Annotated in this window: 105 protein-coding genes, 4 tRNA genes, 2 rRNA genes and 2 pseudogenes (2 of these 113 running past the window's edge); 74 read left to right on the forward strand and 39 right to left on the reverse strand. The window is 68.7% G+C overall.

From position 1 onward, the window contains the following. The 7 genes from ABE488_RS04760 to hemC form a co-directional block, all read left to right on the forward strand. A 23S ribosomal RNA gene (locus ABE488_RS04760) occupies positions 1–2,288 on the forward strand (it extends 591 nt beyond the left edge of the window). A 167-nt stretch (positions 2,289–2,455) separates the two neighbouring features. Beyond that, positions 2,456–2,569 (forward strand): 5S ribosomal RNA (gene rrf / locus ABE488_RS04765). A 382-nt stretch (positions 2,570–2,951) separates the two neighbouring features. Beyond that, positions 2,952–3,027 (forward strand) — tRNA-Ile (locus tag ABE488_RS04770). 155 nt (positions 3,028–3,182) lie between these two features. After that, positions 3,183–5,081, forward strand: a complete 1,899-nt coding sequence (gene mdoH / locus ABE488_RS04775; RefSeq protein ID WP_346447342.1) for a glucans biosynthesis glucosyltransferase MdoH — start codon at positions 3,183–3,185, stop codon at positions 5,079–5,081. 60 nt (positions 5,082–5,141) lie between these two features. After that, positions 5,142–5,822, forward strand: a complete 681-nt coding sequence (locus ABE488_RS04780; RefSeq protein WP_346441784.1) for an alpha/beta hydrolase — start codon at positions 5,142–5,144, stop codon at positions 5,820–5,822. Between the two features lie 190 nt (positions 5,823–6,012). Further along, the gene (locus ABE488_RS04785) at positions 6,013–6,738 is read left to right on the forward strand and encodes a LytTR family DNA-binding domain-containing protein (protein ID WP_346441783.1); all 726 of its coding nucleotides are present in this window, start codon (positions 6,013–6,015) and stop codon (positions 6,736–6,738) included. Between the two features lie 51 nt (positions 6,739–6,789). Then, entirely contained in the window at positions 6,790–7,701 is a 912-nt protein-coding gene (gene hemC / locus ABE488_RS04790; RefSeq protein WP_346441782.1) for a hydroxymethylbilane synthase, read from the forward strand. A 27-nt stretch (positions 7,702–7,728) separates the two neighbouring features. Here hemC and ABE488_RS04795 read toward each other — a convergent pair whose 3' ends face one another. Further along, the gene (locus ABE488_RS04795; RefSeq protein WP_346441781.1) at positions 7,729–8,421 is read right to left on the reverse strand and encodes a DUF481 domain-containing protein; all 693 of its coding nucleotides are present in this window, start codon (positions 8,419–8,421) and stop codon (positions 7,729–7,731) included. A gap of 164 nt (positions 8,422–8,585) precedes the next feature. Here ABE488_RS04795 and ABE488_RS04800 point away from each other — a divergent pair, with 164 nt between their 5' ends. After that, positions 8,586–9,983 carry an FAD-dependent oxidoreductase gene (locus ABE488_RS04800; protein ID WP_346447343.1) on the forward strand — a complete coding sequence of 466 codons (1,398 nt, stop codon included), beginning with the start codon at positions 8,586–8,588 and terminating at the stop codon, positions 9,981–9,983. 15 nt (positions 9,984–9,998) lie between these two features. Here the strand turns inward: ABE488_RS04800 and ABE488_RS04805 are convergent, their stop codons facing one another. Beyond that, entirely contained in the window at positions 9,999–10,433 is a 435-nt protein-coding gene (locus ABE488_RS04805; RefSeq protein ID WP_346447344.1) for a hypothetical protein, read from the reverse strand. 276 nt (positions 10,434–10,709) lie between these two features. Here ABE488_RS04805 and ABE488_RS04810 point away from each other — a divergent pair, with 276 nt between their 5' ends. From ABE488_RS04810 to bfr, 8 genes and pseudogenes are all read left to right on the forward strand, one after another. Further along, positions 10,710–11,678 (forward strand): YafY family protein, encoded by a 969-nt coding sequence (locus ABE488_RS04810; RefSeq protein ID WP_346447345.1) that lies wholly within the window; start codon positions 10,710–10,712, stop codon positions 11,676–11,678. Between the two features lie 214 nt (positions 11,679–11,892). After that, positions 11,893–12,246, forward strand: coding sequence for a hypothetical protein (locus ABE488_RS04815; RefSeq protein WP_346441777.1), 354 nt, complete (start codon positions 11,893–11,895; stop codon positions 12,244–12,246). A gap of 98 nt (positions 12,247–12,344) precedes the next feature. Further along, positions 12,345–14,504, forward strand: a complete 2,160-nt coding sequence (locus tag ABE488_RS04820; protein WP_346447346.1) for a prolyl oligopeptidase family serine peptidase — start codon at positions 12,345–12,347, stop codon at positions 14,502–14,504. 73 nt (positions 14,505–14,577) lie between these two features. Further along, positions 14,578–16,791 carry a S9 family peptidase gene (locus tag ABE488_RS04825; RefSeq protein ID WP_346447347.1) on the forward strand — a complete coding sequence of 738 codons (2,214 nt, stop codon included), beginning with the start codon at positions 14,578–14,580 and terminating at the stop codon, positions 16,789–16,791. Positions 16,792–16,871: 80 nt separating this feature from the next. After that, a tRNA-Met gene (locus ABE488_RS04830) sits at positions 16,872–16,948 on the forward strand. Between the two features lie 357 nt (positions 16,949–17,305). Further along, positions 17,306–17,815: pseudogene (locus ABE488_RS04835) on the forward strand (RNA pyrophosphohydrolase); the annotation flags it as partial. A gap of 151 nt (positions 17,816–17,966) precedes the next feature. Beyond that, positions 17,967–18,176, forward strand: coding sequence for a (2Fe-2S)-binding protein (locus tag ABE488_RS04840; protein ID WP_346441774.1), 210 nt, complete (start codon positions 17,967–17,969; stop codon positions 18,174–18,176). Positions 18,177–18,286: 110 nt separating this feature from the next. After that, positions 18,287–18,760, forward strand: a complete 474-nt coding sequence (gene bfr / locus ABE488_RS04845; RefSeq protein WP_346441773.1) for a bacterioferritin — start codon at positions 18,287–18,289, stop codon at positions 18,758–18,760. Between the two features lie 35 nt (positions 18,761–18,795). Here bfr and ABE488_RS04850 read toward each other — a convergent pair whose 3' ends face one another. Genes ABE488_RS04850 through ABE488_RS04860 form a run of 3 tightly spaced genes read right to left on the reverse strand, consistent with a single transcriptional unit; the run spans position 18,796 to position 23,630 of the window. After that, the gene (locus ABE488_RS04850; protein ID WP_346447348.1) at positions 18,796–21,171 is read right to left on the reverse strand and encodes an ATP-binding protein; all 2,376 of its coding nucleotides are present in this window, start codon (positions 21,169–21,171) and stop codon (positions 18,796–18,798) included. 5 nt (positions 21,172–21,176) lie between these two features. After that, positions 21,177–22,985, reverse strand: a complete 1,809-nt coding sequence (locus ABE488_RS04855) for an EAL domain-containing protein (protein WP_346447349.1) — start codon at positions 22,983–22,985, stop codon at positions 21,177–21,179. A 51-nt stretch (positions 22,986–23,036) separates the two neighbouring features. Continuing rightward, complete coding sequence (locus ABE488_RS04860) at positions 23,037–23,630, reverse strand: DUF4126 domain-containing protein (RefSeq protein WP_346441770.1); 594 nt, start codon at positions 23,628–23,630, stop codon at positions 23,037–23,039. A gap of 107 nt (positions 23,631–23,737) precedes the next feature. Between ABE488_RS04860 and ABE488_RS04865 the strand changes: the two genes are divergently transcribed. The 3 genes from ABE488_RS04865 (at position 23,738) to nudC (ending at position 25,852) form a co-directional block, all read left to right on the forward strand. After that, positions 23,738–24,478, forward strand: a complete 741-nt coding sequence (locus ABE488_RS04865; RefSeq protein ID WP_346447350.1) for a DUF6776 family protein — start codon at positions 23,738–23,740, stop codon at positions 24,476–24,478. A 32-nt stretch (positions 24,479–24,510) separates the two neighbouring features. After that, positions 24,511–24,885 (forward strand): iron-sulfur cluster insertion protein ErpA, encoded by a 375-nt coding sequence (erpA, locus tag ABE488_RS04870; protein ID WP_047137413.1) that lies wholly within the window; start codon positions 24,511–24,513, stop codon positions 24,883–24,885. 79 nt (positions 24,886–24,964) lie between these two features. Next, positions 24,965–25,852: an NAD(+) diphosphatase gene (nudC, locus tag ABE488_RS04875; RefSeq protein WP_346447351.1), complete on the forward strand. Its 888-nt coding sequence runs from the start codon at positions 24,965–24,967 to the stop codon at positions 25,850–25,852. 6 nt (positions 25,853–25,858) lie between these two features. Here nudC and ABE488_RS04880 read toward each other — a convergent pair whose 3' ends face one another. The 6 genes from ABE488_RS04880 to purD all read right to left on the reverse strand — a co-directional run bounded on the left by ABE488_RS04880 (position 25,859) and on the right by purD (position 33,123). After that, positions 25,859–26,308: a DUF2752 domain-containing protein gene (locus ABE488_RS04880; protein WP_346447352.1), complete on the reverse strand. Its 450-nt coding sequence runs from the start codon at positions 26,306–26,308 to the stop codon at positions 25,859–25,861. Continuing rightward, positions 26,308–26,691, reverse strand: coding sequence for a CD225/dispanin family protein (locus tag ABE488_RS04885; RefSeq protein ID WP_346441767.1), 384 nt, complete (start codon positions 26,689–26,691; stop codon positions 26,308–26,310). Before ABE488_RS04885 ends, ABE488_RS04880 begins: the two co-directional genes overlap by 1 nt. A gap of 265 nt (positions 26,692–26,956) precedes the next feature. Continuing rightward, the gene (locus tag ABE488_RS04890; RefSeq protein ID WP_346447353.1) at positions 26,957–28,918 is read right to left on the reverse strand and encodes an MFS transporter; all 1,962 of its coding nucleotides are present in this window, start codon (positions 28,916–28,918) and stop codon (positions 26,957–26,959) included. An 89-nt stretch (positions 28,919–29,007) separates the two neighbouring features. Continuing rightward, positions 29,008–29,502, reverse strand: coding sequence for an acyl-CoA thioesterase (locus ABE488_RS04895; protein WP_346447354.1), 495 nt, complete (start codon positions 29,500–29,502; stop codon positions 29,008–29,010). 83 nt (positions 29,503–29,585) lie between these two features. Beyond that, on the reverse strand, positions 29,586–31,790 hold the full coding sequence (gene yccS / locus ABE488_RS04900) for a YccS family putative transporter (RefSeq protein WP_346447355.1): 2,205 nt from the start codon (positions 31,788–31,790) through the stop codon (positions 29,586–29,588). Positions 31,791–31,830: 40 nt separating this feature from the next. Then, complete coding sequence (gene purD / locus ABE488_RS04905; RefSeq protein WP_346447356.1) at positions 31,831–33,123, reverse strand: phosphoribosylamine--glycine ligase; 1,293 nt, start codon at positions 33,121–33,123, stop codon at positions 31,831–31,833. A 152-nt stretch (positions 33,124–33,275) separates the two neighbouring features. Between purD and ABE488_RS04910 the strand changes: the two genes are divergently transcribed. Next, a complete protein-coding gene (locus ABE488_RS04910; RefSeq protein ID WP_346441762.1) occupies positions 33,276–34,748 on the forward strand; it encodes an alanine/glycine:cation symporter family protein in 1,473 nt (490 codons plus the stop codon). Positions 34,749–34,761: 13 nt separating this feature from the next. Here the strand turns inward: ABE488_RS04910 and ABE488_RS04915 are convergent, their stop codons facing one another. The 5 genes from ABE488_RS04915 to prmA all read right to left on the reverse strand — a co-directional run bounded on the left by ABE488_RS04915 (position 34,762) and on the right by prmA (position 39,659). After that, entirely contained in the window at positions 34,762–35,640 is an 879-nt protein-coding gene (locus ABE488_RS04915) for a hypothetical protein (protein WP_346447357.1), read from the reverse strand. A gap of 233 nt (positions 35,641–35,873) precedes the next feature. Then, a complete protein-coding gene (purH, locus tag ABE488_RS04920; protein WP_346447358.1) occupies positions 35,874–37,475 on the reverse strand; it encodes a bifunctional phosphoribosylaminoimidazolecarboxamide formyltransferase/IMP cyclohydrolase in 1,602 nt (533 codons plus the stop codon). A 65-nt stretch (positions 37,476–37,540) separates the two neighbouring features. Then, positions 37,541–37,813: a DNA-binding transcriptional regulator Fis gene (gene fis, locus ABE488_RS04925; protein WP_183427738.1), complete on the reverse strand. Its 273-nt coding sequence runs from the start codon at positions 37,811–37,813 to the stop codon at positions 37,541–37,543. 121 nt (positions 37,814–37,934) lie between these two features. Next, on the reverse strand, positions 37,935–38,708 hold the full coding sequence (locus tag ABE488_RS04930) for a DUF3426 domain-containing protein (RefSeq protein WP_346447359.1): 774 nt from the start codon (positions 38,706–38,708) through the stop codon (positions 37,935–37,937). 36 nt (positions 38,709–38,744) lie between these two features. Beyond that, positions 38,745–39,659 carry a 50S ribosomal protein L11 methyltransferase gene (gene prmA / locus ABE488_RS04935; RefSeq protein ID WP_346447360.1) on the reverse strand — a complete coding sequence of 305 codons (915 nt, stop codon included), beginning with the start codon at positions 39,657–39,659 and terminating at the stop codon, positions 38,745–38,747. Positions 39,660–40,272: 613 nt separating this feature from the next. Here prmA and ABE488_RS04940 point away from each other — a divergent pair. Together ABE488_RS04940 and ABE488_RS04945 are read left to right on the forward strand one after the other, a co-directional pair. After that, entirely contained in the window at positions 40,273–41,064 is a 792-nt protein-coding gene (locus ABE488_RS04940; RefSeq protein ID WP_346447361.1) for a hypothetical protein, read from the forward strand. Beyond that, complete coding sequence (locus ABE488_RS04945; protein ID WP_346447362.1) at positions 41,061–41,510, forward strand: hypothetical protein; 450 nt, start codon at positions 41,061–41,063, stop codon at positions 41,508–41,510. The genes ABE488_RS04940 and ABE488_RS04945 overlap by 4 nt, the downstream gene beginning before the upstream one ends. A gap of 185 nt (positions 41,511–41,695) precedes the next feature. Here the strand turns inward: ABE488_RS04945 and ABE488_RS04950 are convergent, their stop codons facing one another. Next, the gene (locus ABE488_RS04950; RefSeq protein WP_346447363.1) at positions 41,696–42,103 is read right to left on the reverse strand and encodes a hypothetical protein; all 408 of its coding nucleotides are present in this window, start codon (positions 42,101–42,103) and stop codon (positions 41,696–41,698) included. A 241-nt stretch (positions 42,104–42,344) separates the two neighbouring features. Between ABE488_RS04950 and dusA the strand changes: the two genes are divergently transcribed. From dusA to ABE488_RS04970, 4 genes are all read left to right on the forward strand, one after another. After that, entirely contained in the window at positions 42,345–43,325 is a 981-nt protein-coding gene (gene dusA, locus ABE488_RS04955; RefSeq protein ID WP_346447364.1) for a tRNA dihydrouridine(20/20a) synthase DusA, read from the forward strand. 176 nt (positions 43,326–43,501) lie between these two features. Next, positions 43,502–43,873: a hypothetical protein gene (locus ABE488_RS04960; RefSeq protein WP_346441753.1), complete on the forward strand. Its 372-nt coding sequence runs from the start codon at positions 43,502–43,504 to the stop codon at positions 43,871–43,873. A gap of 58 nt (positions 43,874–43,931) precedes the next feature. Then, positions 43,932–44,618 carry a response regulator transcription factor gene (locus ABE488_RS04965; protein ID WP_232115533.1) on the forward strand — a complete coding sequence of 229 codons (687 nt, stop codon included), beginning with the start codon at positions 43,932–43,934 and terminating at the stop codon, positions 44,616–44,618. Between the two features lie 77 nt (positions 44,619–44,695). Continuing rightward, positions 44,696–46,141, forward strand: a complete 1,446-nt coding sequence (locus ABE488_RS04970) for a sensor histidine kinase (RefSeq protein WP_346441752.1) — start codon at positions 44,696–44,698, stop codon at positions 46,139–46,141. A 41-nt stretch (positions 46,142–46,182) separates the two neighbouring features. On the opposite strand, the gene ABE488_RS04975 is transcribed toward ABE488_RS04970, so the two are convergent. Both ABE488_RS04975 and ABE488_RS04980 read right to left on the reverse strand, forming a co-directional pair. Then, complete coding sequence (locus ABE488_RS04975; RefSeq protein WP_346447404.1) at positions 46,183–46,914, reverse strand: M90 family metallopeptidase; 732 nt, start codon at positions 46,912–46,914, stop codon at positions 46,183–46,185. Between the two features lie 37 nt (positions 46,915–46,951). Next, entirely contained in the window at positions 46,952–47,221 is a 270-nt protein-coding gene (locus tag ABE488_RS04980; RefSeq protein ID WP_183427774.1) for a hypothetical protein, read from the reverse strand. A 160-nt stretch (positions 47,222–47,381) separates the two neighbouring features. Between ABE488_RS04980 and birA the strand changes: the two genes are divergently transcribed. The 5 genes from birA to ABE488_RS05005 all read left to right on the forward strand — a co-directional run bounded on the left by birA (position 47,382) and on the right by ABE488_RS05005 (position 50,428). Next, the gene (gene birA, locus ABE488_RS04985; protein ID WP_346447365.1) at positions 47,382–48,380 is read left to right on the forward strand and encodes a bifunctional biotin--[acetyl-CoA-carboxylase] ligase/biotin operon repressor BirA; all 999 of its coding nucleotides are present in this window, start codon (positions 47,382–47,384) and stop codon (positions 48,378–48,380) included. Then, positions 48,377–49,123 carry a type III pantothenate kinase gene (locus ABE488_RS04990; RefSeq protein WP_346447366.1) on the forward strand — a complete coding sequence of 249 codons (747 nt, stop codon included), beginning with the start codon at positions 48,377–48,379 and terminating at the stop codon, positions 49,121–49,123. The genes birA and ABE488_RS04990 overlap by 4 nt, the downstream gene beginning before the upstream one ends. Positions 49,124–49,132: 9 nt before the next feature. Then, positions 49,133–49,831, forward strand: coding sequence for an SPOR domain-containing protein (locus ABE488_RS04995; RefSeq protein ID WP_346447367.1), 699 nt, complete (start codon positions 49,133–49,135; stop codon positions 49,829–49,831). Positions 49,832–49,858: 27 nt separating this feature from the next. Then, a tRNA-Thr gene (locus tag ABE488_RS05000) sits at positions 49,859–49,934 on the forward strand. Positions 49,935–50,029: 95 nt separating this feature from the next. Next, positions 50,030–50,428: a Rap1a/Tai family immunity protein gene (locus tag ABE488_RS05005; protein WP_346447368.1), complete on the forward strand. Its 399-nt coding sequence runs from the start codon at positions 50,030–50,032 to the stop codon at positions 50,426–50,428. 296 nt (positions 50,429–50,724) lie between these two features. Here the strand turns inward: ABE488_RS05005 and ABE488_RS05010 are convergent, their stop codons facing one another. Continuing rightward, positions 50,725–51,150, reverse strand: a complete 426-nt coding sequence (locus tag ABE488_RS05010; protein ID WP_346447369.1) for a hypothetical protein — start codon at positions 51,148–51,150, stop codon at positions 50,725–50,727. A 72-nt stretch (positions 51,151–51,222) separates the two neighbouring features. Beyond that, positions 51,223–51,564, reverse strand: a complete 342-nt coding sequence (locus ABE488_RS05015; protein WP_346447370.1) for an excalibur calcium-binding domain-containing protein — start codon at positions 51,562–51,564, stop codon at positions 51,223–51,225. 257 nt (positions 51,565–51,821) lie between these two features. Here ABE488_RS05015 and rocF point away from each other — a divergent pair, with 257 nt between their 5' ends. The 13 genes from rocF (at position 51,822) to ABE488_RS05080 (ending at position 64,408) form a co-directional block, all read left to right on the forward strand. Further along, positions 51,822–52,745 (forward strand): arginase, encoded by a 924-nt coding sequence (rocF, locus tag ABE488_RS05020; RefSeq protein ID WP_346447371.1) that lies wholly within the window; start codon positions 51,822–51,824, stop codon positions 52,743–52,745. 151 nt (positions 52,746–52,896) lie between these two features. Then, on the forward strand, positions 52,897–53,055 hold the full coding sequence (locus ABE488_RS05025) for an entericidin A/B family lipoprotein (protein WP_346441742.1): 159 nt from the start codon (positions 52,897–52,899) through the stop codon (positions 53,053–53,055). Between the two features lie 253 nt (positions 53,056–53,308). Then, the gene (locus tag ABE488_RS05030; RefSeq protein WP_183427715.1) at positions 53,309–53,509 is read left to right on the forward strand and encodes a CsbD family protein; all 201 of its coding nucleotides are present in this window, start codon (positions 53,309–53,311) and stop codon (positions 53,507–53,509) included. 179 nt (positions 53,510–53,688) lie between these two features. Beyond that, complete coding sequence (locus tag ABE488_RS05035) at positions 53,689–55,008, forward strand: tryptophan--tRNA ligase (protein WP_346447372.1); 1,320 nt, start codon at positions 53,689–53,691, stop codon at positions 55,006–55,008. Continuing rightward, positions 55,005–55,316 carry a hypothetical protein gene (locus ABE488_RS05040; protein ID WP_346441740.1) on the forward strand — a complete coding sequence of 104 codons (312 nt, stop codon included), beginning with the start codon at positions 55,005–55,007 and terminating at the stop codon, positions 55,314–55,316. The genes ABE488_RS05035 and ABE488_RS05040 overlap by 4 nt, the downstream gene beginning before the upstream one ends. 89 nt (positions 55,317–55,405) lie before the next feature. After that, positions 55,406–56,341, forward strand: coding sequence for an MBL fold metallo-hydrolase (locus tag ABE488_RS05045; protein ID WP_346447373.1), 936 nt, complete (start codon positions 55,406–55,408; stop codon positions 56,339–56,341). Between the two features lie 430 nt (positions 56,342–56,771). Beyond that, complete coding sequence (locus ABE488_RS05050) at positions 56,772–57,287, forward strand: RNA polymerase sigma factor (protein ID WP_346447374.1); 516 nt, start codon at positions 56,772–56,774, stop codon at positions 57,285–57,287. Beyond that, positions 57,284–58,408 carry a FecR domain-containing protein gene (locus ABE488_RS05055; RefSeq protein ID WP_346447375.1) on the forward strand — a complete coding sequence of 375 codons (1,125 nt, stop codon included), beginning with the start codon at positions 57,284–57,286 and terminating at the stop codon, positions 58,406–58,408. Before ABE488_RS05050 ends, ABE488_RS05055 begins: the two co-directional genes overlap by 4 nt. Positions 58,409–58,655: 247 nt before the next feature. After that, positions 58,656–61,307: a TonB-dependent receptor gene (locus ABE488_RS05060; RefSeq protein WP_346447376.1), complete on the forward strand. Its 2,652-nt coding sequence runs from the start codon at positions 58,656–58,658 to the stop codon at positions 61,305–61,307. Between the two features lie 4 nt (positions 61,308–61,311). Then, entirely contained in the window at positions 61,312–61,524 is a 213-nt protein-coding gene (locus tag ABE488_RS05065; RefSeq protein WP_346447377.1) for a hypothetical protein, read from the forward strand. After that, entirely contained in the window at positions 61,524–62,675 is a 1,152-nt protein-coding gene (locus tag ABE488_RS05070) for an amidohydrolase (protein WP_346447378.1), read from the forward strand. The genes ABE488_RS05065 and ABE488_RS05070 overlap by 1 nt, the downstream gene beginning before the upstream one ends. Continuing rightward, entirely contained in the window at positions 62,672–63,940 is a 1,269-nt protein-coding gene (locus ABE488_RS05075) for an amidohydrolase family protein (RefSeq protein ID WP_346447379.1), read from the forward strand. Before ABE488_RS05070 ends, ABE488_RS05075 begins: the two co-directional genes overlap by 4 nt. A gap of 276 nt (positions 63,941–64,216) precedes the next feature. Then, positions 64,217–64,408 (forward strand): hypothetical protein, encoded by a 192-nt coding sequence (locus ABE488_RS05080; RefSeq protein WP_346447380.1) that lies wholly within the window; start codon positions 64,217–64,219, stop codon positions 64,406–64,408. Positions 64,409–64,468: 60 nt separating this feature from the next. Here the strand turns inward: ABE488_RS05080 and ABE488_RS05085 are convergent, their stop codons facing one another. The 3 genes from ABE488_RS05085 to ABE488_RS05095 all read right to left on the reverse strand — a co-directional run bounded on the left by ABE488_RS05085 (position 64,469) and on the right by ABE488_RS05095 (position 66,659). Further along, positions 64,469–64,891, reverse strand: coding sequence for a hypothetical protein (locus tag ABE488_RS05085; RefSeq protein WP_346447381.1), 423 nt, complete (start codon positions 64,889–64,891; stop codon positions 64,469–64,471). Between the two features lie 214 nt (positions 64,892–65,105). Continuing rightward, entirely contained in the window at positions 65,106–65,768 is a 663-nt protein-coding gene (locus ABE488_RS05090) for an energy-coupling factor ABC transporter permease (RefSeq protein WP_346447382.1), read from the reverse strand. 15 nt (positions 65,769–65,783) lie between these two features. Beyond that, entirely contained in the window at positions 65,784–66,659 is an 876-nt protein-coding gene (locus tag ABE488_RS05095) for a tryptophan 2,3-dioxygenase family protein (protein WP_346441736.1), read from the reverse strand. 162 nt (positions 66,660–66,821) lie between these two features. On the opposite strand from ABE488_RS05095, the gene ABE488_RS05100 reads away from it, so the two are divergent. From ABE488_RS05100 to ABE488_RS05110, 3 genes are all read left to right on the forward strand, one after another. Next, entirely contained in the window at positions 66,822–70,376 is a 3,555-nt protein-coding gene (locus tag ABE488_RS05100; RefSeq protein WP_346447383.1) for a pre-peptidase C-terminal domain-containing protein, read from the forward strand. Between the two features lie 145 nt (positions 70,377–70,521). Then, positions 70,522–72,102, forward strand: coding sequence for an AbgT family transporter (locus tag ABE488_RS05105; RefSeq protein ID WP_346447384.1), 1,581 nt, complete (start codon positions 70,522–70,524; stop codon positions 72,100–72,102). 139 nt (positions 72,103–72,241) lie between these two features. Then, entirely contained in the window at positions 72,242–73,765 is a 1,524-nt protein-coding gene (locus ABE488_RS05110; RefSeq protein ID WP_346447385.1) for a peptide MFS transporter, read from the forward strand. Between the two features lie 62 nt (positions 73,766–73,827). Here the strand turns inward: ABE488_RS05110 and ABE488_RS05115 are convergent, their stop codons facing one another. Then, the gene (locus tag ABE488_RS05115) at positions 73,828–74,319 is read right to left on the reverse strand and encodes a MarR family winged helix-turn-helix transcriptional regulator (protein ID WP_346447386.1); all 492 of its coding nucleotides are present in this window, start codon (positions 74,317–74,319) and stop codon (positions 73,828–73,830) included. Between the two features lie 79 nt (positions 74,320–74,398). Between ABE488_RS05115 and hppD the strand changes: the two genes are divergently transcribed. From hppD to ABE488_RS05130, 3 genes are all read left to right on the forward strand, one after another. Continuing rightward, positions 74,399–75,505, forward strand: a complete 1,107-nt coding sequence (gene hppD / locus ABE488_RS05120) for a 4-hydroxyphenylpyruvate dioxygenase (RefSeq protein WP_346441731.1) — start codon at positions 74,399–74,401, stop codon at positions 75,503–75,505. Between the two features lie 164 nt (positions 75,506–75,669). After that, positions 75,670–76,989, forward strand: a complete 1,320-nt coding sequence (gene hmgA / locus ABE488_RS05125; RefSeq protein WP_346447405.1) for a homogentisate 1,2-dioxygenase — start codon at positions 75,670–75,672, stop codon at positions 76,987–76,989. A gap of 160 nt (positions 76,990–77,149) precedes the next feature. Continuing rightward, positions 77,150–77,812, forward strand: a complete 663-nt coding sequence (locus tag ABE488_RS05130) for a lectin (RefSeq protein WP_346441730.1) — start codon at positions 77,150–77,152, stop codon at positions 77,810–77,812. A 38-nt stretch (positions 77,813–77,850) separates the two neighbouring features. On the opposite strand, the gene ABE488_RS05135 is transcribed toward ABE488_RS05130, so the two are convergent. Genes ABE488_RS05135 through ABE488_RS05160 form a run of 6 tightly spaced genes read right to left on the reverse strand, consistent with a single transcriptional unit; the run spans position 77,851 to position 83,659 of the window. Next, the gene (locus ABE488_RS05135; RefSeq protein ID WP_346441729.1) at positions 77,851–78,228 is read right to left on the reverse strand and encodes a Na+/H+ antiporter subunit G; all 378 of its coding nucleotides are present in this window, start codon (positions 78,226–78,228) and stop codon (positions 77,851–77,853) included. Then, positions 78,225–78,509, reverse strand: coding sequence for a K+/H+ antiporter subunit F (locus ABE488_RS05140; RefSeq protein ID WP_346441728.1), 285 nt, complete (start codon positions 78,507–78,509; stop codon positions 78,225–78,227). Before ABE488_RS05140 ends, ABE488_RS05135 begins: the two co-directional genes overlap by 4 nt. After that, entirely contained in the window at positions 78,506–78,994 is a 489-nt protein-coding gene (locus ABE488_RS05145) for a Na+/H+ antiporter subunit E (RefSeq protein WP_346441727.1), read from the reverse strand. The genes ABE488_RS05140 and ABE488_RS05145 overlap by 4 nt, the downstream gene beginning before the upstream one ends. After that, positions 78,991–80,520 carry a monovalent cation/H+ antiporter subunit D gene (locus ABE488_RS05150; RefSeq protein ID WP_346441726.1) on the reverse strand — a complete coding sequence of 510 codons (1,530 nt, stop codon included), beginning with the start codon at positions 80,518–80,520 and terminating at the stop codon, positions 78,991–78,993. The genes ABE488_RS05145 and ABE488_RS05150 overlap by 4 nt, the downstream gene beginning before the upstream one ends. Next, complete coding sequence (locus ABE488_RS05155) at positions 80,517–80,882, reverse strand: Na+/H+ antiporter subunit C (protein WP_346441725.1); 366 nt, start codon at positions 80,880–80,882, stop codon at positions 80,517–80,519. Before ABE488_RS05155 ends, ABE488_RS05150 begins: the two co-directional genes overlap by 4 nt. Then, positions 80,882–83,659: a monovalent cation/H+ antiporter subunit A gene (locus ABE488_RS05160; protein ID WP_346441724.1), complete on the reverse strand. Its 2,778-nt coding sequence runs from the start codon at positions 83,657–83,659 to the stop codon at positions 80,882–80,884. Before ABE488_RS05160 ends, ABE488_RS05155 begins: the two co-directional genes overlap by 1 nt. A 176-nt stretch (positions 83,660–83,835) precedes the next feature. On the opposite strand from ABE488_RS05160, the gene ABE488_RS05165 reads away from it, so the two are divergent. Then, positions 83,836–84,696 carry an NAD-dependent epimerase/dehydratase family protein gene (locus ABE488_RS05165; protein WP_346441723.1) on the forward strand — a complete coding sequence of 287 codons (861 nt, stop codon included), beginning with the start codon at positions 83,836–83,838 and terminating at the stop codon, positions 84,694–84,696. Positions 84,697–84,706: 10 nt separating this feature from the next. Here the strand turns inward: ABE488_RS05165 and ABE488_RS05170 are convergent, their stop codons facing one another. Beyond that, entirely contained in the window at positions 84,707–85,201 is a 495-nt protein-coding gene (locus ABE488_RS05170) for an Mpo1-like protein (RefSeq protein ID WP_346447387.1), read from the reverse strand. A 228-nt stretch (positions 85,202–85,429) separates the two neighbouring features. On the opposite strand from ABE488_RS05170, the gene ABE488_RS05175 reads away from it, so the two are divergent. Both ABE488_RS05175 and ABE488_RS05180 read left to right on the forward strand, forming a co-directional pair. Continuing rightward, positions 85,430–87,439 (forward strand): serine hydrolase, encoded by a 2,010-nt coding sequence (locus ABE488_RS05175; RefSeq protein WP_346447388.1) that lies wholly within the window; start codon positions 85,430–85,432, stop codon positions 87,437–87,439. 476 nt (positions 87,440–87,915) lie between these two features. Further along, a complete protein-coding gene (locus tag ABE488_RS05180; RefSeq protein WP_346447389.1) occupies positions 87,916–90,780 on the forward strand; it encodes a TonB-dependent receptor plug domain-containing protein in 2,865 nt (954 codons plus the stop codon). A gap of 370 nt (positions 90,781–91,150) precedes the next feature. Here ABE488_RS05180 and ABE488_RS05185 read toward each other — a convergent pair whose 3' ends face one another. Next, the gene (locus tag ABE488_RS05185; RefSeq protein ID WP_346447390.1) at positions 91,151–91,645 is read right to left on the reverse strand and encodes a hypothetical protein; all 495 of its coding nucleotides are present in this window, start codon (positions 91,643–91,645) and stop codon (positions 91,151–91,153) included. A 9-nt stretch (positions 91,646–91,654) separates the two neighbouring features. Beyond that, positions 91,655–92,551 carry a phosphoribosylaminoimidazolesuccinocarboxamide synthase gene (locus ABE488_RS05190; RefSeq protein WP_346441718.1) on the reverse strand — a complete coding sequence of 299 codons (897 nt, stop codon included), beginning with the start codon at positions 92,549–92,551 and terminating at the stop codon, positions 91,655–91,657. 115 nt (positions 92,552–92,666) lie between these two features. Here ABE488_RS05190 and ABE488_RS05195 point away from each other — a divergent pair, with 115 nt between their 5' ends. The 10 genes and pseudogenes from ABE488_RS05195 (at position 92,667) to ABE488_RS05240 (ending at position 101,619) form a co-directional block, all read left to right on the forward strand. Beyond that, entirely contained in the window at positions 92,667–93,011 is a 345-nt protein-coding gene (locus ABE488_RS05195) for a DnaJ domain-containing protein (RefSeq protein WP_346441717.1), read from the forward strand. Between the two features lie 166 nt (positions 93,012–93,177). Further along, on the forward strand, positions 93,178–93,861 hold the full coding sequence (gene rpe, locus ABE488_RS05200; protein ID WP_346447391.1) for a ribulose-phosphate 3-epimerase: 684 nt from the start codon (positions 93,178–93,180) through the stop codon (positions 93,859–93,861). Between the two features lie 5 nt (positions 93,862–93,866). Next, the gene (gene rraA / locus ABE488_RS05205; RefSeq protein ID WP_346447406.1) at positions 93,867–94,343 is read left to right on the forward strand and encodes a ribonuclease E activity regulator RraA; all 477 of its coding nucleotides are present in this window, start codon (positions 93,867–93,869) and stop codon (positions 94,341–94,343) included. 230 nt (positions 94,344–94,573) lie between these two features. Next, positions 94,574–95,521 (forward strand): lipid kinase YegS, encoded by a 948-nt coding sequence (yegS, locus tag ABE488_RS05210; RefSeq protein WP_346447392.1) that lies wholly within the window; start codon positions 94,574–94,576, stop codon positions 95,519–95,521. Between the two features lie 282 nt (positions 95,522–95,803). Beyond that, positions 95,804–97,288, forward strand: coding sequence for an anthranilate synthase component I (gene trpE / locus ABE488_RS05215; RefSeq protein WP_346441714.1), 1,485 nt, complete (start codon positions 95,804–95,806; stop codon positions 97,286–97,288). A 40-nt stretch (positions 97,289–97,328) separates the two neighbouring features. After that, positions 97,329–98,108, forward strand: a complete 780-nt coding sequence (locus ABE488_RS05220; RefSeq protein WP_346441713.1) for an SIMPL domain-containing protein — start codon at positions 97,329–97,331, stop codon at positions 98,106–98,108. A 3-nt stretch (positions 98,109–98,111) separates the two neighbouring features. Further along, a complete protein-coding gene (locus ABE488_RS05225) occupies positions 98,112–98,690 on the forward strand; it encodes an aminodeoxychorismate/anthranilate synthase component II (RefSeq protein WP_346447393.1) in 579 nt (192 codons plus the stop codon). A 108-nt stretch (positions 98,691–98,798) separates the two neighbouring features. Next, entirely contained in the window at positions 98,799–99,836 is a 1,038-nt protein-coding gene (gene trpD / locus ABE488_RS05230; RefSeq protein WP_346447394.1) for an anthranilate phosphoribosyltransferase, read from the forward strand. A 79-nt stretch (positions 99,837–99,915) separates the two neighbouring features. Continuing rightward, a pseudogene (gene trpC / locus ABE488_RS05235) lies at positions 99,916–100,677 on the forward strand (indole-3-glycerol phosphate synthase TrpC); the annotation flags it as partial. A 252-nt stretch (positions 100,678–100,929) separates the two neighbouring features. Beyond that, positions 100,930–101,619, forward strand: a complete 690-nt coding sequence (locus ABE488_RS05240; protein ID WP_346447407.1) for a haloacid dehalogenase-like hydrolase — start codon at positions 100,930–100,932, stop codon at positions 101,617–101,619. Here ABE488_RS05240 and ABE488_RS05245 read toward each other — a convergent pair. The 3 genes from ABE488_RS05245 to crp form a co-directional block, all read right to left on the reverse strand. Beyond that, positions 101,605–102,357 carry a sulfite exporter TauE/SafE family protein gene (locus ABE488_RS05245; RefSeq protein WP_346447395.1) on the reverse strand — a complete coding sequence of 251 codons (753 nt, stop codon included), beginning with the start codon at positions 102,355–102,357 and terminating at the stop codon, positions 101,605–101,607. The genes ABE488_RS05240 and ABE488_RS05245 overlap by 15 nt on opposite strands. 61 nt (positions 102,358–102,418) lie before the next feature. Continuing rightward, entirely contained in the window at positions 102,419–102,892 is a 474-nt protein-coding gene (locus ABE488_RS05250; protein WP_346447396.1) for a GNAT family N-acetyltransferase, read from the reverse strand. A gap of 5 nt (positions 102,893–102,897) precedes the next feature. After that, positions 102,898–103,533 (reverse strand): cAMP-activated global transcriptional regulator CRP, encoded by a 636-nt coding sequence (gene crp / locus ABE488_RS05255; RefSeq protein ID WP_346441880.1) that lies wholly within the window; start codon positions 103,531–103,533, stop codon positions 102,898–102,900. Positions 103,534–103,722: 189 nt separating this feature from the next. Here crp and speD point away from each other — a divergent pair, with 189 nt between their 5' ends. Next, positions 103,723–104,514, forward strand: coding sequence for an adenosylmethionine decarboxylase (speD, locus tag ABE488_RS05260; RefSeq protein ID WP_183427679.1), 792 nt, complete (start codon positions 103,723–103,725; stop codon positions 104,512–104,514). Between the two features lie 137 nt (positions 104,515–104,651). Here the strand turns inward: speD and coq7 are convergent, their stop codons facing one another. Continuing rightward, the gene (coq7, locus tag ABE488_RS05265; RefSeq protein ID WP_346441708.1) at positions 104,652–105,299 is read right to left on the reverse strand and encodes a 2-polyprenyl-3-methyl-6-methoxy-1,4-benzoquinone monooxygenase; all 648 of its coding nucleotides are present in this window, start codon (positions 105,297–105,299) and stop codon (positions 104,652–104,654) included. Between the two features lie 204 nt (positions 105,300–105,503). On the opposite strand from coq7, the gene rplM reads away from it, so the two are divergent. The 6 genes from rplM to maiA all read left to right on the forward strand — a co-directional run bounded on the left by rplM (position 105,504) and on the right by maiA (position 109,051). Beyond that, positions 105,504–105,932, forward strand: a complete 429-nt coding sequence (gene rplM, locus ABE488_RS05270) for a 50S ribosomal protein L13 (protein WP_183427677.1) — start codon at positions 105,504–105,506, stop codon at positions 105,930–105,932. Positions 105,933–105,935: 3 nt separating this feature from the next. Further along, positions 105,936–106,328 (forward strand): 30S ribosomal protein S9, encoded by a 393-nt coding sequence (gene rpsI / locus ABE488_RS05275; protein WP_346441707.1) that lies wholly within the window; start codon positions 105,936–105,938, stop codon positions 106,326–106,328. Positions 106,329–106,418: 90 nt separating this feature from the next. Then, positions 106,419–106,493: transfer RNA gene (locus tag ABE488_RS05280), tRNA-Gln, on the forward strand. Positions 106,494–106,597: 104 nt separating this feature from the next. Beyond that, the gene (locus tag ABE488_RS05285) at positions 106,598–107,332 is read left to right on the forward strand and encodes a 2OG-Fe dioxygenase family protein (RefSeq protein ID WP_346441706.1); all 735 of its coding nucleotides are present in this window, start codon (positions 106,598–106,600) and stop codon (positions 107,330–107,332) included. A gap of 58 nt (positions 107,333–107,390) precedes the next feature. After that, entirely contained in the window at positions 107,391–108,395 is a 1,005-nt protein-coding gene (locus ABE488_RS05290) for a fumarylacetoacetate hydrolase family protein (RefSeq protein WP_346441705.1), read from the forward strand. Next, complete coding sequence (maiA, locus tag ABE488_RS05295; protein WP_346441704.1) at positions 108,392–109,051, forward strand: maleylacetoacetate isomerase; 660 nt, start codon at positions 108,392–108,394, stop codon at positions 109,049–109,051. The genes ABE488_RS05290 and maiA overlap by 4 nt, the downstream gene beginning before the upstream one ends. Before the next feature lie 10 nt (positions 109,052–109,061). Here the strand turns inward: maiA and ABE488_RS05300 are convergent, their stop codons facing one another. After that, a complete protein-coding gene (locus tag ABE488_RS05300) occupies positions 109,062–110,174 on the reverse strand; it encodes a PilT/PilU family type 4a pilus ATPase (RefSeq protein ID WP_346447397.1) in 1,113 nt (370 codons plus the stop codon). Between ABE488_RS05300 and ABE488_RS05305 the strand changes: the two genes are divergently transcribed. From ABE488_RS05305 to ABE488_RS05320, 4 genes are all read left to right on the forward strand, one after another. Next, complete coding sequence (locus ABE488_RS05305) at positions 110,122–110,649, forward strand: DUF4398 domain-containing protein (RefSeq protein WP_346441702.1); 528 nt, start codon at positions 110,122–110,124, stop codon at positions 110,647–110,649. The two genes, ABE488_RS05300 and ABE488_RS05305, sit on opposite strands and share 53 nt — an antisense overlap. Before the next feature lie 2 nt (positions 110,650–110,651). Beyond that, a complete protein-coding gene (locus ABE488_RS05310) occupies positions 110,652–111,227 on the forward strand; it encodes a hypothetical protein (protein ID WP_346447398.1) in 576 nt (191 codons plus the stop codon). Between the two features lie 473 nt (positions 111,228–111,700). Beyond that, positions 111,701–111,922 carry a YdcH family protein gene (locus ABE488_RS05315; protein WP_047137910.1) on the forward strand — a complete coding sequence of 74 codons (222 nt, stop codon included), beginning with the start codon at positions 111,701–111,703 and terminating at the stop codon, positions 111,920–111,922. Between the two features lie 127 nt (positions 111,923–112,049). Next, positions 112,050–112,727, forward strand: the start of a protein-coding gene (locus ABE488_RS05320; protein ID WP_346441700.1) for a pyridoxal-phosphate dependent enzyme. The gene runs 699 nt beyond the window's last position; only the first 678 of its 1,377 coding nucleotides appear in the window; the start codon lies at positions 112,050–112,052; its stop codon lies beyond the right edge, outside the window.

The raw sequence follows: 112,727 nt of genomic DNA on the forward strand, positions 1-112,727 counted from the left end.
ACCGTATAGGGGAGGCGAAGGGAAACCGAGTCTGATAAGGGCGCATAGTCGCGGGTAATAGACCCGAAACCGGGTGATCTAGTCATGCCCAGGGTGAAGGTTGAGTAACATCAACTGGAGGCCCGAACCCACTCCCGTTGCAAAGGTAGGGGATGAGGTGTGATTAGGAGTGAAAAGCTAATCGAACCCGGAGATAGCTGGTTCTCCTCGAAAGCTATTTAGGTAGCGCCTCATGTGAATCTTCCTGGGGGTAGAGCACTGTTATGGCTAGGGGGTCATTGCGACTTACCAAACCATTGCAAACTCCGAATACCAGGACAGAATGCATGGGAGACACACGGCGGGTGCTAACGTCCGTCGTGAAAAGGGAAACAACCCAGACCCACAGCTAAGGTCCCAAATTATCACTAAGTGGGAAACGATGTGGAAAGGCACAGACAGCCAGGAGGTTGGCTTAGAAGCAGCCATCCTTTAAAGAAAGCGTAATAGCTCACTGGTCGAGTCGGTCTGCGCGGAAGATTTAACGGGGCTAAGTGATAAACCGAAGCTTGGGGTGCACAACTTGTTGTGCGCGGTAGAGGAGCGTTCCGTAAGCCGTCGAAGGCGGATTGAGAAGTCCGTTGGAGGTATCGGAAGTGCGAATGCTGACATGAGTAACGATAATGAGGGTGAAAAGCCCTCACGCCGAAAGCCCAAGGTTTCCTTGCGCAACGTTAATCGACGCAGGGTGAGTCGGCCCCTAAGGCGAGGCAGAAATGCGTAGTCGATGGGAAGCTGGTTAATATTCCAGCACCTCGCATAAGTGCGATGGGGGGACGGAGAAGGTTAGGTCTACCAGGCGTTGGTTGTCCTGGAGAAAGGCGGTAGGAGTGGGTCTTAGGCAAATCCGGGACCCTTTAACTCCGAGCACCGAGACGAGCTCATTAGAGCGAAGTGACTGATACCACGCTTCCAGGAAAAGCCCCTAAGCTTCAGCTTATGCAGACCGTACCGTAAACCGACACAGGTGGGTAGGAAGAGAATTCTCAGGCGCTTGAGAGAACTCGGGTGAAGGAACTAGGCAACATAGCACCGTAACTTCGGGAGAAGGTGCGCCCTTGATCGTGGCTCGTGCGAGCTAGAGCGATCGAGGGCCGCAGTGACCAGGCCGCTGCGACTGTTTATCAAAAACACAGGACTCTGCAAACACGAAAGTGGACGTATAGGGTCTGACGCCTGCCCGGTGCCGGAAGGTTAATTGATGGGGTCAGCCGCAAGGCGAAGCTCTTGATCGAAGCCCCGGTAAACGGCGGCCGTAACTATAACGGTCCTAAGGTAGCGAAATTCCTTGTCGGGTAAGTTCCGACCTGCACGAATGGCGTAACGATGGCGGCGCTGTCTCCACCCGAGACTCAGTGAAATTGAAATCGCTGTGAAGATGCAGCGTTCCCGTGGCAAGACGGAAAGACCCCGTGAACCTTTACTATAGCTTTACACTGAACGTTGAGTTCGTCTGTGTAGGATAGGTGGGAGGCTATGAAACTGTGGCGCTAGCTGCAGCGGAGCCAACCTTGAAATACCACCCTGTCGTGCTTGACGTTCTAACCTAGGTCCGTTATCCGGATCGGGGACCGTGTATGGTGGGTAGTTTGACTGGGGCGGTCTCCTCCCAAAGAGTAACGGAGGAGCTCGAAGGTACGCTCAGCGCGGTCGGACATCGCGCACTGTGTGCAAAGGCATAAGCGTGCTTGACTGCAAGATCGACGGATCAAGCAGGTAGGAAACTAGGACTTAGTGATCCGGTGGTTCTGTATGGAAGGGCCATCGCTCAACGGATAAAAGGTACTCCGGGGATAACAGGCTGATACCGCCCAAGAGTTCATATCGACGGCGGTGTTTGGCACCTCGATGTCGGCTCATCACATCCTGGGGCTGTAGTCGGTCCCAAGGGTATGGCTGTTCGCCATTTAAAGTGGTACGCGAGCTGGGTTCAGAACGTCGTGAGACAGTTCGGTCCCTATCTGCCATGGGCGTTGGAGATTTGAGAGGGGCTGCTCCTAGTACGAGAGGACCGGAGTGGACGAACCTCTGGTGTTCCGGTTGTCACGCCAGTGGCACTGCCGGGTAGCTATGTTCGGAAGCGATAACCGCTGAAAGCATCTAAGCGGGAAGCGCGCCTCAAGATGAGATCTCCCGGGAGCTTGACTCCCCTGAAGGAACCATCAAGACCAGGTGGTTGATAGGCTGGGTGTGTAAGTACAGCAATGTATTGAGCTAACCAGTACTAATGATCCGTGTGGCTTGACCATATAACCTCAAGTTGCTTCGCAATCCGAAGCATCCTTGGCCCTACGACACGTACAGTCGTCCCAATGTTCGCTACTTCCCAACCTCTGAGAGCGTGAGCGCTGTCGGTCCCAATTCGAGCGGAGCATTCCCTCGAAATATCGACCGGCCGGCGACCCTCCACCCTCTCCCTGGTGACAATAGCTGTATGGAACCACCCGATCCCATTCCGAACTCGGAAGTGAAACGTACATGCGCCGATGGTAGTGTGCATCTAGCATGCGAGAGTAGGTCATCGCCAGGGTCTTTACCCAAAACCCCCGCCGGTTATCCGGCGGGGGTTTTTCTTTGCGCCGCTTCGTTGTTTGCCGCGGGCACCAGCCCGACTTACTTCGGAAGGTCCGGTCGCCTGCTTGCTTCGGGCGGGCAGCAGCCCGCCGCCCGGTAGCCGCTCTTCCCTCGGCAAGGCATCCTGCCTTGACTCGGGCGCGCGCTATCCATGGCGCGCTTGACGCAGCCACCGGCCGCCAGGCCGCCACCAGCTACTCGAGAAATCGGTTCAGCGCCGCAGACGGTGCAGTTGCGCCAAGTCCTCCGCCACAGATGCGTCGCGGGGCCAGGCGAGTGCTGCTGAGTTGATATCCGTGGTGTGCACAGAGCCCGGCTTGGTACGATGCGTCCGGCACGGGCCTATAGCTCAATGGTTAGAGCAGAGGACTCATAATCCTTTGGTTCCAGGTTCGAGTCCTGGTGGGCCCACCAGCCAGCGCACCGTTTCGCGAAACCCTTACATCCGCATCGTTACATTGCGGCACTACCTGAATGCGATGCGGCGGAACGATGATGCTCGACCCTGATCGATTGGCGGCAGCTGTGGCGCGCTCCGCCAGCTCCGAGCGCGCCTTGCGGTACAGCGCATGAGCGCGCCTGCACCGCCGGGGATCCGGCCGTCGCCGGCGCCTCTGCCGCCCGAACATCCGATTCCCATGCCGGTGCAGTCGCTGCGCACCGGGCGCTTGGTGTCGCCGAGCCTGCCCAGCGCGCCGCGCGGGATGGGCTGGCGGCGCGCTGCGATCGTGGGAGTGACCGGCGGCCTGACCGTCCTGGCCACCTATCAGATCTGGTGGCTGTTGCGGATCGGCGGCATCGATGTGCTCGAGGGCTTGCTGCTGGCGGTGTTCGTGCCGTTGTTTGCCTGGATCGCGCAGTCGTTCGCCAGTTCGCTGGCGGGTTTTGCGATCGTGCTGCTGCGCCGGCCGGCGCGGCTGGGTATCGATGCCCGGGATCCGTTGCCGGTTCTGGCCTCGCGCACCGCGTTGTTGATGCCGACCTACAACGAACACCCCGAGCGGCTGTTCGCCGGGGTCCAGGCGATCTGCGAATCCCTGGCCGAGACGGGGCAGGGCGATCGGTTCGATCTGTTCGTTCTCAGCGACACCCGCGATGCCGGCATCCACGCACGTGAATTGCAGGCCTTTGCGCGGCTGCGTGCGCTGGATCTGGGCGTCACGCTCTACTACCGGCGCCGGGAAGACAACCGCGAGCGCAAGGCCGGCAACATCGCCGATTGGGTGCGGCGCTGGGGCGGGGGCTATCCGCAGTTCCTGATCCTTGATGCCGACAGCCTGATGACTGGCGACACTCTGGTACGCCTGGTCGGTGCGATGGAGCGTCACGACGATGTCGCGTTGATCCAGACGCTGCCGGTGATCGTCAACGGCACGACGATGTTCGCGCGGATGCAGCAGTTCTCCGGCCGCATGTATGGCCCGGTGATCGCCCAGGGCGTGGCCTGGTGGCACGGCGCGGAAAGCAATTACTGGGGCCACAACGCGATGATCCGCAGCGCCGCGTTCGCCGCCCATGGCGGTCTGCCCGAGCTCCATGGCACCACCCCTTTCCGCGGCACCGTGCTCAGCCACGATTTCGTCGAGGCGGCGCTGTTGCGTCGCGGCGGTTGGGCCTTGCACATGGTGCCGACGCTCGAGGGCAGCTACGAGGAAGGGCCGCCGACGCTGACCGACATGCTGATCCGCGATCGCCGCTGGTGCCAGGGCAACCTGCAGCACGGCGGCGTGCTGCCGGCGCGCGGCCTGCACTGGGTCAACCGCTGGCACATGCTGATCGGCATCGGCCACTATTTGACCGCACCGCTGTGGGCAATGCTGATCCTGGTCGGGCTTGCAGTGCCGCTGCAGCACGGCATGCCCGGCGAAGGCGGCTTCTCGGCCGCAGGCTACTGGATGGCGATCGACGACGGCCGCTTCCTGGGCGTGTTCGTGCTGACGATGGTGTTGTTGTTCGCGCCGAAGATCTTCGGCTACGTCGCCACCTTGAGCGATGCGCGCATGCGCCGTGGCTGCGGCGGGGCCGTGCGCGGGTTCGTCAGCCTGCTGATCGAGAACGTGCTGGCAGCGCTGATGGCGCCGGTCACGATGTACGTGCAGTCGCGCGGCGTGGCCGAGGTGCTGGCAGGGCGCGATTCGGGCTGGGACGCCCAGCAGCGCGACGATGGGCGGCAAACTTACGGCGAGCTGTGGCGCAGCTACCGCGGGACCACGGTCCTCGGTGTCGGCATGGGGATCGTCGCCTGGTGGATATCGCCGGGGCTGGCGCTGTGGATGTCGCCGATGATCATCGGCCTGGCCGGCTCGATTCCGATCGTGCGGTTGACCTCGTCGCGGCGAATCGGTCTGGCGATGCGCCGGGCGCGCCTGTTCGCCACGCCCGAAGAGGCGGCGCCGCCGCGCGTGCTGCTGCGTGCCAGCGAACTGCGGGCGCAGGCCGAGGCGCCGGTGGCGTCGCGCGCGGATTGACGCGATGCCGCCTGCGGGACCAGCGCTTACACTGACAGGCGGTCCCACGACGACATTCCAATGAACGACGACACCGCATTGCTCGACTGCATCGAACGCGAGACCGGGCCTGCGCCTGCGTGGAGCGTGATCTGGCTGCACGGCCTGGGCGCCGACGGCAACGACTTCGCGCCCATCGTGCCCGAGCTCGTCCGCCCCGACTGGCCGGCCCTGCGTTTCGTGTTTCCCAACGCGCCGGTGCGCCCGGTGACGATCAACAACGGCGTGCGCATGCGGGCCTGGTACGACATCGTCGATATCGACCTGGACAATCGCGCCGACGAGGCCGGTGTGCAGGCGTCGGTGGCCCAGGTCGACGCGCTGATCGCTCGCGAGGCCGAGCGCGGTGTCCCGCCGGCGCGAGTGATCCTGGCCGGCTTTTCGCAGGGCGGCGCGATCACGCTCGCGGCGGGGCTGCGCCGCGGCGTTCCGCTCGGCGGGCTGGTCGGGCTGTCGACCTACCTGCCTGCCGCCGCCACTGCGCACGATGCCCTGGTCAAGGGCGCGGTCGCGCAGCCGGTGTTCATGGCGCACGGCACGCAGGACCCGGTGGTCCCGGCGATCGCCGGGCAGCAGAGCGCCGCGCTGCTGCGCCAGTTCGGCTTCGATGTGCAGTGGCAGACCTATCCGATGCCGCACTCGGTGTGCGCCGAAGAGATCGCCGATCTGGGCGACTGGCTGGGCGCGCGGTTCGCCGGCTGACAGCGGCATCGCCGCATGTGCGGCGGGCGTGGCGCGGGATGCAACGCGATCGGCCTTGCCGTGGCAGGGCGCCTGCAGCGCCGTCAGCGTCCCGCGCACCGGCCCGCTGGCATGCGGATGCCCGTCGGGGCACCATCGCAAGGGCGGGTCGGTGGACCCGGGCACGGTGCCTTGAGGAGAGCGGAAGACCATGAAGGTCGTGATCGCTGACGACGAGCCGCTTGCCCGCGAGCGGCTGCGGACATTGTTGATGCAGGTGCCGGGCGTCGAGGTCGTCGCCGAAGTCGGCGATGGCCGCGCGGCGCTGGACGCCTGCGCGGCACATGCGCCGGCGCTGGTGTTGCTCGACATCGCGATGCCGGGCATCGATGGACTGGAAGCGGCCCGGCATCTCAATACCTTCGAGCCGCGCCCGGCGATCGTGTTCTGCACCGCTTACGACGCCCATGCACTCAAGGCGTTCGAAGCGGCCGCGGTGGATTACCTGGTCAAGCCGGTGCGCGCCGAGCGTCTACAGGCGGCGGTCGAGCGCGCGCGCGCGTTCGTTGCGGGGCGGCAGGCCGCATCGGTCGTCGCCGACCGCCAGCGCACCCACCTGTGTGCCAGGCTGCGCGGCAGCCTCCGGCTGATTCCAGTCGAGGACATCCGCTATCTGCAGGCCGAGGAGAAGTACGTCGTGGTGCATCACGCGCGCGGCGAGGATCTGGTCGAGGAATCGCTCAAGTCGCTCGAAGAGGAGTTCGGCGACCGCTTCGTGCGCATCCACCGCAATTGCCTCGTCGCGCGGAACGAACTGCTGGAACTGCGCCGCGATGCCGAGGGCCACGTCCATGCCGTGCTGCGCCATGCCGAGCGCACGCTCGAGGTCAGCCGGCGCTGTGTGTCGCAGCTGCGCGACGCGGTGCGCCAGCTCTAGCCATCGCTGAGCGGTTCGCGTCCCGGTGCCGGGATCGTCGATAATGGCTGGATGGAACGACTGCGTATCGCCACCCGCAAGAGCCCGCTCGCGTTGTGGCAGAGCGAACACGTCGCCGCGGCCCTGCGCGCGCGCCATCCCGGCCTCGAGGTCGAACTGGTGCCGTTGAGCACGCGCGGTGACGAGGTGCTCGACCGGTCGCTCGCCGCGATCGGGGGCAAGGGCCTGTTCCTCAAGGAGCTGGAGATCGCGATGCAGGCCGGCGATGCCGACTGCGCCGTACATTCGCTCAAGGACGTGCCGATGGAACTCGAGCCGGGGTTCGCGCTGCCGGCAATCCTGGCGCGCGCCGACCATGCCGATGCCTTCGTCAGCAACACGTTTGCATCGATCGACGCCTTGCCCGAGGGCGCGCGCGTGGGCACCTCGTCGCTGCGGCGCCAGGCGCAGCTGCGGGCGCGTCGCCCAGACCTGGAGATCCTGGACCTGCGCGGCAACGTCAACACCCGGCTGGCCAAACTCGACAGCGGACAGTACGACGCGATCGTGCTGGCGTGCGCCGGGCTGCAGAGGCTCGGCCTGGACACCCGCATCCGTGCACGCCTGGATGCGCCCGACTGGCTACCCGCACCGGCCCAGGGCGCGATCGCGATCGAATGCCGCGACGACACGCCGCAACTGCAGGCCCTGGTGGCCGCGCTCGACCATGGCCCCACGCGCCGCTGCGTCGAGGCCGAGCGCGCGATGAACCGCGCTTTGCATGGCAGCTGCCACGTCCCGGTCGCCGCGTTCGCGCGGCTGGACGGCGGGCGGATCCTGCTCGACGGGCTGGTCGGGTCGGCCATCGACGGCCGCGCGGTCCGCGCCGGCGGCGAGGCGCCGGAAGGCGAGGGCGAGGCGCTGGGGTCGGCGGTGGCCGCCCGCCTGCTCGAAGGCGGCGCCGGCGCGTTCCTGCCCGGTTGAGGGCGGCATGACCGCGTAGGCCGTCGGTCAGAACTGGTACTGCACCTTCAGCGAGCTTTCTGTGTTGGTACTGCCGCGGCCGCCGTTGCCCAGGGTGTCGTGGCGCAGCTCGAAGTCCGAGCGCAGCGTCCACTGCGGAAATAGCTCGTAGTCGAACGCCAGCCGCTGCCGCACGAAGGTGTTCTCGCGCCCGGTCTCGACCTGCACCTGCTGGGTGAACGACGCGCGGCGGCCGAGTTCCTGCGACAACTGGACCTGGCCCCGGGCGACCGGCCCAGGTACCGCGGTACCGAAATCGGTGTATGGCTCGATGCGCACGCCGGTGCCGAACTCCAACCGCAGCGAGGTCTCGGGGCTGCGGATCGCCTCGATCCCGTAGCTGGTGTCCCACTTCACATGGTTGCCGCCGGAACGGAAGCTGTCGCGTTGCGCGAATGGCGAGTACAGCGCGATCGCCGGACGGTCGGGCAGGCGGATGACAGGGGGCGCGACGGACTTGGGGCGCACGCCGGGTGCACGCGGGGCCCAGATCCGGCGCCGCGCTGCACTTGCGGTCCATTCCGCATCGGTGCACTTGAGCCGGAAGCACGGCCGACGCAACGGCACCTGGCGCGTCGCCACGGCGAGCACGGCCGGTTGCTCCGGCGCGGCCGGGAGCGGTTGTGTGTAGATCGGCAGGCCTGCAAAAGCCAGCCACCAGCCAGCGAGCATGACAGCCATTCATGAAATCGATTACAGCCGATTATGCCGAGCGCATCCGATCCTTCCAACCCGAAGGGCCATCGATTGGCGTGCCGGGTTCAGCTATCGGTTCGCAGTCCGGGGCGGCCGGGCGGCGGATCGGGACGCGCGATAATGCCTGGTCCGCGTCCAAGGATTTCGCCGTGCCCCAGTCTGCTCCTCCCGATGTCGACGTCGCCGTGATCGGTGGCGGCGCGGCCGGCGCCCTGGTGGCGCTGCACCTGCTCGCGGCCCCGGGCCTGCGCGTGGCGCTGGTCGAGCCGCGTCCGCGCCTGGCCGAGGGGGTGGCGTACTCGACGCCGCGTTTCGAGCACCTGCTCAATGTGAATGCTGCGCGGATGAGCGCATTCGACGATCGGCCGGACGACTTCCTGGCGTTCTTGCGCGAGGCGCCAGCCGCGGCGGCACGCCCGGCCGAGACGTTGCCGGCAACGTTCGCACCGCGCCGCGTGTACGGCGATTACCTGCAGGCGCGGTTGGCAGGCTGCGCGCAGGCCGGCACGCTGCTGCACCTGGCCGAGACCGTCGACGCGGTGCGGCCGGCCGCGTCCGGCTTTGCACTGCGCACCGACGCAGACACCGCGCTGCGCGCGCGGGCGGTGGTGCTGGCGACGGGCGGGGTGCCGGCCGCGCTGCCGGTATCCGGCGCGAGTGCGGCCGCGCCCGGCACGATCGACGCCTGGCACTACGCGGCGGTCGCTGCGATCGCGCCGGAGGCCGACGTCGCGATCGTGGGTGCGGGCCTGAGCATGGTCGACGTGCTGTTGACGCTGCATGCCAACGGGCATCGCGGGCGGATCGTCGCGATCTCGCGCCATGGGCTGATGCCGCTGGCCCACGCGCCCGGAACGGTGCCGCAGGCCGGCGGCGTCGAGCCGCTGCTGCCGCTGGGCGCGCGCGCGCGCATGCGCCTGTTGCGGCAATGGGCTGCCCAGGCGCAGGCCGAGGGTCGGCCGTGGCAGGACGCGCTCGAGCGGCTGCGCCCGCAGGTGCAGGCGCTGTGGCAGGCTTGGCCGCCGGCCGAGCAGGCCCGCTTCTTGCGCCACGGCGTGCGTCACTGGGACATCCACCGGCATCGCATCGCGCCCGAGGCGGCTGCAGTAGTCGACACGATGCGCCGCGATGGCCGCTTCTCGCTGCATGCCGGCCGGGTGACGGCGGTTGCGGCGCGTGATGACGGGCGGTGGCAGCTCGACTGGCGTCGCCGTCGGCGTAGCGACGGCGAACGCCTCGTGGTCGATCGCGTCGTCAACGCCACTGGACTGGAGAAGCGACCGACGCAGGTGCCCGGCACCCTGCCCGCAGCGCTATACGCGCAGGGGATCGCACGGCCCGGGCCGCATGGCATGGGCATCGACACCGACGATGTCGGTGGTGTGCGCGACCGCTCGGGCGCGACGGTGCCGGGGCTGTGGACGTTGGGGATCCCGCGGATCGGCACGCTGTGGGAAAGCATCGCGATGCCCGAGTTGCGCGGCCAGGCCGCACGCGTCGCCGCCGCGGCGCTCGCCCACGTGCGCGAGGTCGGCGCGCGCGACTGAGTCGCGCGCGTCCCGCTACAGGCAGTCGCGCTGCAGCCGGTGCAGTTCCTCCTCCGCCAACGCCCGCCCGGCGCCGAGGTCGGCATTGGCGAGATTGCGGCGGATCTGCGGGCAAGGATCGGTCGGCCCGCCGCCGAACACCAGGGCGCCGATGCCCTCGACCACGTCCTGCGCCGAGATCGGCGCGCGCATCGCGAACGCGCCATCGGGACGCGGCGGCGCACGATGGCGCAGTGGGTCGGGGATGAAATCGACCGGTGCGGTCTGGGCGCGTGCCCACGCCCTGGCCTGGGCGTGTAGCGGTGTCGCCGGTGCGGGGGCGTCGGCGGGAGCGGCCGGCGCGATCTCGACCGCAGTCAGGCTGGACCGTGGTGTCGCTGTGGTCGATGGCCCGGAACGCACCAGCGGCGCCTGCGCCGCGCCGGACACAGGCGCTGGGACGACAGACACGGCAGGTGGCACGGGGTCGACCCAGATCACTTGGAGCCGGCGGTCGTCTGTGCGAGGTTTGCGTGGCTCGACAGACCCGGACAGCAGCCAGGCCAGGACCGCCAGGTGGCAGGCGAGCGTGAGTCCTGCGGCGATCCCGCCGGTGCGCTCGCGTCTTGGGGGCGTCATGTCGGGCCGTCTCCTGATCCGCGCGCGAGTCTAGGACCGACCCGTTAGCGAGTGGTTATCCGGCGCGCCATCGCGCCGCGGGCCTCGACGACGGGCCATAATCGGCCCATGGACCGATACGAACGCATCCTCTCGCTGCACCGCATCCTCAAGACCTCGCGCTACCCGGTCACGGTGGCCAGGCTGCAGGACGAACTGGAATGCTCGCGCGCCACCGTCTATCGCGACCTGGCGTTTCTGCGCGACGCATTGATGGCGCCTGTCGTGGGCGATGGCGACGCAGGCTTTCGCTACGACAGCGCTGAGGGCGATCGCTTCGAGTTGCCGGGGCTGTGGCTGAGCTCGGGCGAACTGCATGCGTTGCTCGCCGCCCAGCAACTGCTCTCGCGCAGCGGCGGCGGGGTGCTGTCGAGCGCGCTGGCGCCGCTGCAGTCGCGGATCGAGAAGCTGCTCGACGAACACTCGGCCGGCAAGCAGTGGCCTGTGCAGCGGGTGCGCGTGGTGCCACATCGCGGCCGACGCATGGACGAGCATGCCTTCCGCAACGTCTGCTCGGCGGTGCTCGAGCGTCGGCAGCTCGCGTTCGAGTACCGCGCCCGCTCGACCGACGAGCGCACCCGCCGCACAGTCTCCCCGCAGCGCATCACTCACTACCGCGATAACTGGTATCTCGATGCCTGGGACCACGACCGCGACGCGTTGCGCAGCTTCTCGGTCGATCGCATCACCAATGCGCGCATGCTGTCCGGGCAGGCGCGCGACATCGAGGATGCCGAGCTCGACACCCACCTGGCGGGCAGCTACGGCATCTTCTCCGGGCCGCCCAAGGGCGTGGCGACGATCCTGTTCGAGGCCCGTGCCGCGCGCTGGGTTGCCGACGAGCACTGGCATTCGCAGCAGCAGGGCCGGTTCCTGCCCGATGGCCGCTATGAGCTCAAGGTGCCCTACAGCAATGCGCGCGAGTTGTTGATGGATGTGCTGCATTACGGCGCCGATGCGCAGATCGCCGAGCCCGTCGCGCTGAGCGAGCAGGCCCGCTCGCTGCTGGAACTGGCGCTGTCGAAGTACGAGCGCTGATCGGCGCGGTTCGCACGATCAGCGCTGCGCCCCGGCGTGCGCCCGCCGCATGCTGGCGGCAGTCAGGCTGCCGTTCTGCCGGAGGGCGGCACTGCACGGCGCAAGGGCAGGACACGATGTCCCGTGGCCATCGGTTGCGATGTCGCAATCCATGAGATGGCCGCGACCCAGACTCTCCGCACGGCCCGATCCGGGCGCTGGGAGCTCTGCCGCCATGTCGAATGTCTTCGAACCGCCTGCCTCCGATCCCCGTGCCCTTCTCGGCGCCGGCCTGCTCGGCCTGCTGTTCCTGGGCAGTGTCGCGCTGCTGTCGTTTCCCGGGCTGCGCAGCGGCGTCGCCGTGGTCGGCTGGCCGCCGCTGTGGCTGGTCGGCATGCCCGCGGCCGCCTGGCTCACCTGGTGCGTGCTTCGCCTGCCGCGCCGCCGCAAGCTGGCCTCGTCAGCGGTCTTGCGGCGGCGTCGGCCAGGCCTTGCCCAGGCGGCACGCCGTCCCGCGCCGCGCCGCCGGCCGGCCACACCGCTGCGTGCCGCGCTCGCGGCGGCGGGCTGGTTGCCGTTGGGCCGCTGAGGCCGTGTGCCCGAAAGGGATGACTTTGGTCATGCGGCGGCTGCCGATGCCCGTGCTAGCGTTGGCGGTTACTTAGATCCCCGCCCGCCGGAGGCGCCATGTCCCCGTTGTCCAAGCTCTGCCTCGCCGCCGGGATCTCCGCCGGCCTCGCGATGGGCGCCGCATCCGCCCAGGAGCCTGCCGTGAACGATCCCTACCAGTGGCTCGAAGCCGTTACCGATGACAAGGCGCTCGACTGGGTCCGCACCCAGAACGCCAAGGCCGAAGCCGAACTGGCCGCCACGCCCGAGTTCAAGCAGCTCGAGTCCGACCTGTTGGCGATCTACGATTCCGACGACAAGATCCCGGTCGCCTACAAGCAGGGCGAGTGGTACTACAACTTCTGGCGCGACCGGAACCACGAGCGCGGCATCTGGCGCCGCACCACGCTCGAGGAGTACCGCAAGCCGCAGCCGAAGTGGGAGACCGTGCTCGATCTGGACGCGCTCAACAAGGCCGAGGGCGAGAACTGGGTCTGGCACGGTGCCAGTTGCCTGCGTCCGGCCTACACCCGCTGCCTGATCGCACTCTCGCGCGGCGGCGCCGACGCGGACGTAACGCGCGAGTTCGACGTGTCCACCAAGTCGTGGGTCGACGGCGGCTTCTTCCGCGAGGAAGCCAAGGGCGGCCTGGGCTGGATCGACCAGGACAACGTCTACGTCTATACCGATTTCGGCGACGGCTCGCTGACGTCCTCGGGCTACCCGCGCATCGTCAAGCAGCTGGCGCGCGGCCAGTCGATGGACCAGGCCACGCTGGTCTACGAGGGCAAGCCGGACGACATGTACATCGCGGCGATGCGCGACGACACGCCCGGCTTCGAGCGCGACTTCGTCAGCCGCACCCTGGCGTTCTACAACGATGAGCTCTACCTGCGCGGCGCCGACGATGCACATCGATGTGCGAGTGGCGCGGGCGCAGGATGCGCAGGCGCGTCCGGTCAGCTGACCAAGGTCGACGCGCCGAACTCGGCGAACAAGTCGGTCCATCGCGATTGGCTGATGCTGGAACTGCGCGAGGCCTGGAACGTCGGCGGTCATGCGTATCCGGCCGGTTCGCTGCTGGTGACGAAGTTCGACGACTTCATGGCCGGCAAGCGCGAGTTCGAAGCACTGTTCGAGCCGACCCAGACCACCTCGCTGGCCGGCGCGACCTGGACCAAGAATCACCTCGTGCTCAACGTGCTCGAGGACGTCAAGAACCGGCTCACCGTGCTGACCCCGGGCGCCGACGGCTGGGCGCGCAGCGCACTGGCCGGGGTGCCCGAACTGGGCACGGTCGCGGTCACCGCGGTCGACAGCGACGAATCGGATGCGGTGTGGATGACGGTCACCGACTACCTCACGCCGAGCACGCTGATGCTCGCCGAGGTCGGCAGCGGCCGGGCGCCGGACACGCTGAAGACGATGCCGGCGTTCTTCGACGCGTCCACGCACGAAGTCGAGCAGCATTTCGCCACGTCCAAGGACGGCACCCGCGTGCCGTACTTCCTGGTGCGCCCGAAGGACATGGCGCTCGACGGCAGCAACCCGACGCTGCTCTACGGCTATGGCGGCTTCGAGATCTCGCTCACCCCCGGCTACTCGGGCGGCGTGGGCAAGGGCTGGCTGGAGAAGGGCGGGGTGTACGCGGTCGCCAACATCCGCGGCGGCGGCGAATACGGCCCGCGCTGGCATCAGGCCGCGCTCAAGCAGAACCGCCACAAGGCCTACGAGGACTTCGCGGCCGTCGCGCAGGACATGATCGCCCGCAAGATCACCTCGCCGGCGCATCTGGGCATCCGCGGCGGCAGCAACGGCGGCCTGCTCACCGGCAACATGCTCACTCAGTATCCCGAGCTGTTCGGCGCGGTCGTGATCCAGGTGCCGCTGCTCGACATGCAGCGCTATCACCAGCTGCTCGCCGGTGCATCCTGGATGGCCGAGTACGGCAATCCGGACAAGCCCGAAGAGTGGGAATTCATCCGCACCTTCTCGCCGTATCACCTGTTCGATCCGGCCAAGGATTATCCGCCGACGCTGATCCTGACCTCCACGCGCGACGACCGCGTGCACCCCGGCCACGCCCGCAAGATGATGGCCAGGATGTCGGAGGCCGGGAAGGACGTGCGCTACTACGAGAACATCGAGGGCGGCCATGGCGGCGCGGCGAACAACCGCCAGCAGGCGCACATGGATGCGCTCTACCTGACGTTCCTGTGGCAGCAACTGGGCAAGTGATGCCATCGCGCACCGGCCGCCTTCGCGGCCGGTGTTCTTTCTGACGTTGCATCGGCAGCGAGTGGACCCACCTATGAAGACATCTTTCCCCCGCGCGGCCACGTTGCTGGCCGCGCCGATCCTGACGAGTCTGAGCCTGATGAGCGCTTCTCCCGCCACCCACGCCGCCGAGCCGGCCCCACCCGACGCCGAGCAGCGCCCGCATACTGTCAAGGCACCGCACGGCGCGACCCGCGAGGATGTCTACTACTGGCTGCGCGACGACAAGCGCGAGGACCCGGCGATGCTGGCGTATCTCAACGCCGAGAACGCCTATGCCGACACGGTGCTCGCGCCGCTCAAGCCGCTCGAGGACCGTCTCTATGACGAGATCGTCGGCCGGATCCAGCAGGACGACAGCTCGGTGCCGTACCGCGATCGCGGCTTCTGGTATTACGCGCGCTTCGAGACCGGCAAGGATTACCCGGTCCATGCGCGCCGCGCGGACGGGCCTGGGGTCGATGCGCTGTCGATCCAGGCCGCGAACGCCAAGGGCGATTTCGCCGGCGAGCAGGTGATGCTCGACGTCAACCAGCTCGCCGAGGGCAAGGATTACTACGCGGTCGGGGACTGGGACGTGACCCGTGACAACCGCATCCTGGCCTATGCCGACGATACCAACGGCCGACGCCAGTACACGGTGCGCTTCAAGAACCTGGAGACCGGCGAGGTCTACCCCGAGACCATTCCCGGCGTGTCGGCGAACCTGGTCTGGGCCGACGACGGCAAGACCCTGTTCTACGTCGAGAACGATCCCGAGACCCTGCTCACTGTGCGCGTGAAGAAGCACGTGCTCGGCACGCCGGTCGCCGACGACGTGCTGGTCTACGAGGAGAAGGACGACAGCTTCTACATGGGCATCGATCGCACGCGCGACGACCGCTTCATCGTCATCGGCCTGGGCAGCACCGTGTCGAGCGAACTGCGCTATGCCCCGGCCGACAATCCCGAGACGTTCACCGTGCTCGCTCCGCGCGCGCGCGACGTCGAGTACGACGCCGACCACCACGGTGACCGCTGGGTGATCCGCACCAATGCGGACAAGGCGACGAACTTCAAGCTCGTCACCGCGCCCAGCGATGCGACCTCGCGTCAGCAGTGGACCGATCTGGTACCGCACCGCGACGACGTCTATATCGAAGGCTACGAACTGTTCGACGGCTTCACCGCCATCGAAGAGCGCGCGCAGGCGCTGACCCGCGTGCGTGTGCTCAAGGCCGATGGCAGCGACACGTTCGTGCAGGCCGACGAGCCCGCCTACGCGATGGGCCTGTCGATCAATTCCGAGCCCGACACCGACTGGCTGCGCTACAGCTACACCTCGCTGACCACGCCGGCGACGACGTTCGAGGTCAATACGCGCACCGGCGAGCGCCGCCAGCTCAAGCAGCAGGCGGTGATCGGTTACGACCCGGCCAACTACGTCACCGAGCGGGTGTGGACGACCGCGCGCGACGGCCAGCGCGTGCCGGTGTCGCTGGTCTACCGCAAGGGGTTCGCGAAGGACGGCACGGCGGCGATGCTGCAGTATGGCTACGGCAGTTACGGCGCATCGATGGATCCGGGCTTCAGCGTGACCAACGTCAGCCTGCTCGACCGCGGCATGGTCTATGCGATCGCGCACATCCGCGGCGGCGAGGAAATGGGCCGCGCCTGGTACGACGACGGCAAGCTGCTCAACAAGGTCAACACCTTCACCGATTTCATCGACGTCACCGACGACCTGGTCAAGCGCGGCTACGCTGCGTCCGATCGCGTCGCCGCCTACGGCGGCAGCGCCGGCGGCCTGCTGATGGGCGCGATCTCGAACATGGCGCCCGAGAAGTACCGGGTGATCCTGTCGCAGGTGCCGTTCGTCGACGTGGTCACGACGATGCTCGACCCGAGCATCCCGCTGACCACCAACGAGTACGACGAATGGGGCAACCCGGAGGACAAGCGCTACTACGACTACATCCTCGGCTACTCGCCCTACGACAATCTCCAAGCCAAGGCCTACCCGGCGATGTTCGTCGGCACCGGGCTGTGGGATTCGCAGGTCCAGTACTGGGAGCCGGCGAAGTACGTGGCGCGGTTGCGCGACGTCAACACCAGCACGCATCCGGTGGTGTTCCGCACCAACATGGAAGCCGGCCACGGCGGCAAGTCGGGCCGTTTCCGCCGCTACCGCGAGTCGGCCGAGATGTACGCCTTCATGCTCGACCAGTTGGGCCTGCGCGAGACCCCGGCGGCATCCGTCGCCCGCTGAGGCGAGGGCGGTGGCCCGTTGACGCGGGCCGCCGCGCGTTGCAGAATGCGCGGCTCGTCGCGAACGCGACGGCGCCCGATGGCTATGTAGCTCAGCCGGTTAGAGCACAGCACTCATAATGCTGGGGTCGGTGGTTCGAGTCCACCCATAGCCACCATCGGGGCTTCCTCGAGAACCCGCCGCCCGGCGGGTTTTTGCTGTCTGCGGTCTGCCTGCCATCGCGCCCGGCACCGGCGCACGGTCGCGTACCTGGGTCCTTCGTCTGTGGCGCCATGCGAGCCTGCGTTCGCGCCTGGGAGCAGCGCGCAGGGGCACGGGCCGCTGCCGCGGCGGCGCGACGCTTCCCCCCCCGCCAAGACCCGGCGCGCAGATCCTGCGCCCCGACCTGAACGCCGCCATGCAAGGCCGCCGCGGGCGTGGCGCGCGCCGAGGCTGCGACCGCTTGTCGCCCCGCCGGACCCGTGGCAGAGTCGAGCACAGTGACGCTCAGTCAATCGTATTAGGAGTCCGCATCGTGATCGATCCGGACGGGTTCAGGCCCAATGTCGGCATCGTGCTGATGCACCCGGACGGGCGCGTGTTCTGGGCGCGTCGGGTGCGTCGCGACGGCTGGCAGTTCCCGCAAGGCGGGATGAATACCGACGAGACGCCGCTCGAGGCCATGTACCGCGAGCTGCGCGAGGAGACCGGGTTGCTGCCCGAGCACGTGTCTGTGCTTGGGGCCACGCCCGGTTGGCTGCGCTATCGCCTGCCGCAGCGGGCGATCCGCCGCAACGACCGCATCGTCTGCATCGGGCAGAAACAGGTCTGGTTCCTGCTGCAATTCGTCGGCGAGGAGACCCACCTGCGGCTCGACCTGTCGGACAAGCCCGAGTTCGACCACTGGCGCTGGGTGGATTTCTGGTACCCGCTCGACCATGTGGTGGTGTTCAAGCGGGGCGTCTACGTCAGCGCGCTGCGGCATCTGGCGCCGTACGCGCGCAAGGTCGCCGGGACCCAGGCGATTCCGCAGGCTGCGGTCGAGCGGGCCCGTGGGCGGCGTCCGCAACGACGTGCGCGTCGCGCCGAAGCGCTGCGCAACCGGGATTCCGACGGGCATAACTGAACGCTTCTCATTTGACAGTGATTCTCGTTTGTGGCCGAATGGACACCCAGCCCCGGCCAGGACCGCAGCCTTGTTCGTCTGCATCTGCAACGGCGTCACCGACGCCCAGATTCGCCAAGCCGCCGCGCACGGTTGCCGCGAGGTGTCCGAACTGACGATGCGCACCGGTTGCGGCGCCACCTGCGGCAGCTGCACCGACATGGCCGCCAGCCTGCTCGACGAGTACCACGCGGCGCGCGCGCCGACGTTCGAACTGCCGCTGATCGCCTCGGCTGCCTGAGGCCGCCACGCCGTTCCATTCGACGCGAAGGAATGCGCACGATTCGCGTTCCTTCATCTGCGCGCGTGTCCGGCTAGAGTGGCGCCTTTCCCTCGACAGGACGCACCGCGATGAAGGGCGACGCGCAGGTCATCCGCTACCTCAACCAGGCGCTGTACAACGAACTCACGGCGATCAATCAGTACTTCCTGCACGCCAAGATGCTCAAGCACTGGGGGCTGGAGGCGCTGGGCAAGCATGAGTACAAGGAATCGATCGAGGAGATGAAGCACGCCGACGCGTTGTCGGAGCGCATCCTGTTCCTCGAAGGGCTGCCGAACTTTCAGGCGCTGGGCAAGCTGCGCATCGGCGAGACGCCGCGCGAGATGCTCGAGTGCGACCTCGCGCTGGAGATGGACGGCCTGCCGGTGCTGCGCGAGGCGATCGCGCATTGCGAGCAGGTCGGCGATTTCGTCAGCCGCAAGCTGCTGGCCGACATCCTCGAAAACGAGGAGGAGCATGTCGACTGGCTGGAGACGCAGCTCGACCTGATCGGTCGCATCGGCGAAGAAAACTATCTGCAGAGCCAGATGGGCGACGACTGATCGCCCTCGGCGCGGGGGCGCGTCCGGCGCGCCGATCAGCCGGCGGACGGCACCCGCGCCCGCAATGCCTGGCGCGCGCGTGCGAACGCCACGTCCAGTTGCCGCGCCGCGTCTTCGGCATCACTGAGCGTTCCCGCTCGCGCGGCTGCCTCGATCCGCTTGGCCTCGGCCGACAGGGCCAGCGCGCCGAGATTGGCGCTCGAGGACTTGAGCGAATGCGCCGCTTCGCGCATCGTGGCCTGGTCGCCCGCCGCGGCCGCGGCATTGAAGCTGGCGAGCAGGCGCGGGGTGTCGTCGAGGAACACCGCCACCAGCCGGTCGACATCGTCGCCGAGCAGCTCGCGCAGATCGTCGAGCACCTCGCCGTCGAGCACATCGGATTCTGGCGCCTCCGGCACCGCCGGCGCGGGTGGCGGGACGCTCGAAGCGGTCGCTGGCGCGGGGGGCTGCATCTCGGCTTCATTGGCAGGCGGCATCGTCCCGCCGGTGGACCCTGGTGCCGCCTGCGCATCGGCCGACCCCCAGCGCGCCAGGCAACGCGCCAGCTCGCCGCGCGTGACCGGCTTGGCCAGGTAATCGTCCATGCCCGCGTCCAGGCATTTCTGCCGATCGCCGGCCATCGCATTGGCGGTCATCGCGATGATCGGCAGGCGGCGCCCGGTGCCGGAGGCCGCCTCGCGCTCGCGCCAGCGTCGGGTCGCCGCGTAGCCATCGAGCACCGGCATCTGGCAATCCATCAGCACGATGTCGTAGCTACCCTCGATGAGCTTGTCCAGCGCGATCTCGCCGTTGCCGGCGGTATCGCATTGCAGGCCCAGCACGCCCAGCAAGCGCTGCCCGACCATCTGGTTGACCGGGTTGTCCTCGACCAGCAGCACACGAGGTGTCGGCGCAGTGGCGGCCTGCGTCGCGTGGGGCGTGGGCGATTGTGTCCTGCGCGTCGTGGGGACAGCAGTGCGCGCAGGCAGCATCGGTTCGGGCTGCCCGGTATCCGTTGCCTCACCGGGCACCGTCTCGCCCAGCACCGCCTCGCGCAGACGCACGTCGGACGCCTGCCGATGGAGCACGATGGCGTCGTCGTCCGGGCCGTCGATCGGCTCGTCTCCCTGTAAGCAGACCAGCCGGGGTTGCCCGTAGTCGGCAGGCCGGGCGAGATTGCGGCGCAGCGCCATGCCGGCATCACGCAGCCCGGCCAGGTCGGCGACGACGATCGACCAGGCCGCGGCCGCGCTGCTTCCCGCTCCCTGGCGCAGCAGTTCGAGCGCTTCGTGCGTGGTTTCGACCGCCTGCACGCGCAGGCCCCAGTCCGCCAGCAGCATCGACAGGCGGGCGCGCAGGCGCGGATCGACGGTCAGCAGCAGCGCCGCGCCCGGCCCCGATGCGCCGGCACCCGTCTGCAGGTCGCCGCGGGCCTTGCGCAGCGGGATCTCGAACCAGAACGTCGATCCGGCGCCTGCCGCAGAGGTGACGCCGATGCTGCCGTCCATGAGTTCGACGATCCGCCGCGAAATCGCCAGGCCCAGCCCGGTGCCGCCGTAGAGCCGCGTTGTCGACGCATCGGCCTGGCTGAAGGCCTGGAACAGCCGCGATTGGCTTTGCGCCGGAATACCGATGCCGGTATCGCGGACCTCGAAACGCAGCCGGTGGTGCGTGGCCGTCTCGCCCAGACGCCGCACGTCCACGGTGATGCCGCCGCGTTCGGTGAACTTCACCGCGTTGCTGAGCAGGTTGCTCAGGATCTGGCGCAGCCGGACCGGATCACCGCACACCGCCAGCCGCACGGCTGGATCGATCTGCAACTGCATGCGCAGCCCCTTGGCCCGCGCCTGGCGATCCATCGGCTGGATCACACTCTGCAGCAACTCGCGCAGGTTGAAGCCGGTGACCTCCAGGTCCAGCCGGTCGGATTCGAGCTTGGAGTAATCGAGGATGTCATCGACGATGCGCTGCATCTGCTGCGCCGACTGGTAGGCGGTGCGGACCAGTTCGAGGTGGTCGACCGGCAACGGCGCGTGCAGCAGCAGGTCGAGCATCGGGGTGATGCCGTTGAGCGGCGTGCGGATCTCGTGGCTCATCGTGGCCAGGAACTCACCCTTGGCCAGCACTGCCGATTCGGCCGCGGTCTTGGCCTGTCGCAGCTGCTGCTCCAGATGCGTGTGCGCATCGAGCTCGCGTTGCAACTGTTTGCAGGCCTGGGCATCGCGATGCGCCTGGGCCTGCGCGTCCTCGAGCGCGTGCTGCTGCGCGCGCAGCGGCGCGCCGGACGCGAACACTGCCGCTGCGGCTGCGGCCGCCAATGCGGCGGCCACGAGCGACCAAGGACCCGGGACGGCGAGCGCCTGCAATGACGCGGCCACTGCCGCTGCGATCGCGGCCAGCAGTGCGCCCCAGCGCAAGGCAGAAAGCGACATCGCCGCTACAGCACCGAGTGGTGGAAGTCGAAGTCGAGCGCGTCGGCAACGCGCTGCACCAGGTTGCCCTGGATGTAGTCGATGCCGCTCATCCACAGCGTCGCGGCGGCCTGCGGGTTCTCGACCTGTTGACCGATCACCTGCAGTCCGAGGCGGTGCGCGCGTTCGACCGCGCCGCGCATCTCGTCGCGGATGCGCGGTTCGTCGAGCTGGCGCGAGTATCGGCCCGACAGGCGCACGAAGCCCAAAGGCAGCTGTGCGAGCAGCGCATTGGCCTCTTCGCCATCGCTGTACTGGCCCAGGCACAGCTGGACGCCGGCCGGGACCATGCGCGCGCAGAATTCCTGCAGCGACAGCGCGTGGATCAGCGCATCGTCCTGGCGCACGTCGATGACCAATGCAGCGCCGGGTATCCCGGCCTCGTGCAGGCGCTGCAACAGCCAGTCGGCATAGCCCGGTTGCACCAGGCTGCGCGAGGATTGCGACACGAACAGGCGCATCGCGCCGCCGCGCTGGGTGCGCTCGGCCAGAGTGGCGATCGCCAGTTCGAGCACGCGCCGGTCGATGTCCAACAGCACGCCGGCCAGCTCCGCCGCCGGCAGGATGCGCGCGGCCGAATGGAGTTCGCCATCGCGTCCGCGCAGCCGCAGCAGGGTCTGGTACTGCGGTTCATCGCCGCCGGCGACTGACACGATCGGTTGGAATGCCAGTTCGATGCGGCCCTCATCGAGCGCGCCGCGCAGGTCTTCCGACAACGACGGGGTCGCGTCCTCGCCGCCTGCGGGCGGCGCCGGCATGTGTACGGCGATCCCGGCCGGCGTGCCACGCGCATCGCGCAATGCCTGTTCGGCGGCAGCCAGCGCGGTGCCCGGGTCCTCATAGGCGTGCGCGAGATCGGCGTAGCCGATCAGCGCACGCAGACGCAGGCTCTGGCCCGCGAGCGGGAACGGATGGCTACCGATGCCGTCGCGCAGCCCGCGTGCCCAGACGTCGAGCGCGGTCCGGTCGATCTGCGGCGCAAACACCAGGAAGGTGTTGTCGTTCAGGCGCGTGGCGGCCGCGCCTTCGACCAGATGATGCAGGTGGCGGCCGGCATCGGTGAGGATGGTCTCCAGTCCGGCGTAGCCGTAGCGGTCGCGTAGCGCGGTGATGCCCTCGATCTCGACAAACGCCAGCGCCCCACGCGGCTGCGCCGGGATCGCCTCGGCGAGCTTCTGCAGCAACTGCAGCCGGCTGTTGAGGCCGGTGACCGGGCTGCGACCCGGATCGGGCATCTGCTGCAGGGTGCGGGCCCGGCGGATGCGGTTTTGCACCGCCGACACCAGGTGGCGCGGCCGGACCGGCTTGGTCAGGAAATCGTCGGCGCCCACTTCCAGCGCCTCGAACTGGCGCTCGGGGTCGACATCGCCGGTCAAGAACACGACCGGGATGTGCCGGTGCGCGGGCTGCTGGCGCAGCAGCGCGGTCAGCTCTGCGCCATCCATGCCCGGCATGTGCAGGTCCATGAGCACCAGGTCCGGGCCGAACTCGACCACGGTCGACAGGAATTCGTTGGCGATCGCCACCACGCGCGCTTGCAGGCCGGCGCCGTTGAGCACGCTTTCGGCGAACAGCGCCTGGCTCGGGTCGTCCTCGACGACCAGGACCCGGTACGGCCGACCGTCGTCGGTCAACGTCGCGGCCGCGTCCATGGGCTCCGCAGCAGACACATCGGCGGCATCGGGCAGCGACGGACGGCCGGCGTCGGCGGCCCACCGCCTCCAGTACGCAGTGGGGGGGAACTCCGCGCGTTGCGGCTTGTCGGGATCGGGCATGGCGGGGGAGGAACGAGAAGCGTGGGAAGCGCTCACTTTACCCGGCCGCGATCAGGAGCGCGGCAAGACGGCCGCGCGTGTGCGCCCACGGCCGAACAGCCGTCGCCACAGCCAGGCCAGCACGAGCAGGCCGCTTAGGCCGATCGCCACGACCAGCGCCAGGGCCAGCCAGGGCGAGGCGAGGACCAGCCCGAGCGCACCGACGGTCATCGCGTCCTCGGTGGAGGAGGCGGCGATGTTGCTGACCGGTTCGGGCGACAGATTGAGCAACAGCCGCGTGCCCGATTTGAGCGCATGGCTGGTCAGCGCCACGCCCGCGCCGGTGGCGAGCATCCCGGCGCCCAGGTCGCCGTCGGGCGAGAGCGCGGCCGCGGCGAGGAAAGCGCCGGCCGGCACGCGCGCGAGCGTCTGCAACAAGTCCCAGCCCGAATCGACGCCGGGGATCTTGTCGGCAAAGAATTCGGTCACCGCCAGCGCGCCCGACACGCCCAGCACCCAGGGCGAGGCGGTGGCCTCGAGCGCGGGGGGCAGGTCGAGCCAGCCGAGCGCGCCGGCGACCCCGACACCGAAGACGGTCAGATAGGCGCGCACGCCGGCCAGCCACGCCAGCACCACACCGATCGCGAACAGATGGGCTTCCGACATCGCGACCTCCCGGTTCGCCGCAGCGCGGGGCGCGGCGCACGATGGCGACGAGTATAGGGAGCACGGCCGCTTGACTGCGATTCGCCGCGCTCGCTATACCTTGTCCGATGATTCCACCCGAGCCCACCGGGCAGCCCCCGACGCCCGCCACGCCAGGCGCGTCCGCCCGTCCCTCGCAAGATCCGCGCTGGACGCGCGTGCTGCTCGGCCTGACGGCGGTGTCGCTGCTGTTCGGCCTGTGGGGGGCGTGGCAGGTGTTTGCGCCGGGGGCCGCGCATCCGCAACGCCAGCTCGCCGCACAGGCCGCCCAGATCGAGGACCTGCAGCAGCAGGTCGCCACGCTCACCCGCTCCGACCAGATCAGCCGCGACGCGAACCGCGAACTGCAGGGAACGCTGGCCGAACGCGACGAGGAAATCGCCGCGCTGCGCGCCGATGTGGGGTTCTACGAGCGCTTCGTCGGCTCGACCTCGCAAGGGCGGGAACTGAGCGTCCACGAACTGCGCATGCAGCCCCGGACCGATCAGGGCTGGCACTACACCGCCACACTGACCCAGAGCCTGGCCCGCGACGCGGCCAGCGAGGGCGAGATGCGGCTGGCGATTGAAGGCACCCGCAACGGCCGGCTGCAGACGCTGGCCTGGTCGGACCTGCGCCAGCGCGCCGACGCCCCCGGCGTGCCGTACGCGTTCAAGTACTTCCAGCAGGTCGAGGGCGACATCGTGCTGCCGCCCGGTTTCCAGCCACTGCGGGTGACCGTGCGGCTTGCGCCCAAGGGCCGCGGCGCGGCCGTGGAGCGCGCGTTCAGCTGGGCCGACGTGACGCCGCGTTCTGCGCCCGAGCCTTGAACGCGGCCGCCGGCCCCCCCATCCTGTCGGGCATGAGCGAAGTGCTGACCATCGAGGGCCCCGGCTACCAGTCCCTGGAGCGGCCGCTGGAATTCACCCCTGCAGCGGCGGCCAAGGTGCGCGAGCTGATCGACGGCGAGGGCAACCCGGCGTTGAACCTGCGTGTCTACATCCAGGGCGGCGGCTGTTCTGGCTTTCAGTACGGCTTCGAGTTCGACGAGGAGCGCGCCGAGGACGACCTGGCGATCGTCACCGACGACGTCACACTGGTGGTCGATCCGCTGAGCCTGCAGTATCTGATGGGCGCCGCAGTGGACTATGTCGAGAGCCTGCACGGGGCGCAGTTCACGATCCGCAACCCGAACGCGAAGTCGACCTGCGGCTGCGGCAGCAGCTTCACGGTCTGACCGGCCTGCCGGTCGGCCGGCGCCAGCGCCTTGCGGTCGATGTCGCCATCGCGACACGGCAGCCGGCCATAATCCCGGCATGGACTTCCGCTTCGTCGAGGCGCCGCTCGATCGCGCCGAACATCTGCGAACCGACAGCGCGGCGCTGTCGCGGCTATGGCCCCAGGCGCGCGTGCTGGTGCTCGATGCGCACGGCGATGCGGCCGTCGATGCCGACGGCGCACCCCCGGCACTGACCGGGACCGCGCTGGGCGAGCGCCCGGATTCGGCGGTGTTCCTGGGCCTGCACGGCGAGCAAGGCTGGTTCGCGCTGCCTGCAGGCGATGCCCCCGAAGGCCTGTCTGTCCACGGGGTCGTGGATCTGCGCAGCGCCGCGGCGTCGTGGCCGTTACGCGACTCCACCGCCTTCGCACAGGCGCGCGCGGTGCTGCACTGGCGTGCGCGTCATCGCCACTGCGGCGCTTGCGGCGCAGCGCTGCAGTGGGCGCGGGCCGGCTGGCTCGGCCGTTGCCCGCAATGCGGCACTGAACACTACCCCCGCACCGATCCGGCGATCATCGTCGCGGTGACCGATGGCACGCGGTTGCTGCTCGGCCGCCAGGCGGCCTGGCCGCCGCGCCGCTATTCCACGCTTGCCGGCTTCGTCGAGCCGGGCGAAACGCTCGAGCAGACGGTCGCGCGCGAGGTGTTCGAAGAAAGCGCGGTGCGGGTGCGCGGTTGTCGGTATCTCGCCTCGCAGCCCTGGCCGTTCCCGTCGTCGCTGATGCTCGGTTTCCTCGCCGATGCCGAGCCTGACATCCCGCGTGTCAACGACGAACTCGAGGACGCGCGCTGGTTCGATGTCGATGCGGTCGGCGCGGCATTGCGCGATGCCAACCCGGATCTGGTGCTGTCGCCCGCGTTGTCGATCTCACGCTGGCTGATCGCGCGGTGGCACGCGCTGCAGACCGGTGCCCAAGCCGGTTGAGTGTCCTTAGCCGAGCCCGCCGGGCGCCAGCCAGGTGAACGGCGGCCACGGCAGGTTGCGCGCGACCCAGTAGACCGACAGCAGCACCAGCCAGAACGTCGCCGTCGACAACCGCGCGGCGACCGGCTGCAGCCAGGCGGGTCGCCAGCCCATGCGCCAGGCGAGTGCGAGCGGCGAGAGCGCGAGCAAGACCAGCAGCAGCGGATTCATCGAGAACGCCTGCGGCAGGTCGCCATGGACCAGCGCATGCAGGCAGCGGGTCAGGCCGCAGCCAGGACAGACCCACCCGGTCGCGGCGTAGAACATGCACGGCGGGAAGGGGCTGCCCGGTGCATTGGGGTCGAAGGTGCGCAGCAGCCAGACGCCAGACGCCGCCACCGCCAGGCCGCCGCCCGCAAGGGCGACGGTGGCGGCGCGCACGCGCGCCAGGGGGCGCTGGCCGTGCACACGGGACATCAGATGTCGCTCTGGATCTGGTCGAAGATCATCTGGTACTGCTCCATGCCGCCGCCCAGCGTCAGCGAGTAGATCGTCCACAGCAGACCGATGATGCACAGGCCGGTGGTCACCCAGCACCAGGTCTTGGCGGTGTTGGACGCGCGCTGCGCGCCCGCCAGATCGCCCTGGCCCAACAGCGTATTGACCTTGGCCGAGAACACGATCGCGACGATGCCCGGGATCGTGCCGACGATGCAGCACAGGCACAGCGAGAGCACGGTGGCGATGATCGACCAGGCCAGGTGGTTGGGCACCGTGCCCGGGGCGATCGGCGTGCCGGGCAGCGGGGTGCCGGGTGCGTCGTACGGATTCGGCGGCGGCGGGGGCGGGATGGTGCTCATGGTGGTGCTCTCCTGGAGAAAGGCGGGATGGTGTGACGGACTGCTCGGATTCGGGACCGCGCGTGCAGCCTAGGTGGAAACGGCGTCGTGGAGATGTAGACGCCGGGGCGGAGTCGTGTCATCGGCAGCATGCTCGGTGCTGACGTCGAGGGCGTGGCTGGATTGGCGTGCGACTCCCGACAAAACGGCTGGCCTGCAGCGCAGGCGGACCTGAACGGACGCAAGCGTACCTGAGCCGGGCATCGGCAGGCAGAGGGCGACGCGCTCAGGCGGCATCGCCACGCAGGGCCCGGACCTCGGCCTCGAGCGCCGCGGCGGTGAGATCGGCCGATGCCTCGATCCGCGGCGCGGCAACGACTTCGATGCGGGCGCGCAGACGCCGCGGCACGCGCATGCGGGCAAAGCGGCCGCGGGCGTGCGCGTGGTGGCGGCTCCACATGCTGGTCCACATGCCGCGCAGCGCCAGCGCGACCACCGGCACCTGTTGGCCGCGCGCCTGGGCACGCGCCAGGATGCGCTCCACGCCTGTGCGGAATGCGGCGATCTCGCCATCGCTCGTCAGCCGGCCCTCGGGGAAGATGCCGACCAGCTCGCCTTCCGCCAGGGCGGCATCGATGGCGTCGAACGCGCGCTGCATCAGCGCCGGGTCGTCCTTGGCGCCGGCGATCGGGATTGCCTTGGCGTGCCGGAAGATCCAGCGCAGCCCGGGGATGGCGAAGATGCGGTGGTCCATCACGAACCGCACCGGCCGCGGGATCGCCGCCGACAGGATCAGCGCATCCATGTAGCTCACGTGGTTGCAGACGATCAGCGCCGGACCGTCGGCCGGAATCGCCGGATCGACGCCGCGCTCGCGCAGCCGGTAGAGCGTGCGGACCAGCACCATGCTGACCAGCCGCATCAGGAACTCGGGCACGATCGTGAAGATCCAGATCGCGACCAGCAGGTTGGCGATCGCCAGGCCCAGGAACATCTGCGGCACCGTCAGGCCCGGCAGCGGCAGCGTCAGGCCGCCCAGCGACAGCGATTCGCGTTGCACCAGCACGCCGATCACTGCCGCGGCGACGATGAACAGCGAGTTCTGGATGTTGAGCCCGGCGATCACCCGCGACAGTTCCGAACGCGGCGTGCGGCTCTGGATCAGGGCGAACAGCGGGACGACGAAGATGCCAGTGAACAGGCCCACGCCGACCAGGTCGGCGACGATGCGCCAGCCGCCGGGCCCTTCGAGGAAGGCCGCGATCGTCAGGCCGGTCTGCGGCGGCAGGCTGGGCCGGGCGCAGTACAGGTCGAGCAGCATCGCGCTGATGCCGAACGCGCCGACCGGCACCAGCCCGATCTCGACAGTGCGCCCGGACAGCTTTTCGCACAGCAGCGAGCCGGCGCCGACGCCGACCGAGAACAACGCAAGGGCGAAGATGTACAGCGCGGTGTCATTGACCACGCCGCCCAGATAGATCTCGGCGTAGGTCGGCAACTGCGCGGTCAGCACCGTGCCGACGAACCAGAACCAGGACACGCCCAGGATCGCGTTGCGCACCGCCAACTGGCGCCTGGCCAGGCGCATCACCGCCCGCGATTCGGGGATCGGATTCCAATTGACCTTCAGCGTCGGCGCTCCCGCATCCACCTTCGGGATCAGACGCGCGACCAGGTTGCCGGCGACCGCCAGCGCGACCACCGACGCCGCTGCGGCTTCGGGCCCGTAGCTGCCGGCGAGCTTGAACACCAGCCCGCCGTAGATCATGCCGGCCAGGATCGAGATCGACGTGCCCATCTCGACCAGGCCGTTGCCGCCTGTGAGCTCTTCGGGCCGCAGCACCGAGGGCAGGATCGAGTACTTCACCGGGCCGAACAGGGTCGACTGGGTGCCGGTCAGAAATAGCGCGACCAGCAGGACCGGCATGCTCTGCAGCAGGAAGCCGACTGCGGCGAGCGACATGATCGCGATTTCCATCGCGGTCGTGATCACGATCAGCGTCTGCTTCTCGAGCTTCTCGGCGATCTGACCGGCGATCGCCGAGAACAGGAAGTAGGGCAGGATGAACAGCGCCGGGGCGAGGTTGGTGTAGAGCGTGCGTTCCGCGGTGCCCACGCCGAGGAAGAACAGCAGCGCGATCACCGACTGCCGGTAGACATTGTCATTGAACGCGCCGAGCGCCTGGACCGTGAAGTAGGGCAGGAAGCGCCGCTGCCGCAGCAGGGCGAACTGGGACTGGCCTGACATGGCGGCTCCTGGACGGACTGCGCGGAGCCTAGCAGGTCGGCATTGCGGTCCGACCAGGGCGCGTCATGGCGTGCAGCGCGCCGACGCGCTCAGGGGGGCGCATCGCTCGTACCACGCACCGCCCGGTAGCGTTGCTCGAGCTCCTGGCGGATCTGGCGTCGCTGCCGGCCCTGTTCGAAGCGCCGGCGTTCTTCGGCGCTGGCCGGCTCGCGCGCCGGGACCGGCACCGGGCGGCCCTCGGGATCGACCGCGACCATCGTGAAGAAGCAACTGTTGGTGTGGCGGACCGAGCGGGCCTGGATGTTCTCGGCGATGATCTTGATGCCGACTTCCATCGACGTGCGGCCGGTGTAGTTGACCGAGGCGAGGAATGTCACCAGCTCGCCGACGTGGACCGGTTCGCGGAACGTCACCTGGTCGACCGACAGCGTCACCACGTAGCGTCCGGCATAGCGGCTGGCGCAGGCATAGGCCACCTCGTCGAGATACTTGAGCAGCGTGCCGCCGTGCACGTTGCCGGAGAAGTTCGCCATGTCCGGGGTCATCAGCACGGACATGGTCAGCGTGGCGTTGCCTGGGATCATGCGGTGGGCCTGGTGGGAGCGGCCTGGAGGATGGCATGCGCCGTGGCGGCCGTCATCGGGTCGGCGGCCGCCCCGCCGCCGCCTCAGCGGTCAGCCACGGCTTGGGGCGCAGTGGCCGGCGTGCTTGCGGCCTCCGCGGCCGCGCGCAGGTCGGGTAACAGGCGCAGCAGCAAGGCCAATTGGGTACCCAGCAGCCGCCGCCGCGGGTCGGTCGTGGCATCGCCGGCGCGCTCGAGTGCCTCGGCCAACGCAGCCTCCGTGGCCGCGTCGTCGGCCGGAGGCGCACGGCGCGCTGACAGCGCGGCCGCGAGGTTGGCCAGTGCGCTCTGCAGGCGTGCGCCGGCCGTGAACATCGCATCGTCGGCCTCGCCGTCGAGCGCGCCGCGGTGCGCGCCCAGCCCCGACAGGTAGCCGAGCACGGTGTTGGACACCGCCAGAAACCGGAACGCCGCATCGAGGTCGCGCCGGTAGCGGCCCGGCTCGCGCAGGCGGTTGGACAAGGCCACCGACAACGCCGCTTCGGCGTTGTGCATGTCGCGCCGGGCGACCCGGTAGGGCAGGTCGTCGCGCATGCCGCTGCGATACTGCTCCAGCACTTGGCCCAGGTAGCGCGCATGGGCATCGACGACCCCGGCCATGACCAGGTGCAGTTGCCGTCCCCGCCAGTCGGGCAGGATCAGGAACGAGGCGGCCGCGGCGATCGCGCAGCCGATCAGGGTGTCGAGCAGGCGCGGCCAGATCAGCACGAATCCGTCGCCGATCAGATTGAAGCACAGCAAGGCCATCACCGTGATCGCCGCGGTCGCGAGCGCGTAGCGGTCTGTGCGGCTGACGAAGAACACCACCGCGGCCAGCAGCGCCAGCAGCAACTGGACCTCCACGCCGACGAACAACTGCATCAACGCCCAGGTCGCGGCCAGGCCAATCAAGGTGCCGGCGATGCGCTGCGCCAGGCGCCGGCGCGTCGCACCGAAGCTGGGCCTGCAGACGAAGGCGATGGTCAACAGGATCCAGAAGCCGTTGCGCGCGCCGATTGCGTGCATGACCGCGTAACCGGCGCACAACGCGATCGCGATGCGCAGGCCGTGGCGGAACAGCACCGAGGTCGGGCTCAGCTGCCGGGCCAGCCGCGTGGCCATCTCGCGCAAGGTGTGCGGCGAGGCATCGCGCAGGCGCGTATCCATGCCCTCCAGCGGCGCATCCGACAGGGTGTCCTCGGCCAGCCGGCGGTCGATCGCCTGCAGGTTGCGCACCAGCGATTCGAGCGAGGCGAGCAGCCGGGTCTGCCGGCCGTCGCCGCGTGCGTGCAGATGGTCGAGCGACTGGCGCAGGTCGATCATCGCCTGACGCGTGCCGGCGCCGTACTGGAACGGGCGACGCAGGCGGATCGCCTCGCCGAGTGCGCGGCAGGCGCGGCCCTGGAGCTCGAGCAGCCGTTGGCCGCGATAGAGCACGTCGCTGTGGAAGAACGCCTCGGCCAGCGCCTCGTAGGGGTAGTGGGACGAACTGGCGCGTTCGTGGAATTCCTGCGCCATGTAGTACAGACGGAAGTACAGCCCCGATTGCACGCCCGGGCGACCGGAACGGCCGAAACGGCTGATGATCGCGTTCTTGGTGGCCTCCAGCGCGGCGACCACGCGCGCATTCTGCTCCGACAGCGCGAGCCGGCGTGCATGCAGGTCGCGGTCGCGGATCGGTTCGAACAGCGCCGCCTTCAGCTGCAGGTAGCGGCCCAGTTCGGCGAACAGCCGGGCCAGGCGCTCGCGGACCGGGCGATTGGCGACCAGGATCGTCCACAGGATCGACAGTGCGCCGTACCAGGCGGCGCCGGCGAGCAGGGGCCCCGCGTCGCGCCAGGCCGCATCGGCATGACCGCCGCCATGCTGGTCGATGCCGATCGCCGCATACAGCATCAGCGCCACCGTGCCCTGGGCGATCGATGCGTAGCGTTCGCCCAGTGCGCCGAGCAGGGTCAGCGCGAACGTGGTGGCGGCCAGGCAGGCGATGAAGGCCAGCGGGTACGGAAACAGCAGCGTGACCGCGCCGGCCGCTGCGCCAAAGCACAGCAGCGACAGCACCACCGCCTTGAGCCGGCCGAGCCAGTTGTCGTCGGTCTCGGCCATCGCGCTGGCGATGATGCCCAGGAACACCGCCGGCAACGCGGCCAGCTGTTGGTCATGCCAGCACAGCGCCATCGCGCCGCCGAACGCGATCGACACGCGCAGGGCAGTGCTGGCCTTCTCGTGGGCCCACAACCGGGTCAGGCGCTCGTTGATCGGGGACGGCATGCGGACGCGGGACGGTCGTGCGGGGCGGCGCGGTTCGGCCTCAGCCGCGCTCGCGTTCGATCGCCCGCCAGCCGATGTCCTTGCGATGGAATTCGCCCGGCCAGGAGATGCCGGCGATCTCGCCGTAGGCCCGGTGCTGGGCGTCGGCCACCGAATCACCGAGCGCCGCGACGCACAGCACGCGCCCACCCGCGGTCACCGCCTGGCCGTGCGCATCGAGCCGGGTGCCGGCATGGAAGACCTTGGTATCGGGCAGTGGCGGCGTGTCCCAGGTATTGATCGCATCGCCGGTACGCGGCGTGTCGGGATAATGCTCGGCGGCCATCACCACGCCCAGCGCCGGACGCGGGTCCCACTGCGCCTGCATGCCATCGAGCGCACCATCGATCGCGGCCTCGACGAGCGCGGCGAAATCCGAGGTCAGCCGCATCATCACCGGCTGGGTTTCCGGGTCGCCGAAACGGACGTTGAATTCGATGACCTTCGGCGCACCGCTGGCGTCGATCATCAGCCCGGCATAGAGGAAGCCGGTGAACGTTGCGCCGTCGGCGGCCATGCCGCGCACCGTCGGCTCGACGACTTCGCGCATGATCCGCGCGTGCACGTCCGGAGTGACCACCGGTGCCGGCGAATAGGCGCCCATGCCGCCGGTGTTGGGGCCGGTGTCGCCGTCGCCCACGCGCTTGTGGTCCTGGCTGGTCGCCATTGGCAGCGCGGTCAGGCCGTCGACCATCGAAATGAAGCTCGCTTCCTCGCCGTCGAGGAACTCCTCGATCACCACGCGCGCGCCGGCGCTGCCGAAGGCATTGCCCGAAAGCATGTCGTGGATCGCCGCCTCTGCTTCGTCCAGCGTGGCGGCGACGATGACGCCCTTGCCGGCGGCCAGGCCATCGGCCTTGACGACGATCGGCGCACCGTGCTGACGCACGTACTCGATCGCGGTGTCGGCTTCGGTGAACACCGCATAGGCGGCGGTCGGAATGCCGTGGCGGGCCAGGAAATCCTTCGCGAAGGCCTTGCTGCCCTCCAGCTGCGCGGCGGCTGCGGTCGGCCCGAAGATGCGCAGGCCCGCGGCCCGGAAGCGGTCGACGACGCCGGCGACCAGCGGCGCCTCGGGACCGACCACGGTGAAGGCCACGTCCTCGTCGCGGGCCAGCGCCAGCAAGGCATCGAGGTCGGTTGCGGCGACATCGACGTTGCGGCAGCCGGCCTCGCGCGCGGTCCCTGCGTTGCCCGGCGCGACCAGCACGTCGCCGACCTGCGGCGACTGTGCAAGCTTCCAGGCCAGGGCGTGCTCGCGGCCGCCGGAACCGATGACGAGGACCTTCTTCATGCGCAACTGACCGGATATCCCAAAGGAACACCAGTCTAAGGCCTGCGGCCTGAGCTGTCGGCGCGCCCGGGGCTGCGACACCCGTCGCCACGGGCGGCGTCAGGCGTCAATGCTAGGCTCGGTGGTTTCGTGCACAGGAGCCCAGACCGACGATGGATGTGGTCCAACTGGTCGAACGCGGTCTCTCGCCGATCGTCGCCGCCGTCAATGGCGTGCTGTGGAACTATCTGCTGGTCGGCGTGCTGCCGTTGGTCGGCATCTGGTTCAGCCTGCGCCTGGGCTTCGTGCAGCTGCGACGCTTCCCGCAGATGCTGCGCAACCTGCACCGTGGCACCGAGGACGACCCGGCCGGCATCTCGCCGCTGCAATCGTTGTGCACCTCGCTCGCGTCGCGCGTGGGAACCGGCAACCTGGTCGGCGTGGCGCTCGCGCTGGGCATCGGCGGGCCGGGCGCGATCTTCTGGATGTGGCTGGTCGCGTTCTTCGGCATGGCGACCGCCTACACCGAGAGCGCGCTGGCGCAGTTGTACAAGCGCCGCGATGCGGCCGGCCACTACCGCGGTGGGCCGGCCTTCTACATGGCGCAGGGCCTGCGTGCGCCATGGCTGGGCGCGATCTTCTCGGTCTGTCTGGTGCTGGCGTTCGGCCTGGTGTTCAGCGCCGTGCAGGCGAACTCGATCTCCGAGGCGGTGTCGGAAGCCTGGGGCGTGGATGCGGCGTGGGTCGCGGGCGTGCTGGTGGTGCTGGCCGCGCCCGTGATCTTCGGCGGCCTGCGGCGCGTGGCGCGCATGGCCGAGCTGGTGGTGCCGGCAATGGCGTGCGGCTATCTGCTGCTGGCCGGTTGGGTGGTGCTTACGCACCTGGGCGAGGTGCCCGCGATGCTGGCAACGATCGTGCGCAGCGCGTTCGGCCTCGACCAGGCGGCCGGCGGCATGCTCGGCGGCCTGTCGGTGGCGTTGCTCAACGGCGTCAAGCGCGGACTGTTCTCCAACGAGGCCGGCATGGGCAGCGCACCCAATGTCGCCGCGTCCGCCACGCCCGTGCCGCATCACCCCGCCAGCCAGGGCCTGATCCAGGCATTCGGCGTCTTCATCGACACGCTGTTGATCTGCACGGCCACCGCGTTGATGATCCTGCTGTCGGGTGTCCTGCCGGTCGGCGGGGACGGTGCGGTGCTGACCCAGCAGGCGATGGCGGTGCATTTCGGCAGTTGGGGGCCGACGTTCATCGCGGTCGCGTTGTCGCTGTTCGCCATTACTTCGATCTTGGGCAACTACGCTTATGCCGAAAGCGCGGTCCTGTTCCTGCGTGGGGGGCGCGCCGGCCTGTTCGCGCTGCGCATCGGTTGCCTGGCGATGGTGGCCTGGGGCGCCTTCGCGAAGCTCGACATCGTCTGGGACACCGCGGACGCGGCAATGGGGCTGATGGCGACGGTGAATCTGGTGGCGGTGGTGCTGTTGTCGGGCGTGGCGATCAAGCTCACGCGCGACTACGACCGCAAGCTCCGTGCCGGCGACGCCTCGCCGCGGCTGGACGCGGCGGATTTTCCCGAACTGGGCGACACCATCGACCGCAGCATCTGGACGGCCCGCAAGACCGTCGCACCGGTGCGCGACGACGGCTGACCGCGCGATCGCGTCAAGCGCAGCCGTCGCGTTGCAGCACCGGCGGGACGCGCCATGCGTTCGTCGCGGCATCGAAGGGCACGGTGTAAGTCCGGTCGATGCGGCGGCCGCAGGCCTCGCCGTATTCGCGCACGCGCAAGGGCCAGGCGACGACGCCGGCGTCGCGCGCGTCGACGTCGAGTTCGAAGGTGAGGTCGTAGCCGGTATCGGGTGGGCAGTCGTCGCGCTCCGCGCATCCGGCCATCGCGCCGAGGTTGTCGAGGCTGCTGCGCAGACTTGCGGCCACCGTGAAGCTGTCGCCGTCGGGCAGAACGAGGCTGGTGTTGCCGATGGTCAGCCCCTGGGCGGTGAACCCGTCTTCGATGACGAACCCATGCAGATGCGGCCCCAGGCGGCGTACATCGACATCGGCGACATCGCCGGTGCTGCCGAAGTCCACCAGGTGCGCGCGTGCATCGGCCACAGCGCGCGCGCCGTCGGCGCGCAGCGCGAAGAGGTCGATGCGCGCAGTGGTGGCGTGGCCGGCATCGTCGGGCACGCCGCAGACGGCGACGAACTCGGCCGGCGCATCGTGGGTGCCGATCGCTGCGCGCGCACAGACCTCGCGTGTGGCCGCGTCGTCGCCCAGTTCGTCAGCCAACGGCAACCCCGGCCAAGTGCCCACGAGTTGCGCGAGGTCGCCGTACTGGGTCACCAGGTAGTCGCGGACACAGCCGCCGGGCAGCCCGACCGGCGCGCCTGGCTCGACAGCCGTGTCGTCCGCGTTTGCCGTCCTGGGTGCAGGTGTGGCCACCGCCTCGGCCGTTGTCGCCGGCAACGCAGCGGCGGCCGGTGGCTGCGCCTGCCCGCAGGCCGACAACGCCAGCGCCGCCAACACGCTCGGCCAAGCCATCTTCGTGGCAACGCGACACCAGGACGCACGGACCATCGCAACCTCCATGAGCGGGCTGGCGCCGACGATAGCGCGCCTGCCGGCAGGCTGGAGTGATTGCGGCGCGAAGACACGCCAGCCCCCTGAGTCAGGGGGCGATCCGCGCCATCGGCGCGGATGGGGGTGTGGACGCCGCTGGCCGGGGCCCGAGGTTTGCGCAGCAAACCTTGGGATGGATGCCAGCTTCGCTGGCATCAATGCCTGAAGTGACGCACCCCGGTAAACACCATCGCGATGTCGTGCTCGTCGGCCGCGGCGATCACCTCGTTGTCGCGCATCGAGCCGCCGGGCTGGATCACCGCCTGGATCCCGGCCTCGGCCGCGGCGTCGATGCCGTCGCGGAACGGGAAGAACGCATCGGAGGCCATCACCGATCCGGGCACCACCAGGCCGGCGTCGCCGGCCTTGATGCCGGCGATGCGCGCCGAGTACACGCGGCTCATCTGGCCGGCGCCGACGCCGATCGTGCGGTGGTCCTTGGCATAGACGATCGCATTGGACTTCACGAACTTCGCTACCCGCCAGGCGAACAACAGATCGCTCAACTGCGCCTGGGTGGGCGCGCGCTGGGTCACGATCTTCAGCTCGTCGACGCTCACCTCGCGCACGTCGGCCGTCTGCATCAGCAGGCCCGAGCCCACGCGCTTGACGTCGACGTTGTTGCGGCCGTCGCCGTGCGGGATGCGCAGGACGCGGACGTTGGCCTTCTTGGTCGCGTAGTCGAGCGCGGCGGGATCAAAGTCGGGCGCGATCAGCACCTCGACGAACTGGCGGTCGAGAATGACCTTTGCGGTCGCGGCATCGAGCGTGCGGTTGAACGCGATGATGCCGCCGAAGGCCGAGGTCGGATCGGTCGCGTAGGCCAGTTCGTAGGCATCGCCGCAGGCTGCGCCGACGGCGACGCCACAGGGATTGGCGTGCTTGACGATCACGCAGGCCGGCGCCTCGAACTGGCGCACGCATTCCCACGCCGCGTCGGCGTCGGCGATGTTGTTGTACGACAGCTCCTTGCCCTGCAACTGTGTGAAGGTCGCCAGCGTGCCGGGCACCGGGTACAGGTCGCGGTAGAACGCCGCCTGCTGGTGCGGATTCTCGCCGTAACGCAGGTCCATGACCTTGACGAAGTTGCCGTTGCTCTGGCCGCCGAACGGCGCGCGTTGCGCCGCGCCGGCGTCGGAAGGCTCGGCGATCGCCGACAGCACGTCGCTGATGCGCGCATCGTACTGGGCGACGCGGTTGAACGCGGCGACCGACAGCGCGAACCGGGTTGCGGCCGACAGCGCGCCGTCGTGGGCGTCGAACTCCTGGATCAGCGCAGCGTACTGCGCCGGGTCGGTCGCGATCGCGACGTGCGCGAAGTTCTTCGCGGCCGCGCGCAGCATCGCCGGGCCCCCGATGTCGATGTTCTCGATGATGTCGTCGAACTTCGCGTCTGCAGCGTAGGCCACGCGCTCGAACGGATAGAGGTTGAGCACCAGCAGGTCGATCGCCTCGATGCCGTGCTCGGCCATCACCGCATCGTCGGTGCCGCGGCGTCCCAGCAGGCCGCCATGGACCTTGGGGTGCAGCGTCTTGACGCGTCCGTCCATGATCTCGGGAAAGCCGGTGACGTCGCTGACGTCGCGCACCGCCAGTCCTGCCTCGCGCAACGCCTTCGCGGTGCCGCCGGTCGACAGCAGTTCGACACCGCGCGCGGCCAGCGCGCGGGCCAGGTCGAGCAGGCCGGTCTTGTCGGAAACGGACAGCAGGGCGCGGCGGATCTGCACGGGCGCGCCGGACGAAGCGGAGACGGTCATGGGGAGGCTGCGAGCGGAAAGAGCCCGCGATTATAGCGGCCGTGGCCGGGCACCCCGGCAGCGCGTTACTGCGTCAGCCCGTACTCGCGCAGCTTCTTGCGCAGCGTCGCGCGGTGGATGCCCAGCATCGCGGCCGCGCGGCTCTGGTTGCCATCGCAGAAGTTGAGCACTTCGGCGAACAGCGGAATCTCCAGCTCGCGCAGCGCGACCTCGTAGAGGTTGTCGGTGTCGTTGCCGTTGAGATCGCCCAGGTAGCGCTGGATCGACGTGGCGACATGCTCGCGCAGCGGGGTGCGTGGCGCCTCGCGCATGCTGCTGTCGGATCGGTCTGCGTTCAAGGCGGCTCTCGAAAGAGTAAAGCGTCGACGGCGCGGCGTCGGCGGTCGGTCATGGCGGCCGGGTCAGTCTATCGCGCGGCGCGGCGGCCGGACAACGCGCCGACAAGCGGTACAGGTCCGTCTACAGCAGTTCGAACGCGAACGACACCGCGCCGGGCCCGGGCTCTTTGAGCGTCAGGCGAACGTGGGCGCTGGCACCGGGGGCAAGCGTCGGCGCAGGCGGCGCGCCGCCCAGGTACTCCCGGGCCGTGAATACGCGGCTGCCGATCGCCTGTCCGTCGACGTCCGACAGCACCAGCCGCAGACGCGGCCAGGCCTGCGGCCAGCGTGCGTCGTTGCGGAAGCGCGCGGTGACCTGTAGCCGGCTCGGGTCCTCGGGCGCGGCGCGGACATCGCGTGCGAGCAGGACCAGCGCCGCGGGCTCGCGCCAGGGCGGCAGCGTGCAGCGCAGCGCGCCGCACACCGTTTCCAGCGTGGGGCGCCAGGCCGGATGGGCGGCCAGCCGCGCGCGCTCGGCGAGCAGGCCCTGCAGGACCAGCAGCGCGGTCAGCCCGGCAGCCGCGCCCCATAGCCACCGGGGCGTGCGCGACGGCGCAGCGGCGGTACGCGACCGGGCGAAACTCGGGACGGTTCGGGCGACGGCGTCCGGGGGCGGCGCGGGCGTCTTGCGTATCGGCTCGGCGGGGGGCGCCGATGGAGGCGCGGTGGATGTGAGCGACGGTGGCGGCGTCGCGGGTTCGGGGCGCGGTCTGAGCAGATTGGCCACCGAGACCGGTGGCTCGGGCGGTGCGGGCGTTTGCAAGGCGCCGCCGCAACGTGGGCAGCGCGCCGGTGGCAGGCCGGTCGCCCGGTCGGTGGCGACCAGGTCGCCGCAGTGCCGGCAATGGATGAACATCCGGCTATTGAAGCATGGGCTCGCGCGGATGCGGGCTCAGCGCCGCACGCCGTCGATGCGCACCCAATCGCCCTCGCGCGCGACGGCCAACTGCTCGAACCACGGGCGGTAGCGGCGCAGCAGCGCTTCCTCCTGGCCGTCGAGGATGCCCGACAGCGCAATCCGTCCGCCCGGCGCGACCCGCTCGGCCAGCGTTTCGGCCAGGGCATCGAGCGCAGTGGCGAGGATGTTGGCGACCACCACCGGATAGTTCGTCTGCGGCGCGTCGCTGGGCAGGAACACGGTCAGTGCCGTGTCCACGCCATTGCGCTCGGCGTTGTCGCCCGAGGCCTGGAGGGCCTGCGGATCGTTGTCGACGCCGATCGCCTGCGCGGCGCCGAGCTTGAGCGCGGCCAGCGCGAGGATGCCGCTGCCGCAGCCGTAGTCGAGCACGGTGCATCCCTCGAGCGCGCCATCGGCGGCCAGCCCGTCGAGCCACTGCAGGCACAGCGAGGTCGTGGGATGGGTGCCCGAGCCGAAGGCCAGGCCCGGGTCGAGGCGGACGATCGCGGCGTCGTCGCCGGCCTCCTCGGGCAGCTCGCTGTTCCACGGCACGATCCAGGTGCGCGCGCCAAAGCGCAGCGGCACATACTGGTCCATCCAGGCCCGTTCCCAGTCCTGGTCCTCGACCTTGGCAAAGCCCGCCCGGGTCCAGTCGAGGCCGCCATCGAAGGATTCGAGCGCAGCCAGCAGTGCCAACGCGTCGGTGTCGACCTCGAACAGCGCGGTCAGTACCACGGAGTTCCACAACGGCGTCTCGCCGACACCCGGCTCCAGGATCGCCTGCTCGTTGGAGGTGTCGGCGTCGGCGTCGAGCATCGTCACCGCCAGGGCCCCGACATCTTCGAGCGCGCGTGCATAGCGGGGCTGCTCGGCTTCACTGCAGCGCAGGCTCAGTTCGAGGTGAGGCATGGTGAATTTCCGCGACGTGGGGCCGGCATCTTCGGTCCCATGTCCCGGCGCGTAAAGGCCGCGGTGCCGGTCGGAGGCCGGCGGCGGGTCGGGCGGCGGGGGGCGGGCTCGCCGACCGGTGCCGACAGCGGCCCCTGCTCGATGCTGTCGGACGGCGTCGCGGCGGTGCGATTGCCGTCCACGTCCTGCGCGGTGACGCTCGCGCCCGCGTCCGCATTGCGGGTGGCGGTGAGGTCGGCCGGGCGCGACGGGGCAGGGAACCGCGTGATGGCGTGATAACGGTCACAACTTGCGCGCGCCGGCCCGGCCGGGAGGGCCGGCGCGATGGGCTACAATCGCCTTCCCGTCCGGTTCTTGCCCGCCGGCGGCTTCGCCGCCCAGGCCGAATGGTTCGGCGTGGGCGATCCCGCTCCTGCCCGGACCTGCCGGAAAGCCCGCCTTGCATCTGAGAGTCGCCGCCGTCCTCGCGCTCGTCGCCGCCGTGGCCCTGGGGCTGGCGTTCTCGCGTGCCGACGCGCCGGCCGCCGCGAACCGGGGCCGCGATGCGGCGCCCGTGGGCGATGCATCTGTGACGTCGCCGCCCCCCGGGGCCGCGATAAAGGCGACTGCGCGGTTGGGCAGAACGACCCGCCATGCCACCTCCCACGGCCCAGCCTCGACGGTCCCGGTCTCGCCCCGGCAGGCCTTCGAGCGGTCGCAGGACCTGTTCGCGCTCGCCCAGCGGTTGCAGCCGATGGCCGAGAGCGGGGACGCCGAAGCACGCTGGCTGGTCAGCCGGATCCATGAGTATTGCGCCGGCTATGCGCGGGCGCCGGTCGACTACGCGCGCGACACCTTGCTGCTCGCCAGCCTGCCCTTGCCGGCTGCGCGCCCGCTGCGCGAAGCGCGGGCCCGGATCGAGCGCCGCTGCGGCCGCTTCGTCGCCGACGACGCGCCGAACTTCGTGCAACTGGTCGAGCAACGGAGAGAGGCGGCGCTGGCCGGCAGCCTGCCGGCCGAGGCCGCGTTGCTGTCGATGGGCGCGCCGCTTGCCGACGACGAGGACTATCGCCGCGGGCTGGTGGAGCGCGTGCTCGAATCGGCCGACCCGGACGCCTACGCGGCGCTGGCCCCGGCGATGGGCGAGGCGGCGGCTGGGGACCCGGCGCTGGCTGGGCGCGTGGCCGGCTCCCAGAACGCGGAGACCGCCTGGCAGAACGCGGCCTGCGGCCTGGGGCTGGATTGCAGCGGCAACGGAGCGTTGATGACCCGGTACTGCGCCGAGGGCGGCATCTGCGCTCAGGATGAAACACAGGATTTCTCGACGTTCGTCCGGCAGGCGTCGCCACCGGAAGACGCGGAACAGATCGATCAGATGACAGCTGAACTACGACGCGACCGGCAGGTCGGGATGGTGATGAGATGAAGCAGCGGGCAATTTCGCGCAGGGTGCGGTTCTGGTTCTGGGCCGTGGTGTTCCTCGGTTACTCGGTCGCGGTGGCCGGCGTGGTCGTCGATGCGATTGGCGACCACTACACCGGCCTGGCCGATGTCGCGGAGACGACCATCGAAGCGCCGCCCGAGCAACGCCGCCTCGGCGCCGCGCAGGTCGCCGCGCTGTATCGCGCGCAGAGTGCGACGCCGTTCCGGACCTTGCCGGCCGGCGAGACGTTCCGCGTGGTCTGGCCCGACGGGTCGAGCGAGCTGGTGCGCATCGTCAGCCAGTCGAGCGTACACGGCACGCAGTTGGTGGAGGGCTCGCAGGTCGGCGCGAACGATCTGCGGTCCGCGCAGGCCGAAGTGCAGGTGGTGCCGGTGTCGACGGCGTTCCCGGCGCGTCGCCTGCCAGCGGATGCGCCGATCGTCGACTGAACGCGATCGCGATCGCGATCGCTGCCGCTGCCGCCCACCCCACCATCGTCGTCAGGACCGGGTTCGCGACGCAACGCGACTGCCACCGCGGAGAGGGCGGACAGCGATAGGGCGCCGATCCGCGCTGCCGATGAATCCACAGGCGCTGCGCGCCGAATCGAACTGTCCGCGGAGAATCGCACTGGCTATCTGGACCGAGTCGCCCGACGTGCGGCACGCTGTTGCTGCGCCCGCGTCGACCAAAAGCCGATCGACGCGAATTGCGTCGCGCACAGCATCAGCAGCGTCCAGCCCAGGTCGAGCCCGAGATAGACGCCTGACAGCCGGTTGAGCCAGCCCCATTCCGAGCGGCGTAACGCCAGGCTGCCCTCGCCGAACACCGCGTGCAGTGCCTGCGCAGTCGTCAACGCCTGCCAGTCGCCGTAGCGCACAAGTCCGACCAGCCCAGCCCCGAATGCCACTGCAGTTGCCAGCGCCAACAGGCCGGCGACCCAGGCCAGCGCGTCACTGGTGCGACGCGTGTCGCGCCACAACAGCACCGCACCCAGGCTCCAGACGAGCAACAGCGCGGTGAACAGGAAGACGAAGACCATCGAACGGACCCTCGGTGCGCATTGCGGCGCGATCCCTGCAGCATCGCAACGTCACTGCATCCGCCGTGTCGCAGGCCCCGGCGCGCACAGACCTGCCCGGTCATCCGGGCGGCCGCGTTTGAGGCATCAGGCGCGGGGGCGCACAATGGCCGGCCCTGCACGGCCTGCGCAACGCGACGGGCCTCGCGCGACGCCCGCGCCGGCGGCATGGCCGGCACGTCGCAGCCCGACGGAAATCCGTATGCACGCTTTCGAACCCGACGCCCTGCGGCTCTCGGTCGCCCCGATGATGGACTGGACCGACGTCCATTGCCGGCAGTTCCACCGCATCCTCGCGCCGGGCGCGCGGCTGTACACCGAGATGGTGCATGCCAACGCGGTGATCCACGGCGATCGCGCGCGGCTGCTCGCGGCCACGCCCGAGCAGGCGCCGCTGGCGCTGCAACTGGGCGGCAGCGATCCGGCCTTGCTGGCGCAGGCGTCAGCGATCGCGGCCGAGCATGGCTTCGATGAGATCAACCTCAATTGCGGCTGCCCCTCGGACCGGGTGCAGGCCGGGCGATTCGGCGCCTGCCTGATGCGCGAGCCGGCGCTGGTCGCCGACTGCGTCTCGGCCATGGTCGCGGCCAGCCCGGTGCCGGTCACCGTGAAATGCCGGCTCGGGGTCGATGACGATGACGACTACGCCGCCTTCGCCGCGTTCGTCGATGGCGTGGTCGCCGCCGGCGCGTCGATGGTGGTGGTGCACGCGCGCAACGCCTGGCTGCAGGGGCTGTCGCCGAAGGAGAACCGGGACATCCCGCCGCTGCGCTACGACTGGGCCTGGCGGCTCAAGCGCGAGCGGCCGGCGCTGCCGGTGGTGGTCAACGGCGGCATCGCGACCCTGGAGGCGGCGCACGACCAACTGGCGCATGTCGACGGGGTGATGCTGGGCCGCGCCGCGTACCACGACCCCTATCTGCTGCACCGGCTCGATGCCGCGTTGTGGGGGCGTAGCGAACGGCCGCGCGAGGCCCTGCTGCGGGCGTTGCGTCCCTGGATCGAGGCGCGGCTGGCCGAGGGTGTGGCCCTCAAGCACGTGGTGCGTCACGTGCTGGGGCTGTTCCACGGGCAGCCCGGCGGGCGGCGCTTCCGGCAGATCCTCAGCGAAGGCGCGCACCGGCCGGGCGCCGACTGGGCGCTGGTCGAAAAGGCGCTGGAGGCAACTGCGGTGCCGGCGTGACGACGCCGACCGGGGCAGCCAACGCCGTTGCATGGAGTGGCGAATCCGGACATGATCGGGACCCCCTTCGAAACTGAACGCAGACAGCCTTGTCAACGAAAAGTTAAGGACGGATTCACCGCCTTCGCCCGACCATGCCATGCATTCGTCAGCCGACCCACGCTCAAGGAGCGGCCGTGCCTGCCCTGTCGTCCAGCCCCACTTCCCTGATCCTGCTCGCCGTGGCGTTCTGCGCCTCGGGCGCGGCGGTGACGGTGCGGGCGCAAGAGGGCCCGCAGATGGGAGACGTCCGCAGCGGGCCCGATATGCGGGCCTCGTGGGGACGACAGAACGTGGGCCCGCGGGGCGCCCAGGATTCCATGTCCGATTCGGTCCGCCGGATCGAACGCACGACGCGGGGCCGGGTGCTCAGCGTGGAGCGGATGCATGCCGACGGCCGCGACGTCAATCGCGTCAAGGTGATGGACGATAGCGGCCGGGTCCGGGTGTACGTCGACGATCCGCAGCAGCGCGGACGGGCCGCCCGTGCACGCGGCGACGACGATTGATCCTGCATTCTCGCCCCCAATTCACGGCCGGTCCGGCCGTTCGACCGGAGTTGACCCCATGCGAATCCTGCTCGTCGAAGACGAAGCTCCCCTGCGTGAGACCCTTGCCGCCCGGCTGAAGCGCGAAGGCTTCGCCGTCGATGCCGCCCAGGATGGCGAAGAGGGCCTGTACATGGGCCGCGAAGTGCCGTTCGACGTGGGCATCATCGACCTGGGGCTGCCGAAGATGTCGGGCATGGAGCTGATCAAGGCGCTGCGCGAGGAGGGCAAGCAGTTTCCGGTGCTGATCCTCACTGCGCGCTCGAGCTGGCAGGACAAGGTCGATGGCCTCAAGCAGGGCGCCGACGACTACCTGGTCAAGCCGTTCCACGTCGAGGAACTGCTCGCCCGCATCAATGCGCTGGTCCGCCGCGCGGCGGGTTGGAGCAAGCCCACGCTTGAGTGCGGCACGGTGACGCTGGACCTGGCCGCGCAGACGGTCAGTGTGGACGGCAAGAACGTCGATCTGACCAGCTACGAGTACAAGGTGCTCGAGTATCTGATGATGCATGCCGGCGAACTGGTGTCGAAGGCCGATCTGACCGAGCACATCTACCAGCAGGATTTCGATCGCGATTCCAACGTGCTCGAGGTGTTCATCGGCCGTCTGCGCAAGAAGCTCGACCCCGACGGCGCGCTCAAGCCGATCGAGACCGTGCGCGGCCGTGGCTACCGGTTCGCGATCCCGCGCAACGGCGAGGGGTGAACCGCTCGGCCGGCGATCGCGCCCTCCGGCCCGTTGCCGCCACGCGTCCGGGCTGCCGTCCACGCCTGTGATCCGTCATGCCTGCTGAGTCCCGACGCCCCAAGAGCAAGGCGCGGCGCCCTTCGCGCTGGCGCCCGCGCTCGTTGCAGGCCCGCCAGCTGCTGGCGGCGAGTATTGGTCTGCTCGCGTTCCTGGCGCTGGCCGGGTATGCGCTCGACCGGGCGTTCATCGACGTCGCCAGCGAAGGCCAGCGCGAGCGCCTGCGCAACTACGTCTACGCCTACGCGGGCGACATCGAGTTCCTGCGCGGCGGCGAGATCTACCTGCCGTCCGAATCGCCGCCCGACGACCGCTTCCTGCGCCCGGGCAGTGGCCTGTACGCCGAGGTGGTGCTGCCCAGCGGCACCTGGGCCTCGCGTTCGGCATCGGGCCCGCAGTTGCCCGAGGCGACGATGCTCGGTGCACGCGAGGAGAAGTTCGAAGGCCCGCTGCCGATCGTGCGCAGTGACGGCTCCCCGGGCGAGGTCTACCGCTACGGCCTGGGCCTGCTGTGGTCACCGGAAGAGACGCGCACCGATGACGAGTTCGCCTACACCATCTATGTGATGGAGGATGCCGGCATCGTGCCGCGCCAGGTGCGGGTGTTCCGCGCCGCGCTGTGGGTCAACCTCGGCATCGCGGGCATGATCCTGCTGTTGCTGCAGGCGCTGATCGTGCGCTGGAGCCTGTGGCCGTTGCGGCGGGTCGAGCACGAACTGGTACGCGTGCAACGCGGCCAGGCCGACCGCATGGGCATGCAGCATCCACGCGAGCTGCTGCCGTTGACCGAGAGCATCAACGCGCTGATCGAAAGCGAGCGCGAGCACCTCGCGCGTCAGCGCAACACGATGTCCGACCTGGCGCACAGCCTCAAGACGCCGCTGGCAGTGCTGCGCTCGCGGCTCGACGCCGGGACCGGCGAGGCCGAGTTGCGCGAGGAGGTCGAGACCCAGCTGCAGCGCATGACCGACCTGGTGACCTACCAGCTCGCACGCGCGGCCTCCAGCGGCCACCAACTGTTCTCGGCCGCGATCGAAATCGAACCGCACGCCGAGCAGATCGTCCGCGGGCTGGAGAAGATCTACGCCGCCAAGGGCGCGGTCTGCGAGTTCGAGATCGATGCGGCGGCGCGCTTCCATGGCGAGCCGGGCGACCTGCAGGAGCTGCTCGGCAATCTGCTCGAAAACGCCTTCAAGTGGGCGCGCTCCCGGGTGCTGCTGACGGTGCGCTCGGGCGACACCGCGCCCAACCGTCGGCCGGGACTGGTGCTGGTGGTCGAGGACGACGGTCCCGGCATTCCGCCCGATCGCGTGGCGACGGTGCTCCAGCGCGGCGTGCGCGGCGACGAGCGCGTGCAGGGACACGGCATCGGTCTGTCGATCGTGCAGGACATCGTGCACAGCTACCGCGGCGAACTCCACGTCGGGCGCTCGGAAGAACTGGGCGGAGCCTGCTTCTCGGTGCGCCTGCCGCCGGGCTTCTGACCGGCATCGGCGGCCGCCTGTCGCGACGGCGCCGCGCTGGCCTACGCCAACGGCGACGGGCCGTAGAAGCGCGCGAGGTGCGCGGCAACCTCGGGCAGCGCGTCGCGCAGCAACGCCGGCGCGCTGAAGTGGTATTCGCTGCAGACCGCGAAGAATTCCTCGGGTGCTTCGGCCGCGTACGGGTCGAGCGCGGTGTCGTGCCCGGCGTCGACGCGCGCGACGAAGCCATCGAACGCGCGCTGGAAATCCTGCGCCCAGGCGCGCTGCCACGGACGCGGCAAGGGCGGAGTGCCGTCGAGCACGCCATCGAGCGCATCGAGCTTGTGCGCCATCTCGTGCACGGCCACGCAGAAGCCGCCATCGGGCTCGGCGATGTCGCTCTGGATGTCGGCCCACGACAGCACCAGCGGCCCGCTCTCCCAGGCTTCGCCGATCAATTCGTCGTCCCACTCGTGCATCACGCCGGCGGCGTCGACGTGGCTGCGGTTCACCCTGAATGCGTCCGGATACACGATCAACTGCGACCAACCATGCAGGCCCTCGTCACCGAACTCGAGCAGCGGCAGGCAGCACAGCGCCGCGAGCAGCAGCCGCTCGCGCGCGTCCAGCGCCAGGCCGGCGACCGGGGTGATGGTCTTGCGGTGCACAAAGCGCGCTGCGAGCGTGCGCAGCCGCGCCGCGCGCGCGTCGTCGAGTGCGTGGACCCAAGGCAATTGGCGGCGGATGGCCGCCCAGTCCGCATCGGGGACGGGGGGCGGGGCGCCATCGAACAGGCGCCGGATCAGCGAACGCACGACCGGGGCCGTCGCCTCAGCGGAACATGCCGGGCAGGAAGCTGTGCCAGCGCGGGCCGCGCAGCGGGCCGTCGCTCTCGATGCCGCCGGAGGTCGCCGGCCGGGCCTTCGAGGCGCTGGCCGGCGGGCGCCGGACGGCATCGCTGCCGGCCGTTTCGGGGGCCGACGCGGGCGCTGCCGCGGCGCAGGGCGGGGTGTCCGAGGGGCCGGGGACGCGCGCTTCGCGAGCCGCCGCCGGCAGGCAGGCAGCGAACAGCAGCGCGCAGAACATCGCTCGTATCGACATCGAAGACCCCGGGCAGTCAGGCGGACGCGGACATCCCGCGACTATAGCGCAGGTTGCGCGCCCGCGACGTTGCGTCGCAGCAGCGCACGACAGCGGCCACGCGCTCGCCGATAATCGCCCGCATGGCCGCCTCCGTCCCCCATCTCCCTGCGACCGCCGCATGCCCACGCTGAATGCCGAGCGGGCCTTGTTGGAACGGCTGATCGCCGGCCCCGTGTCGGGCGATGTGCTGGCGCGCGAGTCCGGGCAGACACGCGCGGCGGTCTGGAAGCGGATCGGCCTGCTGCGCGAGGCCGGTGTGCCGATCGAGGCCCGGCGCGGGCAGGGCTACGCGCTTGCCCAGCCGGTGTCGCTGCTCGACCGCGACGCGATCGTTGCGGCATTGCCGGCCGAGGCGCGCGCCGGTCTGGATCGGCTCGATGTGGCCTGGACCGTGGATTCGACCAACGCCGAACTGCTGCGCCGGCCCATGCCGGGCGCGGCCGCCGAGGCGCTGCTGGCCGAACGCCAGACCGCCGGGCGCGGACGCCGGGGCCGGACCTGGCGCTCGCCGCTGGCCGCGCACATCTACCTGTCGCTGCAGCGGGGCTTCGAGGGCGGGCTCGCGCGCTTGGGGGGACTGAGCCTGGTGGCCGGCATCGCCGCGGTGGAGGCCCTGCACGGGCTCGGCTTCGGCGACGTGCGGCTCAAGTGGCCCAATGATCTTGTGGTGTCTGACAGCGCCGGACTGCGCAAACTCGGCGGCGTGCTGGTCGAAGGCGGCGGCGAGCATGCCGGGCCGGTGCGCGCGGTGCTGGGCATCGGCATCAATGTGCGGATGCCTGCCGCCGACGCTGCTCGCATCGACCAGCCCTGGATCGACCTGGCGACACTGGCGCCCGCACTGCCGTCCCGCGATGCGGTGGCCGCCGCCGTGATCGGCGCCTGGATCCCGGCGCTGGCGCGCTTTGATCGCGACGGCCTGGCGGCGTTCCTGCCCGCATTCGCGGCGGTCGACGCGCTGGCCGGTCGCGCGGTGCGGGTGCAGACCGGGACCGGCGTGCTCGAGGGCGCGGCCGACGGCATCGCCGACGACGGCGCGCTGCGCGTCCGCTTCGACGACGGCGTCAGGACCTTCCACGCAGGCGAAGTCAGCGTGCGCAACGGGAGCGCGACATGACGGTCTGGCTGTTCGACCTGGGCAATACCCGACTCAAGTACGCCCCGCTCGACGGCGTGGGCATCGGGCCCGTGGCTGGGACGGCACATGCGGCCGGCGGGCTGGATCCGGCATGGATCGAGCGCCTGCCGCCGAGGATCGAGACCGCAGTGGTGGCCAGCGTCGCCTCGCCAGCCCTGCGGGCGGTGCTGCTCGACGCGCTGGCCGCACGCGGCGCCCAGGTCGAGCTGGCGCGCACGCTGCCGGCGCTCGATGGCGTCACGATCGCCTATGCCGACCCGACGCGGCTGGGTGTGGACCGCTTCCTCGCTCTGCTGGCGGCACGCGCGCAGGCGGCATCGCCCGTGGTGGTGGTCGGCGTGGGAACTGCGCTGACGATCGACCTGCTCGACGTCGACGGCCGGCATCTGGGGGGCCGCATCGCGCCATCGCCGACGCTGATGCGCGAAGCCCTGCAGCGTCGGGTCGCGCAACTGCCGGCGACGGGCGGACGCTATCTCGAGTTCGCGAGCGATACCGATGATGCGCTGGCCTCGGGCTGCGAAGGCGCCGCCGTGGCGCTGGTCGAGCGCAGCCTCGTGCAGGCCGAGATGCGTATCGGCGTCACGCCTGACCTGCTGCTGCACGGCGGCGGCGCGGCGGACCTGCAGCCGCACCTGCCGCGGGCGCAGATGCGGCCCGATCTGGTCCTGGCCGGTCTGGCGCGCTGGTACCGCGCGCGGCCGAGCAGGACCGGTGCCTAGGAGACCCTCATGCTGCTGCGCGCGATCGTCCTGCTGCTGGTGATCCTCAATCTCGGTGTGGCCGCTTGGTGGGCATTGCGCGACACGCCGGCCGAGTCGGCGCCTCTCCCTACGGAGACCGCGCCCACCCTGACCCTGCTCGCGCCGCAGGCGGCGTCGCCAGGGCCGGTGCCGCTGGCTGAGGCATTCGAGGGTGAGGAGGCCGCGGCGCTCGACGGCGACAGCGATGGCGACGCGGCGGCAGCGCTGCGCTGCGTCGCACTTGGCCCGTTTGCCGACGCCGCCGCACGCGAGGCCGCGCGCCGACGTCTGGCCGGCGATGGCGTACGCGTCTTCGCGCGCGAGGTTGCCGTCGCGCCGCGCGGTTGGCGCGTCTGGCTGCCGCCGCAGCGTGATCGCGCCGCGGCCGACGCGGTCGCAGCACGGCTGCGCGCGGCTGGCATCGAGGATCAGTACGTGATCGCCGACGGCGACGACGCGCACGGTATCGCACTGGGGCGCTTCGACAGCGAAGCACCCGCGCGGGCACGCGTCGAGGCCCTGCGCGCCGCCGGTTTCGCCGCGCAGGCCGAGCCGATCGGCGGCCAGGTGCAGCCCTGGCTCGACGCGCTGGTCGATGCGGTGACGGCCGATGCCGCGCTGCGCACGCGCACCGGCGCGCCCCGGGCCGAACCCGGCCACTGCGCCATCACCCAGGATGCAGGTTAGAATCCCCGCGCGGCCTCGCCGCCCCATGCCGGCATAGCTCAGTTGGTAGAGCAACCGCCTTGTAAGCGGTAGGTCCCCAGTTCGAACCCGGGTGCCGGCACCATCTTCCGATTCCAGGTCATCCCAGGCGGCGGGGGAGCACGAACGCCCAGGCCTCGGCCTGGATAGAATCGGGCCGACTCCGTCCAGGGGATGACGATGAAGCAGGGAGGCATCGCGGCCGGCGTGGCCGCGGTTGTGATCGCGCTACTGGCGCCGGCGGTGTCGGCCTCCGGCGTCGATCAGCCGCCGCGCACCGTCGGCGAACTCGCGACCTGGTGCCGGGATGCCCTGCAGCCATGGATCCCTGGCGACGAGCCACCTGCCGCCGAGGCAGCGCGCGGCGCCTACTGCTTTGCCTACGTGCAGGCGGTGATCGACAACAAGTTCGTCGCGCCAGGCAACCCGTACTGCTTCCCGGTCGGTGCATCGCACCGCGAGGTGATCGAGGGCCTCGTTAAGTATGCAGCGCGCGCGCCGCGCGAGGTGCAGGAGGCAGAAGTCGGTACCGGTGTCGACGTGGCGCTTCAGGCTGCGTATCGCTGCCCCACGCGCTGATTGGGGAAAAGTCACACCGAACGCGCACAGTCAGTAAAGACCGAATGCGGAGGGAAGCGCAATGGCTAGACGCAAGAAAAGTATCGTCTCGTGGAACAAGGTCTTGGGTGTGACGAAGGCCAAGCGCGACTTCGCGCGAATGACTGGCATCCCCACCACCAGGTCCGGCCGGCAAGCGAAGCTCGGTCGTGCCATGGGCTGCAGCGTGGTTCTGGCAGCTGGCGCCGGCGTCGTATTGGTGCTGGTCGCAGGCGCTTGGGTGGCATTTCCGAGCGCTCTTGCGTAGCGCGTCCGCGTCAATCTGGCAGCTTTGCGATCGCCCAGCCTGCGGCCAACTCGAATGCGGCTTGCGGATCCGAGACGCGGGCGAACCCCTCGCCGCTGGTGACCTCGAACATGCCGTCCTCCAGCAGTCGCACGCTCGATAGCACGCGCGACGACTCCGGCCCGATCCTGTAGGCCTCCCACCGAGACCGATCGACGTGCTCGCCGCGCAGCGGATTCCGCCAGCCGCGGTCGTTGAGGAATGAATCGCCGAGCGATGGCATGTCGGCCAGACCGGCAGGTGGGATCACGTGCGGCTCGCGAGAGCGCAGGAGGGCGGCTTTGGCGGCTGATCTGTAAGGCATGCCGGGCATCATCCCGGCCGTGGTCGCATGGGCTGCGACCCGCGCGACGCTGGCGCGGTGCTCCCCGTCAGTTCTCAACTGCTCTTCGCGCACTCGGCGTTGCTGAAAAGCGCGCACAGCGTAGGTCGGTGGCGCGGCAGAACAGGGTGTGGACGGCCGTACTGGCTACTCGCAACCGATGCCGTCCCCGTCCCGGTCCAAGTGCGGGCCATAGCCTGGCTCTCCGCGCCTGACCGGTGCTGCGCTTGCTTGCCGGGCCTCGGTGCAATTGCGATACGACCATCCGGTGGCAGGCTCGACGGTTGACGGAGCGAGCCGCTGTGGTGCCGGTGCCGATGGCGACCTGTGGCAGTGATAGTCGCCGGTCTTCCGGTTGTTGTGGCAGCCCTCTGCGTTGAGGCCACCCGGATGCGCTTGTACCGTTGCCGCTGCGGCAAACAGGAGGGCCAGTCCCGCGCGTTTGTGCATGGTCTGTCCTTCTGATGGGGTGGGGCAGGTTCGGAGCATGGCAGGCCCGGCTGCTAGACTGCACGTGTTGCCGGTCGCGTGCCTGTGGAACGTTCGGGAACGCTTCCTGTTTTGCTCGAAGCTTTAAACCAGTTCAGTCGGTTGCCCGGGTTTCGGACCTGGCGACCGGCACCATCCAGACGCCGTTTCCGCGACCCGCGCCGCCCAGGCGCCTCCCCATGGCCGCACGGTGTCGATCCGTCGTCCGCGCGGCCTCGCCCGCCGCGCCTGCGTCCGTCAGTTGCCCAGGAGAAGCCATGCAGCACGCGTACCCGCCGGTCTCGATCTTCGGTGTGCCCACGGATGTGGGCGCAGGACGTCGCGGCGCCTCGATGGGGCCAGAAGGCCTGCGCGTGGCCGGTCTGGCCGAGGCCTTGCTCGCACGGGAGATCGATGTCGTCGACCTGGGCGACCTCAAGGGGCCCCGGAATCCGTGGCAGGGCCCGCAGGGCGGCTACCGGCATCTGGATGAGGTGGTCGCCTGGAACCGGGCGGTGCTTGAGGCCTCGTCGGCGGAACTCGCGCGCGGGCGCATGCCGATCATGCTCGGTGGCGACCACTGTCTGGCGATCGGTTCGATCGCGGCGGTCGCCCGCCACTGTCGCGCCGTCGGCAAAACGCTGCGCGTGCTGTGGCTCGACGCGCACACCGATTTCAACACCTCGCAGATTACCCCGTCGGGCAATGTGCACGGGATGCCGGTGGCCTGCCTGTGCGGCATTGGGCCCGATGTGCTGACCGGGCTGGGCGGCGACACCCCGGCCACACGCGTCGACCAGTTCCGCCAGATCGGCATCCGCTCGGTCGATCCGGATGAGAAGCGCCTGGTCAAGGCGCATGGCCTGGACATCTACGACATGCGCTACATCGACGAGGTCGGCATGCGGCGCGTGGTCGAGCAGGCGCTCGAGGGCGTCGACGCCGACACCCATCTGCATGTGAGCTTCGACGTCGACGTGCTCGACCCGACCATCGCGCCTGGCACCGGCACCCGGGTCCCGGGCGGCATCAACTATCGCGAGGCGCAGTTGGTGATGGAGATGATCGCCGATACCGGGCGGCTGGGGTCGCTGGACGTGGTGGAGGTCAACACCGCGCTCGATCATGGCAATGCGACCGCCGAACTGGCAGTGGACCTGGTCGAAAGCCTGTTCGGCAAGTCGACCCTGATGCGGGACTGAGGGCGCAGGTCCCCCCGACGCATCGAGACGATGAATGGGGAGATGCGGCTCGCGGCCAGGTGCACGCGGCATTCACACCGCGGGCTCCTATAGTCCGCCCAACGGTTGCGGCGTCACGCAATCGCCCGCCAAGAATCCCTGGAGAATCCCGATGAAGCGTTTGACTGCCCTTCTGCTGCTCGCTCTGTTCACCGCCGGCACGTTGAGTGCCTGCAACACTGTCCGCGGCGCCGGCCAGGATGTCCAGAAGGTGGGCGAGAAGATGGAAGACGGTGCGAACGACACGGGCGCCACCACGCGCCGTCCCTGATCGCGCTGCTTCGCGTTGACCCCGAAAAAGCCGGCGAAAGCCGGCTTTTTCTTGTGCGGCTGGGACCGTCGCGCGGTGGTGCCACGCCTGATCGTCAGTGCAGCCCGAGTGCGCAGCAGCGATGTGAAGGCCGGCATCATGGTCTCTTGACCGGCAGTTGATGCGCGCTACGAGAGGATCACGACAGCCCGCTGCGATGGCGCATCGCACCGCACCGGCGGCAGGCCTCCGATTCCCAGAAGGAAGAAAGACCATGAACAAAGACATCATTTCCGGCAAGTGGACGCAGCTCAAGGGCAAGGCCCAGGCCAAGTGGGGTGACCTGACCGACGACGTGTTCGACGTGGCGGCCGGAGACAGCAAGTACCTGGCCGGCAAGCTGCAGGAGAAGTACGGCTGGGAACGCGACCGCGCCGAAAAGGAAGTGCGCGAGTTCGAGAAGACCCTCGACTGACGCGCTTGGCCGGCATCCGATGCCGTACGAGGCGGGCCGGGCGACCGGCCCGTCTTCGTATGACCCTCGGAGCTCGATGACTGGTGCAGCCTCCGCAACCACGCTCGCCGCCCGGCGCACGCCGCGAGCGACCGTAGTCGAACAGGTAGACTGGGACTCCCTGGTCTGTCGCTGCTGTCATGTCACAACGTCCCCTGCGCATCCTCACTGGCATCAAGCCCTCTGGCACGCCGCATGTCGGCAACTACGTCGGCGCCGTGCGCCCCGCGGTCGCCGCCAGCAAGGCGCCGGGCACCGAGAGTTTCTATTTCCTCGCCGACCTCCACAGCCTGGTCAACACGCAGGACCCGGCCCGGGTACAGCGCTCGACGCTGGAAGTCTCGGCGACGTGGCTGGCCGCCGGTCTGGACCCGGCGAAGGTCTGGTTCTACCGCCAGAGCGACGTGCCCGAAACCACCGAACTGATGTGGTTGCTGACCTGCGTGGCAGGCAAGGGCTTGCTCAATCGGGCACATGCCTACAAGGCTGCCGTGGACCGGAATCGGGCCCAGGCGCTGGATGAGGACGCATCGGTGACCGCCGGGCTCTATCTTTATCCAGTGCTGATGGCCGCCGACATCCTAATCTTCAATGCCGACCGCGTGCCGGTGGGGCGCGACCAGATCCAGCACATCGAGATGGCGCGCGATTTCGCGCAGCGCTTCAACCATCTGTACGGGCGCGAGTGGTTCACGTTGCCCGAGGCGGTGATCGACGACGACGTCGCCACGCTGCCCGGCCTGGATGGCCGCAAGATGAGCAAAAGCTACGACAACACCATTCCGCTGTTCGCGCCGCCTGCGCAGCTCAAGAAGTTGGTGTTCTCGATTCTCACCGACTCCCGTGCGCCGGGCGAGCCGAAGGACACCGAAGGCTCGGCGCTGTTCCAGCTCTACCAGGCGTTCGCCACGCCCGAGCAGACGGCCGCCTTCGCACAGGCCTTCGCCGATGGCATCGGCTGGGGTGAGGCCAAGCAACAGGCGCTCGATGTGATGGAGCGCGAGATCGCGCCGACGCGGGAGCGCTACGAGGCGCTGATCGCGCGGCCGTCGGATATCGAGGACATCCTGCGCGATGGCGGGCGCCGGCTGCGCGAGCGCTATGCCACGCCGCTGCTGGCACAACTGCGCGATGCGGTCGGGCTGCGCGATCTGGGCCGCGTGGCGGTGCCGGCCACCGCCGGGGCCGCCGCGATCCGCAACGAGCCGCCACAGTTCAAGCAGTACCGTGAGGACGATGGCCGGTTCTATTTCAAGCTCGTGGACGGCGATCGGGTGCTGCTGCAGAGCCACGCCTTCGACGCGCCGCGCGAGGCGGGTCAGACCATCGCGCGCTTGCGTCGCGGTGAGTTGGCACCGGCGCAGGCGCCGGCCGCGCTTGGCGAGGGCGTTGCGCTGGCCGACGTGCAGGCTGCGCTGGATGCAATCGCTGCGGCGGAGGTGGAGAAGGCGGCATCATGAACCCGCTCGTCGAGTTCAACCTGACACTGCTGTTGTTCCTGCCGTGGTTCGCGATCCTCGGCGTGCTGTTCTGGGTCTACCCCCGGCGTCCGCGTGGCGTGCGGCGCGTGCTCTACGATCTGGCCAGCCTGGCGGTGTCGGTCGCCGCCTTCATGGTCTCGATCTACTGGGCGCAGACGAGCGCCGATCCGGTGCATGGCCACATGTGGCAGCAGATCCTGGCGACCGCGGTCGGCTACGGGGTGTTCCTGGCGGTGCTCGGCGCCGCGTTCGTGCTGCGCTTGGCGATCCTGCGGCCGCGCGACTGAGGCCAGACCCGGCCACGCCTACGACCAAAGGCCCATGCGCGTCTTCCAACGCACGGCCTAGACTGCCGGCAGCGACCTGGAGCGATGCGATGCGCGACGACAGCGGCGGAATCACGATCATCGACACCGGCTACGTGCGGCCGGCGTTATGCGCCGCCTATCTGGTGCGCAGCGAAGGGCGCGCCGCGCTGATCGACTGCGGGACCGCGACCTGCGCGCCGCGCGTGCTCGCCGCGATCGATGCGGCTGGGGTCGATCGCGCATCGATCGACTGGGTCATGGTCACGCACGTGCATCTCGACCACGCCGGCGGCGCCGGACCGTTGATGCGCGCGCTGCCCAGCGCGCGACTCGTCGTGCATCCGCGCGGCGCGCCGCACATGATCGATCCGACGCGGCTGATTGCCGGTGCGAAGGCGGTGTACGGCGAGGCGGACTTCGCGCGCGACCATGCCGGCATGCTGCCGGTGCCTGAGTCGCGCGTGGTGATCGCCGACGACGGCCATGTCGTCGATCTGGCGGGCAGGGCGCTGGTCTGCGTCGACACGCCCGGCCACGCGCGCCACCACTACAGCGTCTGGGACGCAGCCACCCGCAGTTGGTTCGCCGGCGACACCTTCGGCATTTCCTATCGCGAGCTCGACACCGAGCGCGGGGCGTTCGTTATCCCCACCAGTTCGCCGGTGCAGTTCGACCCGGGCGCGATGAAGGACTCGGTGTGCCGGATACTCGCCGAGGCGCCGGCGCGCGTCTACCTGACCCACTACGGCGAAGTGACAGACTGTCAGCAGCTTGGCAGCGACCTGATCGCACAGGTGGACGAAATGGCGGCCCTGGCACGCGCACTGGCACGCGACCCCGACCGCCATGGCCACCTGGTCGAGGCGCTGACGCGGTTGTACGTGAAGCGCGCGCAGCGGCACGGGGTGACGGATGCGGCTTCGCGGGTGCCGAGGCTACTGGCGATGGATATCGAGCTCAACGCCCAGGGACTGGGCGACTGGCTGCGCCGGGACGCGTGCTGAGACTGCACGCAGGCCACGTCGCACCGTCGGGACGCGCTCCGGACCCGGCAAGAATCGAGTGCGTCGCGATCGCGGCAGCGCGAAGGTAGTCGTTTTTCGCTGCTGGCCCGTCTACGGCAGGGATAGCCATCGCGAGGGAGGCGGCATTGGATCGACGGAGACTGCTGATCGTGGCGGATGTGGCGGCGGCCGGCTGCCTGAGACCAGCGAGCGCGTTGGCCGACCGGGGCGGGGTGGCGGGCATCGTCTTCGGGCCGTACCTGCGCGCACTAGGACGGTCGGCTTGCGAGGGCCCCAGCCGATTCGAGGCGGGCACCGGCAAGCTGCCGGGCGGCAATTCCGCACGGGTGAAGCACGAGGCCTGGGGTTGAAGCGGCGGCGCGAACGCAGCCGCGTCGCCGGACCATCCACGCAAGCGCAAGCGGACGCGATGCACACGGTCAAGGATCATCGTGAACAATGGTTCGACGACGTGGTCTCTACCGTCAACGGCGACCTGCTGCGCTTCCTGCGCTCGCGCACGGGTCAGCAGCATCTGGCCGAGGACTTGGCGCAGGAGGTCTACCTGCGCCTGCTGCGGATGGAAGATGTGCGCCTGATCCGCGACCCGCGCGCCTTCGTCATCCGTCTAGCCGCCCATGCCGTCCACGAGTGGAGGATGCTCGCACGCAACCGGATGCCGCATGCGCACGAGCCGCTGCAGGCGCTGGTGGATCCGGCCGACGATCCGGCCGAGCGGATCGAGCGCGACGACCGGCTGCGCGCGCTGTCGGGCGCGCTGGCTACGCTGAGCCCAAAGTGCCAGGCGGTGGTGTTGATGCACAGGCGCGACGGCATGACCTGCCAGGAGATCGCGGCGCGAATGGACCTGTCTGTCGGCATGGTCAAGAAGTACCTCGCGCGCGGGTTGGCTGCGTGCCGCACGCTTGCGGCCGGTGCGCAATGAACGGGATCGGCGGCATGGGCGGACAGCGCGACATCGCCGCGCAGGCGGCTGAGTGGGTGGTGTCTTTCGCCGAAGCCGGCTCCAGCGTCGATGAACGCCGGGCATTCGTGGCTTGGCTCAAGCGCTCGCCGGTGCACCTCGAGGAATACTTGCGCGCCGAAAGGGTCTGGGCGGAACTGGGACTGCTGGATCCGGAGCGGCGGATCGACGTCGACGCGCTGCTCGCGCGGACGGACACCAATGTGGTCGATCTGGGGAACTTTGGCGACGGCGAACACGTCGCGTCCAGAACGCCCTTTGCGATGTTGGCGGGCGTCACCGCCCTGGCGGTCGTGCTGCTGTCCTCGCTCGGGCTGGTCCTGATGCCGTCCGGTGCGGGCGGCGACTACACCACCGCGATCGGCGAGCAGCGCACGGTCCGCCTCGCCGACGGCTCGTCGGTGGAGCTCAACACCGATACGCGTCTGCAGGTGGCGTTCTCGGAGACGGCGCGCGAGGTGCGGCTGCTGGCGGGCGAGGCGCTGTTCTCAGTGGAAAAGGATGCCGTGCGTCCATTCCGGGTGGCGAGCGGCGGGGTGGTGGTTGAGGCAGTGGGCACCGCGTTCGTGGTCCGCAGGACCGCGGAGCAGACCATCGTCTCGGTCCTTCAGGGCGAGGTCGCCGTCGCACGCGCCCGTCCGGCTTCGGTGCGTGCCGCCGCGCCCGACGACGCGCTCCGGCTCCTGGCTGGGCAGCGCGCGGACATCGTGGCGCACACCATGCGGACGCGGGACATCGACAATCCCGAGGCGGCGACCGCATGGCGCGGCGCCCGACTGGTGTTCGACGGCGCCGCGCTGGCCGACGTCGTGGCCGAATTCAATCGCTACAACACGGTGAAACTGGTGCTCGACGATCCCGCGCTCTCCGCAGAACGCGTCAGCGGCGTGTTCGATTCGAACCGGCCAGAGGCGCTGGCACGGTTCCTAGAGCACGCTGGCATCGTTGAGCCTTCGCGCCGCGCAAGCGGCCGCATCGTCCTGGTGCCCGTCGACGCCCTCGGCCCGGGTCGCACCGAAGCTGCCAATGCCTGCGGCGAGGAGGATAGCGGAAACGGCTGCAGTTCCACGATCAGGCGATGAACTGACCAGTGGTAGGCGCCGGTCGTCTAGGTCGTAAAGCCGTGCCTCGTAGCGGTCGTAACAGGGCCGCTCTCGAGCGCGATGCCTCGTCCGGATGCCAGGCATGCAGAACTTCCGGTGTCCAGTGCGGTCGAGCCAAGCGCATCGCGCGCGCGGACGCTACTGGCAGGAACGTGCAGGTAGCCATTTCCGGTGCCTCGACCCGTCTGTTGGGCAAGGGAGCCGTCAGCGCAAAAGGGGAATCTTCGTGCGATCCAACATCTTGCAGTCCGTCGTACTGGCCACCGCGTTCTTGACCGCGCCGAGCGTCGCCGCGGCATCGGAACAGCCCTACACGATCGACCTGGGCGGCGGCTCGCTGCGGGACGCGCTCAGGCAATTTGCCGAACAGACAGGCCTGCAGGTCGCGTACTTCACCCATATTGCCGAGGGGCGTAGTGCATCCGCGGTTTCCGGGCGCCTGACAGCGGGGCAGGCGCTGGAGGCGCTGCTCGAGGGTAGCGGATTGGTGTCCGAACGCATCGACGAACACACCGTCGGCATCCGCGCCGCGACGCCGGACCCACCCGACCCTTCGCTTGGGCGGATGCGGCCCGACGTTCCGGAGACGGTGCAGTTCGGCGCAGTCTTGGTCACCGGCTCGCACCTGCGCGGAACAGCCAACGCCACCGCGCCGCTGACGACCTTCGACCGCGACTACATCGAACGGTCCGGCTACTCCAATATGATGCAGCTGATCGAGTCGCTGCCGATGCACTTCAAGGGCGGTGCTTCGGGCTCGAACGAGATGGCCGACTTCGGCCTCGCGACCCGGGCGGGGCAGAACCTCTCGCGCGGCACTGGCTTCAACCTGCGGGGGCTGGGTTCCCAGTCCACCCTAACCCTGATCAACGGACGCCGTGTCGCGCCCTCGGCCCAAGGCCAGTTCGTCGACGTCAGCACCATCCCTGTGACGGCGGTGGATAGGATCGAGATCCTGACCGACGGCGCATCGGCCATCTACGGCGCCGACGCCGTCGCCGGCGTGGTCAACATCATTCTGCGCGACGACTTCGACGGCACCGAGGTCTCGCTGCAGCACGGCTCCGCGAGCGACGGGTCTACGAGCGACGGCCGCAGGGCGATGGCGTGGGGCTCGGCCTGGCAGGGCGGCAACATGATGCTGATCGGCGAGCACTATCGCCGCTCGCCGCTGGACGTCCGCGACCGCGCCTACATCACCGCGCCTGGCTACGACGCCAATTGGCTGCTGCCGCGGCGGCAGGCCGCCAGTCTGCTGTTCTCGCTGCAGCAACAACTGCCGGATGGATTCGATGTCGCTGCCGACGTGTTGTACTCGTACGAAGAAGTGGATTCACTGTCCGCGGGCGGTACCGACCCCGTCGCCTCGACTAGTTCACCCACTACCAACCGCTGGAGCGCGGCCGTAAGTATCGGGTACGAGCCGGTCGCCGATTCCGACTGGCGGTTTTCGCTGGAAGGCAATGTCGGCAGCACGGTGACCAAGACGGATATGACTTACACCCATCTGGCGACGGGCAACCGCGTGCAGTGGATACGGGATTATCACGACCGTTTTGATACCTGGATGCTGGATCTCAAGACCGATGGCACCTTGTTCGAGCTTCCGGGCGGCGAGGTGAAGCTGGCTCTGGGTGTCGGCTATCGCGAAGAAACCGTGTTGTCGACGCGGATCAGCGAGATTCCCAGCACGGGCTTCTCAGTGCGCGCCGATGATGCTCGGAACGTCACTTATGCCTTTGCCGAAACCTACGTGCCGATCGTCGGACGCCGCCAGGGGCTGGCCTGGGTAGACCGGATCGGACTGTCGCTGGCGTTCCGCCATGACGATTACTCGGATTTTGGCAGATCATCCAATCCTAAGGTCGGTCTGGTCTGGTCTCCAACCGAGAACCTCGACCTGCGTGCCAGCTACAGCACTTCGTTCCGGGCGCCGACGGTGGCCGAAAAGGCCGTCGGGATGCGCGGCCAGCAGATCTCCACCGGAACGGTGTACGCCGGCGACGGCAGCGGCGCGCGGGTGCCAATGTTCTATCGCATGGGCAGCGCCCCCCTCGGGTCGGAGAAGTCGGAAAACATCGCGGTCGGCTTCACCTGGCGCCCGCCGGAGATCGGCGGCCTGGAACTTTCGATCAACGGATTCGACATCGACTACACCGACCGCATCACCAATCCGGCTTACGACGACGGTGCACTGATGCGCCGCAGCGATTTCGGCGATTTGATCACCGAACTCGCCGACGATGCCGCGGCCGAGGCCTACCTGGCGGAGCGCATCGCGGCGGGCGACCTGTGGATCGACTGGGAAGGATTCGGGGCGACCGGCGTCCGCTACGTGTTCGACCTGCGGCAGAAGAACGCGGCGCGGATGCGGGTCAGCGGCTACGACCTCTCAGCGCGCTATCACTTCATGAAGGATGCGGACGGTTTCGACGTCCAGTTCAGCGCAACCCACATGCGCAAGATGTTGACCTCGTTCGCCCCCGGTACCACGACGTTCGATCAGATCGATACCTACAACCAGCCACTTGACTGGCGCTTCCGCACTATGGGGACATGGACGCGCGGCGGATTCGGCATGACGCTCGCCATCAATTATGCCGACGGCTACGTCAACAACGTCAGGGCCGTGGACGAGCCCATCCGCGCCTGGACGACGGCCGATTTGAACCTTGCTTACGACCTGGGTATGCGACCGCGGACCGGATTTCTGCAGGGTGCGCGGCTCTCGTTCGGCATCAGTAACCTGTTCGACGAGGCGCCGCCGCGGGTGGACCTGTCCGGCGTCAGTCTCGGGTACACGCCCGTTGGGTTCGACGTCTTCAATGCAGATGCCATGGGCCGCTACATCACGATGCGCTTTAGCAAAGGCTGGTGATGCAATGACACTGCGCAAGAACAAACGGCGCGCGATCGCCGTGCTGGCGACGGCGATCGCCACGGCTGCGACGGCGCCTGTGGTCGCGGTAGCCGTCGTGGCCGACAGCGGTCCCTATCCCTCCACCTACACCCGTTCACCGCGCCGCCGACGCTCATACGCGGCGCGACGATCCTCACCGGCGACGGCCGACGCATCGACGATGGCGACCTGTTGATGGCCGACGGCCGGATCGTTGCGGTGGGGCGCAGCCTCGCCGCGCCGGCCGGCACGCGCGAAGTCGATGCCCGGGGGCGCTGGGTCACGCCGGGCCTGATCGATGTCCACTCGCATATGGGCGGGGCCCCGTCGGGCGGATCGACCTCCCAGGCCGAAACCAACGAGATGACCGGCCCACTCACGGGCCAGTTGTGGATCGAGCACAGCGTCTGGCCCCAAGATCCTTCGTTTCAGGCGGCGCTGGAGGGCGGCGTCACCACCGTGCAGATCCTGCCCGGATCGGCCAACCTGGTCGGCGGACGGGCGGTGGTGCTGCGCAACGTTCCTGGCATTTCGTATCGGGACATGAAGTTCCCCGGTGCGGTGGCCGGCGTGAAGATGGCTTGCGGCGAGAACCCGAAGCGGGTCTATGGCGGGCGCAATCAGTCGCCGGCGACACGGATGGGCAGCATCGCGGTGTTGCGCAGGGCATTCATGGACGCGCAGGAGTACAGCCTACAGGACGACCCCAAGCGCGATCCCCACATGGAAACCCTTGTCGCTATCCTCGACGGCCGGTTGCCGGTGCACATGCATTGTTATCGCGCCGACGACATGCTCGCCATGCTGGACGTCGCCGACGAGTTCGGCTTCCGCATCACCGCGTTCCACCACGCCGTCGAGGCCTACAAGATCGCCGGGGTTCTGGCCGGGAGAGGCGTCTGTGCAGCGATGTGGCACGACTGGTGGGGCTTCAAGATGGAAGCCTACGACGGCATCCAAGAGAACTTGGCGATGGTGGATTATCCATCCGGCGGCTGCTCCATCGTGCATTCCGACTCCCCCATGCTGGTGCAGCGCCTGAACCAGGAGGCTGCCAAGGGCATGGCGCGCGGCTGGTCGATGGGCATGGACATTCCACCGGAGCGCGCGATCGGATGGGTCACCTCGAACGCGGCTCGCGCCCTGGGCCTGAGGGAGCGCGTCGGCACGCTGGCACCGGGGTTCATAGCCGATGTCGTGATTTGGAACGGTAGTCCCTTCAGCGCCTATGCGCTGACCGAGCAGGTCTACATGGACGGCGTGCTGGTGTTCGATCGCCGCCGCCGGCCCGAGCGCCCGCGGTCGGACTTCATGCTGGGACAGTCGTTGCCGGAGGCTTCGCCATGAACATGCGAATCGTCATGGCAGGTGCGTTGACGCTCGGGGCCGCGATCACCGTAATTGTGCCGGCCCACGGGCAGGATGTGCTCATCCGCGGTGCGCAGGTCCACACGGCGGGCGACGCGGGAACGTTGGAGGACAGCGACGTGCGGGTACGTGGCGGCCGGATCGTCGCCGTCGGCAAGGGGTTGCCCGTCGAGGTGGGCGTCGAGGTAGTGGAAGCGGCCGGACGCCCGCTGACCCCCGGTCTGTTCGCCGGGATCTCCAACATCGGCCTGTCCGAAGTGATGGACGACGATATCCAGTTCAAGTTGAATCTGGCGGCGCCCGCCTACGACCAGCGCTGGCGGCCGGAGTTCGACGTCGGTCTGGCCTTCAACCCGCGGTCCGTCGTGGTGCCGGTGACGCGCACGGAGGGCATCACCTGGACGGTGCTCGCGCCGGTGGCCGAGGATTCCATCCTCGCCGGACAGGGCATGGCCGTCACCTTGGACGGCCGCTACGATGCGGAACTTCCTGGCAGCCGCTCGCTGTTCGTCGACTGGACTGGGCCGTCCGCGAAGAACGGCGGCACCCGAGCGGGGCTCTTCATGCTGTTCGAGCAGGCGCTGCGCGAGACCCGGCTGAGCGGGCCGATGGGGCACGGCATGCTGCTGCAGCCGGCCGGACGAGAGGCGCTGAAGTCGTATCTCGGCGACCGTCGCGTGGTGTTCGGGGTCGGGCGGGCAGTGGACATCGTGCGGTTGCTGGAACTCGCCCGCAGGCACGACATCAGGCCGATCATCGGTGGCGGCACCGAGGCATGGATGGTCGCTGATCAGCTGGCGCGCGCCGATGTGCCTGTGATCCTGCATCCGCACAGCAACCTGCCGTTCGGCTTCAGCCAGGGCACGCTGGACAACGCACGCATCCTGCACGAGGCCGGGGTACGCATCGTCTTCACGTCCGGCCACCTGCACAACGCCCGCACCATCCGCCAGGTGGCCGGCAACGCGGTCGCGCAGGGCGTGCCCTGGGAGGTGGCGCTGCAAGCCGTGACCTCGACCGCCGCCGACGTCTTCGGCCTGGGCGACACGCACGGACAGATCGCCGTAGGGCGGCAGGCCGACCTGGTGCTGTGGGATGGCGACCCGCTGGAACTGACCACGCAGGCCCAGCATGTGTGGATCGCAGGCCGCACGGTGGAGATGCGTTCGCGCCAAACTAAGTTGCGCGATCGCTATCTGCAACGTCTGCGCATGAACCGGCTCTTGACCGGAGTCGAGCCATGACGATGCATGCGTCGCCCTCCGAGGGGTGCGCCCTAGCGGCGCGGGCTTCGCGCTGATCGGAACGGGCGGGTGATGGAACGACCGCGACGACGGCCGCGCGGATCGCCGCCTGCACGCCACGCGTATTCGCCGCGATCGATGTGGCCGGTGTCGATCGCGCAGCGCTCGGCTGGGGCATGGTCACGCACGTGCCCCCCGACCACCTCGGTGGCGCCGGGCCGTTGATGCGCGCGTTGTCCAATGCGCGGCTCGTCGTGTATACGCGCGGTGCCGCACATGCTCGATCCGACGCGGCTGGTCGCCGGCGCGAAAGCGGTGTACGGCGAAGCGGATTTCGCGCGCGATCGCGAGCGGGCCGTGGCCCACGGCATCGCCGACGCACCGGCACGCGTGCGCGAGGTGCTCGGCGGCGACATCGCCCTCAACGCGCAGGGCTTGTGCGCCTGGCTCGATCGCATGGCGCGCTGACCGTACGCGCCGATATCGCCCCCACCGGCATCGACGATGTAGGCGGGGGCGACAGGTGGGTCAGCCCAGCGGCGGCTGGCCCAGATCGGCCAAAAGCTGGTTCTGCACCTTGAGGGCATTGGCGCGCGGCAGCTTGGCCATCACGCCCGGGTAGGACAGCGCGAGGTCGCCCTTGAGCAGCAGGCCGTCGACGTGCACGTAGCTGCGGGTGGTGTAACGGTTGCCGTCGCGCTCGACGTCCAGGCGCATCGGCGCGGTCAGGACGTTGCTGCCCTTCTGGTAGACGCGGCGGCGGCCGTCGTCGCTGCGCAGCTTGTAGCCGTTGGCCGCGGCCCAGGCGTCGACCCGGCCCAGCACGTCGCCTTCGGCCGTGAACTCGCGCACGTCCCATGGGTGGTTCGCGCTCTTGGCCTTGTGGGCCATGAAGTTGATCAGGCCGAAGCCCATCAGCCCGCCTGCGATCGTCGCGGTCAACATCGCCATCGTTGCGATTCCTGTTCATGATGAATGGGGAGCGCACTTTAGTGTGCGCCATGTGAAGGCGGTGCTGGGGGCGCCCCCAGATGACGCGCGCACGCCGCCGTGCCATGCCGTGGGCTGCCCAAGAGGCGGGCAGAGCGGTGGACCGTGGCCGTGATCCGGGCCCGTCGGGCGATCCGGCGCTGCCTCGAGCAGAGGTGCGCGGCCGCCGGTCCGGTTACATGGGCGCCTGCGGCCAGAGGTAGGCGCGGTCGTCGAAACTCACGCACCAGTGTGACCGGTAGACCACGATCAGGGCCATGACCGTTCCGGAGAAGAACGCCTCGGCAAACATCAGCAGCGGCGTCGCGGTCAGGTAGGCATCGACCGTGCGGCCGCCGAGCCAGGCCGTCAAGGCGGCCTTGGCAAGCATCGAGGCCGCCATCGCCAGAGCGGCGGCCGCAAAGGCGTTGAGCATCACGTAGACGACGATGTTGCGCGGCGCCCAGCGCCGTGCCGCGCGTGAGGCCAGGGCGGTGACGGCGACCGGCAGCGCGCCGGTGACCAGGAAGTCGGCCGCCCAGCCCTGCCACGCCGCGCCCAGCAGCACGCCGGTCAGGCTGACGGCGGCCATCGACCAACAGGCGACACCGGCGCCGAACAGCAAGGTTGCGATGGTTGCGCCCAGGAAGTGGAGCATCACGCCCTGCAGCGCGGCCGTGTTGAACCAGCGCATCGCCGCCAGCGCGAGGGTCGCGGCCAGCAGCACGCGCAGCGTGTCGGGCGTGGCCGCGCGGATGTGCGTGCGCAACGCGCCGACCTGGCGCAGCAGCACCGCGATCGAGGCGGTCCAGGCCAGGGCCTGGAGCCACAGCGGCAGCGCATTGCCGGAAAGGGCCATCGGACCTGCCGGCGCCTAGTCGGGCACCGCCGGCGTCGGCTGGCCAAGGTGAGTGCGGACCTCGAACAGCTCGGGGAAGAAGCTCAGCTCCAGCGCCTGGCGCAGGAAGCCCACGCCGCTCGAGCCCCCGGTGCCGCGCTTGAAGCCGATGATCCGCATCACCGTGCGCATGTGGCGGAAGCGCCACGACTGGAACTGGCTCTCCAGGTCGACCAGGTCCTCGCACAGCGAATACTCGCGCCACCAGCGATCGGTGTCCTCGTAGATCGTGCGCAGCACCGGCACCAGGTCTGCATCGAACACATGTGGCTGCGCCCAGTCGCGCGCGACGTGCGCCGCTGCGACCGGATGCCCCCAGCGTGCGAGATAGCGCAGGAACTCGTCGTACAGGCCTGGCTGCTCCAGCACCGCGCGCAAGCCGGCCTGCCCGTCGGGGTCGTGCGCGAACACCTCCAGCATCGCGGCGTTCTTGTTGCCGAGCAGGAACTCGACCGTGCGGTACTGCAGCGACTGGAATCCGGACGAGGGACCCAGCACATCGCGGAACTCCATGTACTCGGCCGGCGTCATCGTCTCGAGCACCGACCATTGTTCGGTCAGCTGCCGCAGCACCTGCTTGCAGCGCGCCAGCACCTTGCGGCAGCGCCAGACTTCGTCGCGGCGCAGGTGTGCGATGGCCGCCGACAGCTCGTGGATCATCAGTTTCAGCCACAGCTCCGAGACCTGGTGCTGCACGACAAACAGCATCTCGTCATGGTGTGGCGGATCGGACAGCGGCTGCTGGGCGGCGAGCAGCAGGTCCAGGCGCAGGTAGCCGCCATAGGTCAAGCGCCCGGACAGGTCGCGGTGGATGCTGTCCTCGAGCGGACGCTGGTTGCGGTCGATGGTCATCCGCACAGCGTAGCGCAGGACGTGGTGCTGCCTGCGCCCGGCGACCGGTGCCCGTGACCCGGGTCGTCGACAATTGCCGCACAGCGTCATGCAAACGACATCGGCCCCGTCCACACTCCGCCCAGGGGCGCCTTCGCCCGGGGATGCCAGGGGAACCGACGCATGAACGAGACCGTCCGCCGGCTGTTGCCGGCGCTGTTGCTGTCCTGCGCAGCCGCGGGCGCGCAGGCCCAGGTGGTGGTCAGCCAGATCTACGGTGGAGGCGGTAACGCTGGCGCCCCGTACCAGGCCGACTACGTCGAGCTGTTCAACGCCGGCGACCAGCCCGCTTCGCTCGCCGGCAAGTCGGTGCAGTACGCGAGTGCGACCGGCAACGGCCATTTCGGCGCCGGTGCCAACCAGATCGTGGTGCTGCCAAGCGTCGACATCCCCGCTGGCGGCTACTTCCTCGTCGCGCTGGCGGGCGGCGCGAACGGCGACCCACTGCCGGCGCCCGATGCGAGCGGCACAATCAATATGTCGGGCAGCGCGGGCAAGGTGGTGCTGGCCGACACCGCAGCCGGGCTGGGCTGCAACGGCGGCAGCACGCCCTGCACCCCGGCGCAGCAGGCGCTGATCCTCGACCTGGTCGGCTTCGGCGGCGCCAACTTCTTCGAGGGCACCGGGCCGGCCCCGGCGCTGGGCAATGCGCTGGCCGCCGTGCGTGCCGGCGGCGGTTGCACCGACAGCGACGACAACGCCGCCGACTTCTCGGCCGCCGCACCGGCGCCGCGCAACGCCGCCTCGGTGCCGAATGTCTGCGGCGGAGGCGGGGCGCTGTACCTGAGCATCGGCGATAGCCGCGGCGCCGAGGGCGACAGCGGCACGACGCCGTTCTTCTTCACCGTCAGCCTCAACCAGCCGGCGGGACCGGATGGGGTGCGCTTCGCGTATGCGACCACCGATGGCAGCGCGACCGTGGCCGACCAGGACTACATCGCCAAGTCCGGGACAGGCAGCTTCGCGCCCGGCCAACGCGAGCTGACGATCCACGTCGATGTGGTCGGCGACGAGCGCGTCGAGTCCGACGAGGATTTCCACGTGGACCTGGCCGATGTCGAGGGCGCGCTCGTCGCCAAGACGCGCGGGACTGCGCTGATCGTCAACGATGACGTGTTGACGCTGCCGATCCATCAGATCCAGGGACCGGGTGCCCGCTCGCCGGTCGAGAACCAGCCGGTCGCCACGACCGGTATCGTCACCGGCCGCAAGAACAACGGCTTCTTCATCCAGACGCCCGACGGCGAGGACGACGGCGACCCGATGACGTCGGAAGGCGTGTTCGTGTTCACTGGCAGCGTGCCGCCCGCCGATGCCGCGGTCGGCAACAAGGTGCTGGTGCAGGGCACGGTCATCGAGTACGTGCCGGCCGCCGACCCGCGCCAACTCCCGCTGACCGAGATCACCGATGCCTCGGTCGTGGCGCTGTCCAGCGGCCATGCGCTGCCGGCGCCGGTCGTGCTGACCGTCGAACTGCCGCATGCCGACGGCGGTCTCGACCAGCTCGAGCCGTTGGAGGGCATGCGCGTGACCGCGCCGAGCTTCACCGTCGTGGCGCCGACCGGCGGCAACATCGACGAGCGCGCGGCGAGTGCGACCGGCAACGGCCGCTTCGCGGTCGTGGTGACCGGGACCCCGCGCCCGTTCCGCGAGCCGGGCATCCAAGTGCCCGATCCCGACCCCTTGGGCAGTAGCGCGCCAGCGATCCCGCGCTGGGACTTCAATCCCGAGACGATCGTCGTCAACAGCGCCACGATCGGTGCGCCGTCGGCCGACCTTGCGGCCGGCTGCCGGATCGTCGGCGGCTCGCTGACCGGCCCGCTCGATTACACGTTCCGGCGCTACACGATCTATCCCGAGGGCGCGCTCGACACCGACTGCAGTGGGGCCGGCGAGGTGCGTCCGGCGGCGCTGCCGGGCCCCGACCATGTGAGTCTGGCAACCTACAACCTGCAGCGCTTCTTCGACACCACCAACGACGGCAACAGCGGCCCGACACTGACCGCCGCGGCGCTGGAACGGCGGCTGGCCAAGGTGTCGATCGGCATCCGCGCCTTCCTGCATGTGCCCGATGTCGTCGGCGTGACCGAGGTCGAGAACCTCGGCGTGCTGCAGAGGCTGGCCGCGCGCATCAATGCCGATGCCATGGCCGCGGGCCAGCCCGATCCGGGCTACGTCGCCTATCTGCAGGAGGGCTTCGATGTCGGTGGCATCGATGTTGGCTTCCTGGTGCGGACCGGAGCCGTGGCGCCGGGCATCGCGCGGATCGAGGTGCGCTCGGTCGTGCAGCAGGGCGCCGAGGCGGTGCTGGCGAACCCCAACGGCTCGACCAGCGTGCTCAACGATCGGCCGCCGCTGGTGCTCGATGCGGTGGCGCATTTCGCCGACGGTCGCCGGTTCCCGTTCACCGCGATCGTCGTCCATCAGCGCTCACTCAGCGGCATCGAGGCCGACGACGGCGGCAGCAATGGCTGGATCAGCGGTGGCGCGCGGGTGCGTGCCAAGCGTCAGCGCCAGGCCGAATTCCTGGCCACGCTGATCGACGACATGCAACGGGCCGATGCCGGTCGGCACATTGTCGTACTCGGTGACTTCAATGCCTTCGAGTTCAACGACGGCTACGTCGATGCGATGGGGACGACCACCGGTCTGCCTTCGCCGGATGCGCAGACCGCGGTCGACGGCGACGGCGCGGTGCTGGTGGCGCCGTCGCTGCTGAACATGACGCTGGAGGCGGCCGGTGAGGCGCGCTATTCGTTCGTCTTCGACTACCAGGCGCAGTCGCTCGACCATGTGCTGGTGAACCAGGCGGTCGTCGATTCGCCGCTGGTCGCCGGGCTCGCCATCAGCCATGCGCGCATCAACGCCGACTTCCCCGAGACCGCGCGCAACGATGCGACCACGCCGACCCGGCTGTCGGATCACGACCCCACGGTGCTGCTGTTGCGGTTGCAGCCGGCGGCGCTGGCCGACCTCGGCATCGAGGCCGAGGCGGCGAATGCCGAAATCTTCGAGGGCGCGCCGCTGGCGTTCTCGGCCGTGCTGCGCAACGCCGGCCCCGATGCCGCGCAGTTCCCCGGTTTCGGTGCGGTCATCGACACCGAGCTCGCGGACCTCGTGGTCACTGCACCGGCCGGCTGGAACTGCGAGGCGCCGGCCGTCGGTGGCGGCACGACGACACTGTCGTGCAATCACGATGCGCTCGCGGTTGCGGGCGAAGCGGCATTCGCGCTGTCTGCGACCGCGCCGGCCTCGGCCATCGGCCGGACGCTGGTGCTGACCGTCGCTGCGACCTCGCAGACCCACGATCCGGACGAGGGCGACAACAGTGCCGGCGCATCGGTCGCGGTACTCGCCGATCCGGCGCTGCCGTTGACCGATGGCGTGCCGGTCCAGGGTCTCTCGGGCGCGGTGGGCGCGTCGCGGTTGTTCCGCATCGATGTGCCCGAAGGCGCGCGTTCCCTGCGCGTGCTGACGTCGGGCGGTAGCGGCGATGTGTCGTTGTCCGCGTCGCATGCCGCAGTTCCGACGCCGGACGACTTCGACCTGCGCTCGCGCCGGCCGGGCAACAACGAACTGATCCAGGTGATGGCGCCGGCCGCGGGCCGTTGGTACCTGCGCGTGGCCGGCGAGCGCGCGTTCGAGCGGGTCAGCGTGCGCGCCAGCATCGTGCGCTGAGGGCGCCGCGTCATGCAGGCGTCCGGCCGGTGCGATGGCCGGGCGCCGGGAAACGGGCGCCGGTGGACGCAGGCGGCCCGACGCCGTGGGGCTGCGACGTGCTGCTAGGATGCGCGATCGCACGCTTTGCAGGGGATTCCATCGCATGAGCCAGCCTACGTCCGACACCGGTGCACCGCGCGGCACCGTCGCCCGTCTTCTCGACGCGATCGAACGCACCGGCAACCGGCTGCCGGATCCGGCCATGCTGTTTCTGCTGTTGATGCTCGCGGTGTGGGGGTTGTCGTGGGCGTTATCGGGCGTGGACTTCGCCGCGATCGATCCGCGCAGCGGCACGCCGATCCAGATCGTCAACCAGCTCTCGGGCGAGTCGCTGACCGCGTTCATGGCCAACATGGTGCGGGTGTTCCTGGGCTTCGCGCCATTGGGCGTGGTGCTGGTCGCGATGCTGGGGCTGGGCGTGGCCGAACACGCCGGCTTCATCAATGCGGCACTGCGCAGCGTGCTGTCGGTGACGCCGAAGATGCTGCTGACGCCGGCGCTGGTCGCGGTCGCGGTGCTGAGCCACGTCGCGGTCGATGCCGGCTACGTGCTGGTGATCCCGCTGGGCGGGGTGATCTTCTACGCGGCCGGGCGCCACCCGCTGGCGGGGATCGCCGCCGCATTCTGTGGTGTGTCGGGTGGATTCTCGGCGACGCTGCTGGTGCCCTCGTCGCTGGATCCGCTGCTGGCCGGTTTCACCCAGGAAGCGGGCCGCATCCTCGACCCGGCGTTGACGATCAACCCGCTCAACAACTGGATCTTCACCACTGCCTCGAGTCTGCTGATCATCGCGATCGGCTGGTTCGTCACCGACCGCATCGTCGAACCGCGACTGGCGCGCACGGTCGTGGACGGCGACCCGGCCAACCTGCCGAAGATGGACCCGCTGCGCGCGGCCGAGAAGCGTGGCCTGATCTGGGCCGTGGTCGCGATGCTCGCCGCGTGCCTGGTGTTCGCGCTGACGCTGATGCCCGAGGCCTCGCCGTGGCGCGCGCCGGCAGAGGCCGTGCCCGAGGGCAGCCATCCGCTGTTGGTCGCGGCCGCGCCGGTGATGCAGTCGATCGTCGCGTTGATCTTCGTGCTGTTCCTGCTGCCGGGCGTGGTCTACGGCGCCGTCGCCGGCACGGTCCGCTCGCACCGCGATGTCATCGCGGCGATGACCAAGTCGATGAGCGGCATGGGCTACTACATCGTCATCGCGTTCTTCATCGCGCAGTTCCTGGCCGCGTTCAATGGCTCGGGCCTGGGTACGTTGATGGCGGTGGAGGGCGCGGACTTTCTCAAGGCGCTCGGGTTGCCGATGTGGTTGACGATTCTGGGCCTGATCGTGATGACCGGTGTGGTCAACCTGTTCATCGGTTCGGCCTCGGCCAAATGGGCCTTGCTGGCGCCGATCATGGTGCCGCTGATGATGCAGCTTGGCGTGTCGCCGGACCTGACCCAGGCCGCGTACCGTGTCGGCGACTCGATGACGACGATCCTGACCCCGTTGATGCCGTACTTCCCGCTGATCGTGGTGTTCTGCCAGCGCTACGTGACCGCGGCCGGCATCGGCACGCTGGTGTCGATCATGATTCCGTATTCGATCGCCCTGTCGGTGCTGTGGACGTCGTTCCTGCTGGCGTTCTGGGCATTGGACATCCCGCTGGGGTTGGGCGCGAGCTACACCTATCCGGCTGGCTGAACAGGGGGCGGGTCGCGCAGAGTGGGTCGGTCGGCGTTGACGCCACGTTGACGCCCGGGCTCCGGGCTGGGATTCTCGCCGCTTCCCGGCGGTCGCGATCGTCCGGGTCGTCCCAGCTTCCCTTTATGCAAGGATCTCCATGAGCGCCGACGTCGTCGAGCCCAAAGTCGCGGCCGTACCGCCGCCGCCCGTCAATCCGCCCGAGTTCTCCCAGGTGCTTGGCCATCCACGCCCGCTGTGGATGCTCTTCATGTCGGAGTTCTGGGAACGCTTCGCGTTCTACGGCATCCGCTGGGCGATGGTGCTGTACATCGTCGCGCAGTTCCACGGCGGCGATGCGGCCGGCGAGCGGCCGGCGAGCGAGATGTACGGCGCGTACCTGGCGCTGGTCTATGCGGGCGCGATCTTCGGTGGCTATGTTGCCGACAAGCTGATCGGCTTCCAGCGCTCGATCCTGCTCGGCGCGATGTTCATGGCGCTGGGGCTGTTCATGCTGGCCTCGCCGAGCGAGCCGCTGTTCAAGCTGGGCTTGGCGACGATCATCGTCGGCAACGGCCTGTTCAAGCCGATCATCTCGACCATGGTCGGCAAGCTGTACATGCAGGGCGACGCGCGTCGCGATGCGGGCTTCACGATCTTCTACATGGGCATCAACATCGGCGCGATGATTGCGCCGGTGGTCACCGGCTGGCTGGCGCGCAAGGTGTTTGGCACCGACACCGACCCCCACTACCAGTGGGTGTTCATCGCCGCCGGCATCGGCATGGTGATCAGCCTGGTGTGGTTCTGGGCAGGCCGCAGTCAGCTTAAGGGCATCGGTCTTCCGGAACCGGGTCACGAAGGCCTCGGCCGTGTCGGCCTGGTCGCGCTGCTCGGCGCCGCCATCGGCGTCCCGCTGTTCTACTTCCTGCTCACCATCGATGCGAGCGCGCTGCAGGCGATCCTGATGGCCCTGTTCGTGGTGCCGGCGGTGATGCTGCTGGTCGAAGGTATCCGCGAGGGCAAGGTGGCGCGCGACAAGGTGATCGCGATGCTGATCATCTTCGTGTTCAACGTGTTGTTCTGGATGTTCTTCGAGCAGGCCGGCAGCTCGTTCACCTTCCTCGCCGATCGCATCGTCAATCGCGAATTCGGCAGCTGGACCTTCCCGCTGGAGTGGTTCCAGTCGGTGAACTCGATCGCCATCATCACCTTCGCGCCGATCATGGCCTGGATGTGGGTCAAGATGGGCCGCGCCAATCCGTCGATCCCGCGCAAGTTCGGTCTGGGCCTGATCTTCAACGGCCTGGCGTTCCTGCTGCTGATGATCGCGCTCAACAGCATGGTCGACGGCAACGGCAAGATCCCGTTCTGGACGCTGTTTGCGGTGTATGTGATCCAGTCGATCGGCGAGCTGTGCCTGTCGCCAATCGGGTTGTCGATGACGACCAAGCTGGCGCCCTCGCGCGTGGCTGGCATGGCGATGGGCTGCTGGTTCCTGTCGGTCGCGATCGGCAACAACCTGGCGGGCATCTTCGCCGGCCAGGTCAGCGGCGAAAGCGGCATGACCGCCGCCTCGGCGCAGGCCGGCTACACCGTCGGCTTTTGGGCGCTCGCCGGTGCCGGGGTGCTGCTGTTCGTGATCGCGCCGCTGGTCAACCGGCTGATGCACGGCGTGAAGTGATCGCTCGAACCGGATAGCGAACGGCGGCCTTCGGGCCGCCGTTTTCGTTTGCGCGCCGGCGATCAGCCGGCCAGCGCAGCCTCGAGTTTGTCCATCAGCCGCAGCAGCGTCGCGCGCTCGTCGGCATCGAGCGGGGCCATCACCCGCTGCTGGTACTCCAGCGCGAGCGGGGCCACGACGTCGTAGACCGCTTCGCCGGCGCGGCTGAGCGCGAGCACCGAGCGCCGGCGGTCGCTGTCGTGCATGCCGCGCAGCAGCAATTCGCGTTCGAGCAGCCGCGCGACCGCGCGGCTGACGGCGACCTTGTCCATCGCGGTGCGTTCGGCGACTTCGTTCGCTGACAGGCCGCGGTCGCGGCCAAGCACCGCGATCACCCGCCACTCGGTCACGCTGATGCCGAAACGCTCGGAATAGATGTCCGCCAGGCCGCGGCTGATGTGGTTGGTCAGCACGCTGAGCCGATAGGGCAGGAACGTCTCGAGGTCGAGGGTGGCGTGTTCATGGCTCTGGAGGGCCTGCCCGTCGCCAGCGACGGAGGTAACCGACTGCGTCATGGTGCGGTGCGCCTTGCAAGTGGTTGCAGTTGAAACTATAAACGGGCATCCAAGCCATCGTCACGCCACGGAGTATCCCATGAGCGCCCACGCACACACCGCCCCCAACCTGGGCATGGACGTCACCACGTTCGAGAATCCGATGGGCATCGACGGCTTCGAATTCGTCGAGTTCGCAGCCCCCGAAGGCCAGGCCGATGCCATGCACGCGTACTTCCGCAACATGGGCTTCACCGCGGTGCTCGAGCACACGTCGCGGCCGATCACCGTGTACCGCCAGGGCGGGGTGAACTTCCTGCTCAACGCCGACCCCGATTCGTTCGCCGCCGATTTCGCCAAGGCCCACGGCCCGTCGGCCTGCGGCTTCGCGATCCGTTTCAAGCGGCCGGCCGACGAGGTCTATGGACGTGTGCTCGAGAACGGCGGCGAGGCGGTGGGCGCGCGCGAATCCACCAAGGCGGTCGATGCGCCGGTCGTCAAGGGCATCGGCGACTGCATGCTCTATCTGGTCGATCGCTACGGCGCCGCCGGTTCGATCTACGGGGACGACTATGTGCCGGTCGAGGGCGCCGACCAGAATCCGACCGGGTTCGGGCTGACCTTCATCGACCATCTCACGCACAACCTCTACTTCGGCAACATGCAGAAGTGGTCGGATTACTACGAGAAGCTGTTCAACTTCCGCGAGATCCGTTACTTCGACATCAAGGGCAGCAAGACCGGCCTGGTGTCCAAGGCGATGACCGCGCCTGACGGCATCGTGCGCATCCCGCTCAACGAGTCGAGCGATCCGAAGTCGCAGATCAACGAGTACCTCGATGCGTACAAGGGCGAGGGCATCCAGCACATCGCCTGCTTCACCGACGACATCTACAGCTCGATCGAGAAGATGCGCGAGCACGGCATCACCTTCCTCGACACGCCCGACACCTATTTCGACGTGATCGACCAGCGCATTCCCGACCACGGTGAGGATGTGCCGCGGCTGCGCCGCAACAAGATCCTGATCGACGCCGATCCCGAGACCAAGCAGCGCAAGCTGCTGCAGATTTTCACCGAGAACGCGTTCGGTCCGATCTTCTTCGAGATCATCCAGCGCAAGGGCAACGAGGGCTTCGGCGAGGGCAATTTCCAGGCGCTGTTCGAGAGCATCGAGCGCGACCAGATGAAGCGCGGCGTGCTGTGACGCCGCGCGCTGGCGCACGGCGGGCGTCGGCGCACGGCATCGCATGACGGCCGAACGCCGGCGACGGGTGTGCGCGACTTGACGCCATGCCCGCGCTGCGCGGTGATGGCAACGATCCTCCAGGTGAAGCGATGAACGCAACGATCGACGACACGATCATCCCGATGCCGCAGGCAGCGGCGCAGCCGCGCCCTGCGTTCGACTACATGTCCGGATTCGGCAACGAGTTCGCGACCCAGGCCGAACCCGGCACGCTGCCGGTCGGCCAGAACTCGCCGCAGCGGGTCGCGCACGGGCTTTATGCCGAGCAGCTGTCGGGCACTGCGTTCACCGCGCCGCGCGGCGAGAACCGACGCAGTTGGCTGTACCGCATCCGCCCGGCAGTGCTGCACGGGCGCTTCGTGCCGTTCGCGCAGCCGCGCTTCCACGACGGTTTCGATCGCGGTCCGGTGACGCCGGAACAACTGCGTTGGAGCCCGATCCCATTGCCCGAGACGCCGGTCGATTTCGTCGATGGTCTGTTCTCGATGGGCGGCAGCGGCGGCGCCGGCGCCTACGACGGCGTGGGCATCCACGTCTACGCGGCCAACGCATCGATGACCGACCGCTTCTTCTACAGCGCCGACGGCGAGTTGTTGCTGGTACCGCAGTTGGGCCGGCTGGTGGTGGCGACCGAGCTCGGCACGCTCGAGGTCGAGCCGCAGGAGATCGCGGTGATCCCGCGCGGCATCCGCTTCCGCGTCGAACTGCCTGACGGGGCGAGTCGTGGTTACGTGTGCGAGAACCAGGGGCGTGCGCTGCGCCTGCCCGACCTCGGGCCGATCGGGGCCAATGGCCTGGCCAACCCGCGCGATTTTCTGACCCCGGTCGCGCGCTACGAGGAGCTTGAGGGCGACTTCTCGCTGATCGCCAAGTTCCAGGGCCATCTGTGGCAGGCGCCGATCGGGCACTCGCCGCTCGACGTCGTCGGCTGGCACGGCAACTACGCGCCGTACAAGTACGATCTGCGCCGGTTCAACACGATCGGCTCGATCAGTTTCGACCACCCGGACCCGAGCATCTTCACCGTGCTCACCTCGCCCAGCGACACCCCCGGCACGGCCAATCTCGATTTCGCGATCTTCCCGCCGCGCTGGCTGGTGGCCCAGCATACGTTCCGGCCGCCGTGGTTCCACCGCAACGTCGCCAGCGAATTCATGGGTCTGGTGCACGGGCAGTACGACGCCAAGGCCGACGGCTTCTCACCCGGTGCCTGTTCGCTGCACAACTGCATGAGCGGCCACGGGCCGGACGCGGCCACGTTCGACAAGGCCAGCGCTGCCGATCTCTCCAGGCCCGACGTGATCGCCGACACGATGGCCTTCATGTTCGAGACCCGTGGTGTGCTGCGGCCGACCATGCAGGCGCTCGAAGCCGCGCATCGGCAGGCGGACTACCAGACGGTCTGGGCGGGCCTGGAGCGTCGGTTCGTCCCACCGCGTTAGCGCAGGACATCACGCCCGCCACGGCGGTGGATGGGCGGGCAGCAAGCGGCGGCAACAATGGGGTCAAGCCGGTGCCCTTCGGCCGCGGCAGCCGCACAGTTCGCAGCCCATTCACGCGGGCTCGCGGACGCTGGCGCGGTCTTTTTCCGTGGAGTGACCCATGAAGCAGACCCTGCCTGCCGTCGCCTTGCTGGCACTCGCGCTGTCCGCCTGCGGCGACCGCTCGCCAACGCCAGCCTCGGGCCCCCAGGCCGATGCCCAGACGCCGCAGGCTGCCGATCCTGCGCCTGCAGGCTCGCCGCCGATGCCGTCCGCAGGCACCGACGCGCCGTCGGCCCCCACGCAGGCGACGGGCACCAACATCCCGCAGGTGGTCGATGGGGTGATCACGTTCGACGGCTTCGGACCGGCGGCGTTCGGCAGCACTGAAGAGGAGGTGCGCATGTCCTGGGGCAATGACCTCGGCGACGCGGCGCCTTCGGAGCCGGGCGGCTGCTACATCCTCAAGCCGCAGCCGATCGGCACGACCGATTACCGGCTCGGCTTCATGATGGAGGGCGATCGCTTCGTCCGGATCGATGTCCGCAACGCGGGCTACACCGCCCCGGGCGGCGGCAAGGTCGGCATGGATCGGGCCGAGATCGTGCGCCTGTACAACGGACGCGTCGAAGCCTCGCCGCACAAGTACGTGGAGGGCGCGCAGACATTGCGTGTCGCCGAAGGCGACAAGGCCCTGGTGTTCGAGACCGATGCAGCCGGCAAGGTCACCGAATGGCGCATTGGTGTGCCGCCGCAGATCGACTACCTCGAAGGCTGCGGCTGAAGCCGCGTCCCTCGCCCAAAGGCGCGGCTGACGGAGGCTCAGTCGCGCTCGGGCGGCGCTGGATCGTCGTCGTCGACCACGCGCTGGTTCGCATCCGGCGTGCGCTCGGGGTGCGGTGGCCGGTTGTCCATCAGCGACAGCGCGGCGCGCGACATCAAGTGCGCGCTGATCGGTGCGGTCAGGAACAGGAACACGGTGATCAGCAGTTCGCGCGGGTGGACGCCGCTCTCGTTGACCGAATGGTAGAGGATCGAGGCGAACAGGATGCAGCCCACGCCCAGCGTGCTGGCCTTGGCCGGCCCGTGGACGCGCTGAAAGAAGTCGCGCAGCTTGAGCAGTGCGATCGCACCGAGCAAGGTGAAGAAGCAACCCACCAGCAGCAACAGCGCGATGACGAGGTCGAGGACGATGTTCATTCCACGACGTCCCGGCGGATCACGTACTTGCTGAGCACCACGGTCCCGACGAAGCCAAGCATCGCGATGATCAGCGCCGCTTCGAAATAGATCTCGGTGTCCATCAGCATGCCGAACAGGATGAGCTGGGCAATTGAGCTGACGTAAAGCGTGTCGAGCGCGAGGATGCGATCGGGCGCGGTGGGCCCGCGCAGCAGACGCCAGGCCGACAGCAGCATCGCGATGCCGACCAGATGCATGCCGGCGATGATGGCCAGCTCGATCAGGGGATTGCCGTTCATGGGAAGATCTCCCGCAGCGGGGCCTCGTAGCGGTCCTTGATCTCGGCGACCAGCGCCTCGGGATCGTTGGTGCTCAGGCAGTGGATCAACAGAAACCGGCGGTCTTCCGACAGTTCCGCGGACACGGTTCCGGGCGTCAGCGTGATCAGGCTGGTGAGCGCGGAGATGCCGTGGATGTTGGTCAGGTCCAGCGGCAGCCAGACGAACTGGGAGTTGAGCTTGTCGCGAGGGCCGAGCACCTGCCGGGCCACAGTCATGTTGGCGACCACGATGTCCCACAACACGCGCGCGGCCAGCGCCCAGACGCCGCGCAATCTGCCGAGTTGGGCGAACTCGCGTTCCATCCGTGAGGCCAGCAGCGGCATCAGCCAGGCCAGCAGCAGCGCCATGACGATGTTGGCCGGGCTGAAGTCCTCAGCCATCAACAGCCAGAACAGAAAGACGGTCAGACTTTGCGGGATCGACGGCAGCAAACGGCGCTTCATCGCGAGGGCTCCCGGATCAACGGCGTGGTTCCGCCGACGCGTTCGATGGTCGCGCTGGTGTCGAGCAACTGGTCGGCGGTCGCCTCGGTATAGCGCAGCAATGGACCTGCGAAGACGGTCATCGCAACACCGTAGGCCAGCAGCAACGTGGTCGCGGCGATTTCGGTCCGGCGCAGGGGCATCGCAGCGGTCCCCTCGGGCGCCGGATCGACACGCCAGAACAACCGAGTGCCACTGCGCGACAGACCGATGATTGCCATCAGGCTGCTACCCAGGATCGCGGCCCATACCCAGCCGATGACCGATTCGGGGACCGAGTTGAGCAATTGCAGCTTGCCGATGAAGCCCGACAACGGCGGCAGGCCGGTGACCGAGATCGCCGCGACCAGGAACAGCAGCGCCGGCACGGTCTTGCCGGGCATCGAGGCGATCGGCATCAGATAGTCGCCGGTGCTGCCACGGTGGCGCTGGATGATGTCGGCCAGCAGGAACAGCGCCGCGGTCACGAACACGCTGTGCGGCAGGTAGTACAAACCGGCGGAGATGGCGCCACGGTTGGCGAGCGCGAATGCGACGAACAGCATGCCCGCCGACAACAGCACCAGATACGCCACGCCGATGCGCAGTCGCGGCGCGCCGACCACGCCGAGCGCGGCCAGGACCATCGTTGCCGCGCCGGCCGGCAACAGCCATGGCCAAGCGAGGTCGGCCAGCAGGCCGGCATCGGCGCCGAACACCAGCGTGAACACGCGCAGGATCGCGTACAGCCCCACCTTGGTCATGATGGTGAACAGCGCCGCCACCGCTGCCGGTGCCCGCGCGTAGGCCTCCGGCAACCACAGGTACAGCGGCAGCAGCGCGGCCTTGGCGCAGAACACCAGTAGCAGCAGGCCGGCGCCAGCGCGCACCAGTGGCGCGGTCTCAGGCGGCACCTGTGCCACGCGGACTGCCATCTCGGCCATGTTCAACGTCCCCAGCAGGCCGTAGAGCAGTCCGAGCGCGAGCAGAAACACGGTCGATGCCGCGATGTTGAACACCACGTAGTGCATGCCGGCCTTGATCCGCGCACCGCGCGCGCCGCTCAGCAGCAGGCCGTAGGAGGCGATCAGCATCACCTCGAAGAACACGAACAGGTTGAACAGGTCGCCGGTCAGGAACGAGCCGTTGAGGCCCGCGAGTTGGACCTGGAACAAGGCATGGAAGTGCAGCGCGCGCTTGTCCCACCCGGCGCAGGCGTAGAGCAGGCACGGGATGGCAAGCAACGTGGTGGTCATCACCATCATCGCCGAGAGGCGATCGACCATCAGCGCGATGCCCAGTCGCGCAGGCCAGTCGCCGAGCAGGTAGACCAGCATCTCTTCGCGCTGGACCTGCAGCAGCAGCGCGATGCTGACCGCCAGCAGCACTGCCATGCCCAGCCACGCCCACAGCCGCAGTGTCGAGGCGCGATGTCGGCGCTCGAGCAGCAACAGCAAGGCGCCGGTGATCAGCGGCACCAGGATCGGCGCGATCGCGATGTGGTTCATCGCCCACCTCCGCGCTGCTCGCTGTCGGGTTCTTCGCCGTCGACATGGTCGGTGCGCAGGTCCGAATGCTCGCGCATCGCGATGACCACGGTTACAGCGGTCATCGCGAACGCGATCACGATCGCGGTCAGCACCAGCGCCTGCGGCAGTGGATCGGTGTAGCTGGCCAGCGTTTCGGGAATACCGTCGCCGAGCACCGGCGGCTTGCCGACCACGATGCGGCCGGACGAGAAGATCAACAGGTTGGTGGCGTACGAGAGCAACGTTAGTCCGAGGATGACGTCGAACGTGCGTGCGCGCAGCAGCAGGTACACGCCCGAGGCGGCAAGCACGCCGATGGCGCTGGCGATCGCAAATTCCATCAGGGCGTCTCCTCGCCGGCCTGGCGTTGCTTGACCGTGCCCATCGTCGAGAGCATCAGCAGCGTGCCGGCGAACACCACGACGTAGACGCCGGTGTCGAACACCAGCGCGCTCGCCAGGGGCAGCATGCCCACGACCGGCAACGTCACATCGATATGGCCGCTGGTGAGGAACGGCAATCCGAACCACCATGAGCCCACGCCGCCGATCACCGCCAGCAGCAGGCCGATGCCGATGCCGCGCAGGTAGTCGAAGCCGAAGGTGGCCTCGACCGCACGCGCGCCCTGCAGGACGTACTTCACCAGCACCGGCACCGCGAACACCAGGCCGGCGATGAACCCGCCGCCTGGGGCGTTGTGCCCGCGCAGGAACAGATAGATCGAGACCGTGAGCGCCAGCGGGAACAGCAACTGGGTGAGGTCGGCCGCGATGGGCAGATGCACCGGCGGGCCGGGCATCACCTCGTCGGGCTGCAGCCGCGCCCAGCGCAGCAGGGCATGCACCACCAGTGCCGCGGTGCCGAATACGGTGATCTCGCCGAAGGTGTCGAAGCCGCGGAAGTCGACCAGGATCACGTTGACGACATTGCGTCCGTAGGCCTCGGGTAGCGAGCGCACCAGCAACTCGCCAGAGATCGTGTCCACCGGCGCCATCATCATCGCGTAGGCCAGCGTCGCCAGTCCGCCGCCGGCGACCAGCGAGATCGCGACGTCGCGTACCTTGCGCAGGGGCGTGCGCGCGACCTTCGACTGCTTGGGCAGGTAATTGAGCGCCATCATCATCAGCGCAATGGTGACCATCTCCACCAGCAACTGGGTCAGCGCCAGATCCGGCGCCGAGAGATAGACGAACATCAGGCTCACGGCCAGGCCCACCGCACCGATGACGATCAGCGCGGTCAGCCGCTTGCCATGCACCAGCACCGTGCCGATCGACGCGGCCACCAGCAGCGCCCACAGGATCCAGCCGATCGGAGGCATGGTCTGCGAGCCGGGCGCGGCGGACACGATCGCGCCGATTTCGCCGACGAGCGGCCAGCCGGCGAGCAGCAACGCGACCAGCAGCAGGCCCAGCAGGCTGCGCTGCAGCCGGCCATTGGCCACGCGGGCGGTGAACGCGCGCGCCAGCGAGAACAGCCGTTCGATGTTGACGTGGAACACGTGGCGGCCGATCGACCGGGTGACCACCGCATGGAAGTCGAGCAGCCGGCGCAGGCCGAAGTACAGCGCCACGCCCAGCACCAGGCTGGCCACGCTCATCAGCAGCGGCAGGTTCACCCCGTGCCAGACCGCAAGACTGAACGCAGGCGCGGCATCGCCGAGCGTGCCGGCGACCATCGTGCGCAGCAGCGGCTGCACCGTCAGTGCCGGCACGATGCCGACCACGACGCACAGCACGGCCAGCACGCCGACCGGGATGCGCATCCAGCGCGGCGGCTCGTGCGGCACCACGTCCAGCGCGCGCGGCCCGTTGCCGAAGAACGTGTCGTGGACGAAGCGCAGGCTGTAGGCGATGCCGAACACGCCGGCGAGCAGCGCCGCGACGCTGATGACCAACCGCATCGTGCCGTGGCCGCCGATCTCCAGTGCCTCGGCGAAGAACATCTCCTTGGACAGGAAGCCGTTGAGCAACGGAATGCCGGCCATCGCCAATGACGCGACGATCGCCAGCGCGCTGGTCATCGGCATCAAGCGCCGCAGGTTGCCGAGCCGGCGCATGTCGCGGGTCCCGGCCTCGTGGTCGATGATGCCCGCCGCCATGAACAGCGAGGCCTTGAACATGGCGTGGTTGAGGATGTGGAACAGCCCGGCGACCACGGCCATGTCGGTCGACAGGCCGAACAGCAATGTGATCAGGCCCAGGTGCGAGATCGTCGAGTAGGCCAGCAGCCCCTTGAGGTCGTGCTGGAAGATCGCGAACCAGGCGCCGACCAGCAGCGTCGTCGCGCCGACGCCAGTGACGACGTAAAAGAACAGGTCGGTGCCCGCCAGCGCGGGGTGCAGCCGCGCGAGCAGGAACACACCCGCTTTGACCATCGTCGCCGAGTGCAGATAGGCCGACACCGGCGTGGGCGCAGCCATCGCCTGCGGCAGCCAAAAATGGAACGGGAACTGCGCGCTCTTGGTGAACACGCCCAGCAGCACCAGGGCCAGCGCCGCCGGGTAGAGGTGGCTGGCACGGATCGTGTCGCCGGCGGCGAGCACCGCATCGAGGTCGTAGCTGCCGACGATGCGCCCGATCAGCAGCACGCCGCCCAGCAGCGCCAGACCGCCCAGGCCGGTGATCGTCAGCGCCATGCGCGCGCCCTGGCGGGCGTCCTGGCGATGCGACCAGAACCCGATGAGCAGGAACGAGCTGATCGAGGTCAGTTCCCAGAACACCGCCAGCAGCAGCAGGTTGCCGGCCAGGACCATGCCCAGCATCGCGCCCATGAACAGCAGCAGGTAGGTGAAGAAGCGTCGCGGGCTGTCCTTGAGCGACAGATAGTAGGCGCCGTAGAGCACCACCAGACCGCCGATGCCCAGCACCATCAGCGCAAACGTCCAGGCCAGCCCGTCCATGCGCAGGCTGAAGTCGAGCCCGGCCTCGGGGATCCATGCGTATCCGGTGCGCAGGATCGTGCCGTCGAACACGTCGCCGGCCGCTGCCGCCAATATCGCCAGTCCCAGCAACGGCACAGAGCCGGCGAGCCAGGCGGTGGTGCGACGCGACGCGTGCGCCGAGAGGGCGACGACGAGCGCCAGCACGAAGGGCAGGGCCAACAACAGTTCGAGCATCGGACTCCTTGTGGAGGCGGTCGGCCAGAAAGCCGGCGGAGCGCGCAAGGGCCGAGCAGTCTAACCGATACGCGCGAACAGTTCGTGGATTTTGCCGGCTATGCTGTGAGGATGTCAGCATGGTCCGTGCCGTTCGCGTCCTCCCGGCGCCGATCGCCTCTTCAGGGCGGGCGGACATGAACAGGCGTGCGCTGGTGTTCGGCGGCAGTGGCGCGATCGGGCGCGCGCTGGTGGTGCGACTCATTGCCACTGGCTGGTCGGTCGACGCGGTCTCCCGCGAGGCCCGTCCACCACAACCGGACCTGCGCTGGCACTTGGGCGGCTTTCAGGCGATGCCGGCGTTGACCGGACGCTTCGATGCCATCTTCAGCTGCGGACCGCTGGACCACTTCTCGGCCTGGTACGCGGCTGTCGCACCCGACTGCCCGCGCGTGGTGGCGTTCGGATCGACCAGCGATGCGACCAAGCAGGCCGCGGCCGACCCCGACGAGCGCGCGCTGGCCGCACGCCTGCGCGAAGCCGGCGCGCGATTGTTCGCCGCTGCCGGAGATCGGGGGGCGGCCGCGACGCTGTTGCGCCCAACCTTGATCTATGGGCCTGGCAGCGCGCACAACCTGGGGCGGGTGGTCGCGCTCGCGCGCCGTCGCGGCCTCTTCGTGCTGCCGTCCGATGCGCATGGCCTGCGCCAGCCCGTGCATGCCGACGATTTGGCGGCCGCGGCGCTGGCTGCGGTCGATGCGTCGTCCGCCGCCGGCCAGGCCTACGCCTTGCCCGGCGGCGAGACGTTGCGCTACCGCGACATGGTCGCGCGCACGTTGGCCGTCCTCGTACCACGGCCGCGGTTGTTGTTACTGCCCGCGCCGTTGTTCGGGGTGGCGCTGCGGCTGGCGCATCGTGCCGGCCAGTTGCAGGGGTTGCCGGCAGGTGCGGTGGCGCGGATGCGCGAGGATCTGGTGTTCGATCCCGGCCCGGCGCAGGCCGCGTTCGGCTACGCGCCGCGGCCGTTCCTGCCCGACGCGTCGATGTTCCCGGACTGAGCGGCCGCTCTCAGTACCGCCAGCCGAGCCGCCGATACAGCTTGGCCAGCACCCACGCCGGCCCGATCAGCAGATAGCGCAGGTCGGTCAGGAAGCTCGGTTTGCGGGCCTCGAACCACCGGCTGTGGCCGATGAACTGGGCGATCCATGCCACGACGAACACCGCTGCGCCCAGCGCCAGCAGTCTCTGCGTGCCGAGTGTGCGATGCAGCCAGGCGGTGCCCGCGGCCATCGCCACGAAGAGTGCGAGCATGCCCAGACCCAGCGGGCGCGACACGCGTTGGTAGAACAGCCAGGCACCGAACATCGCCAGGGCGGCCCAGGCGCCGTGGCGGAAGAACGGGCCTGGCGGCAGACACCACAGCAGGGCCACCACGCTCCACAGAATCGCCGGTACAGCGACGACATGGATCCGCTGGTTGGCGGCGTTGCGGTGATCGGCCGAGTAATGCGCGAACCAGTGCTCGATCGGGCGCAGGCCCTCGTCACCGTGTGTCGTGTCCATCGTGGCTCCCGAATGCCGTGGTGCGGGATCATCTTCGCAGAATGCGGTGCGCCGATGCCGTCCTCCAGTGCGATGTACGGTTGTCCGCCTGGCACCTGCAGTCGCATTCTCCCGATCGGGCACTGCGCGCCGGAAATCGAAAACATTTTCCGATCAGGCTTGACTTGGCCGGTTCAGGGCGAGAGAGTCGGTGGGCTGTCTCGCGTCCGTCCCGTCGAGGTGCCTCCGATGCCCGGTTCGTTGCGTGTGCGATCGTTGCTGGCCTGCGTGCTGCTGTGCACCTCCGCGTTCGCCCAGACGGGGCCTGCGCCAGTCCCCCCGGCGGCGGTCCCCGAGTCGAGGGCGGCTGTCGACACGCCCCCAGCCGCCGACGGGGCCCAGGCCCTGACCGGGACCGACGTGACGGCCTGGCTCGACGGGTTCATGCCCTACGCGCTGGCGCGCGGGAACATCGCCGGCGGTGTGGTCACTGTGGTCAAGGATGGCGAGATCATCGCCAAGCGCGGTTACGGCTACGCCGATGTCGCCAAGCGCCAGCCCGTGGATCCGGATGCCACGCTGTTCCGACCCGGCTCGGTCTCCAAGCTGCTGACCTGGACGGCGGTGATGCAGCAGGTCGAGGCCGGGCGCCTGGATCTGGATGCCGACATCAACGATTACCTCGACTTCCGGGTGCCGACGCGCGGAACGCCGATCACGCTGCGCCACCTGATGACCCACACTTCCGGGCTGGAGGAGCGGGTCAAGAACCTGATGACCACCGAGGCGCAGGCGCGCGCGGGCAAGACCGAGCTCGGTGCCTACCTCAAGGCCTGGGTGCCCGGCCAGGTCTTCGAGCCTGGCTCGGTGCCGGCGTACTCCAATTACGCGACCAGCCTGGCGGGCTACATCGTCGCGCGGGTCAGTGGCGAGTCGTTCGACGACTACATCGAGCGGCATGTCCTGCAGCCGTTGCGGATGACCCGGTCGAGCTTCCGCCAGCCGCTGCCGGACGAACTGGCGGGGCTGATGTCGCGCGGCTACAAACTGGCTTCGGACGAACCCGGCGGTTACGAAGTCGTGCCGTCGGCGCCGGCTGGCGCCCTGGCGGCCACCGGCAGCGACATGGCGCGCTTCATGATCGCGCACCTGGAGACCGCGGCCGGCCGCGATTCTCCGTTGCTCAAGGCCGCGACCGCGGCGCAGATGTACACGCCGCAGACCCGCTTCGTGCCGCCGCTGCGGACCATGGCGCTGGGCTTCTACGAGATCGACCTCAACGGGCAGCGGGTGCTCGGACACGGCGGCGACACGATCTTCTTCCACTCGTATCTGTATCTGTTCCGCGACCAGGGCGTCGGTGTCTTCGTGTCGGTCAACAGCACCGGCGCCGATGGCGCGACCGGCGTGATCCGCAGCGAACTGCTCGAAGGCTTCGCCGACCGTTACTTCCCCGCACAGCCGCCGCAGCCAGTCCAGGTCGATCTCGAGACTGCGAGGGCGCAGGCACGGCTGCTCGCCGCGGGCCATTACTTGAATTCGCGCCGCAGCGAGTCGGGCTTCATGCGTCTGATGCAGCTCCAGCAGGTGCAGCTCGTGGACCACGGCGACGGTTCGGTCGGATTCCCGATGTTCTCCGGCACCGATGGCCAGCCGAGCCGCTTCTATCCGGTGGCGCCATTCGTCTGGCGCACGCTGGATGGCAAGCAGCGCTTGGCCGCCGTGGTCGAGGCGGGCGAGGTCACCGCGTTCTCGGTCGATGCGATCTCGCCGTTCATGCTGTTCCAGCGCGTCGAGGGCTATCGCTCGGGCGCGTGGCTGGTGCCGTTGCTGGGCGTGTCGTTCGCGGTGCTGGTGCTCAGTGCATTGGCCTGGCCGCTGAGCGCCTTGGTGCGGCGCCGCTATCGCCTAGCGCTGCCGTGGCCGCCGCGCACCGTGCGCGCGTACCGGGCCAGCCGCGCCGCGAGCTGGCTGGTGCTGGTGAGCTGGGTCGGCTGGATCGGCTTGATCGCCTGGTTCATGGCCGACTACTTCCGGATCAACGACGGCCTCAATGGTGGGGTCCTGGCGCTGAGCGCGCTGTCGGTCGTGGCGATCGCCGCCGGGGTCGCAACGTCGGTGTGGAACCTGCGCGAGACCTGGCGCGGCGGACGCGGCTGGCCGGCACGGCTGTGGGCGGGCTTGCTGCTGATCGCGATGCTCGCGACCAGCTATGCCGCCGTGATCAGCGGCCTGGTGGCCTTCGTCACCGACTTCTGACCTCAGGATGGGGGCGGCCTGCGCGTCGGTTCCCTAGATCGGTCGAGTCGTGCCGCCCCGATGGCATGGGCATGCGCGCTTCTGAAGGCCGCGTACGGCCCCGGACCACTTTCCTCATCGGGGCGCAGCGCCCGGCGCGCTGCGCGCGCCGGTCCGCCTTTAGTCGACGACGATACCCGCCAACCGCTGCAGGGCCTGGGCGTCGCAAAACACAGTAGATCTCGCATTCACGGCTTAACGTAAGTTCGAGCGCGTGGGGCCAGCGCGTTGACCGCGACCAAGAGCGTTGCGTTGATTATTGTGCGGCGCGTCATAATTCGCCAGATTGCGCAAAGGCACTGTCTTGCCAGGGCAATATTGATGGTAGTTTCGGCAATGGCGGCATTGGGCCGCCAATCGCGAGGGGCCTGTCAAGGACGCACCGGGGGGGGGGCTCCATCGTCCGACCACGTATCACTCGAATGGGGATAAACGAGATGTCGAATCGCGCCGTTTCCGCGCGTCGCCACCGTCTTTCGGTGGCGCTCGCAAGTGCAGTGTGCTGTGCAACCAGCATGTCAGCGACCGCTCAAGACACCACATCCGCTCCAGCCACCTCCCCCGCCACGCTGGACGCGGTGATCGTGACTGGTACGCGCATCCGTAGCCAGACGATGACCGCCGCCAGCCCGGTCGCCGAGATCCAAGCCGAGGAGTTCCGCTACACCGGCGCGACGAAAGTCGAGGACCTCGTCAATCAGTATCCGCAACTGGGGTTCACGAGCGGCTTCGACAACTTCCAGAACAACCCGTCTCAGGGCTACGCGACCGCGTCACTGCGTGATCTTGGCGCGCAGCGCACCTTGTCGCTGGTGAACGGTCGCCGCATTCCAAAGGGGCTGGGAGAGACGCCGGATCTGAGCATCATTCCCTCGGCCCTTGTGCGTCGCGTCGATGTCCTTTCGGGAGGCGCATCCGCCGTTTACGGCTCCGACGCGGTCGCAGGCGTGGTCAATTTCGTGCTCGACGACGATTTCGAGGGCGTCAACGTCAACGTGGGGTATTCGGCGTTCCAGCACAAGAACGAGAACCACTACATGCGTGGCCTCATGGACAAGGTGGGATACGACTATCCGACCGGGGGCTCTGGGTTCGACGGTATCTCGCAGAACATCGACCTGTCGATTGGTGGGCGCTTCGGCGAAGGCGGTCATGCGATCGCCTGGGCGACCTGGCGGGAGAACAAGGCGCTGCTCCAGGGCGACCGGGATTACTCGTCCTGCGCTTTGAACGATGCGGGCACGGCCTGCGGTGGTTCGAGCGGTGCCGATCCAGCGAACTTTACCGTGCTCGCGCCATCGCTTCCTGGAGGCAATACCCAGGCCCACCTCGGGCCGGACAGTGTCTGGACACCCGGATTCGGGGCGCTCTACAACTACGCGCCGGTGAATTACTACCAGCGCCCGGATACACGGTATACGGCCGGTACACGCATCAAGTACCAGATCAACGAGCACGTGCAGCCATACTTGGAAGCGATGTTCGTCAACCGTCGAAGCGCCACTCAGATAGCGCCGAGCGGCACATTCAACACGGACGTCGACGTTGCTTGCGATAACGGAATCATCGGCACGTTGTGCAGTGATCTGGGCATCACCGATGATGCGATCACCGTGCTGGTCAACAAGCGCAACGTGGAGGGTGGTCCACGAGCGACCAACCAGGAAACGACGAGCTATCGCATCACCGCGGGCCTGGGTGGCGCGATCAACGAAGACTGGACCTACGATGCATCGTTTACCTACAACCGAAGCTCGGTGAAGGACGAAAGCATCAACGACTTTGTCACCGACCGCGTACGGTCCGCTTTACTCGGCTGTCCGCCTGGCTCATTCAGCGGCTGCACGTTCTACAACGTGTGGCAGGACGCGGTTACCAAGGAGGCGGCGGAAGCGCTTCAGGGCGTCGGCCTCGTCAACTACGTGACCTCAATGAAGGTCTTCAACGCCTACGCGTCCGGAAGCCTTGGGGTCGGCCTACCGTGGGCGAATCAGCCGATCAGCTTGGTGCTGGGCTACGAGCGCCGGCAGGAAACGTACGAACGCACGCCCGATTCCAATATGGCCACCAACAACTTCACCGGCCTCGGAGGGCCTACCACAGCGGTGGCCGGCGACCTGACTGTCGACGAATTCTTTCTGGAAAGCGCGTTGCCTTTGCTCTCGGACGCAGGTTCGCTCGACGGCCTCGATCTGGAGTTGGGCTATCGCTACTCCGACTACAGCACGTCCGGTGGCGTGAACACCTGGAAGGCCGGCCTGGGCGCAAAGTTCGCCGATGGTCGCTTCCTGTTGCGCACGGGCTGGAATCGGGCGATCCGGGCTGCCGGCATCACCGAGCTCTACGAAAACCAGAGTATCGGTCTTTGGGGTGGATCGGACCCCTGCGCAGGATCGGCGCCCACCTGGACCGCCGAACAATGCGCGCTGACCGGGGTGGCGCCGAGTCAGTACGGTTTCGTGCCGGACAATCCCGCAGGCCAGTACAACCTCCTTGGAGGCGGCAGTCTCAATCTTGATCCTGAGACCGCGGATACATGGACAATCGGGTTTGCTGCAGCGCCTATCGAGGGTCTGAACTTGAGCCTCGATTACTATCGGATCGAGCTCAAGGACGCAATCACGAGCATCGGACCTTCGGTCATTCTGGACCTGTGCGCGCGTGGGCAGTCCGAGATGTGCGGGCTCGTTCGTCGCAATCCGAGGACCGGTGATCTGTGGTTGGGCAGCGATCCCGAAAGCTCGGGACTGGTCGTCGATACCCTGGGCAATTTCGGCAGTTTTGACTTCAGCGGTATCGATCTCACGGCGTCCTACGCTTGGCCGGTCGGCCCGGGGCGGCTGACCACCTCGCTGGTCGGTACCTACCTGCTGGAGCAGACCAAGCAGCCGGTCGCCGAGGACGCGTCCACTGCCTACGACTGCGCCGGCCGGGTCAACGAGGCCTGCAATGCGCCCGAATGGCGCCATGTGGCCAGCGCCCGGTATGCGTTCGACCGCTATGGCGTGGGTCTGCGCTGGCGCTATGTCGGGGGGTTGGACTACGTCAATAACGACGGGACGCCGGGAACCACCGATAAGCTTCTGGTCAATCGTGGCAACCGGGTGGGCAGCTACAACTACATCGATCTGAGCGGGTCGGTGGAGCTGTGGGACGTCGCGACGTGGACCGTAGGCGTCAACAACGTGTTCGACAAGGAGCCGCCGCTGGTCGGAGGTACCTTGGTGTTGAATGGCAATTCGCTCGGAGGCTACGACCAGGCGGGACGCTTCTTCTTCACCAGCCTGAGCTTCCGTTTCTAGTCGACCGGGGCGGCGGCGGGCAAGACGCCTGCCGTCGCCCCCTCGGACGACGGACGCGGCGAGACATGGGGTGGACGCAGTACGGGCCGCGCTGGGCATGGCCGGCCCGTGCGCTGCGGCCATGAGGCCAGGGCCAGGCGCTTGAGCGCCTGGCATCACTGCATGGCTGTTTCGGCACGCGGGTCGAGTCGAATCGGCGATCGAGAGGCATCCGCACGGCGTCCGGATCGACGCAGGCGCACGACTTCGTTGCCCGCCGTCGCGGGTGTTGGATCCAGCATGAGCGCCTGCTTCGAGGTTTTTCGGGCATCAAGCCTCTGTCGGTGCTGCCTGCGGCGCGCTCAGCGCGGCGCGATTCAGCCCATCGACGTCAACGCAATCGGCGGGCGCGAAGCGAGACGCCGGCCGGGGTGCGCAGCATGTAGCCGCCCATCGCACCTCTTCTAATCGACACCGCTTCGCCCGGCGTCAACGGGCCGCGTGCGGTGACTTCGGTCAGTGTCCAGACTTGGCCGTTGTCGAGGGCGACCGTTCGTCGGTCCCCGAGGTCGTCCACCGCTACCACACGCGCCTCGATCCGGTCCGACATCGAGTCACGCTCGCGAGGCGGCAGTGGCAGACCGAAGGCCTCGCCATGCAGGGCCTCCGCCGGGGTGGCGCCGAAGACCGGTGGGAAGGCTCGGTCATAGCATGCCAGCCGCGCGACCGCGTCGGCGAGATGGCTGCAGCTGAAATCCGGTGGCGGCGACGAGGTGGCCGGGCCAGCAGCAGCGGCCGCTGTGCCACAGAGCGAGAGCAGCCAACCGGCTGCCAGGACATCGGCACGCATGATTCTCCGCTTCCGCTTGGGAGAAGCATCGAGCATAGCGCGCCGTCAGTCGAAGGCGATGTCTGCCAACCGCTGCAGGGCCTCGGCATATCGCGCATGGGTGCGCGCGATGACCTCGGCCGGCAGGCGCGGACCCGGCGCGGTCTTGTCCCAGTCCAGCGTTTCCAGATAATCGCGCACGATCTGCTTGTCGTAGCTCGGCGGGCTGGTGCCGACCTGGTACTCGTCCGCCGGCCAGTAGCGCGACGAGTCCGGGGTCAGCATCTCGTCCATCACATACAGGCGGCCATCGGCATCGGTGCCGAACTCGAACTTGGTGTCGGCCAGGATGATGCCGCGCTCGGCGGCGTGGACGGCGGCATGCGCGTACAGGCGCAGCGTCGCGTCGCGGACCTGCTCGGCAAGATCGGCACCGATGTGGCGCACCATCGTGTCGAAGTCGATGTTCTCGTCGTGGTCGCCGACTGCGGCCTTGGTCGACGGGGTGAAGATCGGCTGCGGCAGTTGTTCGGCCTGGCGCAGGCCGCCCGGCAGCGCGATACCGCTGACCCGGCCGGTGCGCTGATAGTCCTTCCAGCCGCTGCCGATCAGATAGCCGCGGGCGATCGCCTCGACCGGCACCGGCTTGAGCTTTTTCGTCACGACCGCGCGCTGTGCGTAGAGCGCCGGATCGACGCCGGTGGGCAGCACGCTGGCCACGTCGATGCCGGTCAGGTGATTGGGCATCAGCGCCGCGGTCTGTTCGAACCAGAAGTTGCTGATCTGGCACAGCATCTCGCCCTTGCCGGGGATCGGGTCGGGCAGCACGACGTCGAACGCGCTCAGGCGGTCGGTGGCGACGATCAGCAGCCGCTCCTCGCCGAGCTCGAACACGTCGCGGACCTTGCCGCGGTGGCGCAGGTGGAGGCCGGGCAGGTTCGCTTCGAGCAGGGTCGTCGACACAGAGGTGGTCCGGGTTGCGTCGCAAAACGGTCGGCAAGTGTAGTGCGAACGCGGTCGCGGTGCAGGGGGGGCATCGCGACCGCCTGGGCGGCGGCGAACCGCTACACTGCCGACCATGCAACGCTGGTACGGAAAACTGCTGGGCTTCATCGCCGGATGGCTGCTGCTGCGCCACCCGGCGGGCGGTGTGATCGGGCTGGTGATCGGGCATGCGTTCGACGCCGGCTGGCTGGCGCCTCGCCGGCAGAAGGATCATGCGGTGTTCGGCCTGGCCCCGGATGCGACCCAGGCCCAGATCGACCAGGCCTATCGTCGGCTGATCTCCCAGTACCACCCCGACCGCGTGGCCGGCGCCGCGCCGGAGTTGCGCGCCCAGGCCGAGGCGCGTGCCGCCGAGCTCAATGCCGCCTACGACCGGCTGCGCCGCGGCCGCGACGGCCGCAAGCGCCCCCGGCGCTGAGGCGCGCGGCGCCCACGCAGCATCGGTGCGCGATGGCCGCGCCGTCCACAGTGCGGCCTTCGAGCCGGACGCAGGCGCCCGGCAAGCAGTGGGGCGGGGTGCGCGGCCGCGTAGAATGGCGGTCTGCGGCGCTCGCCGCGCCCTCCCGCCGCCCCCGGAGCCGTCCATGCAGCCCGCCGTCATCGCGCCCTCGATCCTGTCCGCCAACTTCGCACGGCTCGGCGAGGAGGTCGACGCCGTACTGGCTGCCGGTGCCGACTGGGTGCACTTCGACGTGATGGACAACCATTACGTGCCGAACCTGACCATCGGGCCGCTGGTGTGCGAGGCGCTGCGCAAGCACGGCGTGACCGCGCCGATCGATGTGCACCTGATGGTCGAGCCGGTCGACCGCATCGTGCCGGACTTCGCCCGCGCCGGCGCGACGCTGATCAGCTTCCATCCCGAGGCCAGCCGCCATGTGCACCGGACGATCCAATTGATCCGCGCCGAGGGCTGCCAGGCCGGCCTGGTGCTGAATCCCGCGACGCCGGTCGAGGTGCTCGACTACGTGCTCGAGGATCTGGACATGGTGCTGCTGATGTCGGTCAATCCGGGCTTCGGCGGTCAGGCGTTCATTCCCTCGACGCTCGACAAGCTGCGCCGCGTGCGCGAGCGCATCGATGCCACCGGCAAGGCGATCCGGCTGGAGATCGACGGCGGCGTCAAGCCCGACAATATCGGCGAGATCGCGGCGGCCGGCGCCGACACCTTCGTTGCCGGTTCTGCGATTTTCGGCAAGCCCGACTACCGCGCTGTGGTCGACGCGATGCGCGTGGAGATCGCACGCGCGACCACGATGCGCGCGTGAGCGACGTGATCTCTACCTGCGACCTGTGCGATGCGCATCCCGACGCGGTGCGCGTGCTCGATCTCCCGCTGCGGGATTTCGGTGGACGCCGCGCGTTCGCCGGCATCGTCAGCACGGTGCGCGCGCTGGAAGACAACTCGCGGGTGAAAGAGGCGGTCGCCGAACCGGGCGAGGGGCGCGTGCTGGTGATCGACGGCGGCGGTTCGACCCGCCGCTCGATGCTCGGCGACCTGCTGGCCGCGCAGGCGGTCGCCAATGGCTGGACCGGCGTGATCGTGCATGGCGCGATCCGCGACAGCGCGGTGATCGCAGGCATGGATCTCGGCGTCAAGGCGCTGAGCACCGTGCCGCTGAAGACCGATCGCCGGGATCAGGGCCTGCGCGATGTGCCGGTGACCTTTGGTGGCGTGACCCTTGTGGCGGGCGAGTGGCTCGCCGCGGACGCCGATGGCGTGATCGTCGCCGCGCAGCCACTGCTGTAGGCGGGGTCCATCGCCGTCACCACAGAAGAAGGCCGCATCCTGCGATGCGGCCCTCCGGAAGATTGGAGGCTGATCCTGCCTCCGCCCGTCGTCCCTGCGATGGCCTCCCATGGTCCGGGCGCTCGATGACAGCGTCATGACGGCGCACGGACAAACAGCGTGAGGGACGTTTAACAGCGCAGCCCGCGTACTCCGCTACGCTGCGCCACCTCTCCTTCGTCCCGTGCCCCATGCCTGCTCCGTCCTGGTGTCTGATCCTCAACGGCAAATCGGCGGGGGTGGAGGCAGTGCGCGAGGCGGTCGCGGCGATGCGCGGCCGCGGCATCGCGCTGGCCGTCCGGGTGACCTGGGAGGCGCGCGACGCCGCGCGCTTCGTCGACGAAGCGCTGGTCAGCGGTGTGGAGACGCTGGTGGTGGGCGGCGGCGATGGCACGCTCAATGCGGTGGTCTCCGCGCTCGCCGCGCGCCCGGAAGCGGCCGACGCGCTGCCGTCGCTGGGGGTGCTGCCGCTGGGCACCGCCAACGACTTCGCGACCGCAGCGCAACTTCCGATCGACCCGCACGACGCCCTCTCCCTGGTCGCCGAACTGGCGCCGCGTCCGGTCGACGTGCTGCGGGTTGCGGCCGACGACGCCGTGCTGTGGTGCGCGAATCTGGCCTCGGGAGGCTTCGGCACGCAGGTGACGGTCGACACGCGCGACGCCCTCAAGCGTGTACTCGGCGGACTGGCCTACTTCGTGACCGGACTGTCGCGGCTGGGGCGGATCGAGCCGATCCAGGCGCGGGTCCGCGGCCCCGAGTTCGCCTGGGACGGCGGGCTGGTCGCACTGGGCATCGGCAATGGCCGTCAGGCTGGTGGCGGGCAGGCGCTGTGTCCCGATGCCTGGATCGACGACGGCATGATCGATCTGACGATCGTGCCCGAGTTCGAAGGCGAGGTCGTCGCGGCTTTGCGCACCGCACTGGTCGAGGGCAAGGTCGCCGCGCTCGACCAGGTCGCGGTGCGTCGCCGGCTTCCCCGACTGGTCGTCGAGGCCGACGCGCCGATGGCGTTGAACCTCGATGGCGAGCCGGTTCAGGCCGCTCGCTTCGATATCCAATGCGTTCCCGCGCGCCTGCGGATGCATCTTCCGGCCGATTGCGCGTTGCTGTCGAAGACGCCCGCCGCCGCGCGCTGACCGCTTGCACGGCGCGGCACTGTGCGCCGTTCGACCAGGACGTCCCGCGCCCCCAACTGCTCGCTGGCCGCCTCCAGCACGGTGGTTGTCACTGCGCACCGCCGACGTGCCGCCATCGTCGCCGCGATCTCGCCGGACGGTCGCGCAATCGCCGGTGAGCCGCTACAGTAGCCGCCATGCGCGCGCCTTCGCCCCTGCATTTCCGTTCCGCCGGCTCCAGCTGGCGATGGTGGCCTTCGGCTGCACTCGCCCCTGCCTGCCTGCTTTGCAAGGAAATGCCGCGTGATCTCGCAACACGACTTCCAGCGCTACGCCACTGACGGCCACACCCGCATCCCCGTGGTGCGCGAGGTGCTGTCCGATCTCGACACTCCGCTTTCGGTCTACCTCAAACTCGCCGACGGTCCGCACACCTACCTGTTCGAATCGGTGGAGGGCGGTGAACGCTTCGGCCGCCATTCGATCATCGGCCTGCCGGCTGCCCGGGTGTACGCCTTCCATGGCCACAGGCTGACGATCAGCGAGCACGGCGAGACCATCGAGACGCGCGAGGTCGCCGATCCGTTCGCCGAGGTCGAGCGCCTGCGCGCCGAGCACTCGGTTCCGCGAGTCGAGGGCCTACCGGGCTTTGCCGGCGGCCTGGTCGGCTGGTTCGGATTCGAATGCATCGAGTACATCGAGCCGCGTCTGCGCGATGCGGCGAGGACGGATGTGCGCGACGAACTGGGCACGCCGGACATCCTGCTGATGCTCAGCACCGAGGTCGCGGTGTTCGATAACCTCAAGGGCCGGCTGTATCTGATCGTGCATGCCGATCCGCGCGAGCCGCAGGCCTGGGCGCGCGCCAATCGCCGGCTCGATGCGTTGAGTCACCGGCTGCGCCAGGGCGGGGCCGGCTACCCGGAGACGCTGCAGCCGGCGGCGCTGGACGAGTCGGACTTCGTGTCCGGCTTCACCCGCGAGGGCTTCATCGACGCGGTGGCCCGGGTCAAGGACTACATCGCGGCCGGTGACGCCTTTCAGGTCGTGCTGTCGCAGCGCATGTCGGTGCCGTTCCAGGCGCGTCCGGTGGATGTCTACCGGGCGTTGCGGGCACTCAATCCATCGCCGTACATGTATTTCCTCGATGTCGGCGGCACCCAGGTCGTCGGCTCGTCGCCGGAGATCCTCGTGCGGCTGCAGGACGGCGAGGTCACCGTGCGGCCGATCGCCGGCACACGGCCGCGGGGCAGGACCGCGGAGGAGGACGCAGCGCTCGAGGTCGAACTGCTGGCCGATCCGAAGGAGCGGGCCGAGCACCTGATGCTGATCGACCTGGGCCGCAACGATGTCGGCCATGTGTCCGACGCGGGCACGGTCGAGGTCGGCGAGCGCTTCGTGATCGAGCGCTACAGCCACGTCATGCACATCGTCAGCGAGGTCACCGGGCGGCTGCAGGCCGGGCTGACCTACGCCGATGTGCTGCGTGCGACGTTCCCTGCGGGCACCGTCAGCGGCGCGCCGAAGGTCCGCGCACTGGAGATCATCCGCAGTCTCGAGCCGGTCAAGCGCAACGTTTACTCCGGCGCGGTCGGTTGGCTCGGCTGGCATGGCGACGCCGATACCGCGATCGCGATCCGCACCGCGGTGATCCAGGGCGGTCGCCTGTACGTGCAGGCGGGCGCGGGCATCGTGTACGACTCCGACCCCGACATGGAATGGGCCGAGACGATGAACAAAGGCCGCGCGCTGTTCCGCGCGGTGGCGCAAGCGGCGAAGGGGCTGTGAGCCGCCATACCGGTTTCGATCAGGGATCAGGGAGACGACGATGAAAGGATGTTTGGTTCGCGGATGTGCCGGTCTGCTGCTGGCTCTGTGCGCGCCGTGGGCGACGGCGCAGGTCAATGCGCTGCCGTCGCTGCCGCACCTGCTGGTCAAAGGCGATGCGACACGCGACGTAGTGCCGGACCGCTTCACGGTTTCGATCACGTTGAGTGCGCTGGACATGCAGCCGGAAGTCGCACGCGACCGTGTGCAGACGCATCTGGGCGCGCTGCTGACCGCGTTGAAGTCGGGCGGCGCGATCGCCGAATCGATCGACGCCAGCACGTTCTCGGTGCAGCCCGAGCACGACTACGAATCCCAGAGGCGGGTGTATCGCGGTATCCGCGCGACGCGCGCGTTGCGGGTGACGTTTCCCGACGCGGAGGCTACGCGCGCGTTTCTCGCGAAGCTGCCTGCCGGTGAAGACGTGCAGTTGGGCGGTATCGAGCCGACGTTCTCCGGTGAAGCCGCGCTGCGCGGTGAACTGAAGGCCGAGGCCATGCGCCAGACTCGTGACACTGCGGCGCTGTTGGCGACGAGCTACGGCGCGCGTCTCGGTCCGCTGTACAGCGTGTCCGACGTGGCCCCGAGCTTCGCTTACGGCATCCAGGCCGGCCAATGGCCATCGACACGCGGCGGCACACCTCCGCCGCCTGCGGCGAGTCCCGCTGCCGCGTTCGAGCGCATCCAGGTCACCGGCAACCGAATCACGCCCGAAAGCCTCGCGGTCGGCACCGTCACCATCGCCGAACACCTTTACGCCATCTTCCTGCTCGCGGATTGACCCATGCTGTTGATGCTCGACAACTACGACAGCTTCACCTGGAATCTCGTGCAGTACCTGCAGGCGCTTGGCGCCGAGGTCCGCGTTGAGCGCAACGATGCATTGACGGTCGAGCAGATCGAGCGGCTCGCACCGGAGCAGATCGTGATTTCGCCTGGTCCGTGCACGCCGAACGAAGCGGGCGTGTCGTTGGCGGTGATCGAGCGCCTGGGGGCGACGGTGCCGATTCTGGGTGTGTGCCTGGGCCATCAGGCACTGGGCCAGGCCTACGGCGGCCGCGTGGTCCGCGCCGGCCGGATCATGCACGGCAAGACCTCGCCGATCCGACACGAAGGCCGCGGCGTGTTCGCCGGACTGCCCGATGGCTTCGATGCCACGCGCTACCACTCGCTGGTCGTCGAGCGCGCATCGCTGCCCGATTGCCTGGAGGTCACTGCCTGGACCGAGCATGACGACGGCACAGTGGAAGAAATCATGGGCCTGCGCCATCGCACGCATCCGGTCGAGGGCGTGCAGTTCCACCCCGAGTCGATCCTCACCGAACACGGCCATGCCCTGCTGAAGAACTTTCTGGCGCGCTGAGCGGGCGCCGGAAGAGCGCGGATTCCAACGCGCCCTCCGATTGCGGGGCACCGTACCCGGATCGGCGACAATCTGAAACGTCAGCCTGTGCCAGGAGTCCGCGTCGCGATGCCCATCACCCCCCACGAAGCCCTGCAACGCACGATCGAGCATCGCGAGATCTTCCGCGACGAAATGGTCGAGCTGATGCGCCAGATCATGCGCGGCGAGGTTTCGCCGCTGATGACCGCGGCAATCCTGTCCGGCCTGCGAGTCAAGAAGGAGACCGTCGACGAGATCGCGGGGGCGGCGCAGGTCATGCGCGAGTTCGCGCTTCCGGTACCGGTCGCCGAGGACGACCGCGTGCAACTGGTCGACATCGTCGGCACCGGCGGCGACGGCGCGCACACGTTCAACATCTCCACGGCGAGCATGTTCGTGATCGCCGCGGCCGGGGCCAAGGTCGCCAAGCACGGCAACCGCAGCGTGTCGTCGAAATCCGGCAGCGCCGACGTGCTCGAGGCGCTGGGCGCGCGTATCGACCTGCAGCCCGAGGCGGTCGCCGATTGCATCGCGCGCACCGGGATCGGCTTCATGTTCGCGCCGGTGCACCACCCGGCCATGCAGGTCGTCGCCCCGGTACGCCGCGAGATGGGCGTGCGCACGATCTTCAACATCCTCGGCCCGCTGACCAACCCGGCCGGCGCGCCGAACATCCTGATGGGGGTGTTCCATCCCGACCTGGTCGGCATCCAGGTCCGCGTGCTGCGGGAGCTGGGCGCCGAGCGCGCGCTGGTGGTCTGGGGCCGCGACGGCATGGACGAGATCTCGCTGGGTGCCGGCACCCTGGTCGGCGAATTGCGCGACGGGCAGGTGCACGAGTACGAGATCCATCCCGAGGATTTCGGCATCGCGATGGCGGCCAGCCGCAACCTGCGTGTCGCCGACGCCGCCGAATCGAAGACGCTGCTGCTCGCCGCACTCGACGACACGCCAGGGCTGGCCCGCGATATCGTCTGTCTCAACGCCGGCGCGGCGCTGTATGTCGCCGGCGTAGCCGATTCGATCGCCGAGGGTGTCGTGCGCGCACGCAACGCGATCGCCGACGGTGGCGCGCGCGCGCGGCTCGACGCGTTCGTCATGGCGACCGGCGGTCGTCCGCATTGATCGAGGCCGGCGCCGGGCGGTGGTGGCGTCACCTGGGGTATCTTGGGCGGCCCTGTCCGTCCGCCGCGGTTCTACGATCTTGAACGACGTCCTGCAGCGCATCGTCGCGCGCAAACACGAAGAAGTCGCCGCTCGCCGCGCCGCCTGCCCGCTGGCGGAGATCGCCGCGCGCGCGGCCGATGCCGGCCCGGTCCGCGGCTTCGCCGCGGCGATCGAGGCCAGAATCGCCGCAGGCGATGCGGCGGTGATCGCCGAGGTCAAGAAGGCCAGCCCGTCGAAGGGGGTGATCCGGCCGGACTTTCGCCCGGCCGACATCGCCCGCAGCTACGCAGCCGGCGGCGCGGCCTGCCTGTCGGTGCTGACCGACATCGACTTCTTCCAGGGCGCCGACGACTACCTGGTGCAGGCGCGCGACGCCTGCACGCTGCCGGTGCTGCGCAAGGATTTCATCGTCGACCCCTGGCAGGTCCACGAATCGCGCGCGCTCGGCGCCGACTGCATCCTGCTGATCGTCGCCGCGCTCGATGACCGCCAACTGGTCGAGTTGGCCGGGCTGGCGATGTCGATGGACCTCGACGTGCTGGTCGAGGTGCACGACATCGACGAGCTCGAACGCGCACTCCAGGTGCCGTCGCCGCTGCTGGGCATCAACAACCGCAGCCTGCGCAGCTTCGAGGTCTCGCTCGACACCACGCTGTCGTTGCGGGGCGCGGTACCGCGCGATCGGCGTCTGGTCACCGAGAGCGGCATCCATACGTCCGACGACGTCGCGCGGATGCGCGACGCGGGCATCGACGCCTTCCTGGTCGGCGAAGCCTTCATGCGCGCGCCCGACCCGGGGGCGGCGCTCAGTGCCTTGTTCTCGCCGACCCTGCCGGCGCCGGAGGTCATCGCCCCCCCTCCGCAGGCCCCCGACGATACCGATCGGCCGCGTGCGCCACTGACCCCGGTGATTGTCGCGGCCACCGATCCGTCCCGGGCCTCGCTCGGGGCTGCGCCGGCCAGCGCGCCGACGCTGGCGGGGCTGTTGGCGCCGGCGGCCGCGGCTGGCGAGTCCAGCACAGAGGCCGCGGCCGTCGCCACGCCGCGCACCGTGGTCTTCGATTTCGACCACACCCTCTACGACGGCGATTCGGGGACGCACCTGTTCGGCTGGCTGATCCGCCGCAGCCTCTGGCGCACGGCGCTGGCACTGCTGGCCACGCCGCTGCTCGGGCCGATGATCGCCTGCCTGCCGACCCGCCGGTACGGCATTTCCGGCTACGCGTGGATCGGCACCGTCGGCCTGAACAGCCGCGGGTCGCTGGATCGTCTGATCGATCTCTACGTCGCCCGTCACGCCGATCAGATCCGTCCGCGGCTGCTGCCGGTGGCGCTGGAGGTGCTGCACGGCCACCGCGAGGCTGGCGATCGCGTGGTCGTGGCGACCGGTGCGCCGCCCGAACTGGCGCGCGCGATCCTGGCCTTCGTCGCCCACGAGACCGTGCCGGTGATCGGCACCGCGGTCGGGCCCAAGCTCGGCGCGGTCGTGGCCACACGCCACTGTCATGCCGAGGAGAAGATGCGCATGCTGCGCGAGCGCGGCTATGGCGACATCGACATCGCCTATTCCGATTCGAGTGCGGACCTGCCGCTGCTCAAGGCCGCGGCGACGCCGGTGGTGGTCAATCCGAAGGCGGGGGCGGTGGCGATGTTCCGGCGCGTGTTGCCGGCAGGCACGCCCATCCTCAACTGGGGCTGCCGCGACCGCGCGGGGACACCGGCAGGCTCAGCCGGGCAGTAGCGACCGGCCGATCTGGTAGAGGCTGATCGCCATCACCAGCACGCCCACCGCCAGCAGTACCCAGCGCTCGCGGACGTGGCGCACGAACAGCGCCGCCAGCGGCGCGGCGATCATCCCACCGACCAGCAGACCGAGCACCACGTCCAGGTGCTGCAGACCGATCGTCAGGAAGAACGTGATCGAGATCGACAGCGTGACCAGGAACTCGGCGGCGTTGACGGTGCCGATCGTCGTGCGCGCCGTGCCGCCGCGCGCGAGCAGGGTCGAGGTCGCGACCGGGCCCCAGCCGCCGCCGCCGGTGGCGTCGAGCAGACCGGCCACGAAGCCGAGCAACGGGACCCGCTGCACCTCGCGCCGGGGCAGCATCCGGCCGGCTGCACGCAGCAGGATCAGCACCGAGAGCACCAGCAGGTAGGCATAGATGAACGGGCGGACCACGTCGCCGGGCAATTGGGTCAGCACATAGGCGCCAAGTACGCCGCCGGCCATGCCCGGGATCGCCAGACGGAAGAACAGGCGCCGGTCGACGTTGCGCATCGCCAGGTGGGACACGCCCGAGGCGCCGGTGGTGAACACTTCGGCGGTGTGTACGCTGGCGCTCACCGCCGCAGGCGGCACGCCCATGCTCAGCAGCACCGACGAGGACACCAGGCCGAACGCCATGCCCAGGGCGCCGTCGATCAGCTGCGCGGCCAGGCCGACCAGCACGAAGAACAGGAATTGGTCGCCGAGCGTCATGTGCGGTCCGTTGCGATGGTCGGCCACAGCATACGGTGCCCGAGGGGCGCGCTGTCAGGGGTCAGGCGTCGCCGAGCCGCTTGATGAAGCGCAGGGTGCCGTCGGAGAAGCCGCAGGCCCGGTAGAACGCGTGCGCATCGGCGCGCTGCGAGCCGCTGGTCAGTTCGAGCCGCGCCGCACCGGCGAAACGCGCCCGGCGCTCGGCTTCCTTCAGTAGCTGGCGGCCCAGCCCCTGACCCTTCGCGGTATCGGTGACCACCAGCGCGGTGATCCTGCAGGTGGTGGTGCCCAGGGGCAGGTAGTACATGAAATCCAGCGCGACCAGCCCGCAGACCCGACCGCCGCTGCGCGCGACCACCAGCGCCTGACGGTCGTTGGCGGTGACGGCCAGGATGCGCTCGCGCGCTTCGTCGACGCCGCAGGGATAGCCCAGCTCCGAGAGCAGGGCGGCGACGTCATCGGCGTCGATGGCCGACGCGCTGCGCAGATCGGCGTCGGGCAGATCGCCCCGAGGTGCGAAATGTCCGCTGCTCATGGCTGCTATCGGGTTCCAAACAGCACGATGGTCTTGCCGCGGGCGGTCAGCTTGCCATCGGCCTGGAGTTTCTTGAGCACCCGGCCGGCCATCTCGCGCGAGCAGCCGACCAGCCGCGCCAACTCCTGCCGGGAGATCCGCAACTGGGTGCCCTGTGGGTGGCTCATCGCGTCCGGCTCCCGGGTCAGGTCGTGGAGCGTGCGCACGATGCGATCGGTGACGTCCAGGAACGCCAGCCGGCCGGCCTTGCGGCTGGTGTCGAGCAGCCGGCGCGAGAGTTGGGCGCCGATCGCATGCATGATCGAGGTCGCGTCGCCCGCCAGCGTGGTCTCGAACAGCTGATAGAGCCGCTCGTAGCTGATCTCGGCCAACTCGCACTGGGTCCGGGTGCGCAGGATGACCTCGCGCACGTCCGATTCGATGAACAGGCCCATCTCGCCGACCATCTCGCCCGGCCCGAAGTACCCCAGCACCAGTTCGCGGCCGTCGTCCTCCTCGGTGATGATGCTGACCGAACCGCTGACCACGTAGTACAGCGTGCCCGCCGGATCGCCGGGGCGGAAGACCTCGCTGCGCGGCGGATAGCGCCGGCGGTGGCAGTGGGCGAGGAAGCGTTCGATGGCCGCCGCCGACGGCGACATCGGGTGCGGCGTGCGGACATGGGAATTGATCAGGGCCACGGGATCGGGGGGCATGAGGCATCGCAGCGGGGAATGCCGAAGAGTAGGCGGTCGGCCCGCCGGGGGCAAACCGCTTTGCGCCGAGGTCGCGAGTGGGCCCCGGTTTGCCGCATAATCGCCGTTTCGCCCAACCCCCGAGGGTCGACCGCTGTGGTCAAACCGCTCCCGCGCCTGAAGCTCCAGGGTTTCAACAACCTGACCAAGGCCCTGTCGTTCAACATCTACGACGTGTGCTACGCCTCGTCCGAGGACGAGCGCCAGCGCTATATCGCCTACATCGACGAGGTCTACAACGCCGACCGGCTGACGCAGATCCTGACCGATGTCGCGGAGATCATTGGCGCGAATATCCTTCACGTCGCTCGCCAGGACTATGAGCCCCAGGGCGCGTCGGTGACGATCCTGATCTCCGAAGAGCCGGTGATCGACCGCAAGGACGCCAAGGGCGTGATCTCCGACGCGGTGGTCGCGCACCTGGACAAGTCGCACATCACCGTCCACACCTATCCCGAGACCCATCCCGACAACGGCATCGCGACCTTCCGCGCCGACATCGATGTGGCGACGTGTGGCGTGATCTCGCCGCTCAAGGCGCTCAACTACCTGATCGAGAGCCTCGAGTCGGACATCGTGGTCATGGACTACCGCGTGCGCGGCTTCACCCGCGACGTGAAGGGCAAGAAGCACTACATCGACCACAAGATCAACTCGATCCAGGACTACCTGGCCAAGAACATCAAGTCGCGCTACGACGCGCTCGATGTGAATGTCTACCAGGAGAACATCTTCCACACGAAGATGCACCTCAAGGACTTCGACCTGGACCAGTACCTGTTCGAGGAGAAGGCGCGCAACCTTTCATTCAAGGACCGGATGAAGATCGAGGCGCGCCTCAAGCGCGAGATCGAGGAGCTCTATCACGGGCGCAACCTCGTCGACTGACGCAGGCGCCGCGATCGGCAACGCGTGATTCGAAGCAGCGGCCTCGCATGATGCGGGGCCGTTTCCGCCTGGAGGGCGCGGCGATCGGATTCGCCCCAGACCTGCGCGTTGCGGACTGCCGCGTCGCAGCGCTGACGCTACAGCCGGTACGCCACCGTTTTCATCACCGACGAGGCGGCCGACATCAGCGAGGGGATCGGCCAGGGCAGTACGCGGGCACCGGCCAGTTCGGCCTGGTCGGCGTGCCGGGCTTCGTCTTCCTTCATCTGGCGCAGGATGTCGCGGCTGCGCGCGTCGGCCGGCGGCAACGTTTCGAGGTGCTCGTCCAGATGCGCCTCGACCTGGCGTTCGGTCTCGACCACGAAGCCGAGGTTCCAGCCATCGCCGCGCAGCCCCGCGAGCACGCCCAGCGCGTAGCTGCTGCCGTACCACAGCGGGTTGAACATGCTCGGTCGGCTGTCGAGTTCGTGCAGGCGCTGCGCGCACCAGGCCAGGTGATCGGTCTCTTCCTGGGCGGCCTCGAGCAGATGGTGGCGGGTGTCGGGCTCCCGCGCGACCGCGGCCTGCCCAAAGTACAGGCCCTGGGCGCAGACTTCACCGACATGGTTGATGCGCATCAGCCCGGCCGCGTGGCGGCGCTCGTGCGGGTCGAGCACGACGTCGGGGGTGCCGGCGGCCGGATTGGGCCGGGCGGCGGGCGGGTTGCCGAAGACCGTCTCCAACGCGCGCTGGGTCTCGACCAGGACCTGGTCGAGCGGGCCGAACCTTGTTCGGGACGATGACATCGCGGGGCTCCAGGTGTCCGGGGGCGGCTCATTGTCGGCGGTGCGGACAGACGATGCCAGCGCGGCCCACGCGCTTGGTTGCGCGCGGTGACCGGCCGCGCTATCATCCCGCCTCTTTGCTGCACCGTACACAACGCGAGGCGAAGTTCCGCCGGCCACCGGCGCAATCAGCCCGACCAGTCACCGACCGAGTACCAACCCGTCATGAAGACTTTCACCGCCAAGTCCGAGACCGTCCAGCGCGACTGGTATCTCGTCGACGCCACCGGCAAGACGCTGGGCCGCCTGAGCGCGGAAATCGCCCACCGCCTGCGCGGCAAGCACAAGCCCGTCTACACCCCGCACGTCGATACCGGCGACTACATCGTCGTGATCAACGCCGAGAAGATCGCGGTGACCGGCAAGAAGATGACCGACAAGCTCTATCACCGTTTCACGGGCTACATCGGCAACCTCAAGACCGAATCGCTGGGCCAGGCGCTCGAGCGCCACCCCGAACGCGTGATCGAGATCGCCGTCAAGGGCATGCTGCCGAAGAACACGCTCGGCCGTGCCATGTACCGCAAGCTCAAGGTGTACAAGGGTGCCGAGCATCCGCACGCCGCCCAGCAGCCGCAGCCCCTGGAACTCTAAGTCATGGCTATCACCCAGAATTACGGCACCGGCCGTCGCAAGTCCTCTGTCGCCCGCGTGTTCCTGCGCAAGGGCAGCGGCAAGATCACCGTCAACGACCGTCCGCTCGACGAGTTCTTCGGCCGCGAGACTGCGCGCATGATCGTGCGTCAGCCGCTCGAGCTGACCCAGAACACCGAGACCTTCGACGTCGTCGTCACCGCGACCGGCGGCGGCACCACCGGTCAGGCCGGTGCGATCCGCCTGGGCATCGCGCGCGCGCTGGTCGAGTACGACGAGACCTTGAAGACCGAGCTGCGCAGGGCCGGGTTCATGACCCGCGACGCGCGCGAAGTCGAGCGCAAGAAGGTCGGTCTGCACAAGGCACGCCGCGCCACGCAGTTCTCCAAGCGCTGATCGCGCTGGTTCGGATCCACGCGCGATGCGTGGATCCGGCATCGCTGGGACTTGCGATTTTTTGCGGTTTCAGCGGTACAATAGCGTCATAGCCCCGTCGCCAAGCGGTAAGGCACCTGACTCTGACTCAGGCATTCGGTGGTTCGAATCCATCCGGGGCTGCCATCTACGAAAAGCCCGCCGCAAGGCGGGCTTTTTTTGCGTCGAGATTCGTGCCGCCATCAAGCGTGTCTCGCCCGCAGGCAGGTCCCACGCCCTAGAATCTGCCGATGTCCAGCCCTCTTCCTCCGCTGTCCGACGCCGCAAGTGCGGTCGCCGATCTCAAGATCCACGGTTTCGCGGTGCTGGCGCCCGACGCGCTGTCGGCGCTGTGCGATGTCGCGGTCGCCGATCTCCAGGCGTTGCGACCGGACTGGGATGGATTGCCACCCGACGGGTATCTGCGCGATGGCGGGCGCTATCGCCGGCGCCGCCATGCCTGCTACGTGCAGCACGGCGACCAACTCGTCCCGGCGGCGCGGCGCGCACACTGGCAGTCGGAGGATTACAACGCGTTGCACGGCGGCATGCATCGCTGGTTCGAGCCGGTCTGCGCGACGACGGCTGCGGCACCGGCCTGGGCCTCGCTGATCGCCGGGCTGGGGGCGGTGTTCGGGCAGGTGCGCGCGCATCAGCCCTGGTACGTGGAGGCGCACCAGTTCCGCATCGACACCACCGACGGCATTGGACGGCCGACACCGGAAGGCGCGCATCGCGACGGTGTGGATTTCGTCGCTGTGCTGCTCGTCGCGCGCGAGGGCATCAAGGGCGGCGAAACCCGCGTCTTCGATGCTGACGGCCCCCGCGGTCAGCGCTTCACGCTGACCCGGCCCTGGTCGGTATTGCTGCTCGACGACCACCGCGTCATCCACGAATCGACGCCGATCCAGCCGATTGACGACGCAGGCCATCGCGATACCTTGGTGCTCACCTATCGCAGCGGCGCGTTCCAGGGCGAGAACTGATCGCGGGCCGGCACTTGGTTACAATCGCAACGAATAGCCGACGCCAACCGGAGTTGCCATGAAGCTGGGTTCACTGAAGGAGGGCGGCCGCGACGGCACCCTGATCGTCGTCTCGCGCGACCTGGCCACGGCCGTGCGCGCGACTGGCGTGGCGGCCACGCTGCAGCAGGCGCTCGACGACTGGTCGAACGCGGCGCCCCGGCTCAATGCGCTCTACGAATCGCTCAATGCCGGCGATGCCGACGGCGTCTTCGACCTGGATGTCGGCCGACTCGCCGCACCGCTGCCGCGCGCCTACGAGTTCGTCGACGGCAGCGCCTACCTGCCGCACGTCGAGCGGGTACGGCGCGCGCGCGGCGCCGAGGTGCCCGAGAGCTTCTATACCGATCCGCTGATGTACCAGGCGACCAGCGCCGGGTTCTACGGCCCGCGCGACACGGTCAAGGTGGCCAGCGAGGACTACGGCATCGACCTGGAAGCGGAGATCGTCGTGGTCACCGACGATGTGCCGATGGCCGCGACGCCGGCGCAGGCGGCCGGCCATATCCAGCTCGTCGGCCTGGTCAACGACGTCAGCCTGCGCAACCTGATCCCGGGCGAACTCGGCAAAGGCTTCGGCTTCCTGCAGTCCAAGCCGAGGTCGGCGCTGAGCCCGGTGTTCGTAACGCCGGACGAACTGGGCGACGCCTGGCGCGACCACAAGCTGCACCTGCCGCTGGTGACCCACGTCAACGGCGAATGGTTCGGGGCGCCGGAGGCGGGCGTGGACATGCAGTTCGACTTTGCGCACCTAGTGGCCCACGCCGCCAGGACGCGGCCGCTGACCGCGGGCACGATCGTCGGTTCGGGCACCATCGCCAACGCCGACACCGGCAAGGGGGCCTCGTGCTTCGCCGAGCGTCGCGTCGTGGAAACCCTCGAGCATGGCGCGCCGAAGACGCCGTTCCTGTCGTTCGGCGACACGGTGCGCATCGAGATGCTCGATGCGTCGGGGGCGAGCATCTTCGGTGCGATCGAGCAGGTGGTCGAGCGCTACGTGCCCGACCCGGACGCTGACGCGTGACCGACGCCGCGCTGACGCTGTACGGCTATTGGCGTTCGAGCGCTGCGTACCGCGTGCGCATTGCGCTGCATCTCAAAGCACTGGCATTCGCATCGGAGCCGGTGCATCTGCTGCGTGACGGCGGCGAGCAACGCGCACCCGCGCATGCGGCGCGCAATCCCCAGCGTCTTGTGCCGGTGTTGCGGCATGGCGAGCGGATGCTGACCCAGTCGCTGGCGATCATCGAGTACCTCGACGAGGTCTTCCCGTCGTTGCCGTTGCTGCCGGCCGATCCGGTCGCGCGCCATCGCGCGCGTGCGCTGGCGCAACTGGTGGCCTGCGACATCCATCCCCTCGGCAATCTGCGCGTGTTGCAGTTCCTGGAGCGCGAGTGGGGCATCGATCCGGTAGCGCGCACGCGCTGGATCGAGCGCTGGGTCGCTGACGGGCTCGCGGCGTTCGAGACCCTGCTCGGCGAGGCACCCGAAGCGGGCAGGTTCTGCGTCGGCGATGCGCCCGGGCTCGCCGATTGCGCACTGGTCCCGCAGCTCTACAACGCTCGCCGCTTCGGCATCGATCTTGCGCCGTATCCGCACATCCTCGCGATCGAATCGGCCTGCCTGGCGATGCCGGCATTCACCGCGGCCCGGCCCGAAGCCCAGCCCGACGCCGCCTAGAGGCCGCGCACTACAGCGACTGCGGGGCGAACACGTCCGCGTATGGGTCGTGGGCGTCGGTCGCACCTTCGGAGAGCCGAAATTTCAGGTCCAGGCCGTCGCGCGAGTCGGCCGCGCGCAGCGCGGTCTCCCGCTCGATGCGCCCGCTCTTGTAGAGCCGGTACAGGCACTGGTCGAAGGTCTCCATGCCTTCTTCGAGCGATTCCTCCATCGCCTGCTTGACCTCGTGGACATGACCACGGCGCAGCAGGTCGCGGATCGTCGGCGTGTTGAGCAGCACCTCGGTCGCCGGCAGCCGACGGCCGTCCACGCCCTCGACCAGGCGTTGAGAGATCACCGCACGCAGATTCAGCGACAGGTTCATCAGCACGTTCTTGTGCGCGGCCTCGGGGAAGAAGTTGAGGATGCGTTCGATCGTCTGGTCGGCGTTGTTGGAGTGCAGGGTGGCCAGGCACAGATGCCCGGTCTCGGCGAACGCGATCGCCGCCTCCATCGTGGTCGCGTCGAGGATCTCGCCGATCAGGATCACGTCGGGCGCTTCGCGCATCGCGTTCTTCAACGCATTGTGGAAGGTTTGGGTGTCGATCCCGACCTCGCGTTGGTTGACCAGCGAGCGCTTGTGCTTGTGCAGGTACTCGATCGGGTCCTCGATCGTGAGGATGTGGCCGGCCGAACAGGTGTTGCGGTGATCGATCATCGACGCCAGCGTCGTCGACTTGCCCGAGCCGGTCGAGCCCACGATCAGCACGAGCCCACGCGGGGCGGTGATCACGTCCTTGAGCACCTGCGGCAGCTGCAGCTGCGCGATGTCGGGAATCCTGCTGCTGATCGCGCGCACGACCATGCCGGCCTCGCCACGCTGGCGGAACACGTTGACCCGGAAGCGGCCGACCTCGGGCAGCGAGTAGGCCATGTTCATTTCCAGATCGCGCTCGAAGCGCCGGATCTGCTGCTCGTCCATCATCGAGTAGGCGATCTGGCGGACGACCCCGGGCGCCAGATGTGTGCCCTCGAGCGGCTGCAACCGGCCTTCGATCTTGATGTGGATCGGCGCGCCGGTGCTCAGGAACATGTCCGACGCGCTTTTTTCCGTCATCAGCTTCAGAAACGGGCCGATGTCCATGTATGAATTCCCCACGGGCGGCCGGGGCGCATTGCGCAGCCCCGGCTTGCTGACGACAATGCCCGTCATGACGATTTTCGGGCACGATGCTTCGATGAAGACAAGCTTCGCATACATCCGGCCGCTGCTGGGCGCGGCGGTGCTCGCCTGTGCCCTGTCGCTCGCAGGCTGTGCCAGCGCGCCGCCCCCGACCGAGGATCTCGCGGCCGCGCGGCTGTCGGTCGCCCGCGCCGGCGACGCCGACGCCGACCAGTACGCACCGATGCAGATCGACCAGGCGCGTCGCGCGCTCGAACAGGCGCAGGCGGCGGCCGGCAACGGCCGCGACGCTGAAGCGCGCACGCTGGCGCTGTCGGCTTCCGCGCTCGCCGACCTGGCCCACGCCCGCGCGCGCCAGGCGGTCACCGAGGCCGAGTTGGCGCAGCGACGCGCCGAGATCACCAATTTGCGCCAGCGGCTGCAGGGGGAGGACTGAGCATGCGCCTGTCGATTCTGACGCTCGCCCTGACCATGGTCGTGTCCACGGCCTGGGCCCAGTCGGGCACTGGCACTGATGAAGCCGCGCTCCAGCAGCGGCTGCAGGCCATCGATGCCGACGCCGGCACCGCCGGTGCGGCCGCCTACGAGCGTCTGCAGGCGCGCCAGGCCCTGGCCGCACTCGCCACGGCGCGGAGCAGCCAGCGCGCGTCCGCGCTGCAGATCGCGCAATGGCGAGTGGAAACGGCCGAAGTCGCCGCGAAGACCGAGGTCGCCCGACGGGAGCTGGGGGGGCTCGAGCGCGACCGCGCCCAGTTGCTGGTCGAAGCCAGCCAGCAGGACGCTGTGCGGGCGCGCCAGGAGGCCGAGCGCCTGCGCATCCAGGCACAGATCCAGGCCGAGGAGGCCGCACGCCTGCGTCTGGCGGCCGAGGAGGAGCTGGCCGCGCGTCAGCAGGCCGAGACTGTGTTGCAGGGCGTCGCAAGCGGCGAGGCCGCCAAGCTGCGCGCCGCGCGCCAGCGTGAAGCCGAACTCAAGCGGCGCGAAGCCGAACTGCTCAAGAGCCTCGAGCCCTGAGCCGCCCCGCCGGGCGGTCTCGGACGGTCCGGCGCGCATGCTGCCCCTTGCCGTCGCCCCGGCCGCGCCATGGTGCGTGGGCGAAAGGCGGCGCATCACATCGATGAATCCAAGTGGAATCAACTACTTGGCGTTGTCTTCACTCGCCGGCCGCGTCATGGCGCGATGCGCGCGGGCTCCCGAGTGCCGCGCTTAACACATCTGGCGGCGCCGTCTTCGGCAGCGTGCCTTCGGGGCCTTGCCGCCGTTGCGACCCCGGAGTAGGGTCGATTGCACCGGGTGGTCTCCTCTTTCGCCATCCGGTCAACGAACCAGGCCGATGACCGAGACGATTTCCCACGAGGTTCCCGATGCCCGCCCCAAGCGCGGCGCCGCATGCCCGAGCGGATCTTTCGCGCCATCCCTGGAGGCCGTCCCCGCAGCGCCCCTGCCGTCGCCGGCCGGGGCGTTCGCATTCGTGTCAGGAGGATTTCATGTTCGAAGCGCACTCGCAGGTGGAACTCGAAGAAATCATGAAGGGCAATGTCGAGTTCCGACAGCTCTACTACCGGCACAAGGAGTTGGACAAGAAGGTGCTCAACGCCGAGTTGGGCGTGTTGCCGGTGGATGAAGCCACGCTGTCGCAGATGAAGCGCGAGAAGCTTGCCGCGAAGGACCGCCTGGCGTCGATGTACGACGCAATGCAGAAGCACTAGGTTCACGTCAGTCGCGGGCGGTGGCGGTCATCCTCGTCGGCCGCCATCGCCCGCGAATGCCGGGTGCCGCGACCTGCGCCCTGGCGATAAGCGATAATCGGAGGCCCCCTGCTGTGGACCGGACCCCATGCCGATCGCTTCCTCCGTCCTCGACCTGATTGCCGAGACCCCGATCGTCAAGGCGCGCCGCCTCGACGCCGGCGTCTGCGAGCTCTACTTCAAGCTCGAGAACCAGAACCCCGGCGGCTCGATCAAGGACCGGATCGGCCTGAGCATGATCGAGGCGGCCGAGCAGCGCGGCGACATCGCGCCCGGCGCCACCCTGGTCGAAGGCACCGCCGGCAACACCGGCATCGGCCTGGCGCTGGTGGCCCAGCAGAAGGGCTACAAGCTGATCCTGGTCGTGCCCGACAAGATGAGCCGCGAGAAGATCTTCAACCTCAAGGCAATGGGCGCCGAGGTCGTGCTGACCCGCTCGGACGTGGCCAAGGGCCATCCGGAGTACTACCAGGACCTCGCCGCGCGCATCGCCGCCGAGACCCCTGGCGCCTACTTCATCAACCAGTTCGGCAACCCCGACAACCCGGCCGCACACGAACACGGCACCGGCCCCGAGATCCTGCGCCAGATGGCCGAGGTCGGCGGTCTGGACGCCATCGTCTTCGGCTGCGGCAGTTCGGGCACGATGACCGGCCTGTCGCGCTGCTTTGCCGAGCACGCGCCCGACGTCGAACTGGTGCTTGCCGACCCGGTCGGCTCGATCCTGGCCGAGTACATCAACGACGGCACGCTCAGCGACAAGTCC

This window comes from Luteimonas sp. TWI662 (assembly GCF_039673825.1).
In the GTDB taxonomy this organism is placed as follows: Bacteria; Pseudomonadota; Gammaproteobacteria; order Xanthomonadales; family Xanthomonadaceae; genus Luteimonas.

What these genes read in the sequence shown, in the direction of transcription:
- mdoH (WP_346447342.1), top strand. Translation starts at nt 3,183, where the DNA reads ATGAGCGCGCCTGCACCGCCGGGGATCCGGCCGTCGCCGGCGCCTCTG.
- ABE488_RS04780 (WP_346441784.1), top strand. Translation starts at nt 5,142, where the DNA reads ATGAACGACGACACCGCATTGCTCGACTGCATCGAACGCGAGACCGGG.
- ABE488_RS04785 (WP_346441783.1), top strand. Translation starts at nt 6,013, where the DNA reads ATGAAGGTCGTGATCGCTGACGACGAGCCGCTTGCCCGCGAGCGGCTG.
- hemC (WP_346441782.1), top strand. Translation starts at nt 6,790, where the DNA reads ATGGAACGACTGCGTATCGCCACCCGCAAGAGCCCGCTCGCGTTGTGG.
- ABE488_RS04795 (WP_346441781.1), bottom strand. Translation starts at nt 8,421, where the DNA reads ATGGCTGTCATGCTCGCTGGCTGGTGGCTGGCTTTTGCAGGCCTGCCG.
- ABE488_RS04810 (WP_346447345.1), top strand. Translation starts at nt 10,710, where the DNA reads ATGGACCGATACGAACGCATCCTCTCGCTGCACCGCATCCTCAAGACC.
- ABE488_RS04815 (WP_346441777.1), top strand. Translation starts at nt 11,893, where the DNA reads ATGTCGAATGTCTTCGAACCGCCTGCCTCCGATCCCCGTGCCCTTCTC.
- ABE488_RS04820 (WP_346447346.1), top strand. Translation starts at nt 12,345, where the DNA reads ATGTCCCCGTTGTCCAAGCTCTGCCTCGCCGCCGGGATCTCCGCCGGC.
- ABE488_RS04825 (WP_346447347.1), top strand. Translation starts at nt 14,578, where the DNA reads ATGAAGACATCTTTCCCCCGCGCGGCCACGTTGCTGGCCGCGCCGATC.
- bfr (WP_346441773.1), top strand. Translation starts at nt 18,287, where the DNA reads ATGAAGGGCGACGCGCAGGTCATCCGCTACCTCAACCAGGCGCTGTAC.
- ABE488_RS04850 (WP_346447348.1), bottom strand. Translation starts at nt 21,171, where the DNA reads ATGTCGCTTTCTGCCTTGCGCTGGGGCGCACTGCTGGCCGCGATCGCA.
- ABE488_RS04855 (WP_346447349.1), bottom strand. Translation starts at nt 22,985, where the DNA reads ATGCCCGATCCCGACAAGCCGCAACGCGCGGAGTTCCCCCCCACTGCG.
- ABE488_RS04860 (WP_346441770.1), bottom strand. Translation starts at nt 23,630, where the DNA reads ATGTCGGAAGCCCATCTGTTCGCGATCGGTGTGGTGCTGGCGTGGCTG.
- ABE488_RS04865 (WP_346447350.1), top strand. Translation starts at nt 23,738, where the DNA reads ATGATTCCACCCGAGCCCACCGGGCAGCCCCCGACGCCCGCCACGCCA.
- erpA (WP_047137413.1), top strand. Translation starts at nt 24,511, where the DNA reads ATGAGCGAAGTGCTGACCATCGAGGGCCCCGGCTACCAGTCCCTGGAG.
- nudC (WP_346447351.1), top strand. Translation starts at nt 24,965, where the DNA reads ATGGACTTCCGCTTCGTCGAGGCGCCGCTCGATCGCGCCGAACATCTG.
- ABE488_RS04880 (WP_346447352.1), bottom strand. Translation starts at nt 26,308, where the DNA reads ATGTCCCGTGTGCACGGCCAGCGCCCCCTGGCGCGCGTGCGCGCCGCC.
- ABE488_RS04885 (WP_346441767.1), bottom strand. Translation starts at nt 26,691, where the DNA reads ATGAGCACCATCCCGCCCCCGCCGCCGCCGAATCCGTACGACGCACCC.
- ABE488_RS04890 (WP_346447353.1), bottom strand. Translation starts at nt 28,918, where the DNA reads ATGTCAGGCCAGTCCCAGTTCGCCCTGCTGCGGCAGCGGCGCTTCCTG.
- ABE488_RS04895 (WP_346447354.1), bottom strand. Translation starts at nt 29,502, where the DNA reads ATGATCCCAGGCAACGCCACGCTGACCATGTCCGTGCTGATGACCCCG.
- yccS (WP_346447355.1), bottom strand. Translation starts at nt 31,790, where the DNA reads ATGCCGTCCCCGATCAACGAGCGCCTGACCCGGTTGTGGGCCCACGAG.
- purD (WP_346447356.1), bottom strand. Translation starts at nt 33,123, where the DNA reads ATGAAGAAGGTCCTCGTCATCGGTTCCGGCGGCCGCGAGCACGCCCTG.
- ABE488_RS04910 (WP_346441762.1), top strand. Translation starts at nt 33,276, where the DNA reads ATGGATGTGGTCCAACTGGTCGAACGCGGTCTCTCGCCGATCGTCGCC.
- ABE488_RS04915 (WP_346447357.1), bottom strand. Translation starts at nt 35,640, where the DNA reads ATGGCTTGGCCGAGCGTGTTGGCGGCGCTGGCGTTGTCGGCCTGCGGG.
- purH (WP_346447358.1), bottom strand. Translation starts at nt 37,475, where the DNA reads ATGACCGTCTCCGCTTCGTCCGGCGCGCCCGTGCAGATCCGCCGCGCC.
- ABE488_RS04930 (WP_346447359.1), bottom strand. Translation starts at nt 38,708, where the DNA reads ATGTTCATCCATTGCCGGCACTGCGGCGACCTGGTCGCCACCGACCGG.
- prmA (WP_346447360.1), bottom strand. Translation starts at nt 39,659, where the DNA reads ATGCCTCACCTCGAACTGAGCCTGCGCTGCAGTGAAGCCGAGCAGCCC.
- ABE488_RS04945 (WP_346447362.1), top strand. Translation starts at nt 41,061, where the DNA reads ATGAAGCAGCGGGCAATTTCGCGCAGGGTGCGGTTCTGGTTCTGGGCC.
- ABE488_RS04950 (WP_346447363.1), bottom strand. Translation starts at nt 42,103, where the DNA reads ATGGTCTTCGTCTTCCTGTTCACCGCGCTGTTGCTCGTCTGGAGCCTG.
- dusA (WP_346447364.1), top strand. Translation starts at nt 42,345, where the DNA reads ATGCACGCTTTCGAACCCGACGCCCTGCGGCTCTCGGTCGCCCCGATG.
- ABE488_RS04965 (WP_232115533.1), top strand. Translation starts at nt 43,932, where the DNA reads ATGCGAATCCTGCTCGTCGAAGACGAAGCTCCCCTGCGTGAGACCCTT.
- ABE488_RS04970 (WP_346441752.1), top strand. Translation starts at nt 44,696, where the DNA reads ATGCCTGCTGAGTCCCGACGCCCCAAGAGCAAGGCGCGGCGCCCTTCG.
- ABE488_RS04980 (WP_183427774.1), bottom strand. Translation starts at nt 47,221, where the DNA reads ATGTCGATACGAGCGATGTTCTGCGCGCTGCTGTTCGCTGCCTGCCTG.
- birA (WP_346447365.1), top strand. Translation starts at nt 47,382, where the DNA reads ATGCCCACGCTGAATGCCGAGCGGGCCTTGTTGGAACGGCTGATCGCC.
- ABE488_RS04990 (WP_346447366.1), top strand. Translation starts at nt 48,377, where the DNA reads ATGACGGTCTGGCTGTTCGACCTGGGCAATACCCGACTCAAGTACGCC.
- ABE488_RS04995 (WP_346447367.1), top strand. Translation starts at nt 49,133, where the DNA reads ATGCTGCTGCGCGCGATCGTCCTGCTGCTGGTGATCCTCAATCTCGGT.
- ABE488_RS05005 (WP_346447368.1), top strand. Translation starts at nt 50,030, where the DNA reads ATGAAGCAGGGAGGCATCGCGGCCGGCGTGGCCGCGGTTGTGATCGCG.
- ABE488_RS05015 (WP_346447370.1), bottom strand. Translation starts at nt 51,564, where the DNA reads ATGCTCCGAACCTGCCCCACCCCATCAGAAGGACAGACCATGCACAAA.
- rocF (WP_346447371.1), top strand. Translation starts at nt 51,822, where the DNA reads ATGCAGCACGCGTACCCGCCGGTCTCGATCTTCGGTGTGCCCACGGAT.
- ABE488_RS05025 (WP_346441742.1), top strand. Translation starts at nt 52,897, where the DNA reads ATGAAGCGTTTGACTGCCCTTCTGCTGCTCGCTCTGTTCACCGCCGGC.
- ABE488_RS05030 (WP_183427715.1), top strand. Translation starts at nt 53,309, where the DNA reads ATGAACAAAGACATCATTTCCGGCAAGTGGACGCAGCTCAAGGGCAAG.
- ABE488_RS05035 (WP_346447372.1), top strand. Translation starts at nt 53,689, where the DNA reads ATGTCACAACGTCCCCTGCGCATCCTCACTGGCATCAAGCCCTCTGGC.
- ABE488_RS05040 (WP_346441740.1), top strand. Translation starts at nt 55,005, where the DNA reads ATGAACCCGCTCGTCGAGTTCAACCTGACACTGCTGTTGTTCCTGCCG.
- ABE488_RS05045 (WP_346447373.1), top strand. Translation starts at nt 55,406, where the DNA reads ATGCGCGACGACAGCGGCGGAATCACGATCATCGACACCGGCTACGTG.
- ABE488_RS05050 (WP_346447374.1), top strand. Translation starts at nt 56,772, where the DNA reads ATGCACACGGTCAAGGATCATCGTGAACAATGGTTCGACGACGTGGTC.
- ABE488_RS05055 (WP_346447375.1), top strand. Translation starts at nt 57,284, where the DNA reads ATGAACGGGATCGGCGGCATGGGCGGACAGCGCGACATCGCCGCGCAG.
- ABE488_RS05065 (WP_346447377.1), top strand. Translation starts at nt 61,312, where the DNA reads ATGACACTGCGCAAGAACAAACGGCGCGCGATCGCCGTGCTGGCGACG.
- ABE488_RS05070 (WP_346447378.1), top strand. Translation starts at nt 61,524, where the DNA reads ATGGCCGACGGCCGGATCGTTGCGGTGGGGCGCAGCCTCGCCGCGCCG.
- ABE488_RS05075 (WP_346447379.1), top strand. Translation starts at nt 62,672, where the DNA reads ATGAACATGCGAATCGTCATGGCAGGTGCGTTGACGCTCGGGGCCGCG.
- ABE488_RS05080 (WP_346447380.1), top strand. Translation starts at nt 64,217, where the DNA reads ATGCTCGATCCGACGCGGCTGGTCGCCGGCGCGAAAGCGGTGTACGGC.
- ABE488_RS05085 (WP_346447381.1), bottom strand. Translation starts at nt 64,891, where the DNA reads ATGGCGATGTTGACCGCGACGATCGCAGGCGGGCTGATGGGCTTCGGC.
- ABE488_RS05090 (WP_346447382.1), bottom strand. Translation starts at nt 65,768, where the DNA reads ATGGCCCTTTCCGGCAATGCGCTGCCGCTGTGGCTCCAGGCCCTGGCC.
- ABE488_RS05095 (WP_346441736.1), bottom strand. Translation starts at nt 66,659, where the DNA reads ATGACCATCGACCGCAACCAGCGTCCGCTCGAGGACAGCATCCACCGC.
- ABE488_RS05100 (WP_346447383.1), top strand. Translation starts at nt 66,822, where the DNA reads ATGAACGAGACCGTCCGCCGGCTGTTGCCGGCGCTGTTGCTGTCCTGC.
- ABE488_RS05105 (WP_346447384.1), top strand. Translation starts at nt 70,522, where the DNA reads ATGAGCCAGCCTACGTCCGACACCGGTGCACCGCGCGGCACCGTCGCC.
- ABE488_RS05110 (WP_346447385.1), top strand. Translation starts at nt 72,242, where the DNA reads ATGAGCGCCGACGTCGTCGAGCCCAAAGTCGCGGCCGTACCGCCGCCG.
- ABE488_RS05115 (WP_346447386.1), bottom strand. Translation starts at nt 74,319, where the DNA reads ATGACGCAGTCGGTTACCTCCGTCGCTGGCGACGGGCAGGCCCTCCAG.
- hppD (WP_346441731.1), top strand. Translation starts at nt 74,399, where the DNA reads ATGAGCGCCCACGCACACACCGCCCCCAACCTGGGCATGGACGTCACC.
- hmgA (WP_346447405.1), top strand. Translation starts at nt 75,670, where the DNA reads ATGCCGCAGGCAGCGGCGCAGCCGCGCCCTGCGTTCGACTACATGTCC.
- ABE488_RS05130 (WP_346441730.1), top strand. Translation starts at nt 77,150, where the DNA reads ATGAAGCAGACCCTGCCTGCCGTCGCCTTGCTGGCACTCGCGCTGTCC.
- ABE488_RS05135 (WP_346441729.1), bottom strand. Translation starts at nt 78,228, where the DNA reads ATGAACATCGTCCTCGACCTCGTCATCGCGCTGTTGCTGCTGGTGGGT.
- ABE488_RS05140 (WP_346441728.1), bottom strand. Translation starts at nt 78,509, where the DNA reads ATGAACGGCAATCCCCTGATCGAGCTGGCCATCATCGCCGGCATGCAT.
- ABE488_RS05145 (WP_346441727.1), bottom strand. Translation starts at nt 78,994, where the DNA reads ATGAAGCGCCGTTTGCTGCCGTCGATCCCGCAAAGTCTGACCGTCTTT.
- ABE488_RS05150 (WP_346441726.1), bottom strand. Translation starts at nt 80,520, where the DNA reads ATGAACCACATCGCGATCGCGCCGATCCTGGTGCCGCTGATCACCGGC.
- ABE488_RS05155 (WP_346441725.1), bottom strand. Translation starts at nt 80,882, where the DNA reads ATGGAATTTGCGATCGCCAGCGCCATCGGCGTGCTTGCCGCCTCGGGC.
- ABE488_RS05160 (WP_346441724.1), bottom strand. Translation starts at nt 83,659, where the DNA reads ATGCTCGAACTGTTGTTGGCCCTGCCCTTCGTGCTGGCGCTCGTCGTC.
- ABE488_RS05165 (WP_346441723.1), top strand. Translation starts at nt 83,836, where the DNA reads ATGAACAGGCGTGCGCTGGTGTTCGGCGGCAGTGGCGCGATCGGGCGC.
- ABE488_RS05170 (WP_346447387.1), bottom strand. Translation starts at nt 85,201, where the DNA reads ATGGACACGACACACGGTGACGAGGGCCTGCGCCCGATCGAGCACTGG.
- ABE488_RS05175 (WP_346447388.1), top strand. Translation starts at nt 85,430, where the DNA reads ATGCCCGGTTCGTTGCGTGTGCGATCGTTGCTGGCCTGCGTGCTGCTG.
- ABE488_RS05180 (WP_346447389.1), top strand. Translation starts at nt 87,916, where the DNA reads ATGTCGAATCGCGCCGTTTCCGCGCGTCGCCACCGTCTTTCGGTGGCG.
- ABE488_RS05185 (WP_346447390.1), bottom strand. Translation starts at nt 91,645, where the DNA reads ATGCTCGATGCTTCTCCCAAGCGGAAGCGGAGAATCATGCGTGCCGAT.
- ABE488_RS05195 (WP_346441717.1), top strand. Translation starts at nt 92,667, where the DNA reads ATGCAACGCTGGTACGGAAAACTGCTGGGCTTCATCGCCGGATGGCTG.
- rpe (WP_346447391.1), top strand. Translation starts at nt 93,178, where the DNA reads ATGCAGCCCGCCGTCATCGCGCCCTCGATCCTGTCCGCCAACTTCGCA.
- yegS (WP_346447392.1), top strand. Translation starts at nt 94,574, where the DNA reads ATGCCTGCTCCGTCCTGGTGTCTGATCCTCAACGGCAAATCGGCGGGG.
- ABE488_RS05220 (WP_346441713.1), top strand. Translation starts at nt 97,329, where the DNA reads ATGAAAGGATGTTTGGTTCGCGGATGTGCCGGTCTGCTGCTGGCTCTG.
- ABE488_RS05225 (WP_346447393.1), top strand. Translation starts at nt 98,112, where the DNA reads ATGCTGTTGATGCTCGACAACTACGACAGCTTCACCTGGAATCTCGTG.
- trpD (WP_346447394.1), top strand. Translation starts at nt 98,799, where the DNA reads ATGCCCATCACCCCCCACGAAGCCCTGCAACGCACGATCGAGCATCGC.
- ABE488_RS05245 (WP_346447395.1), bottom strand. Translation starts at nt 102,357, where the DNA reads ATGACGCTCGGCGACCAATTCCTGTTCTTCGTGCTGGTCGGCCTGGCC.
- ABE488_RS05250 (WP_346447396.1), bottom strand. Translation starts at nt 102,892, where the DNA reads ATGAGCAGCGGACATTTCGCACCTCGGGGCGATCTGCCCGACGCCGAT.
- crp (WP_346441880.1), bottom strand. Translation starts at nt 103,533, where the DNA reads ATGTCGCCGTCGGCGGCGGCCATCGAACGCTTCCTCGCCCACTGCCAC.
- coq7 (WP_346441708.1), bottom strand. Translation starts at nt 105,299, where the DNA reads ATGTCATCGTCCCGAACAAGGTTCGGCCCGCTCGACCAGGTCCTGGTC.
- rplM (WP_183427677.1), top strand. Translation starts at nt 105,504, where the DNA reads ATGAAGACTTTCACCGCCAAGTCCGAGACCGTCCAGCGCGACTGGTAT.
- rpsI (WP_346441707.1), top strand. Translation starts at nt 105,936, where the DNA reads ATGGCTATCACCCAGAATTACGGCACCGGCCGTCGCAAGTCCTCTGTC.
- ABE488_RS05285 (WP_346441706.1), top strand. Translation starts at nt 106,598, where the DNA reads ATGTCCAGCCCTCTTCCTCCGCTGTCCGACGCCGCAAGTGCGGTCGCC.
- ABE488_RS05290 (WP_346441705.1), top strand. Translation starts at nt 107,391, where the DNA reads ATGAAGCTGGGTTCACTGAAGGAGGGCGGCCGCGACGGCACCCTGATC.
- ABE488_RS05305 (WP_346441702.1), top strand. Translation starts at nt 110,122, where the DNA reads ATGTCCGACGCGCTTTTTTCCGTCATCAGCTTCAGAAACGGGCCGATG.
- ABE488_RS05300 (WP_346447397.1), bottom strand. Translation starts at nt 110,174, where the DNA reads ATGGACATCGGCCCGTTTCTGAAGCTGATGACGGAAAAAAGCGCGTCG.
- ABE488_RS05310 (WP_346447398.1), top strand. Translation starts at nt 110,652, where the DNA reads ATGCGCCTGTCGATTCTGACGCTCGCCCTGACCATGGTCGTGTCCACG.
- ABE488_RS05315 (WP_047137910.1), top strand. Translation starts at nt 111,701, where the DNA reads ATGTTCGAAGCGCACTCGCAGGTGGAACTCGAAGAAATCATGAAGGGC.